General features: G+C 38.3%; 101 protein-coding genes and 1 pseudogene (2 of these 102 cut by a window edge). 31 read left to right on the forward strand and 71 right to left on the reverse strand.

The window, feature by feature from the left end:
* Positions 1-263: the 3' end of an outer membrane beta-barrel protein gene (locus KIM67_RS02180; RefSeq protein ID WP_213829733.1), read on the forward strand. The gene continues 1303 nt to the left of window position 1, outside the view; only the last 263 of its 1566 coding nucleotides appear in the window; its start codon lies beyond the left edge, outside the window; its stop codon occupies positions 261-263.
* Between the two features lie 169 nt (positions 264-432).
* A complete protein-coding gene (locus KIM67_RS02185) occupies positions 433-1599 on the forward strand; it encodes a histidine kinase (RefSeq protein WP_213829734.1) in 1167 nt (388 codons plus the stop codon).
* A gap of 75 nt (positions 1600-1674) precedes the next feature.
* On the opposite strand, the gene KIM67_RS02190 is transcribed toward KIM67_RS02185, so the two are convergent.
* Positions 1675-2409 (reverse strand): 1-acyl-sn-glycerol-3-phosphate acyltransferase, encoded by a 735-nt coding sequence (locus KIM67_RS02190; protein WP_213829735.1) that lies wholly within the window; start codon positions 2407-2409, stop codon positions 1675-1677.
* A gap of 73 nt (positions 2410-2482) precedes the next feature.
* Between KIM67_RS02190 and trpS the strand changes: the two genes are divergently transcribed.
* Positions 2483-3451 carry a tryptophan--tRNA ligase gene (gene trpS, locus KIM67_RS02195; protein WP_213829736.1) on the forward strand — a complete coding sequence of 323 codons (969 nt, stop codon included), beginning with the start codon at positions 2483-2485 and terminating at the stop codon, positions 3449-3451.
* Here trpS and dprA read toward each other — a convergent pair.
* Positions 3448-4551: a DNA-processing protein DprA gene (gene dprA / locus KIM67_RS02200; protein ID WP_213829737.1), complete on the reverse strand. Its 1104-nt coding sequence runs from the start codon at positions 4549-4551 to the stop codon at positions 3448-3450. The genes trpS and dprA overlap by 4 nt on opposite strands.
* Before the next feature lie 104 nt (positions 4552-4655).
* On the opposite strand from dprA, the gene KIM67_RS02205 reads away from it, so the two are divergent.
* Together KIM67_RS02205 and KIM67_RS02210 are read left to right on the forward strand one after the other, a co-directional pair.
* Positions 4656-5600, forward strand: a complete 945-nt coding sequence (locus KIM67_RS02205; protein WP_213829738.1) for an SPOR domain-containing protein — start codon at positions 4656-4658, stop codon at positions 5598-5600.
* 57 nt (positions 5601-5657) lie between these two features.
* A complete protein-coding gene (locus tag KIM67_RS02210) occupies positions 5658-6170 on the forward strand; it encodes an acyl-CoA thioesterase (protein WP_213829739.1) in 513 nt (170 codons plus the stop codon).
* A 6-nt stretch (positions 6171-6176) separates the two neighbouring features.
* Here the strand turns inward: KIM67_RS02210 and KIM67_RS02215 are convergent, their stop codons facing one another.
* The 7 genes from KIM67_RS02215 to KIM67_RS02245 form a co-directional block, all read right to left on the reverse strand.
* Positions 6177-7013 (reverse strand): aldo/keto reductase, encoded by an 837-nt coding sequence (locus tag KIM67_RS02215; RefSeq protein WP_213829740.1) that lies wholly within the window; start codon positions 7011-7013, stop codon positions 6177-6179.
* Positions 7014-7016: 3 nt separating this feature from the next.
* Complete coding sequence (locus KIM67_RS02220; protein ID WP_213829741.1) at positions 7017-8240, reverse strand: murein hydrolase activator EnvC; 1224 nt, start codon at positions 8238-8240, stop codon at positions 7017-7019.
* A gap of 1 nt (position 8241) precedes the next feature.
* Complete coding sequence (locus KIM67_RS02225) at positions 8242-9027, reverse strand: DUF4292 domain-containing protein (RefSeq protein ID WP_213829742.1); 786 nt, start codon at positions 9025-9027, stop codon at positions 8242-8244.
* Positions 9027-9965, reverse strand: a complete 939-nt coding sequence (locus KIM67_RS02230; protein ID WP_213829743.1) for a lipopolysaccharide assembly protein LapB — start codon at positions 9963-9965, stop codon at positions 9027-9029. Before KIM67_RS02230 ends, KIM67_RS02225 begins: the two co-directional genes overlap by 1 nt.
* 39 nt (positions 9966-10004) lie before the next feature.
* Positions 10005-11021: a sugar phosphate nucleotidyltransferase gene (locus tag KIM67_RS02235; protein WP_213829744.1), complete on the reverse strand. Its 1017-nt coding sequence runs from the start codon at positions 11019-11021 to the stop codon at positions 10005-10007.
* Between the two features lie 91 nt (positions 11022-11112).
* Positions 11113-11547, reverse strand: a complete 435-nt coding sequence (gene dut / locus KIM67_RS02240) for a dUTP diphosphatase (protein WP_213829745.1) — start codon at positions 11545-11547, stop codon at positions 11113-11115.
* The gene (locus tag KIM67_RS02245) at positions 11537-13006 is read right to left on the reverse strand and encodes a lipopolysaccharide biosynthesis protein (protein ID WP_213829746.1); all 1470 of its coding nucleotides are present in this window, start codon (positions 13004-13006) and stop codon (positions 11537-11539) included. Before KIM67_RS02245 ends, dut begins: the two co-directional genes overlap by 11 nt.
* 124 nt (positions 13007-13130) lie before the next feature.
* Between KIM67_RS02245 and KIM67_RS02250 the strand changes: the two genes are divergently transcribed.
* Positions 13131-14783: a sulfatase gene (locus tag KIM67_RS02250; protein WP_213829747.1), complete on the forward strand. Its 1653-nt coding sequence runs from the start codon at positions 13131-13133 to the stop codon at positions 14781-14783.
* 302 nt (positions 14784-15085) lie between these two features.
* Here KIM67_RS02250 and KIM67_RS02255 read toward each other — a convergent pair whose 3' ends face one another.
* The 12 genes from KIM67_RS02255 to KIM67_RS02310 form a co-directional block, all read right to left on the reverse strand.
* Complete coding sequence (locus tag KIM67_RS02255) at positions 15086-16330, reverse strand: MFS transporter (RefSeq protein WP_213829748.1); 1245 nt, start codon at positions 16328-16330, stop codon at positions 15086-15088.
* A 76-nt stretch (positions 16331-16406) separates the two neighbouring features.
* Positions 16407-17267 (reverse strand): ATP synthase F1 subunit gamma, encoded by an 861-nt coding sequence (atpG, locus tag KIM67_RS02260; protein WP_213829749.1) that lies wholly within the window; start codon positions 17265-17267, stop codon positions 16407-16409.
* A gap of 89 nt (positions 17268-17356) precedes the next feature.
* The gene (atpA, locus tag KIM67_RS02265) at positions 17357-18937 is read right to left on the reverse strand and encodes a F0F1 ATP synthase subunit alpha (protein WP_213829750.1); all 1581 of its coding nucleotides are present in this window, start codon (positions 18935-18937) and stop codon (positions 17357-17359) included.
* A gap of 54 nt (positions 18938-18991) precedes the next feature.
* Entirely contained in the window at positions 18992-19531 is a 540-nt protein-coding gene (atpH, locus tag KIM67_RS02270) for an ATP synthase F1 subunit delta (protein ID WP_213829751.1), read from the reverse strand.
* A 6-nt stretch (positions 19532-19537) separates the two neighbouring features.
* Positions 19538-20038: a F0F1 ATP synthase subunit B gene (locus KIM67_RS02275; protein ID WP_213829752.1), complete on the reverse strand. Its 501-nt coding sequence runs from the start codon at positions 20036-20038 to the stop codon at positions 19538-19540.
* 82 nt (positions 20039-20120) lie between these two features.
* Entirely contained in the window at positions 20121-20312 is a 192-nt protein-coding gene (atpE, locus tag KIM67_RS02280) for an ATP synthase F0 subunit C (RefSeq protein ID WP_112378043.1), read from the reverse strand.
* A gap of 89 nt (positions 20313-20401) precedes the next feature.
* Positions 20402-21532: a F0F1 ATP synthase subunit A gene (gene atpB / locus KIM67_RS02285; protein ID WP_213829753.1), complete on the reverse strand. Its 1131-nt coding sequence runs from the start codon at positions 21530-21532 to the stop codon at positions 20402-20404.
* 101 nt (positions 21533-21633) lie between these two features.
* The gene (locus KIM67_RS02290; RefSeq protein ID WP_213829754.1) at positions 21634-22041 is read right to left on the reverse strand and encodes a DUF6168 family protein; all 408 of its coding nucleotides are present in this window, start codon (positions 22039-22041) and stop codon (positions 21634-21636) included.
* Positions 22041-22268 carry an AtpZ/AtpI family protein gene (locus tag KIM67_RS02295; RefSeq protein WP_213829755.1) on the reverse strand — a complete coding sequence of 76 codons (228 nt, stop codon included), beginning with the start codon at positions 22266-22268 and terminating at the stop codon, positions 22041-22043. The genes KIM67_RS02290 and KIM67_RS02295 overlap by 1 nt, the downstream gene beginning before the upstream one ends.
* Positions 22246-22683: a polymer-forming cytoskeletal protein gene (locus tag KIM67_RS02300; RefSeq protein WP_163417087.1), complete on the reverse strand. Its 438-nt coding sequence runs from the start codon at positions 22681-22683 to the stop codon at positions 22246-22248. Before KIM67_RS02300 ends, KIM67_RS02295 begins: the two co-directional genes overlap by 23 nt.
* Positions 22684-22689: 6 nt before the next feature.
* Entirely contained in the window at positions 22690-25245 is a 2556-nt protein-coding gene (locus KIM67_RS02305) for a lipopolysaccharide assembly protein LapB (RefSeq protein WP_213829756.1), read from the reverse strand.
* Between the two features lie 115 nt (positions 25246-25360).
* Positions 25361-26374 carry a GlxA family transcriptional regulator gene (locus KIM67_RS02310; protein WP_213829757.1) on the reverse strand — a complete coding sequence of 338 codons (1014 nt, stop codon included), beginning with the start codon at positions 26372-26374 and terminating at the stop codon, positions 25361-25363.
* 166 nt (positions 26375-26540) lie between these two features.
* Between KIM67_RS02310 and KIM67_RS02315 the strand changes: the two genes are divergently transcribed.
* The 3 genes from KIM67_RS02315 (at position 26541) to KIM67_RS02325 (ending at position 27932) form a co-directional block, all read left to right on the forward strand.
* Complete coding sequence (locus tag KIM67_RS02315) at positions 26541-26801, forward strand: hypothetical protein (RefSeq protein ID WP_213829758.1); 261 nt, start codon at positions 26541-26543, stop codon at positions 26799-26801.
* Between the two features lie 63 nt (positions 26802-26864).
* Positions 26865-27524, forward strand: a complete 660-nt coding sequence (locus KIM67_RS02320; RefSeq protein ID WP_213829759.1) for a DUF2461 domain-containing protein — start codon at positions 26865-26867, stop codon at positions 27522-27524.
* A gap of 39 nt (positions 27525-27563) precedes the next feature.
* Complete coding sequence (locus tag KIM67_RS02325; RefSeq protein WP_213829760.1) at positions 27564-27932, forward strand: nuclear transport factor 2 family protein; 369 nt, start codon at positions 27564-27566, stop codon at positions 27930-27932.
* Between the two features lie 51 nt (positions 27933-27983).
* Here KIM67_RS02325 and KIM67_RS02330 read toward each other — a convergent pair whose 3' ends face one another.
* Together KIM67_RS02330 and KIM67_RS02335 are read right to left on the reverse strand one after the other, a co-directional pair.
* On the reverse strand, positions 27984-28679 hold the full coding sequence (locus KIM67_RS02330; protein ID WP_213829761.1) for an ABC transporter ATP-binding protein: 696 nt from the start codon (positions 28677-28679) through the stop codon (positions 27984-27986).
* A 60-nt stretch (positions 28680-28739) separates the two neighbouring features.
* On the reverse strand, positions 28740-30212 hold the full coding sequence (locus KIM67_RS02335) for a DUF5687 family protein (RefSeq protein WP_213829762.1): 1473 nt from the start codon (positions 30210-30212) through the stop codon (positions 28740-28742).
* Between the two features lie 125 nt (positions 30213-30337).
* On the opposite strand from KIM67_RS02335, the gene KIM67_RS02340 reads away from it, so the two are divergent.
* Positions 30338-31387: a ferredoxin--NADP reductase gene (locus KIM67_RS02340; protein ID WP_213829763.1), complete on the forward strand. Its 1050-nt coding sequence runs from the start codon at positions 30338-30340 to the stop codon at positions 31385-31387.
* 54 nt (positions 31388-31441) lie between these two features.
* On the opposite strand, the gene KIM67_RS02345 is transcribed toward KIM67_RS02340, so the two are convergent.
* Positions 31442-32236, reverse strand: coding sequence for a patatin-like phospholipase family protein (locus KIM67_RS02345; RefSeq protein WP_213829764.1), 795 nt, complete (start codon positions 32234-32236; stop codon positions 31442-31444).
* 311 nt (positions 32237-32547) lie between these two features.
* Here KIM67_RS02345 and KIM67_RS02350 point away from each other — a divergent pair, with 311 nt between their 5' ends.
* The 7 genes and pseudogenes from KIM67_RS02350 (at position 32548) to arsS (ending at position 41833) form a co-directional block, all read left to right on the forward strand.
* A complete protein-coding gene (locus tag KIM67_RS02350) occupies positions 32548-33246 on the forward strand; it encodes a DUF2064 domain-containing protein (RefSeq protein ID WP_213829765.1) in 699 nt (232 codons plus the stop codon).
* A 53-nt stretch (positions 33247-33299) separates the two neighbouring features.
* Entirely contained in the window at positions 33300-36503 is a 3204-nt protein-coding gene (locus KIM67_RS02355) for a SusC/RagA family TonB-linked outer membrane protein (protein WP_213829766.1), read from the forward strand.
* 13 nt (positions 36504-36516) lie between these two features.
* On the forward strand, positions 36517-38064 hold the full coding sequence (locus KIM67_RS02360; protein WP_213829767.1) for a SusD/RagB family nutrient-binding outer membrane lipoprotein: 1548 nt from the start codon (positions 36517-36519) through the stop codon (positions 38062-38064).
* 87 nt (positions 38065-38151) lie between these two features.
* Positions 38152-39492 carry a sodium:solute symporter gene (locus KIM67_RS02365; RefSeq protein WP_213829768.1) on the forward strand — a complete coding sequence of 447 codons (1341 nt, stop codon included), beginning with the start codon at positions 38152-38154 and terminating at the stop codon, positions 39490-39492.
* Positions 39477-40106: pseudogene (locus KIM67_RS02370) on the forward strand (metallophosphoesterase); the annotation flags it as partial. The gene KIM67_RS02365 and the pseudogene KIM67_RS02370, both read left to right, overlap by 16 nt.
* Positions 40107-40346: 240 nt before the next feature.
* A complete protein-coding gene (locus KIM67_RS02375; protein WP_094999161.1) occupies positions 40347-40682 on the forward strand; it encodes an arsenosugar biosynthesis-associated peroxidase-like protein in 336 nt (111 codons plus the stop codon).
* A 110-nt stretch (positions 40683-40792) separates the two neighbouring features.
* Entirely contained in the window at positions 40793-41833 is a 1041-nt protein-coding gene (gene arsS, locus KIM67_RS02380; protein ID WP_371815653.1) for an arsenosugar biosynthesis radical SAM (seleno)protein ArsS, read from the forward strand.
* Positions 41834-41900: 67 nt separating this feature from the next.
* Here arsS and KIM67_RS02385 read toward each other — a convergent pair whose 3' ends face one another.
* The 10 genes from KIM67_RS02385 to KIM67_RS02430 all read right to left on the reverse strand — a co-directional run bounded on the left by KIM67_RS02385 (position 41901) and on the right by KIM67_RS02430 (position 48271).
* Positions 41901-42500 (reverse strand): hypothetical protein, encoded by a 600-nt coding sequence (locus tag KIM67_RS02385; RefSeq protein WP_213829769.1) that lies wholly within the window; start codon positions 42498-42500, stop codon positions 41901-41903.
* 171 nt (positions 42501-42671) lie between these two features.
* Complete coding sequence (locus KIM67_RS02390) at positions 42672-43160, reverse strand: hypothetical protein (protein WP_313788420.1); 489 nt, start codon at positions 43158-43160, stop codon at positions 42672-42674.
* A 31-nt stretch (positions 43161-43191) separates the two neighbouring features.
* Complete coding sequence (locus KIM67_RS02395) at positions 43192-43758, reverse strand: Crp/Fnr family transcriptional regulator (protein ID WP_213829770.1); 567 nt, start codon at positions 43756-43758, stop codon at positions 43192-43194.
* Positions 43759-44031: 273 nt separating this feature from the next.
* Positions 44032-44643 carry a hypothetical protein gene (locus tag KIM67_RS02400; protein WP_163417103.1) on the reverse strand — a complete coding sequence of 204 codons (612 nt, stop codon included), beginning with the start codon at positions 44641-44643 and terminating at the stop codon, positions 44032-44034.
* 125 nt (positions 44644-44768) lie between these two features.
* Complete coding sequence (locus tag KIM67_RS02405) at positions 44769-44969, reverse strand: SymE family type I addiction module toxin (protein WP_213829771.1); 201 nt, start codon at positions 44967-44969, stop codon at positions 44769-44771.
* 211 nt (positions 44970-45180) lie between these two features.
* Complete coding sequence (locus KIM67_RS02410) at positions 45181-45663, reverse strand: hypothetical protein (RefSeq protein ID WP_213829772.1); 483 nt, start codon at positions 45661-45663, stop codon at positions 45181-45183.
* Positions 45664-45780: 117 nt separating this feature from the next.
* Positions 45781-46089, reverse strand: a complete 309-nt coding sequence (locus KIM67_RS02415; protein WP_213829773.1) for a hypothetical protein — start codon at positions 46087-46089, stop codon at positions 45781-45783.
* A 2-nt stretch (positions 46090-46091) separates the two neighbouring features.
* The gene (locus KIM67_RS02420; RefSeq protein ID WP_213829774.1) at positions 46092-46286 is read right to left on the reverse strand and encodes a hypothetical protein; all 195 of its coding nucleotides are present in this window, start codon (positions 46284-46286) and stop codon (positions 46092-46094) included.
* A 17-nt stretch (positions 46287-46303) separates the two neighbouring features.
* Positions 46304-47908, reverse strand: coding sequence for an FAD-binding protein (locus KIM67_RS02425; RefSeq protein ID WP_213829775.1), 1605 nt, complete (start codon positions 47906-47908; stop codon positions 46304-46306).
* A 6-nt stretch (positions 47909-47914) separates the two neighbouring features.
* Entirely contained in the window at positions 47915-48271 is a 357-nt protein-coding gene (locus KIM67_RS02430) for a hypothetical protein (protein WP_163417108.1), read from the reverse strand.
* A 425-nt stretch (positions 48272-48696) separates the two neighbouring features.
* On the opposite strand from KIM67_RS02430, the gene KIM67_RS02435 reads away from it, so the two are divergent.
* The gene (locus tag KIM67_RS02435) at positions 48697-49314 is read left to right on the forward strand and encodes a TetR/AcrR family transcriptional regulator (RefSeq protein WP_213829776.1); all 618 of its coding nucleotides are present in this window, start codon (positions 48697-48699) and stop codon (positions 49312-49314) included.
* On the opposite strand, the gene KIM67_RS02440 is transcribed toward KIM67_RS02435, so the two are convergent.
* From KIM67_RS02440 to KIM67_RS02450, 3 genes are read right to left on the reverse strand one after another with little or no spacing between them, the layout of a single operon-like run.
* Positions 49311-50360 (reverse strand): glycosyltransferase family 9 protein, encoded by a 1050-nt coding sequence (locus KIM67_RS02440; RefSeq protein ID WP_298867001.1) that lies wholly within the window; start codon positions 50358-50360, stop codon positions 49311-49313. The genes KIM67_RS02435 and KIM67_RS02440 overlap by 4 nt on opposite strands.
* The gene (locus tag KIM67_RS02445) at positions 50344-50949 is read right to left on the reverse strand and encodes a DUF4254 domain-containing protein (RefSeq protein WP_213829777.1); all 606 of its coding nucleotides are present in this window, start codon (positions 50947-50949) and stop codon (positions 50344-50346) included. Before KIM67_RS02445 ends, KIM67_RS02440 begins: the two co-directional genes overlap by 17 nt.
* A gap of 37 nt (positions 50950-50986) precedes the next feature.
* Positions 50987-51919: a DUF6427 family protein gene (locus KIM67_RS02450; protein ID WP_213829778.1), complete on the reverse strand. Its 933-nt coding sequence runs from the start codon at positions 51917-51919 to the stop codon at positions 50987-50989.
* 39 nt (positions 51920-51958) lie between these two features.
* Here KIM67_RS02450 and KIM67_RS02455 point away from each other — a divergent pair, with 39 nt between their 5' ends.
* On the forward strand, positions 51959-52180 hold the full coding sequence (locus KIM67_RS02455; protein WP_213829779.1) for a uracil phosphoribosyltransferase: 222 nt from the start codon (positions 51959-51961) through the stop codon (positions 52178-52180).
* On the opposite strand, the gene purD is transcribed toward KIM67_RS02455, so the two are convergent.
* The 19 genes from purD to KIM67_RS02550 all read right to left on the reverse strand — a co-directional run bounded on the left by purD (position 52175) and on the right by KIM67_RS02550 (position 73687).
* Positions 52175-53446, reverse strand: a complete 1272-nt coding sequence (purD, locus tag KIM67_RS02460; protein ID WP_213829780.1) for a phosphoribosylamine--glycine ligase — start codon at positions 53444-53446, stop codon at positions 52175-52177. The two genes, KIM67_RS02455 and purD, sit on opposite strands and share 6 nt — an antisense overlap.
* A 60-nt stretch (positions 53447-53506) precedes the next feature.
* On the reverse strand, positions 53507-54493 hold the full coding sequence (locus KIM67_RS02465; RefSeq protein WP_213829781.1) for a UDP-glucuronic acid decarboxylase family protein: 987 nt from the start codon (positions 54491-54493) through the stop codon (positions 53507-53509).
* Entirely contained in the window at positions 54490-55641 is a 1152-nt protein-coding gene (locus KIM67_RS02470; RefSeq protein WP_213829782.1) for a glycosyltransferase family 4 protein, read from the reverse strand. The genes KIM67_RS02465 and KIM67_RS02470 overlap by 4 nt, the downstream gene beginning before the upstream one ends.
* Positions 55642-55713: 72 nt before the next feature.
* Positions 55714-56955 carry a glycosyltransferase family 4 protein gene (locus KIM67_RS02475; protein WP_213829783.1) on the reverse strand — a complete coding sequence of 414 codons (1242 nt, stop codon included), beginning with the start codon at positions 56953-56955 and terminating at the stop codon, positions 55714-55716.
* A 3-nt stretch (positions 56956-56958) separates the two neighbouring features.
* Positions 56959-57837, reverse strand: a complete 879-nt coding sequence (locus KIM67_RS02480; RefSeq protein WP_213829784.1) for an SDR family oxidoreductase — start codon at positions 57835-57837, stop codon at positions 56959-56961.
* A complete protein-coding gene (wecB, locus tag KIM67_RS02485; RefSeq protein WP_213829785.1) occupies positions 57825-58949 on the reverse strand; it encodes a non-hydrolyzing UDP-N-acetylglucosamine 2-epimerase in 1125 nt (374 codons plus the stop codon). Before wecB ends, KIM67_RS02480 begins: the two co-directional genes overlap by 13 nt.
* Before the next feature lie 6 nt (positions 58950-58955).
* Positions 58956-59411, reverse strand: coding sequence for a WxcM-like domain-containing protein (locus KIM67_RS02490; protein ID WP_213829786.1), 456 nt, complete (start codon positions 59409-59411; stop codon positions 58956-58958).
* Entirely contained in the window at positions 59389-60411 is a 1023-nt protein-coding gene (locus KIM67_RS02495; RefSeq protein ID WP_213829787.1) for a polysaccharide biosynthesis protein, read from the reverse strand. Before KIM67_RS02495 ends, KIM67_RS02490 begins: the two co-directional genes overlap by 23 nt.
* Entirely contained in the window at positions 60404-61579 is a 1176-nt protein-coding gene (locus tag KIM67_RS02500) for a glycosyltransferase family 1 protein (protein ID WP_213829788.1), read from the reverse strand. The genes KIM67_RS02495 and KIM67_RS02500 overlap by 8 nt, the downstream gene beginning before the upstream one ends.
* Positions 61579-62904 carry an O-antigen ligase gene (locus KIM67_RS02505; RefSeq protein ID WP_213829789.1) on the reverse strand — a complete coding sequence of 442 codons (1326 nt, stop codon included), beginning with the start codon at positions 62902-62904 and terminating at the stop codon, positions 61579-61581. The genes KIM67_RS02500 and KIM67_RS02505 overlap by 1 nt, the downstream gene beginning before the upstream one ends.
* 26 nt (positions 62905-62930) lie before the next feature.
* The gene (locus KIM67_RS02510; RefSeq protein ID WP_213829790.1) at positions 62931-64016 is read right to left on the reverse strand and encodes a glycosyltransferase; all 1086 of its coding nucleotides are present in this window, start codon (positions 64014-64016) and stop codon (positions 62931-62933) included.
* Positions 64017-64064: 48 nt separating this feature from the next.
* Positions 64065-65282: an EpsG family protein gene (locus tag KIM67_RS02515; protein ID WP_213829791.1), complete on the reverse strand. Its 1218-nt coding sequence runs from the start codon at positions 65280-65282 to the stop codon at positions 64065-64067.
* A 132-nt stretch (positions 65283-65414) separates the two neighbouring features.
* Positions 65415-66431 carry a RimK family alpha-L-glutamate ligase gene (locus KIM67_RS02520; protein ID WP_213829792.1) on the reverse strand — a complete coding sequence of 339 codons (1017 nt, stop codon included), beginning with the start codon at positions 66429-66431 and terminating at the stop codon, positions 65415-65417.
* A 352-nt stretch (positions 66432-66783) separates the two neighbouring features.
* The gene (locus KIM67_RS02525; RefSeq protein WP_213829793.1) at positions 66784-68061 is read right to left on the reverse strand and encodes a lipopolysaccharide biosynthesis protein; all 1278 of its coding nucleotides are present in this window, start codon (positions 68059-68061) and stop codon (positions 66784-66786) included.
* Between the two features lie 159 nt (positions 68062-68220).
* Entirely contained in the window at positions 68221-68532 is a 312-nt protein-coding gene (locus tag KIM67_RS02530) for a UDP-N-acetylglucosamine 2-epimerase (protein ID WP_213829794.1), read from the reverse strand.
* A 49-nt stretch (positions 68533-68581) separates the two neighbouring features.
* Positions 68582-69574, reverse strand: a complete 993-nt coding sequence (locus KIM67_RS02535; protein ID WP_213829795.1) for a hypothetical protein — start codon at positions 69572-69574, stop codon at positions 68582-68584.
* 1 nt (position 69575) lies between these two features.
* Positions 69576-71261 (reverse strand): hypothetical protein, encoded by a 1686-nt coding sequence (locus tag KIM67_RS02540; protein WP_213829796.1) that lies wholly within the window; start codon positions 71259-71261, stop codon positions 69576-69578.
* 59 nt (positions 71262-71320) lie between these two features.
* Entirely contained in the window at positions 71321-72817 is a 1497-nt protein-coding gene (locus KIM67_RS02545) for a GH3 auxin-responsive promoter family protein (protein ID WP_213829797.1), read from the reverse strand.
* Positions 72818-73687: a M23 family metallopeptidase gene (locus tag KIM67_RS02550; protein WP_213829798.1), complete on the reverse strand. Its 870-nt coding sequence runs from the start codon at positions 73685-73687 to the stop codon at positions 72818-72820.
* Positions 73688-73967: 280 nt separating this feature from the next.
* Here KIM67_RS02550 and tatA point away from each other — a divergent pair, with 280 nt between their 5' ends.
* From tatA to KIM67_RS02565, 3 genes are all read left to right on the forward strand, one after another.
* Positions 73968-74162: a twin-arginine translocase TatA/TatE family subunit gene (gene tatA / locus KIM67_RS02555; protein ID WP_163417133.1), complete on the forward strand. Its 195-nt coding sequence runs from the start codon at positions 73968-73970 to the stop codon at positions 74160-74162.
* A gap of 175 nt (positions 74163-74337) precedes the next feature.
* The gene (locus tag KIM67_RS02560; protein ID WP_250149121.1) at positions 74338-76467 is read left to right on the forward strand and encodes an OmpA family protein; all 2130 of its coding nucleotides are present in this window, start codon (positions 74338-74340) and stop codon (positions 76465-76467) included.
* A 654-nt stretch (positions 76468-77121) separates the two neighbouring features.
* Positions 77122-77292 carry a DUF6747 family protein gene (locus tag KIM67_RS02565; protein WP_163417134.1) on the forward strand — a complete coding sequence of 57 codons (171 nt, stop codon included), beginning with the start codon at positions 77122-77124 and terminating at the stop codon, positions 77290-77292.
* Between the two features lie 77 nt (positions 77293-77369).
* On the opposite strand, the gene KIM67_RS02570 is transcribed toward KIM67_RS02565, so the two are convergent.
* From KIM67_RS02570 to pgk, 3 genes are all read right to left on the reverse strand, one after another.
* Positions 77370-78368: a DUF4837 family protein gene (locus tag KIM67_RS02570; protein ID WP_213829799.1), complete on the reverse strand. Its 999-nt coding sequence runs from the start codon at positions 78366-78368 to the stop codon at positions 77370-77372.
* 12 nt (positions 78369-78380) lie between these two features.
* The gene (locus KIM67_RS02575) at positions 78381-80024 is read right to left on the reverse strand and encodes a lytic transglycosylase domain-containing protein (protein WP_213829800.1); all 1644 of its coding nucleotides are present in this window, start codon (positions 80022-80024) and stop codon (positions 78381-78383) included.
* A 123-nt stretch (positions 80025-80147) separates the two neighbouring features.
* A complete protein-coding gene (gene pgk, locus KIM67_RS02580; protein WP_213829801.1) occupies positions 80148-81338 on the reverse strand; it encodes a phosphoglycerate kinase in 1191 nt (396 codons plus the stop codon).
* Between the two features lie 261 nt (positions 81339-81599).
* On the opposite strand from pgk, the gene KIM67_RS02585 reads away from it, so the two are divergent.
* From KIM67_RS02585 to KIM67_RS02595, 3 genes are all read left to right on the forward strand, one after another.
* The gene (locus KIM67_RS02585; RefSeq protein WP_213829802.1) at positions 81600-82751 is read left to right on the forward strand and encodes a DNA polymerase III subunit delta'; all 1152 of its coding nucleotides are present in this window, start codon (positions 81600-81602) and stop codon (positions 82749-82751) included.
* 13 nt (positions 82752-82764) lie between these two features.
* Positions 82765-83163, forward strand: coding sequence for a DoxX family protein (locus KIM67_RS02590; RefSeq protein WP_213829803.1), 399 nt, complete (start codon positions 82765-82767; stop codon positions 83161-83163).
* A gap of 90 nt (positions 83164-83253) precedes the next feature.
* Positions 83254-83829, forward strand: a complete 576-nt coding sequence (locus KIM67_RS02595; protein WP_213829804.1) for a DUF5946 family protein — start codon at positions 83254-83256, stop codon at positions 83827-83829.
* Between the two features lie 10 nt (positions 83830-83839).
* Here the strand turns inward: KIM67_RS02595 and KIM67_RS02600 are convergent, their stop codons facing one another.
* From KIM67_RS02600 to KIM67_RS02635, 8 genes are all read right to left on the reverse strand, one after another.
* Complete coding sequence (locus tag KIM67_RS02600; protein WP_213829805.1) at positions 83840-84346, reverse strand: OmpH family outer membrane protein; 507 nt, start codon at positions 84344-84346, stop codon at positions 83840-83842.
* Between the two features lie 240 nt (positions 84347-84586).
* Complete coding sequence (locus KIM67_RS02605; protein ID WP_213829806.1) at positions 84587-85417, reverse strand: class I SAM-dependent methyltransferase; 831 nt, start codon at positions 85415-85417, stop codon at positions 84587-84589.
* Complete coding sequence (locus KIM67_RS02610) at positions 85395-85940, reverse strand: hypothetical protein (RefSeq protein ID WP_213829807.1); 546 nt, start codon at positions 85938-85940, stop codon at positions 85395-85397. Before KIM67_RS02610 ends, KIM67_RS02605 begins: the two co-directional genes overlap by 23 nt.
* Before the next feature lie 61 nt (positions 85941-86001).
* Entirely contained in the window at positions 86002-86517 is a 516-nt protein-coding gene (locus KIM67_RS02615; protein WP_213829808.1) for a hypothetical protein, read from the reverse strand.
* A 97-nt stretch (positions 86518-86614) separates the two neighbouring features.
* Entirely contained in the window at positions 86615-87091 is a 477-nt protein-coding gene (locus KIM67_RS02620; RefSeq protein ID WP_213829809.1) for a hypothetical protein, read from the reverse strand.
* Positions 87088-88956 (reverse strand): tRNA uridine-5-carboxymethylaminomethyl(34) synthesis enzyme MnmG, encoded by a 1869-nt coding sequence (gene mnmG, locus KIM67_RS02625; RefSeq protein WP_213829810.1) that lies wholly within the window; start codon positions 88954-88956, stop codon positions 87088-87090. Before mnmG ends, KIM67_RS02620 begins: the two co-directional genes overlap by 4 nt.
* Positions 88957-88958: 2 nt before the next feature.
* The gene (ybeY, locus tag KIM67_RS02630) at positions 88959-89378 is read right to left on the reverse strand and encodes an rRNA maturation RNase YbeY (protein WP_213829811.1); all 420 of its coding nucleotides are present in this window, start codon (positions 89376-89378) and stop codon (positions 88959-88961) included.
* Complete coding sequence (locus KIM67_RS02635) at positions 89371-92814, reverse strand: DUF4175 family protein (protein WP_213829812.1); 3444 nt, start codon at positions 92812-92814, stop codon at positions 89371-89373. Before KIM67_RS02635 ends, ybeY begins: the two co-directional genes overlap by 8 nt.
* A 74-nt stretch (positions 92815-92888) precedes the next feature.
* Here KIM67_RS02635 and KIM67_RS02640 point away from each other — a divergent pair, with 74 nt between their 5' ends.
* The 3 genes from KIM67_RS02640 to KIM67_RS02650 all read left to right on the forward strand — a co-directional run bounded on the left by KIM67_RS02640 (position 92889) and on the right by KIM67_RS02650 (position 96681).
* The gene (locus tag KIM67_RS02640) at positions 92889-93938 is read left to right on the forward strand and encodes an alkane 1-monooxygenase (protein ID WP_213829813.1); all 1050 of its coding nucleotides are present in this window, start codon (positions 92889-92891) and stop codon (positions 93936-93938) included.
* A 54-nt stretch (positions 93939-93992) separates the two neighbouring features.
* Positions 93993-95525 (forward strand): glutamate--tRNA ligase, encoded by a 1533-nt coding sequence (gene gltX / locus KIM67_RS02645; protein ID WP_213829814.1) that lies wholly within the window; start codon positions 93993-93995, stop codon positions 95523-95525.
* 229 nt (positions 95526-95754) lie between these two features.
* Positions 95755-96681 carry an SPFH domain-containing protein gene (locus KIM67_RS02650; RefSeq protein ID WP_213829815.1) on the forward strand — a complete coding sequence of 309 codons (927 nt, stop codon included), beginning with the start codon at positions 95755-95757 and terminating at the stop codon, positions 96679-96681.
* A gap of 223 nt (positions 96682-96904) precedes the next feature.
* Here KIM67_RS02650 and KIM67_RS02655 read toward each other — a convergent pair whose 3' ends face one another.
* The 4 genes from KIM67_RS02655 to KIM67_RS02670 all read right to left on the reverse strand — a co-directional run bounded on the left by KIM67_RS02655 (position 96905) and on the right by KIM67_RS02670 (position 103579).
* Complete coding sequence (locus KIM67_RS02655) at positions 96905-98320, reverse strand: BspA family leucine-rich repeat surface protein (RefSeq protein WP_213829816.1); 1416 nt, start codon at positions 98318-98320, stop codon at positions 96905-96907.
* Between the two features lie 390 nt (positions 98321-98710).
* Complete coding sequence (locus KIM67_RS02660; RefSeq protein WP_213829817.1) at positions 98711-100045, reverse strand: BspA family leucine-rich repeat surface protein; 1335 nt, start codon at positions 100043-100045, stop codon at positions 98711-98713.
* Between the two features lie 357 nt (positions 100046-100402).
* A complete protein-coding gene (locus KIM67_RS02665) occupies positions 100403-101680 on the reverse strand; it encodes a POTRA domain-containing protein (protein WP_213829818.1) in 1278 nt (425 codons plus the stop codon).
* A gap of 207 nt (positions 101681-101887) precedes the next feature.
* The gene (locus tag KIM67_RS02670) at positions 101888-103579 is read right to left on the reverse strand and encodes a glutamine--tRNA ligase/YqeY domain fusion protein (protein ID WP_213829819.1); all 1692 of its coding nucleotides are present in this window, start codon (positions 103577-103579) and stop codon (positions 101888-101890) included.
* Between the two features lie 266 nt (positions 103580-103845).
* On the opposite strand from KIM67_RS02670, the gene KIM67_RS02675 reads away from it, so the two are divergent.
* The 3 genes in view from KIM67_RS02675 to KIM67_RS02685 are tightly spaced (at most 5 nt apart) and all read left to right on the forward strand, a layout consistent with a single transcriptional unit that may run on beyond the window.
* Positions 103846-106077 (forward strand): gliding motility-associated C-terminal domain-containing protein, encoded by a 2232-nt coding sequence (locus KIM67_RS02675; protein ID WP_213829820.1) that lies wholly within the window; start codon positions 103846-103848, stop codon positions 106075-106077.
* Positions 106078-106082: 5 nt separating this feature from the next.
* A complete protein-coding gene (locus KIM67_RS02680; protein WP_213829821.1) occupies positions 106083-108152 on the forward strand; it encodes a type IX secretion system membrane protein PorP/SprF in 2070 nt (689 codons plus the stop codon).
* A protein-coding gene (locus KIM67_RS02685; protein ID WP_213829822.1) for a T9SS type B sorting domain-containing protein crosses the window boundary here: on the forward strand, positions 108153-115343 show its 5' portion. The gene runs 7155 nt beyond the window's last position; only the first 7191 of its 14346 coding nucleotides appear in the window; its start codon is at positions 108153-108155; its stop codon lies off the right edge, out of view.

The following is a 115343-nucleotide window of genomic DNA, read 5'->3' on the forward strand; positions in this document are numbered from 1 at the left end:
GTTCGCTGTTTCTTATAGAGGGCGATAATTCCATCGTTTTGGAGGCTGAAAATCTGGTTACCGAAGTAGGAGAGGCCAATAATGCGAATTCTTTGAACTTTAGCACCAATATAGGGATAGGTCTTAATTATGAATTCTCACCTAAAGTCCAGCTGAATATAGAGCCCGTATTCAAATATCAATTAAATACATTCTCGGAAACCGCTGGTACATTCAACCCTTTTTCTGTTGGTGTATATAGTGGCGTAAGTTTTAGGTTTTAAGTGTACTAAGAAGTTGGTTAGGAAGGTTGCCCCTTTAGGCAATCAATTAAGCGCCCTGTTTGATAGCAGGGTGTTTTTTTGTTTAAGGTTAAGGTATTTGAAGGTCTTTTTTAACATTTATCGTCATTATATAAAAAATCCTTTAATTTAAGCCAATACTTTATGCTCCATGTTAAAAGACAATCGGTTTGAAGATATCTTGATTTATTTTTCAAAATCCATGATGGGAAAGGAAAATGAGGAAGATATTCTGTGGGACTTGGCAAAAAACTGTATATCGAAATTGGGTTTTGTGGATTGTGTAATCTACTTAAAGGATCAGGAAAACAAGTTTTTAATTCAAAAAGCGGCATATGGTCCAAAAAGTCCTAAAGAAAAAACACTTTACAATCCTGTTAAAATAGCAGTTGGCAATGGTATAACAGGTATGGTAGCGCTCAACGGGGTAGCAGAAATCATAAGCGATACTTCAAAAGATGATCGCTATATTGTAGATGACGAAGCAAGACTTTCAGAAATATGTGTCCCAATTGCTTACGAGAGCCAAATTTATGGTGTTTTAGACTGTGAGCATCCCGAAAAAGGTTTCTTCAATCATCAGCATTTAAGAATGCTATCGGCAGTTGCTTCCATATGCGCTATAAAAATCAAAAATGTAAGGGACACTAAATCACTTTTAGAAAAACAGGAAAATCTTTTAAAGGTGAAAGAAGAAGTGGTCGGGCTTAAGCTCAAGGTTTTAAATTCACAACTAAACCCTCATTTTGTCTTTAATGCGCTCAACGCCATTCAATATTTTATCACCTCAGAGCAGAAAAAATCGGCGTTGGAATACATGTCGGTTTTCAGTAAGCTCATTCGATTTTATTTAAAGGGACTCGATAGTGATACCGCAAGCTTAAAGGAAGAGATAAAAATGCTCAATCTGTATTTAAAATTACAAAAGTTACGCTACAACAATAAGTTTGAATACACGATTTCCATCAAGAATAAATCAGAGAGAGTTGATACAGTAATTCCTGCTTCAGTCATCCAAACACTATTCGAAAACATAATCGAATATGCCATATTCAGTCAGCACAAAAACGAAAAATTGAACATAAATTTTGAAATCTTGGATAAAACGGTATTGTTAAAAGTTGATTATGAATACTATGAGGTTGAAGATGTAATTGCTTACGAACCGGAATACCGTAAACGTGTTGTGCAATGGGAAGATCATATCAAGCTTTTGAATTCGGTCAAAAACTACACTATAGAAAAAAAGGTTACCTTAAATACGGAACGAAATAAGCATTTTGGTGAAATAACACTAAAGCTACCCGATTTGTCCTAGCCTACTTACGTCACCAAAAATGATGTGTGAATTGCTAAATCTTATGGCAAAGCTGTTAGCAGACGAGTTATCCATTTATACTTCCAGTGCATTTAAAATTACGCACCTTACTTCTTCCCTCAATGTTGATTTATCCTCCTCGGCCAGAATCCCTGTCTCAAAAAATTGATGCACTTTGGCACGCACTCTTCCCGGGCCACCACTTAAAAATGTAAAAGAAAATCGCTTCTTATTATCATAAAATGTAATGGGAACAACTGGTATTTTATGGGCAATCGCCATCTTAAAAGCACCATCCTTGAATTCGTCCAGAACGATATGCTCCGCGGGCACTCCCCCTTCTGGAAAAATACAAATACTCAACCCCTGATCTAGTCGTCTTTGGGCACGCCTGTACACACCGGTCCTACTTTTAATGCTTTCCCTATCCACCAAAATACAGACCCGTTTGTAAAAAAATCCAAAAAGCGGAATCTTAACCAGTTCTTTTTTACCTACAAATACGAACGGATTTTTACTGACCACCAACATCAACATAATGTCCAACATGCTGGTATGGTTGGCTACCAACATGTAGCTTTTGCCCTTTATCAATTTTTGGTCTCTTTTAATCTTTGGAATACATCCCATTCCATAGAGAATGGTCCTGGCCCAAATATTACGTGCCAGCCAAAAAAATTGCGGATAGCTCTTTTCAGATAGCGTTGTAGCCAATAAAAATGGAAAGAAAATAAGAATAGGAAGCGCTACAAGTATATAAAACCAAATTCGGTACAAAACGTACCCTAAATCCCGAAGTAATAGTAGCATGGTTTCAAAAATAGGAATTTGCACTTGTATTTTTCGAATTCTTTTACCTTTGCTTTTTTTACAACTTAGTAGCATGGCAAGAATTCTTACTGGCATTCAAAGTACGGGGACTCCTCATTTGGGAAATATATTGGGAGCCATTATCCCAGCTATCCAAATGGCACAAGACCCTAATAATGAGTCTTTCCTTTTTATCGCGGATATGCATTCCCTTACCCAAATAAAAAACGGGGAAGACCTACGAAATAACACCTATGCTACCGCTGCAACTTGGCTCGCTTTTGGTCTTGATATTGAAAAAACAGTTTTTTATCGTCAAAGTGATGTCCCACAAGTGACCGAACTCTCTTGGTATTTAGGCTGTTTTTATCCGTACCAGCGACTTACGTTGGCACATTCCTTTAAGGATAAAGCGGATAGGCTTGAAGATGTAAATTCTGGGTTGTTCACATATCCAATGCTAATGGCAGCAGATATTTTGTTGTACGATGCCGATATTGTTCCTGTTGGAAAAGACCAATTACAGCATTTGGAAATGACAAGGGATGTAGCTTCTAGATTTCACCATCAACTTGGAGAAACTTTTGTCCTGCCCAAAGCTAAAGTACAGGAAGAGACCATGTACATTCCGGGTACTGACGGCGAAAAAATGAGCAAGAGCAAGGGGAATATTATCAACTTGTTCCAGCCAGATAAAAAATTGCGCAAACAACTTATGGGCATTGTTACGGACAGCACTCCTATGGAAGACCCAAAAGACCCGACCCATGATAATGTCTTTGCCCTTTATAAAATTTTAGCTACCCCAGAACAAGTAGAGGAAATGAGTGCAAATTATTTGGCAGGGAATTATGGCTATGGACATGCAAAGCAAGCTTTATATGAAGTAATCCTGAGCAAGTTTGAAGAACCTCGTGAAAAGTTTGAGTACTACATGAACCACCTCAACGAAGTCGATGAAGCTTTGTCAATAGGAGCCGAAAAAGCCAAAAAAATTGCAGATGGGGTTTTGAATCGGGTAAGAGAAAAGTTGGGGTATTAAACCACCTCAAACAATTTCCCCGGTAACGCCCTTACAACACCTTTCATCTCCATATTAAAAAGTGTGGAGGATGCTTTATGTACTGGTAGCTTACATTCCAAAGCGACCGTATCAAGCAATTGCTTGCCCTTGTCTTGTAAATAGTTATAAACAACATCTTCAGTTTCGTCCAATTCAACAAACAACTGCTTTTGTAATGTTGGTTTTATTTGTTTCTCCAACTCCCAACCCAAAAGATAAACCAGTTCGGCAGCGGAAGTCAAAAGATGAGCCTTCTGTCTCTTGATCAAATCATTACAGCCTTTGCTAAACTTATCCGTATACCTTCCAGGCACTGCAAAAACCTCTCGATTATAGCCATTTGCCAAATCCGCTGTGACCAAACTACCTCCCTTTTCTGCAGATTCTACAACAATAGTAGCCTCGCTCATTCCTGCTATAATTCTGTTACGTTTCAAAAAATTCTCCCGGTCTGGATTACTGGTACTCCAGAACTCGGTAAGAAAACCTCCGTTTTTCTCAATTTCAGAGACATGTTTTTTATGCTTTTTCGGATAGATTTGATTCAACCCATGTGCCAAACATCCTATGGTCTGCAATCCTTTTTCCATTGCCGCCTTTTGAACCGTTATATCCACACCATATGCAAATCCACTTATAATAACAGGGTTTAGAGGTGCTATTTCTTCAATAAATTCCTCACAAAATGCAGTGCCGTAGCTGGTAATGTTTCGGGTACCGACCACACTAATAATTTTTCGATTCTCTAAATCGATATTCCCGCTCTTGAACAGAACAATAGGGCCATCTAAACAGTGTTTTAAGTAGTCAGGATAATCCTTATCCATAAAGTAACACATAGCAATATGTTCTCGTTTAATATAATTGTACTCTGCTTCTGCATCTTCAAGATGAGCCGTATCGAACAATCCTTTGATGGTCGCTTGTCCAATACCTTCAATTTTTAACAGATACTGCATTTTATCTTCAAAAATCGCAGTTGGGCTGCCACAATGGGCAATCAATTTTTTTGCTGTTACATTGCCGACGTTTGGGACTGCCTGTAGACGGAGTATGGCAATTATTTCATGATCAGTCATTTAAAGGATAGGTTAAGTTGTTCACAAAATACCGAATTTCAAATGTTAATAAAAAGTGATGTGGGCTGTTTTGTGCTCTTTCTTTTTTTATAATATTTGTGCCAATGCGTATCGAAACCTACATAAAAGAACTTTTATACGATTACAATTGTGTTGTTGTTCCAAATTTTGGGGCATTTTTGGCACATGGAAAATCTGCCGGGCTAGACATTACGACCAATACGTTGATTCCACCTACTAAAGTGGTTTCCTTTAATGCACAGTTGTCAAAAAATGATGGTCTTTTAGTATCCCATATTGCCAAGGCAAAAAATCTTGGGTATGAGGCAGCCCTGCAAGAGGTCATGTTTGAATCTGAAGCATGGCACAAAAAGTTGGAGCGCACAGAACGCATTGAGCTTTTTGGCATAGGAGAGCTTTGGTTGAACAAAGAACAAAAAGTACAGTTTCAACCAGAAGACAAAATCAACTACCTCACTTCTTCATTTGGACTGTCGGCTTTTACAGCAACACCTATACAACGCGAGGTTCTAAAAGAAGAAGTTGAAGAACTGGAAGAAAAGATTCCTTTTATCATAACACCAGAGACGCGAGAACAATCTTCTTTTCGACCATGGTTAAAATATGCTGCAATTTTTTTGTTGGCCGTTTCTCTGGGCGTCACTTCATATCGTACATACGGTGATGTTCAACAAAAAAAGGTTGCCGTTCAGCAAGATGCCCAAAAACAAGTTTCACGACTTATACAGGAAGCAACTTTTTTCGATAGCGCTCCATTAGAACTTCCTGCTTTGAATATTAAGGTCAATAAAAAACAGTTGGGTAAGCATCATATTATTGCAGGTGCTTTTAGGGTTGAAAAAAATGCTGAAAAAAAGGTGGAACTGCTCAAACAAAAAGGATACAGCGCATTTTATCTAGGAACAAATAAATATGGTCTGCACCAAGTAGCCTACGATAGTTTTGAAAACCCAGATGAAGCCCTCAATTATCTAAGAAAAATTAAGCGAACTGTTTCTGCTGATGCTTGGTTGTTATCGGAGAAATAGGATTTGTTTCTTTAAAAGCATCGCACACTTCAATATCTTTGCGCAAAATTTAAATACATGCGTGCAAAGACTCCCAAAGAATCAAGAACAGTAATGACAGACATGGTTTTGCCCAGCGAAACCAACCCTTTAAATAATCTTTTTGGAGGCGAACTGTTAGCTCGTATGGATAGGGCGGCCAGTATTTCTGCAAGACGCCATAGCCGAAGAATCACCGTTACCGCATCTGTTAACCATGTGGCATTTAACCGTTCTGTACCACTGGGCAGCGTAGTTACAGTTGAGGCATCGGTTTCCAGAGCCTTTAGAACGTCTATGGAAATATTTATTGATGTTTGGATGGAAGATCGTTTTACAGGAGAACGTACGAAGGCCAATGAGGCCATTTATACCTTTGTCGCCGTTGATGAGACTGGAATTCCCACAGAAGTACCTCCATTAGAGCCCGAAACCGACTTGGAAAAAGAACGTTTTGCAGCTGCTCTAAGAAGAAAACAGCTGAGCCTAGTTTTGGCTGGGAAAATGAAACCTACAGATGCTACAGAACTGAAGGCATTGTTTATGGGGTAATCATTTCTAAAAATCAAAATTATCGGGGTCAGGACCAAATCGATGTCCTTTATCCAGATTATCCAACAATTGAACATCTTCAGGTGAAAGTTCAAAATCAAAGATATCAGCATTTGCGATAATTCGCTCTTTTTTGGATGATTTCGGAATCGTGACAACACCTTTCTGTAAATCCCATCGTAACACCACCTGTGCTGCCGTCTTGTTGTACTTTTCACCCAATTTTCTGAACTCATCCATATCAAAAATTTTCCCTTGCATCATGGGCGACCAAGCCTCATATTGAATTTTGTTTTGAGTACAGAAACCCATTAAATCTTGTTGTACCAAATACGGGTGAAACTCCATTTGGTTGACCATGGGCACGATTTCTGCACCGGTCATCACATCTTCCAAATGATGCTTCAAGAAATTACTAACCCCAATAGCGCGAATCCGTTTTTCATGGTAAAGACGTTCCATTGCTCTCCATGTATCCTTGGATAATTCCCCTTTTGGCCAGTGAATCAAATAAAGGTCCAAATAATCCATCCCCAGTCGTTCCAAACTTGCGTCAAATGCTTTTAGTGTTGAATCATACCCCTGATCATCGTTCCAAACCTTACTTACAACAAATACGTCCTCTCTATCTACCTCACTCTCCCGTAATCCTGTACCTACACCTTGTTCATTTTTATAAATAGCTGCTGTATCAATGTGCCTGTATCCATGATTTAGTGCGTCTCGAACTGCCGAAATGACCTCGTTACCATCCTTGGACAAATATACCCCCAAGCCAAAATAGGGCATCTGTACTCCGTTGTGAAGCTTAAATGTGCCCTGTAAATCTGTTATTGTTCCCATATGCTATAATTGATAGATCCAATCTTCCGGATTAAGTCGATTAGAATCCTGATACAAATAAAATTTTAACTTCGTTGTGCCGTCAAACCGATTGGTATAAATATCGCCTAAGGCTTCTTTCACCGCAACTTTATCGCCTTTTTTAACATACACATTGGATAGGTTGTAGTATGTACTTATATAATTTCCATGCTTTATCTGTACCCCTCTACTACCACCTGGAACGGACAAAATGGCTATTACCTCACCTTCAAAGATTGCTCGGGCCTTGCTTCCTTTATCCGTTGCAATAGTGACACCATTATTTCTATGTTTTATTCCAGGATACAGTTTGTCACTATAAACTCCATATCCCTGACTTTTAACCCCCTTTTCGACGGGCCAAATCAGTTTGCCCTTATTGGATGAAAAGTTGGTCGCCACCAATTTGGCTTCTGGGGTAAGTACAAACTTGGTACTACTGGATTTACCTGCTTTCTTATTGGTCTTGACAATAGCACTTTTTATGAGCCTTTCTATCTCTCTATCTATTTTACGGGCCTCCTTTTGTTTCTTGGCTATTGCGGAAGTATACTTTGTTTCGTTTTGTTGTATGCTTCTCAATAAAGTCTTTTGGGACGCTATCTCTGCAGAAAGTTCATTCTTTACCCTTTTATTTTCAACCAAGAGTTTTTCCTTTGTCTTTCGCTGTTCGACCAAGTCTCTATTTAAAACGGCTAAGTCCTCTGTTTTTTTAATAATATCCTCTCCTTGCTTTTTTCTGTGTTTTGCATACTGTTCCATATACTGAAGCCTTTTAAATGCCTGATAAAAATTTTCCGACGACAATAAAAACATCAAGCGATTGTTCTGCGACTTATTTTGGTAGGATTTTTGAATGAGTTCTGCGTAGTCCGTTTTTAGAATTTTAAGATCTTCTCTTAACTTACTTATGCTTCTAATATTTACATTAATTTGCCTATTGAGCAAGTTGGATTGTTGATTGGTGACCCTTATAAGTTCTTGTCTTACATTTATTTTTTTATCTAAAGCCTCCATTTGGTCCAATACCGTACCCTTTTCTTTCTTCTCGGCAAAGAGCAGTCTGTTTATTTCTTGAATCTCTTTTTGTAGTCTTTCCCGTTTGGCCTCTAGGGCTTTTTGTTCACTGGTCTGCGCAACACTAACTGTCGAAGTAAAAAATATAATCAACAGTAATTGAGCACGATATGAAATCTTATCCAGCATGTTACTTTAATACTATTTTATCGAAGCCTTTTGGAATCTTGTACGGAAAATTCAACGTTCTGTCCAATTCCAAGTTCTTAAAACTTAAATCTATGTTCGTATTTTCATCATCTTCCCTAGCCACAATTCGAATTTCGTCCGGTAAGACTTTTCCTGAAATATCTTGATAGGTATAATTTGCGGAAAGCTGTCTTTCTTTTTCTGGCTGGGAAATTTCCTGTGTTGCTATTTTAAAATTCTTTGGTTCTAGCTGAAATAGTATTTTAAAAAGTTCGTTGGCTTTTTTAGGTTTTAACTGATAGTTTTTTGGGTTGACCGTAGAAGTATACCTTTCCTTCCTTAAATCCAAAATCGCATTGCCCAACAGTAAATTTTGAACTTTATCAAAATCAAGGTCCGTTCCTAAAAGTCCGCTCAGATAACTAAAACCACCATCAAAGTATTCGTTTTGCAACTTGTTGTAAAACGATACACGTTCCGGGGTAATATGTGCTTTCACCATGCCCAAGGGAGCGCTTATCCAGATAACTTTATCCTTCTCCATTCGCAAGCTCACCGTTACACCTTGGCTTTCATCACCATTGGAATAATCGATTTTTACCCGCCCGCTCAATGTTTTAAAATCAGGTTGATTTGTGTAATGTTCGGCTATAATCCGTTTTGTTGAGATTCCTTCATCAATATTGCCCCCAGTAACCGCTTTTTTGGATTTACAGGCACCAAAAATCAGTACTAAAAAAAGTAATGCTGCCGATTGTGCTTTTATCCTATCTAAAGTTAATTCCATCAGAGTCCAGGTTTAATTTTATTGGCATATTCGTTGGCCTTTGATGTATTACCAATTGCCATATAAGCTTTGGATAGTTCTTTGTAAATTTTATTGGCCAAAGCGGTATCATCAAACAAATAATCCAAAGCACTCTCTAAAACTTCCGTAGCTTTTGAAGACTTGGAAACACCATTTAGCGCAGTTCCGTAAGCATAATAAAAATAGGGTTGTAACGGATAGGAGTCCAATGCCTCTTGAGACACATCTTCCATCTGTTTATAAGCTCTTTTTCCCAATAACGCTTCAATAGTTGATTTGTATTGGGCAACAGGGTCATCTTCCACAGGTGGTTTTACCTCATAAGAAAATGTCGTTGTCCGTGTTATGGTATTCTTTTGTATAGAATCGTTTATTCTACGCGCTAAATCTGTTGCAAACTGGGAATTTTCAAAGCTTTCCAACACCTTCAAAGCTGCGTTGTATTTCTTTCTCTTAAAATAAAGAATAGCAAGGTTTTCCTGTAGTTTTTTGTTTGTATACGGAATAGTTGATTGTACAATATCCAAACTGCTTCCCTGTTTCTCCAAAATATTTAAAAGAAGCTCCAAATACCAATAATCCGTTGGTTGGGCAACCAAAGCTTCAATCGAATATTGCTGCGCCTGAATGTATTGTTTATTGGAAAAATAGGCCTTTGCTAACTCATAATCGATTACACTATTTGTTGGCTCTAAGCGTTTGCATTCCAAAAACAAGTCGATGGCCCTATCATAGTTTTGTATACCTTTTTGTTTTAATGCTTCAAAAAAAGCTTCTTGAAACTCATCGGTATATTCTTCAAGAAATACTTCGGAACTCTGCTCAACATTGATTTTCTCTTCTCCTTGGGCATAGGTTTTCTGCAATATCAAAATTGATAAAGCACAATATACCCAAAAAAAGAATCTTTTATTCATACTATTTAACTCAAAGAAAATAAGCCCTCTTTTCTGCCTCTATTCCATAACAGAATAGTCCCCTATGCTTACCGTTTCAAAATTACCATCAAAAACCACTTCGTTGCCAATCATGGCATTATCCAAGTTAGCATTTTTGATATTGGTATTGGTTTGGATTAAACTATTTTTAACGGTTGAGTTTTCAATTGTAGTGTTGTCCCCAATTGAAACATAAGGTCCGACCGTGGCATTTTTTAGCACCACATTTTTACCGATAAAACAAGGCTCAATAATATTTGCATTTTCTTTTTGGACCGATTTGGAGATTAGCGCTTCGCCATCTTTATCTAAAAAACCGAGCATACGTTGATTGGTTTCCACGGTTACGTTTTTGTTTCCGCAGTCCATCCATTCGTCTACTTTTCCTGGAACAAATTTCATTCCATTCTCCATCATTCGTTTAATGCCGTCGTTTATCTGATACTCTCCTCCATTAATAATGTCGTTGTCCAAAACGTACTGTAATTCATTTTTGAGTACCGCCACATCCTTAAAATAGTAAATGCCGATGACCGCTAAGTCCGAAACAAACTCTTGAGGTTTTTCGACCAACTCTACGATTTCGTTTTGTTCACTGAGTTTTACCACGCCAAATGCTTCTGGTCTGTCCACTTGCTTTACCCATATAACACTGTCTGCGGATTTGTCCAAATCAAAATCGGCACGGATTAGGGTATCGGCATAGGCAATTACAGCAGGTCCGCTAAGCGATTCTTTGGCACTCATAATGGCATGGCCCGTACCCAAGGGTTCATCTTGTCTATAGATGGAACCTTTGGCGCCAAGGTCTTTTGCCAATTGCATTAAACTATCGACTACATCATCGCCAAAAAAAGCGGGGTCCCCAAGGATAAAGGCTACTTCTTCAATCTGTTCGCCCAAGACTTTGGCAATGTCGGTTACCAATCTGTGGACAATAGGTTTGCCCGCAACCGGAATCAAAGGTTTAGGTACAGTTAATGTGTGTGGGCGTAATCTTGAGCCGCGACCGGCCATGGGTACAATGATTTTCATATAGTTGCCTGTTAAAGCTGGTGTCTTTTAATTAAACTTTTATCTTTTTGCTTTATTGTAATAGCAATGCCTTTACTGTATCGAAAGTATTCTATTTTTTCCCTGTGCTTCCAAATCCTCCAGAACCACGTTCCGTATCGGAAAGTGATTCTACTTCTATCCATTCCGCCCGTTCATGTTTGGTAATGACCATTTGGGCAATGCGTTCCCCGTCCTCAATCGTAAAATCTTCGTGCGAAAGATTCACTAGAATCACCCCAACCTCACCACGGTAATCCGCATCTACAGTGCCTGGCGCATTCAATACCGTAATTCCTTTTTTTGCTGCCAGCCCGCTTCGGGGTCTCACTTGTGCTTCGTAACCAACAGGGAGTTCTATAAAAATTCCTGTTGGTATAATTGCTCTTTCAAGTGATTTTAACGTAACTGATTCGTTCAAACTTGCCCTTAAATCCATACCTGCAGATGCAACCGTTTCATAATGTGGCAATTGATGTGCAGATGTATTGATGATGTTAACTTTCACGTTGTAGAAATATCGTTTTTAATTTATCGCCTTCCAATTTGTAAAGCATCCCCAAAAATAACAAAAGTAGTAGGCCTCCCGCTATTAAATTTCGGTTAAACACATAAAAGGACAATGCTGAGAAAGAAATTGAAACCGAAAGATAAAACACTATTTTCCTCATGTTGTAGGGAACTGGATAGTACTTTCTTCCAAAGTAATACGAAAGAAGCATCATGCTGGCGTAAGCTGCCAATGTTGCCAATGCAGAAGCCATATAACCAATCTTTGGGATAAAAATAATGTTGATGACCAATGTAATCAATGCGCCCACAGAAGATATGTAGGCTCCAAACTTGGTCTGGTCTGTGACCTTGTACCAAACGGACAAATTGTGATAAATTCCCAGACAAAAGCTTCCCAATAAAATAATAGGTACTACGTTCAAGGCTTCCCAGTAGGTAGCATTTCTAATTAAGAGTTTTCCCAGAACATCTATAAAAACAACAACGCCCAATAAAATCAAACTCCCTAAAATCACAAAATAACTGGTGATCTCCGCATAGGTTTTCTGGGGTTTCTCGGTTTTGGCATGACTAAAGAAAAAAGGCTCCACCCCCATTCTAAAGGCAGTCCCAAAAAGCGTCATAAAAAGTGCCAATTTGTAACAGGCTCCATACTTACCAACTTCTGCTTCCGCTATCCCTTCAGGCAATATGGCAGTCAACAAAATCTTATCCACGACTTCGTTGATGGTAAAGGCAATACCGGCTACCATTACCGGACCAGCGTATTTCAACATTCGTTTCCATAGGGCAGCGTCGAATGTATAGGAAACCTTAAAGTAGGTAGGCAATAATATCAATAGCGTTACGCCACTAGCTATAATATTGGAGATAAAAATATATTGAATCTCCCAGTCTGTTCTATAGATACTGCTCAAAAAACTAGCCGCATTTTCTTGGGCGGTTTTTGGCAAAATGAGTAGGAAAAAAACATTGAATGTTAAGTTTATAATGACATTGACGCTTTTAAGTACCGCATAATTCATTGGTTTTTCTTGTGCCCTTAAAAGTGCAAAAGGAACAATGACCAAGGCATCCAATACCAAAATGTAAGCGGTAAATCTTATGTAATCTGGATTAATGTTGGTAAGACCGGAAAGACTTTCTTTTACTACCATAGCCACGATCAAAAACAATAGGGACGATACCAATAAGGATATCAATGACGTGGAAACAACGGTACTCTTGTTCTCTTGTTTATGATAAAACCGAAAAAAGGCGGTTTCCATACCATAGGCCAAGAACACATTAAAAATAGCGATCCAAGCATAAATGTTTACATACTGTCCATAGCCCGAAGCATTCTCAAAGACCGAAGTGTATAGCGGAAGCAGAAAAAAAGAAATGACCCTTGGCAAAACGGTTGCAAGGCCATAGATAAAAGTCTGTTTAAAAAGCTTTTTTAACGGGTTCAATGGGGATTCAATCTTTAAAAACCTATGGTAAGGTGATTGCAAGTTACGTAAAACCCCAAAACTTATGCTCAGCATCTTATTGCACCCAAATAATTTATATTTTTAGGTGTAAACTATACAGCCCATGAAAATTCAAACAAAACCAATTCTACTTCTCCTTTCCGCTCTTTCCCTATTTTCTTGTGCTGAAAAGAAAAAGGAAGCCGATAAAGTGGTCCATGAAAAACCGAACATCATTTTTATCATGTCCGATGATCATGCCTATCAAGCCATAAGTGCCTACAGCGATCGTTTGATTGAAACTCCCAATATAGACCGTATTGGTAAAGAAGGTATTGTTTTTACCAACGCCAGTGTCACCAATTCTATTTGCGCTCCTTCTCGAGCCACAATTTTAACCGGAAAGCACACGCACATCAACGGAAAAGTAGACAATCAAATGCCTTTCGATACCACACAGGTTACGTTTCCACAAATTTTCCAAGAGGCGGGTTACCAAACGGCTATGTTCGGAAAACTTCATTTTGGGAACAATCCCAAGGGCGTGGACGAATTTATGATCTTGCCTGATCAAGGTTCGTATATCAACCCCGATTTTATAACCAAAACGGGTGACACAACCCGAGTTGAAGGATATGTAACCGATGTTATCACCGACCTCACATTAAATTGGTTGGACAAAAAAAGAGACACCCTAAAGCCTTTTATGCTGATGTATCTGCACAAGGCCCCGCATAGACCTTGGTGGCCCAGACCGGATAAGTTCAAAGAGTTTTTGGGCAAGAAATTTCCAGAACCAGAATCGTTGTTCGATGATTATCAAAATAGGGGCACAGCGGCCAAAACCGCAGAAATGAACCTACTGCACGACATGATGTACAACCACGACAGTAAGATTCGACCCGAGGTGACCCAACGGATGAAAAATTTGAGCCCCAAAGTGCGGGAATACGAGGGTGGATTTCAGATGCCCTACACTGATCGCGTAAATGAGGAGCAAAAAGTACTTTACGAGCCTATTTTGGATGAAATCAATAAAGATTTTGAGGAGAATTGGCCTACGATGACCGATGAAGAAAAAATGAAATGGAAATACCAGCGGTACATGCAGGATTATTTGGCCTGTGTCTCTTCTGTAGATGACAATGTGGGACGGTTGCTCGAATATTTGGACGAAAACCAATTAGCGGATAACACTATGGTCGTGTATACTTCCGACCAAGGTTTTTATTTGGGAGAACATGGATGGTTTGATAAACGTTTTATCTATGACGAATCATTTAAAACGCCATTGCTCATTAAATGGCCAAATCGGATTAAACCCGGAATCACCAGCGAAGAAATGGTCCAAAACCTGGACTTTGCACAAACCTTTTTAGAAGCTGCCCAGATTGAAGCACCAACCGATATGCAGGGTGAAAGCTTGATGCCGCTTTTAACATCGAACATAGGTGCATGGACAAGAGATGCGGTTTATTACCATTACTACGAATATCCAGCTGTGCACCAAGTAAAACGCCATTACGGTATCGTGACCATAGATTACAAACTAGCTCATTTTTATTACGATGTGGATGAATGGGAGCTGTATGACCGTAAGAAAGATCCTCAAGAAATGAACAATGTCTACGATAATCCTGAATATGCGGATGTGGTTGTGGAACTCAAGAAAAAATTGGAAGAATTACGCATACTGTATAAAGATTCGGACGAGCTGAACCAAAAGTATATAGACATTCACCACGCCAACAGTATTGATTCCCCTTTGAAGAAATGATTCTAAATACGAGGTACGAAATACGAAGTTGAAGTTTTTTGTGGACTGGTCAAGGGTGAAAGGTAAAGGTTTTGGTGGAAGAAAGTCCTGAGTTCTGAGTTAAAAATCTTATTTTCAGCACCTTTTTTCAACTTTCAACTTTCAACTTTCAACTTTCAACTTTCAACTTTCAACTTTCAACTTTCAACTTTCAACTTTCAACTTTCAATTTCAGACATCGGACATCAGACATCGGACATCAGACATCGGACATCGGACATCGGACATCAGACATCAGACATCAGACATCAATAAAACAAAAACTAGTTTTCTATCACGCTCTCGACCTCAATTTCATCAATTTTCATACGTTTCATGGCGATTGTTGCAAAAACAAAAGCTATTGCTAAAAATACTGCTGCCAGTGCGTAGGATGCGCCGGGAAAATAAATAGTCCCTTCAGGACGGATAAAGTAGTAAAATACCGGAGAGAACACCAATTGTCCTAAAATAGCGGTAATACTCACTAGGCTTGTTATGGAGCCTTGTAAAATCCCCTGTTCTTTTTCTGAAACTTGGTTGGAGATAATCCCCTGTACGGTTGGCCCCGCCACTCCACCAAGGGCATAGGGTATCAAAAACGCATAGAGCATCCAGGGTTCATCAGCTTGCGAGAAGAGGAACATACCAAAAGTACACAACAAAAACCCAAAGGTAACGACGTTGCGCTTTCCAAACTTTTTGACCACTGCACCCACTAAAAACCCTTGTACAAAAGCAACTAGAAGACCTACGACCACCAAAGACAGCCCTATTTGTTTTGGATTCCAATCAAAACGTTCAATACAATAATACGACCAGACTGACGGTAAGGCTTGCCCAGCTAAGTTGGCCAGAAAAAAAGCAAATATCAGCAGTAAGACGCCTTTATAGTTTTTTAGAGCAACCAAGGAAACACCGGGTATCATCTTCATCACATTTATCGACCTTCTGTTTTCTTTTACCAAAGATTCTGGAACAAATAGCCATCCAAAGAGAAAATTGGCAAAAGTGAGTCCCGCAGCAATGTAAAATGGAAGTCTAATATCAATATCACCAAAAAAACCACCAATACCAGGGCCAATAATAAAACCCAAACCGAATGCCGCACCGATCAAACCAAAATTCTTTGCTTTTTCTTCCTTGGTGCTTATGTCGGCTATATAAGCAGAAGCGACCGTAAAACTTGCTCCCGTGATTCCGGCCAAAAACCGTCCTACAAACAACCATATGATTGTAGGCGCCCATGCATGGATCAAATAATCGATGCTCAACCCCAGCAAGGACAATAACAGAATAGGCTTGCGGCCATACTGATCCGAAATTTCACCTAATACGGGCGAAAACAAAAATTGCATACCAGCAAAGGCGGTGGTTAACCACATACCATAAATAACGGCCATATGGGTACCTTCACCGGTCAATTGCATTATGAATTCAGGGATAATCGGCAGTATGATACCTATGCCGATAACATCTACTAAAATGGTAATGAAAATAAAGAGGAGTGCGGTTTTTTTAGATTTCATGATTCAGCAAAAGTCGGATAAAAAAAGCCCCGCAATTAGTGCAGGGCCATTATATTTTCATCAACTATAAATGAGCTTAATTATTCAACGCTTCCGCTCCACCAACAATCTCTAAAATCTCATTGGTAATCGCAGCTTGTCTTGCTTTGTTATAGGTCAATTTTAATTGATCTCTAAGCTCTGTGGCATTATCCGTTGCTTTGTGCATTGCTGTCATACGTGCACCGTGCTCACTTGCAAAAGAATCTCGAACAGCTTTATACAATTGCGTTTTTAGTGATTTAGGAATCAGTTCTTCAACAATTTCTGCCTTAGAAGGTTCAAAAATATAGTCGGCCGCTCCAGAAGTATCTCCCTCAACAGGAACCAAGGGCAAAAACTGTTCGGTCATCACAATTTGTGTGGCCGCATTTTTGAACTTGTTGTATACCAATTCAATTTTATCATAGTTACCTTCAGTAAAGTGATCCATTAAATTCTGGGCAATTTCGGCTACATTATCAAAAGTCAAATCATCATATACTTGACTATGATTCGCAATTACGGTACTTCTTTTTCCCAATAGGTCGTTTCCTTTTTTACCAATGGCCAAGAAATCTACCTGCTTGCCACCATAAGTCTGCTCATGCAAGAATATACTCTGTTTGATGATATTGGTATTGAAGGCTCCACACAATCCACGATTAGAAGTAATAGCCACGACCAAGACCTTGTTTACCGTTCTATTATCCGTGAATTTGCTTCCTGCATCCCCGTCCAAACTAGCACTAAGGTTTTGCAACAGTTCCGTAAGCTTATTTGCGTACGGGCGCATTGCGGTAATAGCATCTTGGGCTTTTTTCAACTTAGCGGCAGATACCATTTTCATGGCACTAGTAATCTGCATAGTTGATGATACCGATGCTATCCTATTTCGTATTTCCTTTAAATTGGCCATTCTTTTTAGTATTTAGTAGTTAGTATTGAGTAGTTAGATTTTTCATCCATGCTACATCATACCGTATACTGTTTACGCAATACTTAATACTAACTTCTATATTTCCCTGATAAATCCTTACAAACAGCAGTCAACGTGTCCGTAACTTCATCTGTCAGTTTTCCAGCTTTTAACGTATCAAGAACATCTCTGTGCTTGGCGTTCATGAACGCTATAAAATCTGTTTCAAATTCTTTTACCTTTTCAACAGGGACATCCCTCAATAGGTTTTTAGAACCTGCAAAGATTATCGCTACCTGATCTTCAACGGTAAAAGGATCATTCTGTGCCTGTTTTAGAATCTCAACGTTTCTACGTCCTTTTTCGATAACGTTCAATGTAGCGGCATCCAAATCGGAACCAAACTTGGCAAAAGCTTCCAATTCACGGAACTGTGCTTGATCCAGCTTTAAAGTACCTGCAACTTTTTTCATGGATTTGATTTGAGCCGAACCACCTACACGAGATACCGAGATACCTACGTTAATCGCTGGTCTCACCCCTTGGTTGAATAAATCCTGTTCCAAGAAGATCTGTCCGTCTGTAATAGAAATTACGTTGGTCGGGATATATGCGGATACGTCACCTGCCTGTGTTTCAATAATGGGAAGAGCCGTTAATGAGCCTCCACCTTTTACCATTGGCTTTAGAACGTCTGGTAAATCGTTCATGTTTTTCGCGATATCATCATCGGCAATCACTTTTGCGGCACGTTCCAATAATCTTGAATGCAAATAGAAAACGTCACCAGGATATGCCTCACGTCCTGGAGGTCTTCTTAATAACAAGGATACCTCGCGATACGCCACCGCTTGTTTTGATAGATCATCATAGATAATCAACGCTGGACGACCTGTATCTCTAAAATATTCCCCAATAGAAGCACCAGCAAATGGCGCATATACCTGCATTGGCGCAGGATCGGATGCATTTGCTGCAACTATCGTCGTATACGCTAAGGCGCCTTTGTCTTCCAAAGTTTTTGCAATGGCAGCAACAGTAGATGCTTTCTGTCCAATAGCTACATAGATACAATATACCGGTTCACCGGCATCGTAAAATTCTTTTTGATTTAATATGGTATCGATACAAACCGTAGTCTTACCTGTTTGACGGTCACCAATAACCAATTCACGTTGTCCTCTACCCACAGGAATCATCGCATCGATTGCTTTGATACCTGTTTGTAATGGTTCGTTTACCGGCTGACGGTAAATTACACCTGGTGCTTTTCGCTCCAATGGCATTTCGTAAGTTTCTCCGGCAATTGGGCCCTTACCATCGATTGGTGTTCCCAATGTATTTACAACCCGGCCAACAATTCCTTCTCCTACATTGATGGAAGCGATACGTTGTGTTCTTTTTACCGTTGCGCCTTCCATAATTTCTTTGGACGGACCCAGTAATACAACACCAACATTATCTTCTTCTAGGTTCAAAACAATACCTTGCATGCCACCGTCGAACTCGACAAGCTCTCCGTACTGAACGTTTGAGAGTCCATAGACACGGGCAATACCATCCCCCACCTGCAAAACTGTACCTACTTCATCCAAAGAAGCGGTAGCTTCAAACCCTGATAATTGTTTTTTCAAAATTGCTGATACTTCAGCTGCTTTTACTCCTGCCATTTTTCTAGATATAAGACATAAGAACCAAGACGTTAGATACTCGGTTCGCTTTATTTATAGACTATTTGTAAATTCTCTTTTTAATCTGTCCAACTTGTTTGCTACACTGGCATCGTACTGTAAATCGCCAACACGCAACACAAATCCTCCTATGATGCTTTCATCAATCTTGTTTTCTATCGTAACCTTGTTGCCGGTCATTTTTGCAACTTCCGCCAACGCCTTCTTTTCCAAAGCTGTCGTCAAAGGAACCGCGGTAGTAACAAAAGCTACATCCTCTCCTTTTAATTGCTCATGGAGAATAATATACTTTAAGGCTACTTCTTGCAACAGTGCAATTCGTTTATTATCCGTTAATGTGCTGATAAGTCCTTTTGTAATCTCATCTGAACTCTTGAAAATTTCCTGTAGCGAGTCTTTTTTTACCTGACCCTTTACAACAGGGCTCTCCAAGAAATTTTGAAGCTCTGTATTTTCAGCAATTGTAGCTGTTATTTCTCGCATGTCCTTTTCTACAGCAGCTGCCGCTTTTTTTTCCAATGCGAAATCCAAGGTTGCTTTTGCGTAGCGTATGGCCGCTCTACTTTCGTTCATCTCCTTCTAGTTCAATTCGATATCGCCCAACATATCGTCGACCAATTTCAGTTGCTTCTTCTTGTCGGATAATTCTTCTTTGATCACTTTTTCAGCAATCTCCACAGAAAGATTTGCAACCTGAGCCTTGATGTCGGCAACGGCAGCTTTCTTTTCGCTTTCGATAGTTGCTTGGGCCTGCTTGACCAATTTATCGCCTTCTACCTGAGCTTGTTCTTTGGCATCGGCAACAATCTTATCTTTGATTTCACGAGCTTCTTTAAGCATTGCTTCTCTTTCTGCTCTTGCTTCCTTTAAAAGTTTTTCGCTGTCCGCAGTTACGTTCTGCATTTCCTTTTTTGCATCTTCAGCGGCATCCAATGCATTTTTTATACCGTCTTCGCGATCATTTACAGCTTTTAAGATAGGTTTCCAAGCAAACTTCCACATGAGGAACAACAACAACCCGAACAATAAGGTTTGCCAGAAAAACAGTCCTAACGAAAACTCTTCCAATAACTTAGCCATAATTCTTTTTTATTTGTATACATTTTTAAACAAAGCAAGGGCTGTAACCAACCGTTACAGCCTTTTGCCTTAGATGTTCTGATTATACTGCAAATAAAGCAGCAAAACCAATACCTTCAATCAACGCTGCCGCAATCAACATCGCTGTTTGGATTTTTCCGTAAGCTTCAGGCTGACGTGCTATAGCATCCATTGCAGAACCACCGATTCTACCGATACCCATACCAACACCAATAACTACTAAACCTGCACCTACCATTACTGGAATTTCCATATCTATCTAGTTTAAAAATTAAAAATTCAATACTTAGTTGCCTCCCTATGATTTCGACTACGCTCAATCAACGGTCGGAATAATTATAATTAATGGGCAGTTTCTGCCTCATGCTCATGTTCGTGCTCATGTTCTTCAGAGGCAAATCCGAAATACAGGGCAGACAACATGGTGAAAATATATGCTTGTAGCAATGCTACCAATACTTCAATCAATGAAATTGCAAAGGCCAGTCCAAAGGATAATGGACTTCCCAACCAACTTTTAAAGATGAACATTAACCCGATCAAGCTCATCAATACAATATGTCCCGCCTGCATGTTTGCGTATAAACGAATCAATAATGAAAATGGCTTAATGAACAGTCCTAAAATTTCAATAGGAACCAATATAATGTACAATGGAATCTTTGCATACCAAGGCATGGAATCACCAAGCGGATTAAACTGGTGCATCCAATAATCTTTTGTCCCGGTTAAATTAGTAATCAAGAATACCATTAGAGCCAAAGCAAATGTTATAGCTATGTTTCCCGTAACATTAACTCCAAGTGGTGTCATACCGAACATGTTCAAAAACCAAATAAAGAAAAATATGGTCAGTAGAAACGGCATGTATTTTCCATATCGCTTCTCACCAATATTTGGTCTAGCAATGTCATCTCTAATATATAGTACAATAGGTTCAAAAAATCTTCCTGCTCCTGTTGGCACGCCGTTATTTTTCGCATATGATCTTGCAAGACTGGAGAACAACCACAACATTAAAGCTCCGGTAATGATAATCATTACCACATTTTTTGTGATTGATAAGTCCAAAGGTTTTACATTGGTAGCATGATGCTCTTCATCATAATTGATGGTTCCTTCGGCATCTGTCTTATATACTTTACCGTGGTAGAGTTTGTAATAATTTCCATCTACTTCAGCTAAAGTCTCGCCATGGTGAAATTTTGAAGAAGAAAATACCATTAATCCGTTATCCCATAGAATAACAGGTAATGGAAAACCAACATATTTGTGTTCCCCGTCATCTGTTGTGTAAGAAAATAATGAAAAGTCGTGGGAATCTTGAAGGTGATGGGTGATGTATTCCTTTATTTCGGTCTTCAGGTCTTTGCCGTGATTTCCGGCTTCGCTATCCTTTTCACTTGCAAAAGTGAACTGACCTAAAAAAAGTGTTGCAACTAAAAGAATTTTTGTAAAAACAGTTTTTCGCATTTTGCTCAGAATATCGGTCTTTCAAAATCCGTGCAAATGTAAGTCTTTCTAACAAAAAGAAAAAAGCTTTCAAACTTTTATTTAAAAGTAGGTTAGGTGAGTTATAGCTTAGGTGAATCTTCTAGATTTTTGAGCATTTTTGAAGTGAAAAAGGTCTCTAAAAACAGTGCTATGGCATATGGAATAAAAAAGGCTGCAAACTCCATGGCAGACATGTCCCCGTCTTCCTTGTAGGTTGGATAGAAGAACAGAAAGAAAATGATAAATTTCAAGAAGCTGCCCCCCATGAACAAAAATCCGATCTGGTTTTTTAGTTTCTCCTTAAAATGATTCAACAAGATAAAAACTGCAGCGGCCAAAAAACCGTTTACCAGATAAGACCGTACAATAAGGTTGTCTAATGTGGGCAAGTCCTTACTTTCTAGAACAAGTACATGTAGTCCAAAGGAAAGAAACAAGGAAAGTGCAAGAAGTAAAAAAAATTGAGTGGGCAGGTTGAACTTTGACATTAATACTTAATACGTTTCAATTGCTGCAAAACTACCCAAATCGAAATTGCCACTCCTAATAAAGTGGCAATTACAGTGAAAATATTTTTTTCGCTTTCATAATGGGTATCCAACCATTTTCCACCCTTGACGGCCAAAAATATAATAGCGCCCATTTCAAAAGCAATGCCGGACAGCATTGCCGCATTCTTAAGATTGTTCTTCTTAGGAGACTTTTGCTGGCTCATTGGTCTTTGTCGACTGCTGCTGCAATCTATTTGGTGTAGCTGTTCCGCCAACAGCTCCTTTGCCCATTGTACATGAGGCATTGAACGTAGCTCCCGGCTCAACGGCCAATTTAGCAACGGTTACGTTACCTTCAATATAAGCAGAGGCTTTTAAAGAAAGTAAGTCTTTAACCAAAAGTTCTCCGTTGAACTTTCCTTCAATGTCAGCGTTTACACATTCTACTTTACCATTAATGTAACCATCTTTTCCAATGACTACTTTTCCAGAGGTCTTTACGTTACCTTCCAATTTTCCATCGATTCTGAAATCAGCTTCGGAAGTAATGTCACCTTTAATCTTTGTGTTCTTTTCAATTCTGTTGGGTTGTCCACCAAATTCTGTCATAGGGCGAGGTTTTTTGTTGTCTGAAAACATTGTTTTCTAGGGTTTTGGGGTTAATATATGTTCTTTGTATGATTCTAAATTCTTGTGTACTTGTATTATTTTGTAATTGTCGGATAAAACTACAAAATTCTCGTCTTTGATGCGGTAGTCCTTGTTGTTTTTTATAAGCTCCGCATAGCCTAGCGCAAAATCTTTGGATTTGAAACCGTGTACTACCACAAATTGGTCTTCCAAGTTATAAATATCCTTGGAAATCACGTTTTTATATTTTAAATCTACGATGGATTCCTCGAGTCTATTTTTAAGTTCCAACGCTTTTTCATTGTCCTTTATTTTAAAAGGGAAGACGACCTTCCAATTTCCAGCACCAGAAGAACCCGTTTCTGGAGAAAAGTCTTTGCGCTCTAATTTTGGCAATTGCTCTGCAATTACTTGTCCCGCTTTTTTACCTTCGGGATTGTTAGGGTAGGTAAGCGCAACATAATTTAAGGCCTCTTTAAAGGGCTCAAAACCTTGAAGGCGACCTATGGCATTTGCCTTCAACATTTCAAACTTGGGAACTATAGGGTCTCCCGTAAACTGATTGATATATAATTGCGCTCTGGTGATTACCTCTAGATATTCCTGTTTTTGATATCGCTTGTACAAGGAAGCATACCTCGCATCTGGGCTGTCCGTATTTCCTTCCAATACGGCCTGGGGATTTAAGAGAATCTCTGCATAACGTGTGTCCGCATGGTTGGTAATGATATCTTGTTTCATGTTACGTGCCAACGGACTACCTGTTTCTTCATAAATTTTATAGAGATTGTATTTTGAAGGCAGTATCAATCGTTGTTCTGGGTTTGAGGCAAGTACTTGTTCCAGTTTCCCAGCGGCCAATGTATTTTCTTTGAACTTTTCTTTGTAAATCAACCCTAATTGATAGTTGGCAAAATTTCTTTCTGTTCGTAAACTGTCGATAATGGCAACATCTGTGGGGACCTGTTCCAAATAAAAGTCGACCGAATATTTTTGTTCTTCGGTCAGTTGTTCTGTAGCTTGTCCGTTAGCTAAAACATCCTCCCCGGTAGCTTCAGATGGTAACGCTCTATTTTTATTGCTCCATCGCCAGTCATCTTCCAATTCGCGATTTCCCCAACGGGTTTTAAAATCGTTTTTTCCGTATCCAAGGCTGGTCACATTATAAAAATAGAACTTCCCTTGATTCTCTTTTCCTCCCTTAGTCTCAGCAAATGCCGCAAAACCAGCGGTGGTTCTTTTTAACTCTTTCTCTAGAGCTGCCTCTTCCTTGCGCTTTAATTCTGCTATATAGTCCTCAAAATATGCTTTGCGCTCGGCTTCTGGCATTTCGTAAACGGTGATGGTGCTGTCCGCATATTGTACAATGTCCTCGTACTTGATGACATCTTCAAGATTGTCCAGTTTCTTTTTGATTCTTCTGTGTTTTCTCGAATTTTCTTTAAGGTTGGTCAACGTACTATCGTAGTAAGCACCTGCAATTTTGTACTCGTTCTGATCAAAGTTATAATCTGCTAAAGTCTGATAGTTTAAGGAGTTCAATTTGCGGTCCCCTCGATTGGCCCTTAGTGATTTATTGTAATACACTATCGCCAAACTGTCCGTTTGGTTTGCCAAATGGTATTGTGCGATTTCCCTGTAAATCTTATCCAAAAAAGGCCTGTTCTCCCTATTCTCCTCCAAATCTGTGAGATATTCCAGTAATTCTTCCTTATTGGAATCCGTAATCTCTGTGTTTTGGATTTTCTTTAGATGGGCATTGATCATATAGACTCTGGGCGATCTTCTGTTGAGGTCAATTACTTTGTCATAGGCATAATTGGCACTGTCCTTAAACCCTAGTTCATTGTAAAGCTGCCCAATAATAAATAGGTATCTTCCTTTTTCTGGATTCTTCTTCGTGTAGGCTTGTGCTATTTTTAATTTTTGAATCGCGGTATCCTTTGCTTTCAAATTTATAAAGCATTGTGCTATCACTGCGTTGGCATCTGCATACTCTTGGTCCTTCAACTTCTCGAATTTGAACATTCGTCTTAGGTTCTTAATCGCCAGTTCCGGATTGTCCAAACGCATATTGGTCTTTTCGCGCCAAATGGTAGCCTCGTTCAGTTTGTCGCTCTCGGTATATTTTCTAAGGATGTAATTAAAAGATTCCAAGGCAGGAATGTAACGTTGGTCAAAATAACGTGCTTTGCCCAACAAAAGGAAGGCTTCATCCGTTTGTGGATTTCGCTCTTCATCCTTAATATCCATGCTGTGCTTTTGAATAGCTTTTGTAGCTTTTTCTTCAGCAATGATAAAATTTGGGTTATTGTCCTCTGAATCCAGTTTTATTTCTTCGGTAACTTCCAAACGTTCTACGGGCAGTATTTCCCAATAGTCATCTCTGTAGCTGGTATTTAATTCTTCCCTCCCAAGTTCAAACGCAATATTGCCATTGTACAGGGTGTTGTACTTGGTGTTGAGCGCATGCCAATTGCGGTTGATGAACTTGTCCTTTTTGGTAGAGCATGAATTAAATGTCAGGCCTACAAAGACAAATACGATAATAAAAGAATGTTGAAGCTTCAAAATTATAGGTAATCGTGTTTATTCTTAACTTAAAAACTATCAGAATATTATGTAGCTCATCGGTAAAATGCAATATTTTTTTCTGACCTCAAAAAGCATTAACATTAAAGTGTTCCTACCAAGCAGTGGGATGCTCATAACTCAACCTACTTCGATTGTATTTCGATTTGTAGGCCACCGGGGAAATCCCAGCATATTTTTTAAACACCTTTCTAAAAGCTTTTTGGTCCATGTACCCGACTTGGTACATTACCTCGTTCACATTTTGTTCCGTAGATTCCAAACTGCGCTTGGCAGCTTCTATCTTTACTCTTTGAATGTACTGTGAAGGTGTATTTTGGGTCGCTTTTTTAAACCTGCGCACAAAGTTTCTGTTGCTAATGGCATATTCTCTTGCCAATTTTTCGACCGATATTCTTTCGTTGACATTACGCTCTATGTATTTCTGCGCCTCTTTTATGGTAAGGTCATCATGGTCTTTTTGTCCTTGAAAAATAGCGAACTGATTCTGGTTCTCACGATCAATATCGATTTCAAGGAACTTTGAAATATAAACAGCTACCGCTCTACCACAATATTTTTCTACCAAGTGAAGCATTAAATTTAAGAAAGAGTACGCTCCACCACTTGAATAAACTCCATCCTGATCGGTAACTATTCTATTGGAAACTAAATTGACCTTGGGAAACATTTTCCTGAACATGTCCATTGCTGCCCAATGGGTAGCGCATTGCTTACCGTCCACTAAGCCTGTTTGTGCCAACACGAACGCACCAATGCACATACTACCCACTTCCGCTCCATATTGGTTTCTTTGTCGAAGTATCCAAGGTACAAAATCCTTATTTTGTCCCAAATCTTCCAATAACTTATCCGGTCTAATCGCCGGTATCAATATCAAATCGGTTTTTTCAATATCATGGATGGTGTCGCTACAGTGAACACTGAATAAACCATTGTATAAAGAGTAGTCCTTTTCCAACCCCACTAAATGGACCTTGAAAAAATCCTCGTTTGCTACGCTAGTCTGCTTTAAATAGCTATTTGCTGCCATTAAGACCTTAAGGGGGCCTACTATGCTGCTCAAAATTGCATCCCCTTTGGGAACCAGAATACTTACATGTTTCATTATCAATACTTTTATAGGATAAATGTAGTCGTAAAAATTGGCGTAATCAACCCTTAAAAGTGTCTTGTATACCCTCTTTTTGGGCCTGTTTCTTTTGTAGTTTTGGATTATGGAGTTTGATACGTTCAAAGAAATCAGGAAACTGTTATGTTCAAAACATCCTCTTGTGACCGAAGGAAAAATGATGAGCTCTCCTGCAATCCACTATAACAACAAGGTCCTTGCATTTTTTTCCAGAAGCCATAAAATGGTCTTTAAATTGGGGAAAGACTTCAAGGTTGATCAAGTCAATGTCGAACTTAGGGAATTCAATCCGTTCAAAAACAAAGGTCCTTTATCTGGTTGGTACGAAGTGGATTTTACGGAAAAAGAGGTTTGGGAAGAACTGACAAACCTCGCGTTAAGCCTAGCTAAGGAAAATTCTTGAAAATCTTGTCCAAATGAAACCAATTAAATCGTCTCATTAAAAACAAACCTTAAAACTTACTAGATGATCAATGAAACATATAGTTCCTTTTTTAAAGAGTTGGCCAAAAACAACTACAAAGAATGGTTCCACGCCAACAAAAAACGCTATGAAAATGACGTCAAAATGCCATTTTTAAATCTACTGAATGCCATTCTTCCCACTTTAAAGCAATGGGAAAGCAAAATTGATGAGGATTCAAAAAAAGCATTGTTCCGTATCAATAGGGACATTCGATTTTCCAAAGATAAATCCCCGTACCATACCATAATGAAAGCTGGTTTTTCCTCGGGAGGCAAAAAATCGGAGTTACCTGGCTTCTATTTGGGCATTGATGCTGAAAATATTCATGTAGGTGGGGGACTTTTTATGATAGGTACGCCAGAACTAAAAAAACTTCGGTACAAAATTGCGGAAAACCCTGAAGTTTTGTTGTCCATTGTACAACAACCGGATTTTACACAAAACTTTGGAAAACTAAAAGGAGACAAAGCCAAACGATTGGATAAGGAATTAATGGTTGCAACTGAAAAGACAGATTTGGTTTTAAACAAGCAATTCTATGCTATGTCCGAATTTCCATTGGTACCTTTTTATGATTCTGAAATTTTGATAGAAGAGATTTTGAATCACTTTAAAGTAATTCGACCACTAAATGCATATCTAAATGAGGCATTGGCCTAGCTGAGTTTTTTATTAACCATATTATATAAATATTAACAAATGACAACACAAGAAGTAGCAGACAAATTGGTAAGCCTTTGCAGGGAAGGCAAGTACGATGAAGCCTATGGTCTTTATACCAAAGACGCAGTAAGTCTTGAAATGCCCGGAGTGCCCAATGAAAAGACCGAAGGGCTTGATAACATACTAAAAGGTTTTGAACAATGGGCAAGCAATATCGAAGAGACCCATGGCGGTACGGTCGGTGACCCCGTGGTCATGGGCAATCATTTTTCGGTTCCCATGTCCAGCGATGTCACCTTTAAAGGAATGGGCAGGTGCAAAATGGAGGAGCTTTGCGTATATGAGGTGGAAAACGGAAAAATAAAGAAGGTCCAATTCTTTTATGATCCATCAGTAATGTCTTAGGAGTTTATGTATCAATCTAATGGTCAAGCGCTTCAAATTGAGGCGCTTTTTTTATCCCCCAAAGAACGTTTCGAGTTCTTTAAGCGTTTCTGCAGAAGTCTGGATGTCCTTTACAACTTCACCTTTGTTCAACACTACAATGCGTTCACAAACTTCAGTAACATGGATTAAATCATGGCTCGAAACCAATACGGTAACATTTTCTTTGGTCGCCAATTCTTTAATAATACCCTTTAAGCGTATTTGGGTCGTGGGATCCAAATTTGCAAAAGGCTCATCCAGAATCACCACCTCAGGATTGCCAATAAAAGAAGCAACAATACCTGCTTTTTTTTGGTTTCCTTTGGAAAGGTCTCGCAGATATTTTTTCTGCCCAAGAATTTCTCCATGGAAGAAATCTTCAAATTGTGATAAAAGCGCATCTACATCTGCCTTGTTTCTTCCACGTAGTTCCCCGATAAAGTAGAAATATTCTTCAGGGGTCAAATAGCCTATCAGAAAGGTTTCATCAATAAAAGCTGAAGTAAATGGTTTCCATGCCTCGCTCTGATCTACTTGGATTTCGTTGTTAATGATATGGCCAGTGGAGGGCTGTATCAAATCCAACAACAACGAAAAGAGTGTGGTCTTGCCCGCACCATTATTGCCTACAAGGCCAAAACTTTGTCCTTTTGGAATTTCTAAAGACTCAACGTTCAAAACAGTCTGTGAACTATAGGTTTTTGAAAGGTTATGTGCTGTAATCATATATTTGGTGTTTTGATTTGATCGTTTCGACTTCGCTAAACGATCATGTGTTGGTTTTAATTATGCTTTTTGTTTGTAGGCAACTAGCGTTTTATACTTTTCCTTTTTGTAGATTTTTTCGATTATCTCAAAAGCCTTGTCCTTAAAAACAAAGCCGAGTACGCCGAATAACGTTACGAAAATATATCCAGCGGCCGGACTAATTGCAAAATGTCCTATCGTGTAAATAATTATGGGCAATAAAAGTTTAGGTAAGGTCAAGAGCAAGGTCTTTGCGTTGAACGCTTGCTTATCACCAAAGGCTTTTTTATTTGACGTAAGGTCAATAGGAGTTTTTACGTAAGCTCCGCCCCAGAGCACTAAATACGAATTAATGCCCACGTTATATATTGCCCCAGCTAAAACGGCTGCATAAGCTTCCCATCCGTAATAGAGATAAAATGTTGCTAAAAAAGTTGATATCACAGTGGCGATAATGACCAAATACCATTTGGAGCTCAGGTATTCTTTATACTGAATGTTTTGACTCATCATCAAGGGATAATAACTACTGTCCCAACTTGGCACATACTGCCCAAAACTAAAGAGGAATCCACCCGTAACAAAAATTCCGGCGAAAATCTTCATGAATGGATTATCGTAAGATTCAACGGCCCCTCCAAAAAATAGAAGGCCATAGAAAATAAAAAAGAATCCCATAATCACTGCCGTGCGCGCGCGTTTGTTTCTTTTAATAAGCTTAATATCATTTTTTAGGAAGGTACCAAGATTACCAAAGCGATTTAACCAATCAAGATTTTCGGTTTTTGCTTCGGAAGCTTTGGTGGCCAATCCACCATCCAAGTACATATTCTTCTTAAAATAATTGAACGCAGAACCAAACAAGGCCAAAAGAATGGCCCATGGAATCAATGCTGTTACAGGTATATCGAAAAGTATATCGAACAATGGGGCGGTGTAGGTTGTAATATCAAACCAACCGTAGTATTGGGAAACTCCCAGTAGTATAAAAAGACCCGCAATACCATAAAAGACATTGTTTTTATTGTTGACCAGTACATTGATAAAATTATTGCAATAGATCAATGCCATTAATCCCAAATGCCATCCAACAACATTGGCAACGCCATAATCTTGCGTTAGTAAAACAATGCTAAATGGCACAAAAAAGAAGGCATGTGACCAATTGAAAAAAGACACCGCTGTCTTACCCAAAGAATAGTAAACTACCTGGCTCTTTTTAAAAGGCAAGTACAACAAGGGCTTAATGTTGGTAACCGGCATTTTTTGCAACATGTACCGAAAAACCATATCAAAGGCCAAATAATAAATCATAAATTGATTGACCACGCGCAAAGGGTCTCCCAAATCTGCATCTTCAATGATAAAATAAACCCCTACGCCCAAGCTTAAAAAAACCCCTATAAAGTAAAGTGCTCCAAAAGCCATTAGGATTTTAAACCATATTTCCGTTCGAAATGAGGCCGACCTAAAAAAGGATTTCCATTGAAGGTTGATGAAGTGTTTGAACATAGGTTGGTGGTTTTCCAAAAGTTAGTACCTAAAGTACACGATTTGTTACAAAACGTGTGCTTTTTTTAAAATTCAACGTTCAAAATAGACCGAATCCGTAATTTTGCAAAAAAAATTGATAGTCCATGAGTGATTTTCACGCATTAAAAATTGCCGCAGTAGATTCCCTAACATCAAATTCAGTAGCCCTTACTTTTGAAATTCCAGAAAGCCTTAAAGATACATTTGTCTTTGACGCCGGGCAATACATTACCTTAAAGCATCAAATAAATGGTGAAGAAGTGCGCAGAGCTTATTCGATATCCTCCGCGCCATCATCTGGAAAACTTACCGTGGGAATTAAGAAGGTACCAAATGGTACATTTTCTGTTTATGCCAATGAACATATGGCTTGCGGTGATGTCACAGAAGTAATGCCACCTGAAGGTCGCTTTGTTTTTGAAAAATCCAAAGCAGCAAAACAAGTAATGGCGTTTGCAGCAGGAAGTGGAATCACGCCTATCATGAGTATAGCTCAAACTGTATTGGAGAGTAATACTGAAAACACTTTTGTTCTCGTTTTTGGAAATCAAACTCCAGATGAGACCATGTATCGTAATGCTTTAGTACAATTACAAGAAAAATATGCTGATCGGTTTTTTATTCAATGGGTGTACAGTCGTTCTTCTGAACCGGATTGCTTATTTGGCCGTATAGAAACCTCAACGGTCAATCTCATCACTAAAAATAAATTCAAGGACACAGCTTTTGATGCCTACTACTTGTGCGGGCCTGAAGAGATGATTACCATAGTATCCGATACCTTAAAAAACAATGAAGTATCTGAGGACAAAATCTTTTTTGAGCTTTTTACGGGCACTGAAACTGAAGATACCTTGGCAGAAGATCTAGAGGGAAAAACAAAATTGGAAGTTCTGGTCGATGATGAAACCTTCTCCATCGTCATGGATAAAAAAGAATTGGTTTTGGACGCCGTTTTAAAGAAAAATATTGACGCTCCCTATTCTTGTCAAGGCGGTGTATGTAGTAGTTGTATTGCAAGGGTAACAGAAGGAAAAGCAGAAATGGTGAAAAATCAGATTTTAACCGATGGCGAAGTGGCAGAAGGGTTGATTTTAACTTGTCAAGCGCATCCGACTACTCCGACTTTAAAGGTGGATTACGACGATGTTTGATTACTAATTGAAAGGCATAAGTTGAAAATTAAAAATGAATATTACGCCAAATTTTTATTTTGACTTTTCCATTTTCAATTCATTCTCAAGCGCTCTACTGGCATAATCGTACCCTAAGGTAAAAGCTTTTTCAATCCCTTTTTTATCCAACATACGAATGGTTTCCAGTTCCTTTGGCTCAATATAGAAATCGCATGCTTTTACTTTTTGGTGATTGGATGCATAAATCATTAGTCCAGTTACCCTCCCAGCTAATTGAAAAGAATTCTTTAGGTGCTTTTTTTCAAGTTCACCTACTATGGAGACATTGCTCCCTATGATGAAATCTGTTTTGTCGTCCACACATTCCTTTGGAAAGTTGTTCATAATACCGCCATCTGCGTAGAGTATTCCATTTATTTCAACAGGGCTGAAAACAGGTGTTAGTGCCGCCGAAGCTAAAAGCGGTCTAATCAATTCGCCCTCAGAAAACAATTTTTCCTTTCCTTTTAATAAATCGGTTGCAACTACATATAAGGATTTTTCCAAACTCTCAAATGAGTTCTTGGGAAAATAGCTTTTAAAGATGTTAAAGTATCTTTCCGTATCTATAAATCCAGGTTTGCTGATAGCAAAAAAATTGTATTGAAACAGTGGCGTCTGCTTAAAAAACTCCAACATGTCTTTTTCAGAATTACCATTGGCATATAGTGCCCCAACCAAAGCACCTACACTTGAGCCTGCAATAAAATTTGCCTCTATATCAAATTCTCGCATTGCTTTTATAAGGCCAATGTGTGCCATTCCTCGAATTCCCCCTCCTGAAAGAACCAATCCAATGCGTTTTGCCCCTATAATGTCAACCCCCATGATTTATGTCGATTTAAAGCATCATAAAATTAGTTCCTTAAGGTCAAACCTAGCAACTTCAACGTATTTTTTAAGACAATATTACCGACTATTGGGTCTGTAAAGCATTCAGATACAAGGTAATTTTACCGTACATCGAATACTTGTTATTTTTAATCTATGAAATTCTAACATGTTGATTTTCAAAACCGACCAAACAGTCGGAATGTTAAAATTGATGATTGTGCACAAAAATTGTAATCAAGAATACCTGTTTTCGACCAAACTAGGTATACATATATGTTGTATGTTTATAGTATAGGCATCTAATCTTGAAAAATACTTTCCAAAGAGAAACGGCAGTTTTAATATTTGCGAATTCCGCGATTGTGGATGCTCGTCTTAAAAACACGATGGCAAATCCGGACTTGTTTCAGGCATTGACCAAGCGTACGCTTCAAATTGTTAGTGCATCTGGATTACCCTATTTTCATTTTACCGAAAAAGAACAACAAGGAACAACCTTTGGCGAACGTTTTTCCAATGCTATTGAAGCAATCTATGAAAAAGGGTATGAAAATATTATAACTGTAGGTAATGATAGTCCACAGCTAAAAACCTCCCATATTCTTGAAGCTGAACAACAGTTGCAATTAGGAAAAACAGTTCTTGGGCCTACGCTGGATGGTGGATTCTACTTAATGGGACTCCATAATTCCAATTTTGACCCTCATCTTTTCAAAAAATTACCTTGGCAACGTTTTGGTCTTTTAAACAAAATATCAAACCTAATTGCCAGTTATGATTCCCATTTGTTCAGACTTCCTGTTTTGCAGGATATCGATAACAAAGAAGATGTAAAAACTTTATTGAATTTTTCCAAGACGGTTGCAGCTTCAATCCTAAAAATTCTTCAGGAATTATTTAAACCCTCTTTCCGGATTACCTTAAAAAATGTCCGGATCTGTCAATCAAATTTCACCTCACTTTATTTTAATAAGGGTTCACCAGTCTTAATGCAATTTTCCTAAGCGTTTATAAAATGGCATCCCTGCCATACAAAGACTAACGATTAAACTCATAAATGAACTATTTTTTATTGACCATGGCTTTGCTCATTGGAGCAAGTAGCCAGGCGCAACAAAATGTAACGGGCACGGTAACAGATGCCAACAATATTCCTATACCCTATGTAAATATCGTTTTGTTAGGCTCACAAACAGGCACAATAACCGACCAACAGGGAAATTATACCATTACGGTTCCTAATGCATCGTCGGTTCTTGAATTTTCTGTTTTGGGATATCAAAGCCAAGCCATTAGTGTAAACAATATAACCACTATTAATGTCCAACTTGTTGAATCTTCTGAACAGTTACTAGAAGTCGTATTAACAGCGCTAGGTTTAAAACGAGAAACCAAGGAGTTGGGCTACGTGGTACAAAGCCTCGATGCTGAAGGGGTCACAGAAGTAAAGGCTGTTAATTTCCTGGACAATCTAGCAGGGAAACTGGCAGGTGTGACGATTAATCAGGGAGCGACCGGAGTAGGTTCCACATCACGGATAAGTATTCGTGGTGAAGCTTCTTTCTCCAATAACAATCCATTATTTGTGGTGGATGGCGTTCCCATCAACAACAATTCTGTTTTCAATTTCACCAATGAGGCAGCGGCAGGTTTTCAAGAGGTGGATTTTGGGAATGGTGCCATGGAAGTAAACCCAGACGATATTCAGGAAGTTTCCGTATTAAAGGGACCAAGTGCTGCCGCCCTCTACGGAACGCGTGCCGCAAACGGTGTTATTGTTATTGAAACCAAAAATGGTTCAAAAAGTAAAGGTTTAGGAATAAGTTACAATACCAGTTTTTTTGTGGACACTGCTTTTCAATTACCCGATTTTCAAAATGAATACGGACAAGGACAATCTGGTTCATTTGAATTTGTCGACGGATTGGGAGGTGGAACGAGCGACAACATTACCTATAGTTGGGGTCCACGATTGGACGTTGGTAATTTAATTCCCCAGTTTGATAGTCTGGTTACCTTAGCAGATGGAACCAACGTGAGAGGAGGAGATACTTCTTTATACAATGGTCTACCGATTACCCCGACCGAGTTTCGTTCAAATCCGGATAATCTGAAAGACTTTTATCAAACCGGAACTACTTTTATCAACAACCTTGCTATTTCATCGGCGTTTGACAAAGGAAATTATCGGCTTTCTTTTACCGATTTACGAAGCGAATCCATCATTCCAGGTGTAAACTTGGACCGTCAGACCATTAGCGCAAGACTTTCTTTTAATCCAACGGATAGGTTACGTATTAATTCTTCCATTAGCTACGTAAACTCACAAAGTGATAATAGACCATCAAGTGGTTATGGTTCGGAAAATGTAAACTACTCACTGGTCGCATGGGGACCACGTTCCCTGAATATTGACAGTCTTAGGGATTACTGGCAGCCTGGCTTGGAAGGCGTACAGCAATTTTCATACAACTATACGTTTTTCGATAATCCATTTTTTATCCTGTTCGAAAACAGAAATTCATTCAATCGAGATCGCGTATTCGGAAATGTATCCGTATCCTACGACATTTCGGACAACATTACCGCAACGGTTAGAACCGGAATGGACTATTCAGATGAACTTCGACAGCTTAGGCGTTCGTTCAGTTCCAATCGCTTTGCAAATGGGGGATATGCCGAGCACGATGTGTTTTACAGGGAAATCAACACCGATTTCCTGTTGAACTACCATAACACTTTTGGCGATTTTAAGGTTGATGTCTCGTTGGGAGGAAATCGTTTGGACCAGAAAGCATTTACATCGCAGTCACAAACTACCGGTTTGGCACAACCTGGTATTTTTAGGCTATCCAATGCGGCATCTCCCATAGAGGTATTTGAATTTGAGTCCAATAAGCGTATCAATAGCTTTTATGGCCTGGCAAAGTTCGGGTACAAAGATTTTCTCTTTTTGGATATAACGGGGCGTAATGATTGGTCGAGTGCGTTGGCTACGCCATTTTCCGTTGACAATACTTCGTTTTTTTATCCTTCGGTTTCCAGTAGTTTGATTCTTTCAGAAATAATAGACTTGCCTCAGGCAGTTTCATTCGCAAAACTACGGGCAAGCTGGGCACAGGTAGGAAATGATACGAATCCCTATCAAACTACAGGTGCTTTTGTAGCGCAAACCCCATTTAATGGACAGCCTACGTTTAGCGAACAGAATGTAATAGCCAACCCCAATCTAAGACCTGAACAGACTTCTTCTTTTGAGGTAGGGGCAGATATTAGGTTATTTAGCGACCGATTGAATTTTGATATTTCCTACTACAATGCAGTCACTAAAGACCAAATTATTTCCTTGCCCATTGGTATTTCTTCAGGATTTACGCAGCAGGTCGTCAATGGGGGTAAAGTTCGCGCCAAAGGACTTGAAATTATTGCGAGCGTAACGCCTATCAGCAATGCAAACTTTAGTTGGAACAGCACCTTTAATTTTAGTAGAAGCCGAGCCACCGTTGAGGATTTACCACAAGAAGCAGGGCGTTTGACCTTAGCCTTTTCCAGAGTTTATGACAGTCAAAACCAAACGGTATTTTTACAGGTCGAAGAGGGTGGTAGAATCGGTGATTTGTATGGAACAGGTTATCTAAAAAATGACAATGGGGACTTTATCTTAACGGATGAAGGTCGCTATATTCCGGATAATACCCTTCAAAAACTGGGAAACAACAATCCGGATTTTATGCTTGGTCTTAACAATCAATTCAAGTTCAAAAATTGGGATTTGGGTTTTTTGTTGGACTGGCGCCAAGGTGGAATCATTGTCTCTAGGACCAGGGCGTTGGGAAATGTTGGCGGGCAATTGGCCGAAACCGCATTTAGACCGGAAGAAGGAATTATCCCTGATGGAGTGGTCAATGTTGGTACGGATGAAAATCCAGTTTTTGAACAAAATACAGTTGCTGTTACTGCAGAAAGCTATTACCGACAGTTTTTTGACCGAAACCACGAAGAAAACAATGTGTACGATGCCTCTTTTTTAAAATTAAGGCAACTTTCCATTGGGTATACTTTTAAGAGTTTTCAGCTATTTCAAAATGATGCAAGCCTAAGGCTTTCCTTAATAGGGCGCAATCTTTTTGCGATTACCGAGAATCCGCATTTTGATCCCGAACAGTTTGCCGTTCAGGGAAACGGTTTTGTGGGAGGTGTTGAAGATATGTCATACGCCACAACACGAAGTATAGGGTTTAAAGCAGGATTTAATTTTTAAGATGATGAAATTGATGGTTATAAGAGTACTAACATGGCTACTGCCCCTAAGGAAATCAAAAAGCAGGACAAAGCTGTATCCTATTGTCCAACGAATTGATTATAAGACCCAAAGTACCCATTTAAAATTGTATTTGAGCTTTGTACTTGTGTTTGTATTTTCCAGCTCCTGTACTAAGGATTTTGAGGAAATCAATACCAATCCCAATCAGCCTTTATCCGTACAGCCAAGTTTGTTGCTTAGACAGGTAATTTATGATTATGGGGAGCAAATGTCGTATGAAGGCTTTACCGGGGGTAATCTTTTGGGACAGTATACCACGGCCTTGGATTTCAATCTTTTTGATAGACACGATTTAAAGTCGCCGCAATTGGGAGGCAATCCATGGCCTATATTCTTTCAAAACCTACGGGATAATGAAAGTATTATCCAGTTGGCCCTCGAAAATGAAACCTTTGCGGTTTACGAAGGCCCTTCCCGAATTCTAAAAGCCTATATGGCAGCCGCACTTACGGACCTTTTTGGGGATGTCCCCTATTTTGAGGCATTTCGCGGAAAAGAGGGAACAGTTACTCCCGTCTATAACACCCAGGAAAGTATTTATACTGGAGAAGATGGTATTTTAGACAACCTCAACAAAGGAATCACTGCCCTGGAAAATTATACGGGTAGTATTCCCTTAGAAGGTGATATTCTTTTTAATGGCGATCTGGAAGGATGGATTCGATTTGCAAATTCCCTTCGGATAAAATCCTTGATACGAATTTCAAGTCAAACAGATGTAGCGGCTGATTTACAATCCATTTTTACGGATGGGAATTTCATCGTTGAAAATATAGAGAATGCCATTTTCAATTTTACGGATGGAGAACCCAACAATTTCCGTTTGGCGCGATTGCGTATTGGTGACTTCAACAACTTTGTAATGTCCGAAACCATGGAAGAGATTCTAGTAGGATTCAATGACCCAAGGATCGCAACACTTTTTAGGCCTTTTAGCAACAGTGATTCAGGCGAATTCAATGGGTTGCTCAACGGTATCGACGCTACACAGAACGCTGCCATACTTGCCGACTTTTCATTGGCGGGAACCATCTTTAGGGAAAATACAGGAGATTTGGATGCCAACTTCATGACCAGTTGGGAAACTCATTTTCTTTTGGCCGAAGCAGCTGAACGCGGATGGATCACAGCGGATGCACAAGAATTGTATGAAATTGGAGTGACCCAGGCTTTTGAATATTGGCAAGTAGCACTTCCAGCAGATTATTTAACCAATAGCGCGCCTTTCGGTGCAGGGGGCGATGCCTCAATTGAGCAAATATTGACCCAAAAATGGATTGCCAATATCATAAATGGTTATGAAGGTTGGATCGAATATCGCAGAACAGGCTTTCCAGAGTTAAAGACGCTATCCGCAAGTTTAAACAATGATATTATCCCTGTTCGTATGCCCTATCCGGCAGAAGAGGAAGCGCTCAATAGTGTGAATTATGCCGATGCAGCTTCCAGAACAGATGGAAATAGTATAAATGTACCCGTTTGGTGGGATGAAGATTGATTTTTCAATAAAACAATTTGAAAATGAATTAATGTTAATCAAAGGAAGATTTACAAATAACGATGTCAAAGTAAATACAAAGTTCAAATGACTGGAGCAATTTTTTGGCAATGGGGTTTGGTGATAGCATCTAGTTTGGTGTTGTTTCTACTCGCTCCCTTTGCTAAAAATACCAATCAGTTTTTTAATGCTGTTTATCAAGAAAAGACCCCTAATAGCCTTGTGCTCATGGGGTCTTTGGTCATTTCTTGGATTTTTGCAAAAAGTATAACCAATGCTGCCAATCTAGGACTGGAGTTTGGGTTGGTCGGTGGCGCGGCCTATGCGGCCTACTACTTGTCTTTTGCCGTGGCAGGCATTGTCATTTATCGCATGCGAAAATTTGGAGGTTATAACAGTATCCATCATTTTCTCACCTCCAAATTTGGAAAAAGTGCGGTTGCCGTATTTTCAATTTTGATTACCATTCGTTTGTTCAATGAGGTTTGGAGCAATACCATGGTCATTGGCTCTTATTTTGGGGATATGGGTTCCACACCTTACTACCTTTCCATATTGGTTTTTACGGCATTGACCTTGGCCTATGCATTAAAGGGAGGATTGAGTAGCTCCATTTTTACGGATAGCATTCAAATGGTATTGTTCTCCATATTGCTCATTGTCATTTTGTGGAACGTTTTTGCGGCAGATGCCAGCTTTTCTGGAGGGACGGTACTAAAATCGGGTGTTTGGTCTTTCGAAACCGGACTCAATTTGCTCTTTGCAGCCGTGCTTCAATCGTTTAGCTACCCCTTTCATGACCCTGTGCTAACGGATAGAGGGTTTTTAAGTTCCCATAAAATTACCTTGAAAAGCTTTCTGTGGGCCAGTTTTGTCGGCGGATTATGCATCGTGCTGTTCAGTATTATCGGTATTTATGCGCAACATCAAGGTTTTGCCGGGCAGGCAGCGGTTGTTGTTGGGCAGTCCTTTGGCATTGTTATTCTATTGGTCATCAATTTTATCATGATTACTTCGGCAGCTTCTACTTTAGATTCCACATTTTCCTCTTTTTCCAAGTTGCTTTCCATTGATTTAAAACTTGGAAACAGTTTGAAATTTGGTCGTATTGCCATGATCTTGATTGCGCTACTAGGGACCATTCCGGTTTTTTTGGATGCTGAAATTCTATCGGCCACTACCATTAGCGGGACCATGGTCATTGGTTTAACCCCTATTTTTATGTTCTGGAAGAAATCGCCCCCTAAAACTAGTTTTCACTTGAGTGTTTTCTGCGGTTTGCTGTTTGGTCTCTTTTTGGTCTTTGACTGGTTTCCAAAATCATTGATATTCACTACAGGAAGGTATGCGGATTTGCTCTGGATCAATTTCTGGGGCATTCTATGTTGTATCCTATTATATTTGACACCGCTATGGATAAGAAGATAAAACATATCGGCCCAAAAAGCGGGAAGCTATTGCTCTTTGGCGGGGTGTATAGTAATCTACAGGCCTTGCAAAAATTAATCTCCATAGCAGAAGCTGAAGGTATTCTTCCTGAAAATTGCATTTGCACAGGGGATATCACCGGATATTGTGCCCAGCCCGAAGAAACTATTGCTTTGTTAAAAAAATGGGGCGCTTTAAGTATCGCAGGAAACGTAGAACTGCAATTGGCCAATGACAGTGAAGATTGTGGATGTGATTTTAAAGCGGGCGGTCGGTGCGATAGTTTTTCCAAAATGTGGTTTCCCTATACCAAAGCACATCTATCAGAATCATCCTTGGAATGGGTTTCCCATCTTCCGGAGTATATCTCTTTTGATTACGGAGGTAAAAAAGTGACCGTGGTACATGGCAGTTATGAAAATGTTTCGGAATTCATTTTTGAATCCACTTCAGAAAACATTAAAAACGATTGCTTGGAGCAAACCAGAAGCGATGTAATCGTGGCGGGACATTGTGGATTGCCGTTCAGTCAAACCCTAAAAGATAACCTATGGTTAAATCCTGGGGTCATTGGCATGCCGGCAAATGATGGTACCCAACGGGTTTGGTATATGCTACTGGATAACGAGGATGGAAAGCTTAAATATACCCATCGGTCTTTTGAATATGACCACAAAACAGCACAGCAGCTCATGTATACAAACCATTTGCCCGAAGCTTATGCGGATACGCTCGCTTCTGGTATTTGGGACAATATGGAAATCCTTCCAGAGCTCGAAAAAATGGTTCAAGGAATTCCAATCAATTTAGATAATGACTCAAGACAAAATATAGAACCTAAAACAAGTAAAAAGATGGCAGATTCGTATTACGACCCCAAGGACCTTAGAAAATTTGGAAAAATCACGGAGTGGAGCGAGGAGCTCGGAACAAAATTCTTTGATTATTATGGTAAGGTTTTCGAAGAAGGTGCACTAAGTGCTAGGGAGAAGTCTTTGATTGCCCTTGCAGTATCCCATGTGGTAAAATGTCCGTATTGTATAGATGCGTATACCAAGGATGGACTGCAAAAGGGAATTACCAAAGAAGAAATGATGGAAGCTGTACATGTAGGTGCCGCCATAGAGAGTGGTGCCACTTTGGTACATGGCGTACAGATGATGAACAAATACAACAAACTATCCATGTAAGGAAGGTGTCTAATTCGAGATAGGATTAGTATTCCTGACTTTACATCCATAAATTAGAGGTTATGAGTGAAAGCATAATGCCCCAAATAAAAAAAGCGGCCAAAAAGTCCATGAAAGGTCAAGCAAATGAGCTGGCTGCGACCAACAAGCAATTGGAAATCCTGAACGGTGGAATTTTTGCGGAAGGGGAACTCCCGTATTTTAAGGATAAAATAGCTGAAATTGGCCATTTTCCGCTTCGGCCCAGAAAGTTGGAGATTCTACAGATCAATGTTGGGTATATGTGCAACCAGGTTTGCGAACACTGTCACGTGGATGCCGGACCTGACCGTAAGGAAATCATGACCCGTGAAACGATGCAGCAGTGCTTGGAGGTTATTAAAAACACTGGTGCACATACGTTGGACCTTACTGGTGGGGCACCAGAGATGAATCCAGATTTTCGCTGGTTTGTAGAAGAGGCCGCTAAGGCGGGCATCAAGGATTTTATTGTGCGGTCCAATCTTACCATCATCCGTGCCAACAAAAAATACTATGATCTCCCCGATTTCTTTAAAAAACATAATGTCCATGTGATTTCGTCCATGCCGCATTACACCCGTGGCAAAACCGATAAGCAGCGTGGGGACGGGGTTTTTGACAAGTCTATAAAAGCATTGCAAGAATTGAACGCAAGAGGGTACGGAATGCCCGATAGCGATTTGCGATTGGATTTGGTCTACAATCCTTCTGGAGCATATTTACCAGGAGATCAGGCGGCCATGGAAAAGGATTTTAAAAAGGCGTTGGACGAAGACTTCGGCATTCAGTTTCATAATCTCTTTGCCATTACCAACCTGCCGATTGCCCGTTTCTTGGATTACCTCATCGCCTCCGAAAACTATGAGGACTATATGTACGCTTTGGTGGAAGCCTACAATCCTGCCGCAGTCGCCAATGTCATGTGTACCAATACCATTTCCATTAGCTGGGACGGTTGGTTGTACGATTGCGATTTTAACCAAATGTTGGACCTTAAGGTCGCCAGTAAGGTAAAACACATTAAGGACTATAATGAGGACATTCTAAACGATAGGAATATTATCATTTCCCAGCATTGTTATGGGTGTACTGCGGGTGCGGGGAGTAGTTGCCAAGGGACAGTGGCTTAGCGTAAATCGAACTTAGTTTAAAGAGAGTTTGCACGAGTTACAAATTCGCGCCAGCGGGGGATAGTTTTTATTCATTTTGTATTTCATTTTCATCTTTGTTTACAGGTGGTGGTGGCAAATACCGAATGGTCTCCCAAAATGCAAAATTCAGTTCTAACTGAGTCCCTAACTTGTCATATTCTTGAGTTAAGTCCTTTATAAATTTTTCAATTCCGTTCAGTTTGCCTTTTCGTTCTGATTCTATTATGACCAAAAAGTTTTCAGGTTTTTCTGAGTTTCTATAATATGTAAAATCATCAGTCAGTTTTTTGCTGAGCGAGTTTGGTAATATTTCGATAATGGTCTGCCATTCAAATGGTTTTCCTTTTCGAAAAGTTACATAATGTTTTCCTTCTGGGTCAAAAATCATTGGTTCGCAATGTTCAGTTGGAAATATATTTCGGATAATATTTTTTTGTTTGATAACTATTTTGGGAACACTATCATTACAAGTTATCTCGTTGATTCTGTCTATTAGGATTCCGTAATCTTTAAATTCCGATAATTTAAGAGATACATTAAGGTTTACATTTTTATTTTTTGAAAACCCATAGTTTTTGATTTTCGTTTCTTGGTTTACGCAACCTGTCAACAGCAATAGCACTATTAAATATTTGGGAAAGTTCATGTTCACTCTAGCTGGTTCTTTTTAGCTCGCGTACAATAAAATATACTTCATTTCAATAAAGTGCATTGTCCGATACTGAAAAAGTTCAGCACGAGTAAATGAAGTTCGGGAATTTTCTTCAAAAAAACCTCTGTGCCGGTAGGAATTGACAGGCTGTAACAGCTTTTTTCATCACAGCATCCGGATGGAACTGATATACGCCCAAACAATAAATAATATCTGCAATGGTATTCTAAACCACAAATACGTAAGTCCATGACCGTCAAAGGTTCCTTTTTGATAGTTTACCTGATGTATGGAAGCATAAATATTTGCGGGCAACATCAATACGAGAAAAACAATCAAAGTCCATCCACTGATCACTTTTAGTTTTGGGATAAGCAAGCCAATGGCCAAAAGGATTTCAAAGAGTCCCGTGAGGTGAACAAAGCTCATCTTGAATGGAATAAATTCAGGTATCATCATGGACATACCTTTGGTATAGACAAAATGCCCAATAGCCGTAAAGCACAACATGATGGACATCGCTATTCGTGCCGACAAGGCAAAATCATATTGCCTGTTGACCATCTTCACCACAAAAATGGCGATCACAAAGCTGGATAGAAGTACGAGTAATGGTTTCATAGGGTCTTCCTTTAATTCAGTCACAAAATTCATAACTAATTTTAGGGCAGACAATGAACCCAGGTTAAGTAATTCGCTTTCGAATTCTGCTTAAGGCTTGAGGAGTAACCCCAATATACGAGGCAATGTATTTTAGGGGAATCTGTTTCAATAATTTGGGACGTTCCCGAAACAGGTCCAAATAACGTTCTTCTGCGGTTTTGCTCAATAGGGCCAGTTCTCTTTTCGACTTTATCAAAAACATATTTTCTGCCATTCTCCGCCCTATTATATTTCCGCTTTCGGTTTTTTTATACACCTCTTGAAGGTCTTGGAACGATATGCGCCACAAGGTCGTGTTGGTCAGCGTTTCTATTTGATAGGGAGAGGGCGTTCGAGTAATAAAGGAATCATAGGCTGTGACAAATTCGTTTTCAAATAAAAATCCAAACGTCAAGTCACTTTCTTCTTGGGGAATATAATACCGCACTATCCCTTCGGAAATAAAAGATAGGTAGTTCTCAACTTCACCGATTTTGATAAGCGTTGCGTTTTTCTTTAGGGTTTGCTTCTGCAGTTTTGAAGAAAAGAAATCCCAATCAGCACCACGCATTGGATAGATACGGTCTATGAACTTTTTGATTTCTTCCATTTAATGAAGTTCGAGAATTTTGGTTAAAATAAATAAGATGCTAGTTGAAGTGACCTTGCACGAGTTACAAACTCGCGTGAGCATGGCGAGTAGTTTTCAGGGGACGGTGGCTTAGATTGTAAAAGTGATATAGAAATTGGGGCTATACTTATTGGTTTTGTGTATGAGCAGTGGTAGTTTTGACTATTGATTTTTCAATTTGCTATAAACTTTCAATTTTGACACTTCCGCCGCTATTACTTATAGGACAAATTGTTGTAAATAGTTTTATTCCTATTCAACCGATTCATCTAATTTCTCATTCAATGAAATCAGAGTCTGTCTTGTTTCTTCAATATTTCCATTAAACGGCTGCTCGGAGATTCTGATATCCTTAATTCTTTCCTGAAATAATCGTTCAACTGCTGATTCAATTTCTCGTGGAGATTTTGCCTTCATGAAGGAATCGTATAACTCTGGTCGAATCCCATTTCCAAAATATTCCTTCATGATTTTTAATTTCTTTTCCATATTATCCAACCTCTGTCCAATAATCTTTTCCCGTGTCAAAGTTGTTCCATACAAAAGAATATAAGGTAATTCTCCAAGGAAAGTCCATATGCCGCTACCACGATTTATCTCGTACAAGAACAAAGGACCAGCAGAACCATATTCAGATTCCGATAAACAGTACTTTTTTAGGTCATGATAATAACCTTTTAAAGTCTTATAAATAGCCTCTTGATTAAACAGAGGTAAATCAATTGTTGGATTTTCAAATTCTATTTCAATAATGTGAGAGGTCATAGATTCAAATTTCATTTTGTAGCCTTGTCCAGCGTCATATGCTTCCCAATAGTCTCTATAATTTACATTTCTACCTATCCAATACTCGTATATATCCATATCGCTTTTTTTATTCCGTACAACGTTTAAGGTGTAGCTCGTCTTAATGAATTAAATCGTCCAATACTAAAACAAGTTCAGCACGAGTAAGTGAAATTCGGAAATTTCTGATGAAATTGCACTATTTACTTAACAGATTGCTCTTTTGAATTGACCAATTTTATAGTCAACTTATCTTTTTCCTGCTGTACTTCAATAGCATCGCCAATTTTAAAACCCAGTTCTTTGAGCCAATCCCCTTCCAAACGGATTTCGGGAACGGCTTTATGGCCCCACCTACGGCGTTGGAATTTTCGGTAGACTTTTAAAATTCGAAAGGAGGGCATGTAGGTTTTGACCTTTTTACGAATATAAGAGGTCTATTTATACTTGATGTTCGGTATTGTGAACACTGGAAGATTAGCCACAGTATTTCAACAAATTAGGAAATAAAATTTAAACGCTTTGCGAAGCCAAAGGTTTTGACCAAAAGGCCTTTGCTTTTGGTTAAGCACCTTGACCCGCATTAACTATTGCTACTTTTATAACCAGTTATAATTACACTATCATTCCGGACTGCTTATTATTTACTCTGTCAACATATCCAGCAAAATAGAACGGTATGTTGTCTTCTTTGCCATTTTCCAGTCTTCCTTTTACTTTTTCAAATGCTAAAATCGAAACCTCGAACTCTGGTTGCCCAGTAACTAGAATTGGTTGGCTTAATTTGTCATACCAAAAGTATTTTCCCCCAAAATTTTTTCTCGCCACTTCAAAAATGTATGACCCTACAGTATTAATTAAATTCGCCTTTTGTTCTTCGTCTATTTCGTGAAAAAAATCAGATGCTTCTTCAAGCGCATCTTCAACTAATTCTAGACTTTTAACTGAGTAATCTAATCCTGGGAATCTATCGGTACTGCTTGACACAAAAAAAACAGCTGACTTAATCATCTCTTTTGTGTAATCGTCTAGTTGTTCGGAATTACTATCCTTGAGAGCAGTTTCTTTTTTTCTTTTAAATCTGTCAAATATCCCCATTCCTTTGCTTTTATTTTTTACAATTAAAAAGGATATGAATTCGTTTTAATGAATTATATCCTAAGATGGGTGAAGTTCGTGGATCTTTAGGTAAAAATCAATACTTTTTATTCCCCTTTATTCCTGCGACCCTTCTTTTAGGCTTCCGGCATCATATTTTTCCTTAAAATAAAAGCCAATGATAAAGCCAAGCGGCCCGGATAAAATTGAAGATACCGTCGTTAGCAAATCTTTGTAGTCTTGAATCTTAAAGCCTTCGGTGGTGTACCCTATTACAAAGGTGACGAAGATGACACAAAAGAACAGGATTACAAAAACAAAGGCCAAAGCTCCCCGGTTCTTTTCACGTTTTTCATCCACAGTGGATTTTTTCACTACCACCTTATGAATGCGTTGTCCTAAATCGGTTAAAATGTTCCCTTCCATAGTTATCGCTTTTTTTGAATTTTATAGGTGGGATATTCTTTTTCCAGTTCGAGTTTTAGCATCTCTTCTATTTTGTCCAGCTCTTTTTCGTCTGGAGTCACTATGTTTTTGTTCAATGCAATGATGCGCTCCAGTATCTTCTTGGTCAATCGCAACTCATATTCCAGTTCTACATTGGTCTTGCCTCGGTCCATCATGTTATTTTCGGTTTTAGTTATAACAAGGAGTCTATCAGATTAGAAGGGATATTGGTCTCCTTCTTATCCAGTTTGGTATTCTTTAGAAACTCATTTGCAAATAATTTCTGCATGTCATCGGATAGCAAAGCGCACCTGTACATTCTCCATGTTTTGGCATCCGCTCCGTACATATGATCTGTCAATCCCGGAAATTTCCAATCGGCATTTTTCCCCCAATGAATCGTAAAAGGGATATTGTTCGCTTGTAAAACCTCGATCATTCTTTTAGAGAATGTCTTCAGGCTCATAAGGTTGTTCGTCTCGTTCCACAGTACACCATCAATTTCAATCATACAGGTAATTGGGAATCTGGCAAAGGACAGCGTTGCATTGGACTTTTTGATAAAGCGCATAGCGAAGATTCCCGGAACAGGACCCTCATCAACACTAAGCTTTGTGAGTACTTCCATTGCTTTACGGGAGTCTTTGTGATCAACCCCAAAAGAACAGGCAAAGGCGGGGCCTTGATAAGGCGCATCCCAAAAAATCTCCGCCAAAGTGCCTGTCGCTTCTTCGTTAACATCTGGAAGTACGGAATTTTCCAAAACCTGAATAAACAATGGAATCGTATTTGGAAAATGAGAGCCAATTTTTACAGCTAGATTTATTAAATCTCGATATACCGAAGTTTTAATCACCGGGAACGGATCGGGATAACTTTGACGGAATGGTTTTTTAAACATGCATTCCACAACGTATTTTCCATCATCCTTATATTGATTGATAAATATTTTATAATGGTACGGAATGTTGCCCTTTCCATTGGAATCCGTCTCTCCTTGAATCTTAAAGCTCGAATTTTTAAAGTCTTGGGTTTCTGCCAACTGTAATGCTATGTTCTTATCTATTTTGCGCACATAGCGTTTTAACAAAAACAGGTTTTGTGTCTCAATGACCACCCCATGGATAAAACCAAACGAGCCAAGCCCCACCAAAGCGGCATTGAAAAGTCCATCGTTGCGAATTACCCTCGATCTTAGTTTCTGCACAAAAACATTGTTAAGTACGGGTTTCGTATGTCTCTCCAAATACACAATATCCCCAGGGTTGGGTCCAATGATCAAGTTCAATCCCACTACATAATCCTGGACGGAACCTACATTGATGGCAGATCCGTGTACCCCTGTAGAAATACAGCCGGCAATCGTCTGTCCATTGCTGGCCCCAGATGCTTTTAACGACTTCCCATGTCCGGCAAGTTTTTCAGAGATTTCCTTGATGTTGTTTCCACATTGAAAAAGGAACAGGTTAGAGGCATCATAGCTCGACATAGCGTGAAGGTCCTGGTCCATGAACGAAAAATAGGTGTTCATATGGGCATTGTAATGCATGCGGTCCTTCTGATGTGCTATTTTGGACATGGACCAAGCCGAACCATACGCCCTAAAACCTTGGTTCTGGTTTTTGGTCTCGGTGATAAGTCGTTGTATTTCTTGTGCAGCATCATTATACCTATCAATGTTGGACGGCATACTATTGGTCGCTTCCAACTTGGTCTTATATAAAAACTTGAGGGGGAAAGGACCGTTACTATGAAGTGTATCCCATTTATTTAGTGTCAATTTTGTTGTCTTGGCCATGGCTTTTCAATTTTTCATGCATACGTACTTGATCTTCACTCTACGCTTTCTTCCAAAAGTGACCGCACTTAAAAGCACTGCTCCCAGTGTATTTCTATATTCCACGGTATGTAGTTTCCCAGAAGGGCATAAATCGGTTTTCTTTATCAATAAAGTAAAGTCCTTGGTGGTTGCCCCAATGGTTATTGTGGTATCCAGCTCAATTACCTCCATATCTCGATAATAATCATCTCGAACAATAGGTGCGGCAGGATTGTATGCTCCTTCTACGCTTCGTAACCGAACGGAATAACAGGATTGCAATAGAAGCATGGCAATAAATAACAATAGAAATGATGGCAGGATGAATCTTTTGAGTTTCATGATTGCATCGGTTTTAGTGAAAAAGTTGAAAAATGGGTGGGAGAAGCTTGACTATCAGCAATTTACTTCATTCATTAAAATGCTAGCGATAAAACTGTATGATTTGTAAGATATTCTGTATGGTTTGAAAAGGGCGATTACTTGAAATAGTCTTATTGCGATACTAACTGATTGTGCATTACATCGGTATTAAAAGAACTTAAGCATTTACACTCTTAATCTACCAGACGTGTTTTAACCAAGAAAGCTCACTCTTAAACCGACCCGTGGGTCGGTACGTGTTTTGAGATTACCCACAATTTGGTCTTTTTTATACTTTTCACCGATTTTTCCCTTAGCTACGTCCTCAATTCTTTAGGTTGGCCAAAAACCGCAGAATCTTTGTTACAGACTTAACGGTCTATTAAACCCAAAAACCGAATCTTATGCAAAAGACCCTGAAAAGACGCGAGACCATGCATCGTTTATGCTCAAAAGGCTTGGAAGTGTTCCATGAGAAAGGCTACTACCATACTAGTTTGGATGATATTTTAAAAGAATTGAATCTATCCAAAGGTGCATTTTACCATCATTTTAAATCCAAAGAAGATTTCTTTGTCCATATCGTGCAAAACCTTATTGTGCAAAAAGTATATGCCCTTTTGGTGGAACCCCTGAATACGCAAAAAAACCCATTGCCCATAATTTTGGAAAGTTTGGAAAATGCTTTGGAACCAAGTCAGGGCAATGTTATGGCATACGGTTTTATGCTGAACGATTTTTTAACCGAGTTCAATAAACGCAATACCGAGATAAGCACGTATCTAAAAGATATTTTAAAAGTTTGGGAAGTCAATTTAGTTTCGGTGCTGAAACGAGGAAAAGTTGATGGCCATATTGCACGTCATGTGGACTGCGAAGGTGTTGCGACATACATTATCGCTTCCTATTTGGGTATGCGTTCCTTGTTGATTGATACCACGAATAATCAGTTAAAGTATCAATATGTGCAACAATTGAAGCATTATTTCAGCTCTATTGCGGAAAGAAATGTAGCGGCTTAAGCGTCCAATACCTGACGGATTTTCTCAACGACGTCTTCAGGCATTATGGTTTCCATTACTGCCCCGTATCCTTTGGGAAACTTATTTCCGTATACCGAAGTCGGTATCAAAGGAAAGTGCTTCCTATCAGATAAAAGTGCATTTTCTATGGGTTGATCAAAAGGATAAAAGCCCGTAAATGGATGGGTAACCCCCCAAAGCGTAACAACCGGAATGCCATAATTGGCGGCTAAATGTGCATTGCCGCTATCCATGGAAAGCATAAGGTCCAAATTGGAAATGAGCGCTAATTCTTCAGAAAAATCAAGTCTTCCGGCCATGTTGATGGCTTCTTTGAATTCTTTTTCTATAGCGTTCAACTTCTCCACTTCACTGATTCCTCCTCCAAATAACAGGATTTTATACTTTTCGGTATTATCTAATATTCCGATAACCTCTTTCATAAGATGAAATGGGTACATTTTACCTTCATGTGCTGCAAAGGGCGCAATGCCTATCCATTTTTTGGTATCCTGCTTAACAATATCCAGTACTTTTCTTGAAAGTGGTTCTCTACTTAATGATTTGATTTCTGAAAAATCGATTGGAAATCCTAGCTCCTTGAAGACATCCGCATAGCGTTGATGTGTAGTCTTTGCTTGTTTAAAAACCTTATTTTTTGCTCGGATAAGCCCCTTTTTTTCTGCCCTTCCTTTATTCAATTGAATAAAAGGGGTTCGATCTAATGTAAAATACTTTTTTAGTATTTGGCTTCGTAGCACGTTGTGTAAATCTGCAACATAATCTATTTGAAGCGTTTTCAGTTCTCGGTAAAGTCGCCACAATCCAATTAATCCTTTATGTCGTTTTTTAATGTCGGCTTTATAGACCTCAACATTGTTTAACCCTGAAAATAGGGGGGCAAAATGATTTTTAGTAAGAACGGTAAGTTTAATGTGGGGGTACTTTGCGACCAATGCACCCAAAACCGGAACTGTCATTGCTACATCTCCCATTGCAGAGAGCCGAATGACCAAAATATGGGCTTGTTTACCCTTTTTGTCCACGTAGAACAGGGTTTAATTCATCATCGTTGTACATTTTCATCTGTTTGTAGACTTTCATGTACTTATCACCCTTTTCAATATCTTCAAGTAGTTGGTCTATTGCAGTGGATAAATCTTCCTTTTGTTCTAAGAGTACATTCAACTTATCGGTACACTTCTTAATATGTTCCTCGGAAGCATCCATTCGGTCTGCCTCTTCTTGCATATGGTAGATTTTTAGTGCGAGAATGGAGAGTCTGTCAATCGCCCAGGCTGGACTTTCAGTGTTTATTTTTGCTCCATCCTTTATTTGAACCGATTGGTATTTATTCAAGAAGTGGCTGTCGATATATTCAACCAAATCTGTACGGTCTTGGTTGCTGGCATCGATTTTACGCTTTAAGACCAATGCATCATCGGGGTTTATTTGAGGATCTCTAATAATGTCCTCATAATGCCATTGTACCGTATCTATCCAATTCTTTCTATACAGCAAATGCTCTATCTTGTCTTTGGCATATGGGTTTGAAAATTCTTGATGAACATTGTCTTTTACGTGATACGTATCGATACTTTCTTGAAAAATTTTAAGGGCAAGTGAACTGAACATGGACAGCTTATTTTAAACAAAGATATTGCTTTATGGCTTACTTATTAAGTTCCAATAAAAAAAGCAATAAGGGCAGAACCATACAGATGATGATGATGACTTCGCGCAAACGCATTTTTTTAATAGTCTCTAGATAATTGGTGAGAAAAACAGCCGCTGGAAAAAAGGAAAATATCACGGGAGTAGCATTATTGGATTTGAACAGGCTCACTAGAATCGCCAAAACAAAAACCAAAGAGACAATTTGTAGCACCAATTGTTTACCGCCTCCTTTTTGCTGCAACCTTACAAAGACCAAAACGATTACGACCAGTATTAAAAAAGTATAACTCAATAATTTAATTGTTGAAGCTTTTCCAAAGAAACCTGTCATTAAAAAATCGATTGAAAAGCTATAATGTTCCCAAAAAAAAGAAAGATTGCCATCTAAGGCCAACACCGCAGATGAAAGCATAAAAACAGTTAGAATTGCTATAATGGGAACCATCCAATTTTTGACCGTTTTTCTATCATAAACATTGATTACTGCAAAAACAAGTATTAAGAAAATCAATGCCCAATCATAGAACAAACTCGCTATACAGATTAAAAAAGATGCATCAAAAATCTTGTGCTTTACATTTTTCATCGACTTAACGGCCAATAGTCTCCATACTGCCAACAACAGGAAAAAATTACAAAAAATAGCGCGCTCGTGAAGAAGAACATCGGAGAACCCAACGAGCAAAAGCACAAAAAACAACGGTGTGTATGAGCTAAAATCCGTTACTTTTTCAATTCTTACGATTTTATTGATCATATAGACAGAAAACAGAAGCACGCCAACTGTTAAGATCTGTAAGGGAATTGCATCTATATCTATTTGATAGCCCGAGCCATAAAAAACAAAGAAGCAGTAAAAGAGAAACACAAAGACCGATAGTACAATATAGTTTATCGGTTTTGTTTTGCTGAAAAAGCTTGAAATCATGTTTGGTTTTACTACTTTTGTAACGTAAATATAGCTAAGATGAGCAAGTTTTTTTACGGCATTGAAGACTTATTTGTGAATGTTCTTTTTGCGCCTTATGATTTTTTCCGATTTGTAGAAAGCTGGTGGGCTTCAAACTCCATCAATTGGATTTTCTTCGTTATTGGTTTTGTTGCCATGATCTATTGGATGGGACAACTTAAGATTTTCAATGACAATAATGAGGAGGATAAGAGCATAAGCTCACATTCTTATCTATAGGTCAAATCCTAAATCCTTCCTGTAGTACATTCCATCGAAATGTAGTTTTTCTATATTTTGATAGGATTTTTGTAGTGCTTCTTGAAAGTCTTTCCCAAAAGACGTGACTGCTATCACACGTCCGCCGTTTGTCACTATTTTTTCATTGTTTGATTTAGTTCCAGCGTGAAAAACCATGGAGTCCTTAATGTTTTCGATTCCAGAGATTTCCTTTCCTTTTTCATAAGCTTCGGGGTAACCACCAGATACGGCCATGACCGTAGTAGCCGTTCTTTCGTCTATTTCAAGGTTGATTTCATCTAACTTACCATTTGCCATAGCAACAAGAATATCCACGACGTCCGTTTTTATTCTGGGCATTACCACCTCTGTTTCAGGGTCGCCCATGCGAACATTGTATTCTATGACCTTGGGTATGTCTCCAACTTTTATCAATCCAATAAATATAAATCCAACATAAGGCAAATTATCCTTTTTAAGGCCCTCTACGGTAGGTTTTACGATTTGCTGCTCAATTAGCTGCATAAAAGCATCATCTGCGAAAGGAACAGGCGAAATGGCGCCCATACCCCCTGTATTTAAACCTGTATCGCCTTCTCCAATGCGTTTATAGTCTTTTGCTGTAGGTAATATTTTATAATTGGTTCCATCCGTCAACACAAAACAGCTTAATTCTATTCCGTCCAAGAATTCTTCGATGACCACGGTAGCACTTGCCGAACCAAATTTTGAATCCACCAGCATGGATTTGAGCTCTGCCTTGGCTTCTTCCAAATCTTGAAGAATCAAAACTCCTTTCCCAGCTGCCAAGCCATCTGCCTTAAGTACGTAAGGAGGCTTTAAGGTCTCTAAAAAAGCATGTCCTTCTTCCAAATTGTCTGAAGTAAAACTTTGATACGCTGCCGTAGGGATTTTGTGGCGCATCATGAATTCTTTGGCAAATTCTTTACTGCCTTCAAGTTCAGCTGCAGCTTTTTGTGGACCAATGACAGCGATATTCTTTAATTCAGCATCTTCTAAGAAAAAATCATGAATTCCATTTACTAGTGGGTCTTCGGGGCCAACTACCACTAAATCGATACTCTTTTCCACAACCGCTCTTTTAATGGCATCAAAATCATTTACGCCAATAGCTATATTAGTCGCAATTTCTGATGTGCCCGCATTACCTGGAGCTACAAAAAGTTGTTTTGTTTTAGGACTTTCAGCGATTTTATGGGCAATCGCATGTTCGCGACCACCAGAACCTAGGATTAGAATATTCATCGATTGGAAATTTTGGCAAAAATAACCCAATTCGAATATTCGATAAGTGATATCCCTGTTTTATTTACCGTTCAAATGTGAAAAATCCCGATGCTCTTTTCGGTGGAGCTCTTCTGGGGTCAAGGATTTAAAGTATTCAAACACCTTTTTCAAACCTTCTGAACGATGAACCTGTGGTTCCCATTCCAAAATTTCTTTTGCCCGGCTGATATCTGGTTGACGTTGTAACGGGTCGTCCTTGGGCAATGGTTTATACACTATTTTTTGATCCGTTCCTGTAAGTTTGATGATTTCTTGTGCAAACTCCAGAATGGTAGTTTCATCTGGGTTACCAATGTTGATAGGCTCAACGTAATCGCTCATCAATAGACGATAAATTCCCTCTACCTGGTCATCGATATAGGTAAAGGATCGTGTCTGCGAACCATCCCCAAAAACCGTTAAATCCTCTCCACGCAACGCCTGGCCCATAAATGCAGGCACTACACGGCCGTCGTTTAAACGCATTCTAGAACCATACGTATTGAAAATACGAACAATGCGCGTATCCAATCCATGGTGGCGATGGTACGCCATAGTTATGGACTCCATAAAGCGTTTGGCTTCATCATACACGCCTCTTGGGCCGATTGGGCTTACGTTACCGTAATATTCCTCATTTTGGGGATGTACCAACGGGTCCCCATATACTTCTGACGTGGATGCTACTAATATTCTTGCGTTCTTATTTTTTGCCAACCCCAATAAATTGAGCGTTCCCAAAGAACCGACCTTTAAAGTCTCTATTGGAATTTTTAAGTAGTCTATTGGGCTTGCTGGAGATGCAAAATGTAGAATATAGTCCAGATTACCTCCCAAATGGACAAAGGTAGAGACATCGTGGTGATGGAATTCAAAATGCTCCAAAGGAAACAGATGCTCAATGTTCTTTAGGTCTCCTGTTATCAAGTTGTCCATAGCAATCACATGATGTCCTTCTGCTATAAACCTGTCACAAAGGTGTGAACCGAGAAAACCTGCAGCTCCTGTTATTAGGGTTTTTTTCAATCGTTCTTTTTTTTCTGTTTGGAAGATGCTTCCGTCTTTTTCTTAATGGAATCGATTTTACGCTTTAAGCGTATTTTCTGTTTCAGTGTAGTAAAATTATAGTTATACTTGAAAAAAATATAGCCAAGCAGAATCACAACACTGACCAGCATGATAACCATGCCCAGATTCTTGGCCTTACTGCCCAAAATAATAAATAGGACTACAAAAAGTATATTAAAACACCCAATAATGAAACTAGCCTGTTTATGAGAGAGACCCCAGAAGTCTATGAGCACATGATGTACGTGGTTTCTATCAGGAGAAAACGGGCCTCTTTTGTTAGCTATCCGAATTGTAAATACCCTAGCTGTGTCGAACAAAGGAACAATTAGAATACTTATGGCTATAAGCGGTGCATTTTCCAACAAAAAGGGAAGACCTTCATAAGAATCAGGTTTTAGAGCCAAAAATTTTAAGGTAAGTACACTAATGATAAAGCCCACTATCAGAGAGCCGGTGTCTCCCATAAAAATCTTTTTATCCGATGAAATATTAAACCCAAAGAAGGCCATTAAACAGGCATTCATGGTTATACTTAACAGTGCAAAGAAATATTCTTCCGATAAGTAGAAGATAGTTGTATAAATGACCATAATTACAATACCTACAATAGATGCTAATCCGTCAATACCATCAATCAAATTATATGAGTTGATGATGGTCAACATCAAAAAGCCCGCAATGACCAAATACAAAAAATATGGAATTTCGTAGATGTTCAAAAAACCATTGAGCGATTCTATTACAAAACTGTTATTCGCTAGAACAAAGGCTATGGCTAGGGTTTGCGCAATCAGCTTTGATCCAGGTGAAAGAACAACCAAATCATCTTTTAAACCTACAATAAAAAGTATTGTTAATCCTGGTATGATATAAATAACCTCATTAGAAACCTGCCAATTCTTTATAAAGAAGAATGCGAAAATCAAGGTAAAGTAAAAGGCAACTCCCCCCAATGTTGGCGTTCTATCTTTATGGGAACTCCTACTATTAGGATCGTCCATAAGCCTTTTATACTCAACTACACCTATAATTTTAGGGATAGTCAAATAGACCAATAGAAAAGAGCCTATAAAAATAGATACTGCTGTTTCTAAAAAATTCATAATCTCTAAATCATAAAGTCGTTATTGGCTCAACTCTCTTATAAATGCAATAACCAATTCATCCCTGAGAACTTAATCTTCTTTAAGTACTTTGTTTTCTTGCCAAATTGTTTTATAATTATGAAGGGCAATGTCTTCCAAAATCTTCTTTGTTGCATTTTTAGTTGAAAATTTTGACTTTATCAATTTCATACCATTCTTACCCATTTTCATTCTTATTGTTTCGTTGTTTAAAAGTTCAATTGCATTATTTAATAGTTCCTTATCTTTTCCATTGAGTGTAATAAATCCTGCGCCTGATTTCTGAACAATCTCTTGAAGATCATTGCCGGGATTAACACTTCCAAGTATAGGCATTTCATTGGCCATATAACCCAGTAACTTACCTGGGAAGTTATGACTTGAATGCAATTTATGCAGACTAAAAAGTCCTACGTCAAAATCAGAAAGCATTTTGTCATATTCATTTTGCACTACAGCACCAAGGTAATTAACATTAGAAAGTTCATTGTCTATGATGGCCTTTTTTACTAATTCCACTTCATCGCCCAATCCAACAAAAACAAAATGCGAACTTGGATATTTTTGCATATTCTGCGCAAGTCTGACCAAATTCATCATATCTTGAGATTTTCCCATGTTTCCACCATAAAAAAATACAACTTTCTCCGTCAATTTTAGTTTTGCTCTGTAATCTATTTTTGATTTTAATGGTCCCTTATCCTTGAATTCGTTTGTCCAATTATATAAAACACCTAGTGTTTTATTACTATTTACATTTTTATAAAACCACTCTAAATTGTTTGGGGATTGCAATGCGATAAAATCTGCTGCTTGATAGTTCAATCTCTCAAAAAAACGAAAGTATCTAGTAATTGCCGAACCTTCCTTTATGATGTTTTGATCTATTGCCCATTGAGGGAAAAAGTCTCTTAGAATGAGATAGGAGGGGCATCCCCAATGCTTCTTCATTGCCTGCACTAATGGCCCAAAAAAAATTGAGGGGGAGTAATAAATAATCAAATCCTGTTTTTTATTTCTAAGCCTGAAAAAATAGTATAAGTACGCTCTGAATGATAAAAGACTTTCGTTAACAACCCTTCTAAGTTTTGATGTATTCTTTATTTTCCCAGATCTAAATCTGTGAATGGAAAGATGATTTATTGGTTTTAACTCCTTTACTTTTTTGCCTGGAGTTAATACACTAACCTCATTTCCTTCCTTTATGAATTGCAAGGCTAGCTCGTGCATCATTTTAGCGGCAATCTTTATAGAATCCGGCAAATAATCATCTACTATAATGAGGATTTTCATAAATCAAAGACTGTAATGCTTATAGCTCGGTAAATTTGCCTTCATATCATCAGCCATTTCTCCAACCATAACTTCGTAAGACGGGATTTTGTAACTAATTTTCTGCTTAGTGTCAATAAAGCTTTTATCAATTGCTTTTCCAGGTATGGCGTTTATTGATATCTTTTTGTCAAAAAACTTTTCAAATAATCTTAGCAATTCATATTTGGATATAGATGTATTATTGGTTACGTGATATATACCCGTCAAATTATCCAAAAGCGTAGCCTCAATGAAACGTGCTAACTCTAACGTGGTTACCCCGGACCAAATGGATTTTTTATATCCTTGAATGGTTCCATTTTGACTAAGAAACCATTGTAAAAGGCCTTCTCCTTTCTCTTTAAGTTCAGGCCCAATTATTGAAGTTCTTATTGTTAAGTGATTGCCGTAATCCACTTCACCCAATGCCTTAGTTTTAGCATAGTTGTCTTTTCCATCTTTTTCGTCATTTTCCTTATACTGTCCTTCCAATCCAGAAAAAACGCAATCGGTAGATATGTGTATTAGCTTTGAATTTATTTGAGAGCAAGTTTTAGCAAGGAAATGTGGCAAATAACTATTCACGTATATTGCATTAGAAATATCACTATTTGACTTACTAATTAAGATGCCCACACAATTAATGACATAATTTGGTTTTATTTGATGTAAAATTTGTTCTAATTTCTGCCTGTTTGTTACATCTAAAATAATGCTCTCAGAAGACGTAAGCATGCTCCGGGTAATATCCCATATATCGTATTTATGTTCTTTTTTCTTAAAGCATTTGTATACTTGATGCCCGAGCATCCCTGAAGAACCAATAATTAAAATTCTTTTTTTCTCTTTTAGTTTTTCCAAACCGTTCTTTTTATATAGTCAGTATATGATAAAATAATCCTTAAGACTTTTTTAGAGACATTATCAGTGTCATAATCATCAACTAACTTGATGTTTCTTTTGGATGAATTGTGATGACTTCTCACCACCATAATACATTCAAGTACTCTTTCTTTTTTCAGTCCTGACATTACCAGCGTCCCTTCATCCATGCCCTCTGGTCTCTCATGAGCCTGACGAATTGTAATCGCTGGCAGATTTAAGATAGAAGCCTCTTCGGTTATAGTTCCACTATCTGAAATTACACAAAATGCATTTTTTTGAAGTTTTATATAATTATGGAAACCATACGGCTTGGAAAAAACCAACAGCGGGTTCTTATTTACATATCCTTTTGCTTCTAACTTTTTTCTTGTTCTGGGATGAGTTGAAATTAGTATCTTCTTTTTATACTCCTTTGAAATGGCTTCAAGTGTTTGTAGCAAGTCATTAAAATTTACTTCGTAGTCAACATTTTCTTCTCTATGAATACTTACAACGAAATAATCACCCTTTTTTAAACCTTCGTCTTCCAAAATCGTCGACTTGTCAATCCGTTCCATATTTTTTCCTAGAACCTCAAGCATTGGAGAGCCTGTTTTAACGACTGTTTCTGGTTTAATTCCTTCGTTTATCAAATACCTTCTAGCATGTTCCGATAGAGGCATGTTAATATCGCTCAGGTGGTCTACTATTTTTCTATTTATCTCCTCTGGTACTCGCTGATCAAAGCAACGATTACCAGCTTCCATATGAAAAATTGGGATTTGATGTTTCTTGGCAGAAATAACAGATAGGCAGCTATTTGTGTCCCCGTAGAGCAATAATGCATCTGGCTTTTCGGCTAGAAAAACTTTATCTGATTTTGCTATTACATTTGCAATCGTGTCAATAGGATTATTTCCTGAAGCGTTTAAAAAGTAATCTGGTCTTCTAAGACCTAAATCATCAAAGAAAACTTCGTTAAGCTCATAATCATAGTTTTGCCCAGAGTGTACCAAGATATGATTTGAATGTCTGTCCAATTCCTTAATCACCTCACTGAGTTTTATTATCTCTGGCCTTGTTCCAACAACTGTCATTATTTTAATCATACTATACTAATTTAGGTCGTTCCAATTCAACCACATCTCGCTGTCATATCGATATTCATCACCTGCTTGAAGATTCTCATAGGAATTGTCACTAAAGGAAATAAGTATTGATTCTTTGGCTTTGGCCTTAACGCCGTTAGCATAACCTCTAGGTATGTGCAAAACTGAGGGTTCATCGCTTTTTAGTTGATAGATCTCTACTTCAAGTTGTTGTGATGGTTTTTCCCAGTTATCGATTCTTACACACGCAATCCAAAAACAACCTGAAATGACATGAAAAGATCTTGACTGATACTTATGGCCTTGCCAAGCTCTTACTATTTCTGTACTGGGGTGAGCTATTGTGTAGAAACGCTTAATCTTTTCCATTGAGAAATTATTAACAAAAGATAGTTTTCCTCGTTTGTCTATGTGATTGTTCCCCTTTATTAACAATGGCTTATTTGTCTCTTCTATACTCATCCAAAATATTTAAATATGAAAGTTCCAAAATCTTTTTCTTAACTTCCGACACAGTCAGTCTTTTTGTATTATGCGAGTGATATTCTTCTCTTTGGGATAACGACTCATTCCCTTTTTCAAAATACTTGCTGTAATTCAAATCTCTATTGTCAGCAGGAACCTTGAAATAACCTCCTAAATCTTCGGCTTTTGCAAACTCTTCTTTAGTTAATAAGGTCTCATATAACTTTTCCCCATGTCTTGTGCCAATAATTTTAACCGGCACATTTACATTACATATTTCCTGAATTGCGTTAGCTAAATCCTCCACAGTACTTGCAGGAGATTTCTGCACAAATAAATCACCTTGTTTTCCATTTTTAAATGCATAAAGCACCAAGTCCACAGCTTCATCCAAAGACATCATAAACCTCGTCATTTTAGGGTCGGTAACCGTTATCTCAGTGGATTGCTTTATTTGGTCAAAAAAAAGAGGGATAACAGAACCTCTTGAAGCCATTACGTTTCCATATCGTGTGATACTTATAATAGGCCCACCTATTGGTATATTTCTTGATTCTGCTACAGCAACTTTTTCCATAAGAGCTTTCGAAATTCCCATAGCATTAATTGGATAAGCGGCTTTGTCGGTGCTTAGACATACAACTCTTTCTACTGTGTTACTAGTTGCTGCCTTAATAACATTAGAAGTTCCAATAACATTAGTTTTTGTTGCTTCCAATGGAAAAAATTCACAAGATGGAACTTGCTTTAAGGCTGCAGCATGAAAAACAAAGTGAATTCCTTTCATGGCGGTATTAACACTATCCAAATCTCTAACATCCCCTAGATAAAATTTTATTTTATCATTACCGTATTGAGTTCGCATATCGTTTTGTTTTTTTTCATCTCTTGAAAAAATCCTTATTTCTTCTATATCCGAGCTTAAAAGTCCCTTTAAAACGGCATTGCCAAAAGAACCCGTGCCTCCTGTAATTAAAAGTTTCTTCCCCTTAAACATTTTTGTTTTGTTTATAATTTTGAATCACATTTAGGAATGTTTTTTTACTAGTATCCTTCCACGAATATTTATTTATTTCAATTAGGTTATTTTTAATCATTACGTTCCTTGTGGACTCATCCAAAAGCATCTTCTCCAAAGCTACAATAATAGAACCAACATTATATGAGTCAAAATAAAATCCGTTCTCTTTAAGAAATTCCGGCATTGGTTGTTTATCACTGCAGGCAATAGGTAATCCCGAAGCCATAGATTCTAATAAAATGTTTGGCATATTTTCACAAGTAGATGCAAAAATCAGCCCATCCGATTTATTATAAAACTCATGAATAATAGAATATTCAACGTCACCATGATAGTTAATAAACTCTTTTCTTGGATCTGCCTGAGAAATTGTATTCTCCAACAAATCTCCAGCTCGTTTGAATATTACGCCTCCAACCAAATCTAAAGCCACAGGGTATCCTTTCTTTCTCAAAACACTAATAGCTTTAACTACATTCCATTGATGCTTATAGACATGAACAGTGGAGACATATAATAGTCTAAATGGTTTTGAAAATGAATAGGATAAAATACTCTTCTGTTCGCGAGCATTTTTTATAAATTTTTGTGATATTCCGTGATGTATAATACAAATCTTTTTGCCTTTTAAGTTTAGCTTGGAAGATATTGTTTTTTTAGCATATTCAGATATGAATATAATCCCTGTGGCGTTCTTGAAACATCGCTTTTGTTTTTGAAAATTTAACCAAAACCTTAAGATTTCTTTTGCCGATTTAATTTCTCTCCATATTTCTCTTTCATAAAGCAGCATATTTCTAGACATTGCAATCACAGGCTTAAAACTGCCAACATAATCTCCTGTTAATGATAATAGAACGTCTATTTTACAGGATTCAATATTATTGTCAAAATCTCTTATTTGATAAACAATTCTTTGAGGAACTCCTTTGTTTAATAATGAAAATGTTTGCTTCTCAAATGTGTTTATTTCGCATAAATTATTGAGTGTTTTTGAAGAACCAAATATAACTATGCTAGAAATCTTCCCTTTAAAAAAATCAGAATCATATGCTTCGATTATTTCTTTTAAGTGTGTTATCCCTCCTCCTCCTCCAATATTGGTTGCATCAATGCCAATTCTTATTGGATGCTCTAATTCCATTATAGAAATTCTTGTTGATTATTAACTATCCTTTCTTGCCTTTTTAGTATTCCAAAAATAGTAATAAACAAGGTGGCGCAAACTATTCCTTCTTGTCGTGATAGTATCGATTCTGTTGAACAATTCAAAAAAATAGTAAAAAGAACAGACAAAACAAAGAAATCTGTCCTAAGTATGGTATCATAAATTGGCAAAAAGAATACTCCAAGAAAAATCAAAAAGCCAAATATTCCAAAAGATAATAGGGTACTTAAAAACTGACTGTGGGGGCCATAGTTTAAATGTGAAATACTTTTAAATCCATTTGTTTCATTTTGTTTTTTTATTACATCTTTAACATCACCCGTTCCATACCCAAATAACGGGCTGTCATAAATTAGTTGAAAAGATGACTTGAATACCATATATCTAATCTCTGTGCTACCAGGCCGTAGGTTTTTTGCATAATTTTTCTCACCATCATCTCCAGGAGACAAAATGTTTTGAATTTCCTCCATCATTGGCTTAAACCTATAATCCAAGATTGATTTTAAAGAGCCAAGACTAATTAATGCAAAAATGAGTAAAAAAATTGCAGACCTACGCCAATTATTTCTACTCACCACTAAAAAAAAACAAATGATTGCAGAAGACAAAACCCAGCCCGCCTTTGATTGGACAAGAATCAAACCTGTCAGTATAATAAAAATGCTCAAATAACCTACCCATTTGATCTTTCTTTTGAATATGAAAATGTAATCCTCAAAATGGAATAGTAAATAAGAAACACAAACAGTGAGGTACATAGAAAAGTATGTTCTGTGAACTCCAATAATCAAAAAATGTTGGCTAAGGTATTCGTATACAGACCCAGGTCTGTTCCCCGCAGGGATTTCACCCAAAATTATATATTCGTCTGTAGTTAGTGTGACATAAGCAAAGTCCAAAAAAGAAGTAAGTAATACCACCAAGCAACCATAAACAAAAATTCTAAATAGCTTTAAGACCTGTCCCTTAGTCAAACAAATCGCTGGTATTATCAATGGGAAAATAATAAAAGATAAAGTGTGTTCAATCCTCGTTAAGGCATTTGGAATGTTATCAGACCAAAAAATCCCAATCAAATAAAGAATAAACAAAAGAATTAGAGGATAATGGTACTCCCATGCAAAAGTGAAGTTATTCACCCATTTGCCCTTATTACAAAATACAAGAACAGTTATAACAAGTAAAATTATTAAAGGAGGTATTATTTTTCCTCCAAATGGAATTAAGAAGAATATTGCATGAAGTAGAAATGTGGGCAACTGAAGATAGTTGTTCTTTGAATTAAGTAAAGCTTTCATTTCCTTTTTTTTAACAAATACTCTTTTTATCTTTCTTGGAAAGAATTGTGGCCTTTTTTTAAATGTCCCATTATTCTATTTCCTATCACATCAATTGTTTGTTCATTCCTTATCAAGCTCGCTTCTTTCATAAATCTATCTCTTAAATCCTCTGAATTCATTAGTTTATAAAGTCTTTCTTTATAAGATATATTATTTTCACTTTCTATCAAAAACCCGTTTTTCCCATCCTGTAATATATCTCTTGGGCCTGAGTTGCAGTCAAAACTTATACATGGCATTGGAAAGGCCATTGCTTCGCAAAGTGCGTTTGGATAGCCTTCTGAAATAGAGGTGAAAGCAAATATCTTAGATTGCGACATATATTTGCTCAAATCTTCTTTAACACCTAACAGTTTTACCGATTTTTCTAGTTTCCTCTTTTCTATTTCATTTTCCAAAAGAGCTCTAAGAGGTCCCTCTCCTATTATGTGTAACTCCCACCCCTCATTTTCAATTTCATCGAAAATCCGTATCAGGCCAATTTGATTTTTTTCTTTTACCAACCGCCCCACATTCAAAATAATATTCCTTCGTTGAATATCAATTTTTGGAATTATTTTAATTGGATTAGGCATTATAATGATGTTGTCATGACCAATCTTTTCCTTTAGCACTTTTTCTGCGAGAGAAGTTTGAACAAAAATCCCTTTGGCTTTTGTATATAATATTTTTTGAAGTATTCTTCTTGAAGTTGGTAGGATTTTCAATGGGTTGCTTCTATTTGAAACAAAAACATCGATTTTGTCACCTAAGGCGCTAAGTATTACAAAAGCGTTATATCCTTCTCCAAAACTTAATATTACATCTGGTTTTAAATTTTTATACCTTTTTTTTAAAAAGAAGAAAAGGTAGATTTTATAAAATAGTTTTGAAAACACATTTTTTTTATATCCTAAAGAAGGCATGGAAATTGAATTTACTTTCCCATTTATAGAATAGAAAGGTGTATGTCTTACAAGAAAGATTAAATCTATATGTACTCCTTCAATGGCCCAGTAGTTCGCCAACTCATTCATTACCCTTTCCATTCCTCCTGACAAGAAAGTAGGTATTATCAATGCAGTTCTCATGTAGTTTCGTATTAATCATTTGAGCCAAAATTATAGTCAATCATATTGTTACCAAAAAAATATTAATTCTACCTTTTTTAATAATATCCCTGCCAACGTTATGAAATTCTTGTTGAATAAGCTCTCAATAAAATAATCTTTGTAAATAAATAAATTAACAATAAAGCTAGGTACAAGAAAAATAAAAAACAGTTTTATGAGTAGCTTATTTTCACGATAGTTATATTCATAAAACAGCAGATAGATAAACATTATTTCTACTAAATATGTAAGTCTCAATTGGATATCAGGTGTAACACTAAAAATATTCAACAGACCCATCAAAAGAATCACTAAGTTTCTATAATTTGATTCTCGTTTATAAGAAAGTAAAAGGTAAGTATGGGCAAAATATATCCATGACACCCTAATTTTATAGGATATTAGAGCGGCTGTTGATTCCATATTTCCTTTCTCTATTATATCCATCCCTTCCAAATATGCTTTTATTTTGTAATCAAATGACTCTGGAAAAGGCAACGCAATGGCAATATGGTATAAATATTTTTTTGTAAACAGAAAAAAAGCAAAAGAGGTTATGTAAAGAATGAAAATCGATTTTGACTTTATTTTCTTGAAAATTCCTAAAAAATATATTGGGAAAAAAAGTAATGTTCCAAAATGAATCAATGATGAGAACAATAGCAGTAGAAAACCTTTTCCTTTTTTATTATCAAAAATTCCTATATAAAAACCATATATAGCAATTGAGATCGCAAGTAAATTTCTTATTCCAGAGTACAGTCCAAGAAATTCTATTGAGATAAAAATGCTTACAATACCTAAGAGATAGTATTTATTTGATATTTCTCTTTTTTCTACAAGTTTGTTGTAAACTAAATAAATTAGATAGAGCGTGGCAAAAGTACATAGGGAAAAAAATACCTGGCCTGAAATCCCCAGTTTGGCAAAAAAGTAAATGCCATAATAAAAAACAAAATCTGTCTTCTTTTGTATTGTTAGTTTTAGCAAAAATTCTTCGAAACCAATATACTTTACATCTTTATAAAAACGATAAAATTGATATAAATCTTTGGTTTCTGAAGGAACCAATTGATAGGTGATTAATGAAGCAAGTATCAGTAATAATATTAAGCTGACTCTATTTCTGTTATAAATCCCAACAAAAATAGAGGGCAATGCAAGTAAAGGGCTTATTAAGAATAAAAAGCAATTAAAAAGACTTATAATTTTAACTTTAATTCCTAAACTTTTTACCTCACTCATCTTTCATGACCCATTTCAAATTATAATTGTATAAAATTTTTTGAAAAACCTTTTCGCTAACATTCGTTCATCATATTCGTGAGTGATAATTCTCTTTTACCATTAAATTGACAAAAAGAGACATATAAATAATTAGGTATTGAGTATGTCCTCAATCATAAAATATTGAGGGTTAAAGCTTCCTTTATGCCAATTTAACTCATCATCCCAATAACCTTTACAAGGGTAATATACTTTCTCAGTAAATCCATAACTTATTTCAATAATCAAGGGAGTGTTATCTTTATACACAAAATCATACGCAGTACATTGACTTTGTAGTTTTTTTGAAATTTCAAATGCAATTTCTATACACCTTTTATCCATTGAATCATTATCAGGATACTTTATTATACCACTTCCTGAAGCTCTAAAGTCATTTTTTCTTATTATTCGTTCAATTGCAAATGCCTTGTTCCCAATTACAATAACTCTAGTATCAGAGTTGTTGTTTGGGATAAAATCCTGAAAATAAGCATATCCTTTTTCCCTTCCCGACATTTTTTCTAAATCAGTTTTTAAAAATAATCTTCCTAAACCTTTGAGAATTCCTAAAAAGGTATTGATGTTTTTATCTTTTCTAAAATGCCATAATCTATTTCGCATAAGTTCTTTTCTCCCACTTGCGCCAAAACCCTTATCGAAAGATTTACGAACAAGTTTTTTTGCAGTTCCCTTGTTTTTAACCAATTTAACGTTAATAGATCCTGCGCCTCCTCTTAACTTAAAAACTTTTGGAAATGTTGCCTTTTCTATCCAATTGAAACTTTCTTCTTTAGAGTAAAAAACATAGGAGTTGACTAAAGGAGCTTCAATAGCCTCTAATAGATATTTTTGGGCAACCTTGTCATCAAAATGCCAAACAGTATTGGAATTCGGGAAAACTCTTTTGCTGGCTTTTTCTAAAGAGAACATCAATTGCTTAGCAAATAATTTTGCTTTTGGATCTTCATGGCTCCAATGCCACATCAACACATCACAATCTTTTAATTGTGACATAATATTTGAGTCAAAACAATTTACAAGCATAAAGGCTATATCGTTTTCTTTACAATATTCAATCCACCTTTGGCTGAAAGAGTTGTTACGGTGATGAATTGCTATTTTCATTTTTCTTTTTGATTAAATGTTTTCAACGCTTACAAACTCAAATCTCAATGAGCTTCACATCTAATTAATTAGATTCATATTTTTTCTGCCAGAATATATTTTTATATACCTTCGACCAATAAATCTTTACTTTTTTTGAATCTTTTGTTTATTGAGGAAAAACAAATTTCCAATATAAGATTGTCTGTCAATGTATCAAATTCAATACTAATATATTCTTATTTTGATTCGGTCTTTTAAGTGTTCAAATGGTCATAACTCTTTTTTTCTTAATTAACCCTGTATTTAACATTATCTATATTAGCCAATTAGAAAGCATTTTTCAGTTTTTCTAATAATTAACTCAAAAATATTACCCCCTACTAATATTTCTATTGCATAAATAAATTGAAATATAGACTATATACCCTATGTTAAAGATCATTCCAATTATAGAATATATCTGAACTGTAAAAAGAATATCATTTCTCATTCCACCAAAAACCAATGCTCCATATCGAAAACTAAACAAGCCTATTTCATAAAACAGTTGTTCTCTTTGCTTATTTAAAATAAAATACATTGCGGAAGCAGGTGGATTCACAAATCCAATACTGAGCCATAAAAACATCCAACTTGCATATTCACCAGCTACTTCCCATTCATCTCCAAAAAAAAATGAAAACAATACGTCACCCCATAAAAAAACGATTAGGGTTGGCAATAGAATAATTCCTAATAGAGAAAAGGTTACTTTAAAAAACTTTTTTTTAAGTGTTACTATATCTTCTTTAAAATCTGCAGCTTCTTTATAAAATACTTGTTTTACTGCTTCTCCTATTAAAGCGGAGGGAAGTTGTAATATTCTTACCGCAAAAAAATACCTCCCCACTTCGTTTTCACCAAAATAGCGCCCAAACATAATAATAGGTAAACCTTGCGAAACTGCGTTTAGTAGGTTTTTTGGAGCTGTATAAAGAGCATAACGGTAATATTTTTTTGCGGTAGATTTTAATTTCTTATAACTACATTTCAGTTCTTTAATATGTAAATAGAAAGGAGATGCCAACACAACAAGTGATATAATGCCCCCAAAAATATTACCGTATACTAACCCAATCCCTGTAGCAAAAATGAAAACCCATGCTAACTGAAAAATCACAGTAGTTAATCTATCCAATACGGCTTTTTTAGAAATTAAATAGTATTGTTTGAATCTATTATGTATTTGGATAAAAACACGATTATAGCCTAAAATCAGAGCTATAAAAACAGTAATAAAAACAATAAAGGTATTTGGAGAAGATATCCCTAGATACCCTATTAGGTTTGGGAAAATCAAAATCCCAACAAAAAAAATGATAAGCGAAGAAGTTAAAAAGAATACTGAAATTAATGCTAACCTTTCCGCTTCTTTATTGGAATCTGCCTGAACAATGCCCATTTCAAATTTAAGTGTTCCAAATGATTGCAAAATTCCAGCTAATGTTATGATACTCCCAAAAATGCCAAAATCTGTTGGCGAGTAATATCTAGAAAGAATGGGTGTCAACAAAATTCCTATCAATTGCGAGATAGCTGTCCCTGAAATTAAGTATGACGTGTTCTTAACAAAAGGGCTTTTCCACAAGCTAGCTAGAAATGCTTTCAATTTTGTTGAATTTTGATTATCTATGTTTTTAAGTAATGCCTTTTAAATGCTTTTCAAATACTAATAAAACCTTGTCGATTATTTTCTACATGATAAATCATATCCACCGTTAACTTTTTAGTATCAATTAAATTTTCTAGCTCTATAATTTTAAGATCTTTATTCAACTTTCTTTATGTCAAGGTTCAATAAACCATTTGCAGTATTTACTACAAACACAATATTGTCTTGTTTTATATTGTCAAGCAGCAAATTTTCCGTTGATGTGTTTGTCGGAGCAAAATGTATGATGTCAGAAACCACTCCTATCACACATCGATTTATTTCTTCCGAAAAAGGAGATTTCTTGTCGAACGTAGGTAAATCGTGTTCTATCTCGGAAAAGGTAAGCACTTGACCCAACATTTCTCTATGCTGAGCCGTTACGCAAACCCGTGTTCCAAAAACGATAAGATTACGTTTTTTTTTCAATAGAAACTTTTAAGATTTAAAATTCGACCCATTTTAAGTAATATAATGCTTAAGTAGTAAGATTGGATGCTCGTTTATTTATCGCAATCAACGCAGAAATACCCAAAAAGAGTAAAAGCAACAGTGAAGGAATCAAAATAACACTTCTTCCAAAAAAAGCTTTTTTCACCTGTTGTGAATTCCCAAAATTAATGATGTTTATAGGGTCTTTCTGTTCTTTAAGTGCTATCTTTTTAAGTTCAATATCATAAACCAATTGATTTTTGATTTCGAATAAGCCAGTAATTTCTGTCTTCTCTTCGGCACTAAATGTAATTCTTTGATTTTTGATTTGTTCACCTTCAAATTCAAGGCTCTTTGTGTAAGCAGAAATTAAAATATCTATCTGATCGACAAAAATTTCATTTTTCTCGATGCGGTCCAATGCGTTTTGCTTGGCGACCTCAGTCAGGTCTCTAAGGTATGTATTTGCATTAATATGTTGCATCACTTTTTCGGCAAAGACCCTACCTTTATCAATATCCTTGAACAGAAATGTAATCATATGACTAGGCTCACTTCTATTCAACAGTTCAGATTTAATAACATCTGAAAAATCTTCGTTCCCTTGAAATTTTCCCAAAAGTTCTAAATAGGCTAAATCGGCCTCTGCTTTTTCTTCATCATCTATTGGATCAATAGAAATTTTGAACTCCTTTAAGTTAGAGGTGTCAACACCTATTCTATCAAAGAAAAGGGCATTGCCAGACCTTAGATTACTTTCTATCTCTTCTACCGCATTATACAGATAATCCTTACTCTCCAGATTAGGCTTTACAATGACTTCTATCTTCATTTTTTTCTCCGTAACCTGATTAAGTCCGTAACCCGCTGCCAAACCTATAATGATTAGCCCTCCCAATATCAAGGCATGTTTTTTTAGGTAAAGAAATAATCTCAAAAAAGCAATCCCAATTTTATTGAATCCCTTTCCTATCAGTTGAAACAACTGTCCCAAATCTATTTCATCGGATGAATTACTGTTTACCGGTTGATCTGCCATCTTATGTGCTGAATATTTGTTTTAAAATTCTGTCCGTTATCAAGTACGTTGGCTTAACGCCTGTAGCTCCCAGTCCACCAGAAGCCAAAGTGCTCCCCGTTTCCAATGGGTTATCCGAGGCGTAATACGCGTAGCGAACCTTTACATCTTTTTTGATGCTTTTTCTGATTTTAGAAGCCGATTGAATCGCTTTTTGGTAATGTACCCCTTCCATTTCCAACCCGATTACATTCCAGGTCGATTCATGAAAAAACCGAAGAATATCTTTATTCTGAAGTGATGTTCCCAAAACCGTAACCATTGTACCTTCCAAAACTTTCAATCCATTGCCTTCAAAATCTGAAGCATTTAATTCATTTTTAAAAGGATAATTGTCCGCAGTACCTTCAAAAATATGCGCGGAGGGAATCATTAAATCCCCTTTACCACCTTCCAAAATACCTGCTTTGCCCATAATGGATATAGAATCTACGTTCAGGAACTTTTTTTCGCCTTCTTCCGAGAGTGGCTTCAAAAGTTCGTCTATCGTTTCAAATGCTTGCTCTCCAAAAGCATAATCCATCACAAATATAACGGGTTTTTCTTCGTTGGAAATTGTATCGGACAAATCATAACAACATGCGTTGTTACCAAACTTGGCAGTATCAAATAGCTGGACATCTATATTGGCTCCAGATTTGTCATCTATAAACAACATACCGTTCTTTTCCCCCCAATCTTTCACTTTTTTTGAAAATTCCTTGTTCTTGGTAGAGCTTAAGGCTTCATAAATATCCAAAGATTCAGAGTCAGGAAAATCCTTGGCAAGAGCTTTTTTGGCAAACAAGGAGTTCATAACGCTATGCATGTTCGCACTTATAATATGGAGTGGCCTGTGCAGTAAATTATGCTTGCTAAGTGTTTGCTTTATTGTTTCTGCCCAGCGCTCCCCATGAATATGGTGTCCCAGGCGTTCACGCAGTATAGGGCTAAAAGTAATGGTACGCTTGTTACCCGTAGTCACTTCTTCAATGGCCAGTTTTCCCAACCAATAAATAAAGTTTAGAAAGCGATCAGGATTATCTTTCGTGCTGAGTTTGTTCTCAATCTCGACCACATCTTCAAACGTTCTTCCCAATATATTGGCCGTATGTATAAAAGCTACTTCTCGTTCTGCATCATCCTTCTCTTCGTTCTGGACAAATTCTGCCAATTTCGTCCAGTCCCTTATGGTATCATTGCCTTCTTCGACCAAGACACGTTTGCATATTTTACCTGATTCGATAAACAGAAAGGTAAGGTGGGTAAGTATATCGTAAATATCGCTTCTACCACGGGTAATCTCAATGTTCATCTGCTCATCATCGATACGATAGCAGTTTCTTCTCCGTTTTGGTGGTACTATTGCCTTTAGATGCGACTTAGAAAACCCTTCGTCCGAAGTCAAGTTAATGAACCTACACTCCTCAATGCCTTCTGGCAAACGTTCCAATACATATATAAGCCCGTTGAGCTCTGCTTTATCTTCGGCCACCGAGCCGTAGATTTCTGGTCTTAATAGGAGCAAGGCATTACGCAATGCGTTCCCCGAAACACCCGAAGGCTTATAAAATCCACGGTTGAGCAAGTGCCGCATGGTAATGTATAACCGTTCAATTGCGTTGGTAGACTCTTGGGCCCTGGTTGTTTGTTTTACTTTGTTTGCCATAATTAACTTCTTGACAAAAATACACGAATTCAAACGAAAGAAAACAGTTTGTCCAAAGTCTAAATCTGAAACTTGGCGAGACCATCAGCAACTTTTCGGTCATTGGAAAGCCGCTGTACCTTATTTTGTCCGCCCAGCTTGCCAATAGACTTCATATAGTCTTGAAAACCACCTAATTTTATTTGAGTGATTTTTAAAGGCTGAAGTATATTCCCTTCGATCAAATCCAAATAATAACTATTCTGTTGCAGCATACTTTGTTCTATGCATTCTGAAAATTTGGAAATTTCCGATGGAGGTCTTTCAAATTCTATAAACCACTCATGGTAGGGTAGTTCACCATCTTCAGGAGAAGTTTGCGGGGCAACGGTAAACTCGTTTACCAAGGCATCTGTATTTGAAACCGCTATTTTTAAAGCCTCTTCCACTTCTTTTGCTATAACATGTTCTCCAAATGCCGATATAAAATGTTTTATCCTTCCAGAAACAATAATTTTGTAAGGCTTCAACGAAATAAACTGAATGGTATCTCCAATGTTATAGGCCCAGAGCCCAGCATCCGTGGAAATAATGAGCACATAATCCACCTTCAATTCCACATCGGCTATGGTCAAACGTTTTACATCCTCATCAAAGAATTCGTCCGCTTTAATAAATTCATAAAATATTCCCGAATTGAGCAACAGTAGCATTCCCAATTCTTTTTGGGAATCTTGGTAGGCAAAAAAACCTTCACTCGCAGGAAATAGCTCAATACTATCCACCTTGCGTCCAATCAAATTCTCAAACTTGGCCCTATACGGTTCATAGTTTACACCTCCATATATAAAAAGTTGGAAATTTCTAAAAAGTTCACCAACCTTTTTTCCTGATTTTGTGTTGAGCTTTTCAAAATACATTTGAACCCATGAAGGAATTCCCGCAATTACGGTCATATTCTCATTTTCAGTCTCTTCCACTACCTTTTCCACTTTGGTCTCCCAATCTTCGATACAATTGGTTTCCCAACTTGGCAGTCTGTTTTTCTGAAGATAATTAGGAACGTAGTGCGCGGAAATACCCGAAAGGCGGCCTAATTTAATCCCTCCTTTTTCTTCCAGAATAGGACTCCCTTGAAGAAAAATCATCTTGCCATTAACAAAATCGGCATTGCCCGTTTCATGGATGTAATTTAAAATTGCGTTACGAGATGCCTCAACTTGGTGCTTTATGGATTCTTTGGTAATTGGAATATACTTTGCTCCAGAAGTTGTACCTGATGTTTTTGCAAAATATATAGGCTTTTCTGGCCAAAGAACATCATCCTGTCCCGCAATTATGTTTTCAACATATCCCTTTAATGCTTCGTAATCTCTAACTGGTACTTTTTTCGCAAAATCAGCAAAGGTTTTAATAGCCGAAAAGTCATGGTCTTTACCAAATTGCGTTTCTTTTGCTTTGGTAATAAGGTGCTCAAAAACTTTTTGTTGTGTCCTTATGGGATTATCTGCCCATTTCGTTGTTTTTCTAACAATGTTCTTGGCGAAAAGTTTTGCGGCAAACGCTTTTAATGACATTTATTTAAAATCAAAATAATTCAAAGGGTCTACTGGTTTTCCAGCTTTCCATAATTCAAAATGAAGGTGTGGGCCTGTGGTCAATTTGCCTGTATTACCAATTGATGCAATAACTTCTCCTGCACGCACCAAATCCCCTTGCGACTTGGTCAAAGAGCCATTGTGCTTATAAACAGAGGTAAGATTATCTTGATGCTTTACAATGATAACATAACCTGTTTCTGTAGTCCATTCGGAAAACAAAACGGTGCCATTAGCTATTGATTTTACTGGGGAATCTTTAGGTGCGACCACATCAACGGCAAAGTGCTTGTTCTTTGGGTCGAATTTTTGTGAGACCGTTCCATTAATGGGAGAAAACAACAAGGTCTCCACATTTTCGATATTTCTTTCAAAAAGATTGTATTTATCTTCTAATTCAACCTCTTCGCGCAAGAGCAAGTCTTCTCTTATGGGGGTTAAGTCTATAGTGGATGGATCTAGTTTAAATTTTTCAAACAGTGAATCACGATTCGTTTCATTATTTTCAATATCTCCTCGCAATACTAGACGAACGTTATCTAAATACCTATTGGTATAATTCAAAACAGTGACCAATGAATCCGTTTTATAGGTAAGTTCCGTGGCCTGTCTTTTCAATCTTGTAGAAGAGTACCCCGGTATGTATTCTCTAAGCGGTGTAAATGCAATGAAGAGTGTGGTAAGCCCTATCAATACAATAATAAAAAGAGTTCCTGTGACAAAAACGTTCAATCTGCTTAGTTTAAAAGATATCTTTTCTTCAAAAGTATTCTCGTTGAGTATGACCAAGCGATACTTGTGCAATAACTTGCGTTTTATCTCTTTTCTCTTTCTCTTGTCCTTTCCCATAATGAACAAAGATAACTTTAGATTTTAATTTTGGTGTTAAGCTTTTTACAATGAACTAACCTTGAGTCGTTCTTTTCTATATGAATTTCGCATTTTATACTATAATTTCACCTTTTTTTACTTTTCTTGCCTTTGCTATGTCTATAAATAATGGGTTAAATACACAACAAAGGTTTTCTATGAAGGCCATAAACAATCTTAGACACTAATTTTCGTTAATACCTAGAGCCTTAAGGTTCTTTTTAGTAATTTTACCTTTCACTTTAAAAGTATTGATACTATGATTGCTCAAACTATTTATCTTGGTATGCTTGGCCCATGGCAAATTGTACTTATCGTACTGGTAGTTCTTTTGCTTTTTGGAGGAAAAAAGATTCCCGAACTTATGAGAGGTTTGGGCAGTGGTATAAAAGAGTTTAAAGACGCATCAAAAGAAGAGGAGAAATTGGAGGGCGGCAAAGAGTCCGAATCTTAATTCCCGCACCACAAGTAATCCCTTTCCAATTCCAGTGTCTTGTGTCTTGTGTCTACAGGCATTACTGCGTATAACCTTATTTATACTGCCTACACGCTACAAATACACCCTTTCACAACAAAAAGTTATTTTAGGTACGTCGTTGTTCTATTTTAGCGTTTGAAACTTACGTTAAATGCAGATTGCCCCGTTTAAAACTGGTTTTTCTTACGAGGCACTGTTCAGATGGAGTATTATGAAATATCTGATATCAACCTTATCTCTTTTGCTTGTAACAGGATTACAGGCGCAATCTATTTCCTTTTTGCAGTTCGATGACGAAGAGGCTTCAAATGATGCATTTGTTGAATCTTCCAGAACAAAACTTATTCAACAACTAGATAACGTTGAAGACAAAAAATTAGCACGATTTATACGTAAAAAAGGAGCTTCGGAAAGGTTGATCAAAAAAGCGGATGCGCTTTTTGAAAAAATGTGGTATGCCGAAGCTGCTAAAATTTATGATATTGTTCTAGAAAAAAGTAATGAAGTACATACCTTCAAGTTGCTTTCTAAAGCAGGTGATTCCCATTATTACAGTGGCAACTTGGAAAAATCCTATAAGTGGTACCATGAACTTTACGAATCCTATACTGATCGCATAACCGAAGAAACATTTTTTAAATATGCACATGCCCTTAAGGGTACTGGCCGTTATAGAAGGGCCGCTAAACTCACCAAGGAGTTCAAGGAAAAAAGAGAAATGACCGAGAAAGAGTTCGAAAAAGAAATTAAGGCTTTAAACGGAAGAGCCTTGGTCGATATAAAAAATGTGTCGATAAATTCTGAATATTCCGATTTCTCTCCAATGTTCTACAATGGTAACGAGGTCATCTTTACATCGGCCAAAGATTCTTCTTTCCTGACCACAAGAAATTATAAATGGAACAATCAACCTTTTCTTGACCTGTACACGGCCAAGAAAAATGAAGCTGATGGAGATTTAATGAACGCCAAAAAGTTTTCTAAAAATATCAATACAAAATATCACGAGGCTTCTACCTCTTTTTCACCTGACCACAAAACTATCTATTTCACCAGAAATAATTATGGAAAAAAACTAAAGCGTGGAAAGAATGGCATCAATCACCTTAAAATTTATCAATCTAGTTTTATCGATAATATATGGACCAAGGCTAAAAGTGTCTCTTTTAACAGTGAAAACTATTCCAACGGACATCCAGCTATAAGCCCAGACGGAAAAAGAATGTATTTTGTGTCGGACAGGCCAGGTGGTTATGGGCTTACAGATGTTTATGTAGTAGATATTCTGGAAGATGGTACGTTCTCAGAACCAAAAAATCTAGGTCGAAACATCAATACCGATAAAAAGGAAATGTTTCCTTTTATTACGGAAAACGCACTTTATTTCTCATCCGATAGAGTCATGGGCGTTGGTGGACTGGACGTGTACAAAGCAGACTATGCTAACGATGTTTTTGGAACGGCCACGAATTTGGGCACGCCAATTAATAGTACACGGGACGACTTCTCTTATATCATTAATGAAGAAACTCAACAGGGCTACTTCGCTTCCAACAGAGAAGGTGGTAAAGGAGATGACGACATTTACTCCTTTAAAAACATAGTCAATCTAAATGCTATTTCTGGGGTTATTAAAGATGTAGAGACTGGAGAAGCCCTTTCAGAAGCGACCGTTACCTTAATTGATAGAGATAATGTCTGGGTAGCCGAAACCACGACAGCACTCGATGGCTCTTTTGTATTTGAAAACCTTGACCCGCTTTCTAAATACACTATAAACACAGTTAAAAAAGAGTATGAAGAACAAAGCACATTAGTTTCCACAAGGGACAATGAAGGTGTTACTGTAACACAATCCTTAAAACCAATGGAAATCTTAATTGCTAAGGAAAATGATGTGCTTGTAGAGGAGAAGGGTGTACTTAAATTTGAAACCGAGACCATCTATTTTGATTTTGATAGGTTTACGATTAAAAAACAAGCTGCCTCGGAATTGGATAAGCTTGTCGAGGTCATGAAGGAAAATCCAAGCATGGTCATCAAGATTGAATCCCATACCGATGCTATAGGAAATCGCAGCTACAACAAATACCTCTCTGACAAACGTGCCAAATCTACTAAAGCCTATATTGTATCTCAAGGGATAGATACTTCCAGAATAGAAAGCGCAATAGGATATGGAGAAGAAAAACTATTGAACGGCTGTGAGGATGGAACACCATGTGCCGCCGCCGAACATAGAAAAAACAGACGCTCAGAGTTTATTATTGTAGAAATGTAGGTTCGTTGTTCAAAATTGCTTTTTTACACCGGTATCCTTCATCTTGTAATTGAAAACTTTGTGCCCAGAGCTATTCGCTTCATGCCGAACCTTTCTATCAGTAATAGAACACAAACGTTCAAAACCTTCACCTTTTACCTATCCACAAAAAACTTTGCCCCTCATACTTCAAATCACCCGCCGTCGGTCATCCGTCAAAAAAACTTCCCACTTCGTATTTCGTAACTCGTACTTCGAATCATGTAAAACCCCTCAACCAATAACTAATTCCCTTATCCTAACCCCTAAAACCTCCATTCGTCAACTCAAAAGGGGCATTCGTCAATTTAAGGTATTTATAAACCTGAAGTCTTCTTTACTTTAGCCTCATACATTACCAATTTTTTCATGTGATTGCTTAATATGACGAACCCTTGGCTCCTTGGCCGGGGGTTTGTTTTTTATATAATAAGCTTAAAAAGCAGCAAAACGGATTTTATATCGACATATTGTAAATCAACAGTTGTATTTTATCGATAAAACCCTGTGGTTCGTGGGTTTTTCAATAAAGCCGTCGGCTTTCATCACAATTTTTTTGCCTTTCATCTTATAGTTTTCTCACCACACAATGAAAACTTAATCTTTGCCCTGTCTTTAAATCTTAAATGCATACATATGAAAAATTTACTACTTGTTAAAGAGATATATCTAGAAGGTTTCCGTAACCTTGGACATATTCTAATAAAAAAATATTTTAAGGTATTTGCATGGTTCAGTTTTGTCATGTTCTTTATCGTACTTTATGCTTTTGTCTACCGGATTGCAACAGGATTCGCTTTTGACTAGGAAACAATTAGCAGCAACAAAAAGCCCGGTTCATTTACGAACCGGGCTTTTTGTTTTATCAGAAATAGTTGTTGACTCTAGGATCCTTGATCAAATTCCACAGTTTTTAAAATGGCCTCCAATTCAAACATATAATCACGTTTTTCTGCGGAGGGAGCAAATGTAAATCCTTCTAAAACAAGCTTTCTATTGTTTTGCTTATCATTGATAATATAGGTCAAAAAAGGCCCTGCCATTGGATATCCGTTGATTTCCCAAATTCCTCTAACTTCTGCTGCTTTCTTGCCTCCAATTTCTACCGGAGCAATATAGGGAGCAAAGGCTTTTTCGGTCATCATATAGGTTTTCTTTCCTGGCACATCTGGTCCGGGAATATACTTTCTACCAATGGAATCCCTCATTTTGACGATATCATCAACAAAAGTGGAGTCGTTGTCAAAAGCATTCCATGGCATTTCATATGCAATGATATTCATATATCCTTTGGGAATCTGTATGTCCATCCATATGAAGTTTTTTTCACGCTTCCCTACTTTATATAAAGAGGGTACTTTTAAAACTATATTGAATTCCTTGTTAAGCGCGTCATCCTTGCTCAAAGAGCGCATAAACCTGTTTTGAGCTTCTGAAATTTCCACTCCTTTAAAGGCTTCTATAGCCTTATCCGCCAAAGCATCAATATTCCCCGCAAGGTCATTATAGGTTTCACCTTTGACCACTGCTATTCTTTGGGGTTTAGCGTATACATCGGACTTTATATGAGCGAGTGACAGTGTATCCTGTTCTACATATAGTACCGATCTGGAATATGCGGTCGCTCCTTTAAAAACTTGAGTTGGAATATGGGTTATGGTAAACTTGGGTTCTCCCTGCGGCAACCCTAGTACAGGTGCGGCAAAATGCTCCCTAATCTTGTCACCGACACCGCCTTTCCATAGTTCAGTGTCCATTACGACCATAAGGGAATTAATCCCCCCTGTAGAGGGTGGAAGAAATCGCTCCTTTGGTCCCGTATCTTTACATGATAATAGCATCACCATACAAATGGTGAACAATAGTGGTCCTGATTTTTTCATCTTGTGTTAAATTTACGAAGAACAATCGCACAATTTTAGTTTTGTGCCTGGTTTTAGATTGTTACCACTAAGACCGTTCCATTCTCGTAAATTATCAATAGAAATACCTGGATATTTTCTTGAAATAGTCCAGAGTGAATCGCCTTCCTTTACAGTATGTACTTTTGAACCATCTGCTAGCGTTACTGAAGATGTTGATTTTGACGTTTTGGTTTTGGCCGTTACTTGTTTGGCAACGTATGGTTTTCTAGGGAAAATAGTAAGCCGTTGCCCTACCCTTAAATTATTGCTCCGTAAACCGTTCCATCTTTTTATCTGACTCACACCAACACCATACCGCTCTGCAATTTTTCCTAAGTAATCCCCACTTCTAACCTTATACCTAACCTGATTTTTTGCTACGGTCAATTGTGGAAGGGGTTTCTCCAGAGAATCCAGTTCTTTTTTCGCATAGGCATAGATAGCATCTTCATTGCTCACAAATTTTCCGATTTTGGTCACTGGCAATCGAAGCGTGTACGTCTTACCTTCTATTTTTGGGATGATATTAAGCTTATACGCAGGATTCAGCATTTCCAGCTCTTCCGTACTGATATCCACTAATTTTGAAATTTGGTCAAAAGTGATAAAATTTTTTACATGTACGGTGTCCGTTTCAAAATAAGGTCTATCTGCTTTTTTGTATTGGAGTCCATGTTCTTCGGCATATTCGAAAATATACATCGTTGCCAAAAACGCCGGCAAATATCCTGCTGTTTCACGTGGAAGATTTCTACGGATATTCCAATAATTTTTATAGCCGCCAGAACGCCTGATTGCCTTGTTTACATTACCTGGGCCAGAGTTATATGCGGCAAGGGCCAAATCCCAATCGTTAAAAATGTTATGTAGTTTTGACAAATATTTACTGGCCGCCTTGGTAGCTAAGATGGGGTCGTTTCGCTCATCCACGTAACTGCTAACATCCAAATTGTACATTTTTCCTGTACTGTACATAAACTGCCAAAGGCCCTTGGCACCAACCCGTGACTTGGCGCGTGGGTTTAACGCTGATTCTATTATCGCCAAATATTTTATTTCCAGTGGAATATTATGGTTGTCCAGTTCTTGTTCAAAAAGTGGGAAATAAAACTGGCTGGCCGTTAGCATCCGCTGCATTAAATCCTTTTTCCTTGTCAAGAATGATTTTATGACACTTTCCAACGATGGGTTGTAGGCAATATTAAAAGGTGTTTTCTCATCGATTCTGGCCAATCGTGCTTTTAAAGTATCTGTTGGTAAATCCAACAACGTAGTCTCTTCGTTATTTGGGTTTTGAACCTCCAAGAGCATTTCACTGAACAATTGTGCGCTATTGTGCAACTCCTTTAGCCACAAACTGTCGTATCTTCTGGCTTCTTCTAAATCTTGCAATTTAAATCCTTCTTCCCCTTTTAATTCAACTAAGCCCTTCTCACCATCGATTGTATTTTCCGTTGCTTTTAGTTGTAAGGGCACTATCTCCTTTGCAGAAACAGAATCGCTCTGAGCATTCGTTATTTTTAATGTTGTATTGCCCGTTTGTTTTACTCCAATGGAATCTTGTACTTGTGCTACGAGCAATTGTATTGAAAGAAGAAGAGCTACTATTGTAACCGTTTTTAAGTTTTGATTCATTTTGGAAAACGCTTTTTTTATTTTTGGGGCAAACGAAAATGGCGTTTTTTTCTGAAATAATAAAGCTTTCAGTTCAAAACATACCACTCTTAGGATTTCTCCTATTAAATCATAACGTGCTAATTAGTCCAATATTGCAGCTATGCCAGGGAGTGTTCTTCCTTCTAAACTTTCTAACATTGCTCCTCCTCCGGTAGAGACATAACTTACCTTATCTTCAAAACCAAATTGTTTAACAGCAGCAACGGAATCTCCTCCTCCCACAAGTGAGAAAGCACCATTTTGGGTCGCTTCATCAATAAAGTTGCCAACTGAGATAGTTCCCTTTGCAAAGCTTTCCATTTCAAAAACGCCAACTGGGCCGTTCCAAAGTATAGTCTTGGAGTTTAAGATTGCCTGCTTAAAGATTTCCAAGGTTTCTGGCCCTGCATCCAAGCCTTGCCATCCATCAGGAATCTCATCTACCTTCACAAACTGAGTCTTTGCTGCATTATCAAATGCATCCGCTGCCAGAACATCTACAGGCAAATGAATTTTAACTCCTTTTTCTTCCGCTTGTTTTAAAATGTCCATAGCCAGGTCCATCTTATCGTCTTCGCAAATGGAATCCCCTATTTGACCACCCTGCGCTTTTATGAACGTATAGGTCATTCCTCCACCGATAATCAGATTATCGACCTTGTCCAAAATGTTCTCAATAATCGTAATCTTGGATGAAACTTTTGCACCTCCTAAAATAGCGGTTACAGGTTTTTCACCTGTCTGCATGACCTTTTCTATGGCCTTTATTTCTTTTGCCAAAAGATATCCAAAGCATTTGTTCCCATCAAAATAATTGGCAACCACAGTGGTGGAGGCGTGAGCTCTATGCGCTGTTCCAAAGGCATCGTTTACATAAATATCACCATGTTTGGAAAGTTTCTCGGAAAAAGCGGCATCTCCAGAGGTTTCTTCAGCATAAAAACGAAGGTTTTCCAACAATAATACCTCTCCATCCTCTAATTCTGATACGGCTTTTGTAGCGGCATCCCCAATACAATCATCCACAAACTTTACTTGAACTCCAATAATTTCCGATACCTTCTCACAAATATGGGATAATGACATGTCTGGATTCACTTGGCCTTTTGGTCTTCCCAAATGACTCATTAAAACAGCAGATCCCCCGTCTTCCAAAACTTTTAAAATGCTAGGTTTTGCTGCTTCGATCCTGCTGGTATCGGTTACATTGAAATCATCGTTTAAAGGCACATTAAAGTCTACACGGATCAATGCTTTTTTTCCTTTAAAGTTATAATCGTCTATGGTCTTCATGTATATCTATTTTAGGTACGTTCAAAAGTAAAGATTTCCTTCTTTTTGTAGGGGCAACACTTGTCATATTTTTAAGGTTTAATTTCCCAAAGCTTACCCCATCCTTTTTATTGGGATTGAAGGACACGAATTACACAAATTTGCACGAATTATTTAGTGATTTGGTGCTTGGAGTTTTAATGTCTTATGGGTTTGCTCTGAGGATATCCACTTAAAAACACAGCTCAACTTTTCAGAACCTAAAAAATGTATCTTTGAAACATGCTTTTTAAAGATGTTTTAGGGCTTGGACATATCAAAAACCATCTTGCCGCTACTGCCAATTCCGGTAGGGTTGCCCATGCGCAGTTATTTATTGGTCCTGAAGGGTCTGGCACATTACCAATGGCCATTGCCTACGCCCAGTATTTACTTTGCAACAACCAAAACGCGGAAAACAATGGGGAAAACCTTGTCTGCAATACCAAATGCAATACGCTAAGCCATCCTGATCTGCATTTTGCTTTCCCGGTTTCCAATTCGGATAAAGTGAAGTCACATGCGGTGAGCGATCATTATCTGCAAGATTGGCGGCAGTTTGTAAAAGAACAACCCTATGGCAATCTCTTTGATTGGTACAGATTGATTGGAATCGAAAAAAAACAAGGGCAGATTGGGGTTGATGAAGCCCAGGATATTGTAAAAAAGCTTTCTTTAAAATCATATGAAGGAGGTTATAAGGTATTGCTTATTTGGATGGCGGAAAAAATGAATATTTCGGCTTCCAACAAACTTTTAAAACTTATTGAAGAGCCCCCAAATAAAACTGTTTTGCTCTTAATTGCGGAAGAAGAGGAACAAATCATAAACACGATTAAATCGCGTTGTCAAATTCTACATTTCCCGCCCTTGGGGGAAGATGCCATAACCCAAGGATTAATAGAGCGTGGGGGCGCCGAAAATGAAGCACGTTCCATCGCCCAAGAAGCTAATGGCAACTTTAACAAAGCGTTGGACCTACTTAACAAAGATTCTGAAGATTTGGTATTTGAGCGCTGGTTTGTGCAATGGGTCCGTAGTGCATTTAAGGCCAAAGGCAATAAAGGCGCCATACAAGAATTGATTCTATGGAGTGATGAAGTCGCCAAAACGGGAAGAGAAGTACAAAAACAATTCTTAAGTTATTGCCTAACAATGATGCGCCAAGCGCTCTTACTAAATTACAAGGTGGACAGCTTGGTATACGCCAAAATACATTTAGAAGGTTTTGACCTATGCAAGTTCGCCCCATTTGTACACGAAAACAATATTCAGAATATTGTAAAAGAACTTGAAAAAGCAATTTTTCACATAGAACGCAATGGCAACTCTAAAATTATTTTTACTGATCTCTCTATAAAACTTACACGACTGCTTCATACCAAAGCGGCTTAAAAACTACCCTATTATGGACAACATTTTTAGTTACCCTGTACAAATTCTTCTTTTCGTTTTTTTAGCGATTACGTTTTTACAGAGCGGTATCGATAAAATTATGGATTGGAAAGGAAATTTGTCATGGCTCACAGGTCATTTTTCCAAGACTTTTTTAAAGAACTCTGTTCCGTTGCTTTTGGGCATTATTTTGTTGTTGGAGTTGGTTTCTGGTGTTTTATCAGTAGTAGGAGTCGTCCAATTTATTACTTCTGGTGAGAGTGTTCCTGGTTTTTATGGTTCAATTCTTTCGGCGATAACCCTTTTAATGTTATTGTTTGGGCAGCGTGTTGCAAAAGATTATGAGGGAGCTAAGACCATCGTCATTTACTTTGTACCTACCATGTTTCTGGTTTATTTATTGCATCAGTAAGTTACCTTGGGAAAATCTATCATTTCACATTATTATTTTTAGGGAAGGTTTGTTTTTACATTCTTTATTCGGGAATTCAGTCATCAAAAAATGCAAGATTATATCTCCTTTGCCGAAAAGAACGGGGTTACACTAGACAGTGAGGGTTCCTGTCAATTTTGTGGGGCGAAGACCGCTAAGGGTGTACATGAGTGCGTCGAGATTTTCAATCTTGGATTTTCAATGATAGATTATTCTAAAAAAGAAAATCATTTTTACCGTTTTCTGGCTGTTGATGCCCACACGCTTCAGCATTCAGAGATTCATGGACGATGGAACAATCATTTTCATTTGACCAGACAACATTTAATTTTTGAATATGGCGTTTTCTGGGATTACAATCTTTCCGCATTGCTTAGCGACTGCCTAAAAGTTTATAAAACCAAAAACCCTAATGAAGTCCTGATTGCCCCTTCGTTACTGCAAAGAGGAAAAAGTACCGTACTTGATGTTAAAAACAATACTGTGGATGAAATATCGTGCAAAAAAAGCATTAAAACCTGGGGAAGGGATGTCTATCAAGTATGGAATGCATATCATCAAATTGTAGATGTAATCGCTAAGAGGTTTATGGATAAAAACAAAAACCTCCATAAAAATGGAGGTTTTATACAGGATGAGCATTAATTAGATACTCCTACTTTTTGTACTTGTCGTTCAAGATTTTCAATACTGCTTCCGTTAGGTTTTGGGCATCTTCTCCATACAATACCGCTCCTCCATCGCCACCACCTAGAATATAAGTATAGCCATTAGCTTTACCATAAGCTTTGATTTCGTCCTTTACTTTGCCTACCAAAGAATCCATTTCCGTTTGGCTGCTCTGTTGTAGTAATTGTTCTTCTTGTTGCAATTGTTGGCCCACGAACTGTCCCTTTTGTTGTAGGACGCCATATTCTTCCTGTGCATTTTTTTGGGACATTTTTTGTGCTTTAGCCTGAAATGCTTGAAGCTCTATTTGAAATGCTTGTGAAATACTATCTCTTTTCTTGGTCAAAGCATCTACTTTAGTTTTGAACTTTGCCTCAACATCTATTTTTTCTTGATAGCCGTCCATGAGCTTTACATTGTCAACGTAACCTATTTTGTTTTGTTGACACGCAACAGCGGTTAGAGCAATCACAAATACTATAATTTTTTTCATTTTTATTTTTTTAATGATGCGCAAAAATAGAAAAGCTTTTTGAATGACTGTTATCTTATTTTTATGAATCTATGTTGCTGTCCTTTAAAGTATAAGAGATTTCTATTTTAAAGCTATAATCCCATCAGAGTTTCTTATTCTTAGTGGCCTTCAGAAACATGCCTTAGAAAGCATTTCCTTTATTCGAAACGGTATTGCAAGACTGGACTAAAGAATGGCGCTCAAAAGCTTTGAAAACAACTAATCCTTCTTTTTTATGATGTAAATTAGAGAAGAATGCTCTTTTGAAAAAAAAGCACTGATATTCGACCACAATCCAATGAAAAAAGCACTGATCAAATAAAACGGATTGCCCTTGTACTTTTCGGAAAGTAGTGAAACATAAAAAGAATCGAACAACATTGGTTTTATGGAAACAACCTCCATGTTCTCTTTTTCAAAAAGCCTTTGGATAGATAGTCTTGAAAAGTGCCATAAATGCCGAGGCACATCAAAAGCTGCCCAATGGGTTCTATAATATTTTGCGTCGAACGATTTATAATTTGGAACCGCAATGAACAGCTTTCCATTAGGTTCAAGTAGTTTTGCTATTTGTTTTATTTGTTCTTGCAGATTTGGCAAGTGTTCCAACACATGCCACATGGTGATCACTTGAAATTTATGTTCTTTTACATCTGCCAAATCTTGATGAAGTGTGATTCCCTTCTGCTCTGCATTTGTTCTCGCTTTTTCATTTGGCTCGATTCCCGCTGCCTTAAATCCTTTTGAAATCGCACTCTTTAAAAAATCACCCGTTCCAGCTCCAATATCAAGCAGCGAACTTCTTTTATCTATCTGATTATCAATTATTTGAATCTTTTTTTTGAGGCTATAGCCCTTAATCCACTGGTACAATCTATCGACCAAGGATATTTTAGCGTCTGTATGTGAAATATAGACCTCGCTATCGTAGTATTTAGCTAAATTCTCAGGTTGGGGATGTGTAATGAGCATGTCAAATTCTTCATCTCGACGTAGCTCAAAGGATTCTCCAGAAACAGAAAAGTCTTTAGTTTTTAAAAACAACTTCATTGTAGTTGACCGTATTCAAGTACTCTTTTTTCAGTTGTCCAAGATACGGCAAAACCTTGGTTCTAGATTCGGAATCTTCATGAAGGCAATCCTTTTCTTTATTGTTAAAAACTTCAATGGCAATGTACCAATTTCCAATTCTTGATGCATGTGCATCTTCCAAAAATGGGTCCATATCGGTTGTCTGACTTAAAACACCATCAATAAACAAAGGGATAAGATTAATTGTTTTTGTTGGAATTTCCACTTCATAAAAAGAGAAATAGTATTTTTCATTTTCAAGCTCAAATGGAACTTCCACATCTACATAATAATCTTGAAGCTGAAATTTAGTATTGACGTAATTATAGAACTCATCTTCATTCTTAGGGTCTTCAAAAATAAACATGGTCTTTTTGGGCAAACCCTTTTTGAATCGTTTGCCTTTTGTTACTTTGTGGTCTTTGATATTTGGAGCAATTCTAATTGGAATGCATGAGGTCAAAACAATAACGGAAAGTAACAGGACTATTATTTTCTTCATTGGCATTGGATTGATGAAATAAAACCATCAAAAATCAAGCCATTGGTTGTTGCCAATTATTTCATCGTACCAGTCTGTTCCAGTTTCTTCCGTTTAAATATTCATTTTTTAAAATATTAAGGTGCGTTACTATACTTTCCCTTGATGGATATGTTTCCTTTAAACAGTCATTCTCGATGGAACTAAAAACTTCGATGGCGATATAATGTTTAAACTCCTCTGGTTCTTCTTCTAGTTCTTCACCAGCTATAATTCCTAAAACAGTACCAAAAGTATCCACTGTTCTATCTAGCATTTCTACCTCGTAAAACGACAAAAAGTAGTTTCTCCCATCAAGATTAAAAGGCACTTCTACATCTACATAATAGTTTTCTAAATTAAATTTTGTGTTGATATAGTTATAAAACTCATTTGCGTCTTTTGGGTCTTCGAACACAAATAAGTTCTTTTCGGGAAGGCCTTCTTTTAATTGTGCTCCTTTGGTAATTTGATAATCATCTATTGTTGGGGCCGTTTGGAAAGGAGTACAGGAACATACTACTAAAATCAATAGAAATGGTACGGTTATTTTATACATCGTTAAGGTTGTTTTTGATAAGAAGATGGAATCAAAAACTAAACCAAACCAAAATTTAAGGCAAAGAGAATAGATTTTGTTCCACGTGGAACAAAATCTATTCTCTGATTTTTACTTCAACATTAAGCATTATACCAAGTCGTTTGGCTTTATCAGAAATCGTTTGAAACGAATTTGATTTAAAAACAGTTAAGTGTCCGCTTTCATTGAACAATCGGATAATATAGCTCTTGTTTTCCGTAGTTTTTCCAAGAGCAGCGATAGGGCCCCATTCAGCATTTTTTTTAAATAGCGCAGGGAAAACACTTATATAATCTGGAGAAAAAGAAAATTCTTTATGCTTGAAAAGTGATATTCCAAATAATTTGAAATGTTTGAAAATCTTAAAATCATCATCAAGTCGATATGAAGTTGAATATGCCAATAGCACTGTTCCAATAATTGCCATTATTAGTATTTGATCCAACTTGGCAGCTCCTTCATAAATCAAAAACAATGTCAAGGCTAGCGTGAAAACCCCTAAAATAATAACCGTGCTCGGTTTCTGCTGTTTAAAAGAAATTGATTGCTTCATCTTCCCAAAAACACTAACAACACACTAACGTCTGAGGGAGAAACCCCGCTTATTCTTGAAGCTTGTGAAATAGTGACCGGTCTTATGGCTTCGAGCTTTTCCCTGGCCTCATAAGACAATGACTTTAGCTTTGAGTAATCAAAATTATCTGGGATTTTTACATTTTCAAGACGGTGCAGTTTGTCCGCATTATTCTTTTCTTTGGCTATATATCCAGAATATTTGACTTGAATCTCTGCTTGCTCCAGTACTTCGGAATTAAATTCGTGTTCGTTAACAAACGATGAGACAGATTCTAGCTGAAGCATATGCTCCATAGTCACTTTTGGTCTGGAAAAAACTTTAAAAAGCTTATCGGATTGGCGTACTGGTGAAGAAGAAACAGATTCCAAAATAGGGTTGATCTCTTCTGGGGTAAAGCTCGTTTTTCTAAAAAAATGTACAAAGCTGTTGGACTTATGATGCTTGTCCTCCATTTTTTTTAAACGTTCTTTACTGGCCAAGCCTATATCAAAGCTTTTTGGTGTCAGCCTTAAATCGGCATTGTCTTGTCTTAGCAGCGTTCTATACTCAGCCCTTGAAGTAAACATTCGGTACGGTTCTTCTGTACCCTTGGTAATCAAATCGTCGACCAAGACACCTATATATGCTTCATCTCTTTTTAGGATAAAAGGTTCTCTCTCGTTGATTTTTAGATGCGCATTTATTCCCGCCATCAACCCTTGAGAGGCAGCCTCTTCATATCCCGTAGTACCATTTATCTGGCCTGCAAAATATAAATTGTTTAAGAGTTTAGTTTCTAGTGTATGTTTTAGTTGTGTAGGTGGAAAGTAGTCGTATTCTATAGCATAACCAGGTCTAAAAAACTTAACCTTTTCAAAACCCTTTACAGATTTTAATGCGTTGTACTGAATATCTTCCGGAAGTGAAGTTGAGAATCCATTTACATAAACTTCCACAGTATGCCATCCTTCTGGTTCCACAAATATTTGATGGGAGTCCTTATCTGAGAAACGGTTTATTTTATCCTCTATTGAAGGACAATATCGCGGCCCTATACTTTTAATCCGACCGTTGAACATTGGAGAACGGTCAAAGCCTTCACGCAACAAATCATGAACCAAAGCACTTGTATGGGTCATGTGACAATCGCGCTGTGTTTTTAGAATGTCCGTATTCAAATAAGAAAACTTCTCTGGATTTTCATCCCCTGGTTGGGGAATCATTTTATCATAATCCAAAGAACGACCATCAACTCGTGGTGGCGTTCCAGTTTTCATTCTTCCACTATCAAAACCAAAATCCACTAACTGCTCTGTGATTCCCGTCGCTGCCTTTTCACCGGCCCTGCCTCCTCCAAACTGTTTTTCACCTATATGAATGAGTCCGTTTAAAAAAGTTCCGTTCGTTAAAACAACCGCTTTGGCCCTAATGTCAATTCCCAAAGATGTTCTTACGCCAACAATGGTATCACCTTCAACCAACAAACCGGAAACCATTTCCTGATAAAAATCTACATTTGGCGTATTCTCCAAAGCCAACCTCCACTCTTCCGCGAAGCGCATTCTGTCGTTCTGAGCACGCGGACTCCACATGGCAGGACCTTTGGATTTATTCAGCATCTTAAACTGGATTGCCGATTTATCAGTAACAATGCCGCTATAACCTCCAAGTGCATCGATTTCACGCACTATCTGCCCTTTGGCGATTCCGCCCATAGCTGGGTTGCATGACATCTGTCCAATATTTTGAAGGTTCATGGTGACCAACAACGTTTTGGAGCCCATATTTGCGGACGCTGCTGCGGCTTCTGCTCCTGCATGACCGCCGCCAACAACTATTACATCATAATCTTTCTCAAACATAACTAAGGTTCCACGTGGAACATTTTTATCTTTTCCTCTTCCTTTAACCTCATCTGCAGTTTCCCGTTTTCAGACTTGTCACCATAGCCAACCAAGTGCAAAATACCGTGACACATTACTCTTAATAATTCGACATTAAAATCGACTCCATACAAACCCGCATTATCAGCAACCCTCTCCGTAGAGATAAAAATATCGCCAGAAATACATTTGCCTTCTGAATAATCAAAAGTGATAATATCTGTAAGTGTGTTGTGTTGTAAATATTCCCTGTTGATTTCTAAAAGATAATCATCGTCACAAAAGATGTAATCAATATCCCCTAAACTATAATGCTCACTTTGAATTACTCTAGTTATCCAATCGGAATATTTCTCTTTATCTTCTAAAATTAAATCCGACTTAAAATGGAAGTCAATCATTATTGAAATACCTCTTTACCTTCTCTTCGTAATTTTGGCGCAAAGGTAATGCTTGTCTATTTAATATTTCAATGTCGTTCTGATAATCCTTTAGCAGTTCAGGTTTTGTAATGATAGGATTGGTAAAGTTCCTTTTGACCCTGCTACTCTCGCGCTCGTTCTTCTTTCCTTGTTTTAAGGTCGCGTTCTTTAGCTTCAATAATTCATGCTGAATTGTATTCACTTTGTTCTGGGTTCGTTGGGTAATTCCATTTTCCAACAGATCATTCTCAAAATCCTCCATTTGTTGAATCAACTTTCTCGCTAGATTTTTATCCGAATTATTGATTAAGTCCTCTAGCTGCTTTTCCAATTGTTGTCGCAAAAATTGCTGCTCCTTATAGATTTCATAAATTTCGCTTAGGCCCATTTCGTCTGTCCCGTTAGAGCCGCCTGTTCCATTTTTACCTTCTTTACCTTCTGCCTTGCCTTCACCTTCCCCGTTTCCATCTTTGCCTTGACCCTCTGCTTGCCCCTGTTTCCCTTTTCCTTTTCCTTCTTGTTCTCCTTCGCCATCTTCACCTTTTCCATTTTCTCCATCTTGCTGCTCTCCCTGCTCACCTTGTTGACCCTTTCCACTCTGCTTGCCAGAATTTCCCATCTTTTCTTGAATACTCTCTTGCCCCTCAATAATATCAGGCAACTGAAAATCGGAACCCTGTCCGTTTCCCTGACCTGATTGCATGCTTTGCTGCATATTGTCCAAAATATTCGCTAGAAAGTCCGCTAACTTATTCGTAGCATTGATAACATATTGTTGGTATGAAGCACTTTGATATACTTGACTCTCCGCTATACTCTCCAAGGATTTATCAATATTATAGTACACTTCCGTAATCTGTTCGTTCACAAATTCAGATAGCTCGGCCCTCCGTAGCGACAATGCAAAAAGACTGTCATCTACGTGTTCGAACAATCGTCTTAATTCCTTTTGGTCCCTTACCGATTTTGAAAACTGCGAAACATCCAAGTTAGCGTTCTCTGTTCCTTCAAATAGCTTTTCCTGTTTAAAGGAAAATGTAATCAAATTGTCCAGAATCTGACGTAACATTTCCGCATCTTCGGTTATTGAAGAACCTCCGCCTCCCATACTGCTCTGCTGTAAAGATTTGCTCATTTCCTTCATTTTCTGAGAAGCTGATTTCTGTTTTTGAGATGCTTTTTGTTTTGAATTAGAATTTTTCGAATCTGATTGCTCGGAATTCTCTCCCTCATTGTTATTTAGCTCCTCCAAAGCATCCTTCTGATCTTTCTTTATAGCATCTTGTTCCTTTTTTGACACACCAACTTGCATCGGCTTTTTTAAATCATCATTGTCATTTTTTAACTCATCCAACTCATCCGAAAGCTTATTGAATTCTTCATTCAATTTTTCCTGATTATCGTTTGCTTTTCCGTCTGTTTCGGACAATTGCTCCTGCTCTTTGGAAAGCTCATCCAACTCTCTTGATAATTGAGCCATTTTTTCCGTAACATAATACCGTTTAGTGAGCTCAAGAATCTGCTCTAGGTTACGAGCACCTTTACTTTGGCTTTTGCCCAACTCGTCAAGCTTCTTTTTAAGCTCCTCTTTGTTTATCTTATCTGCAAGCTTGTTTAATTCCTCAAGCAGCTTCTCATTTTTCTTCGCCTCTTGTTCTTGACGTTCCAACCGCTCCTGAAGCATTTTCTTCATCTCGCTGTTTTCATCATCCTTGCTCAAGCTCTCGTTAAGTTGTTTACTGAATTTTTCCATCAGCATTTCCTGTTCTTCCTGCTTTTGTAAAAAATCCTTTATCTGGTTCTTATCCTCAAAATTCAGGTTCTTTTCTTCTTTCTGTTTGGTATTGATTTTGGACAATGTTTCTTGCTGCTTCCTATAGTTGTCCAAAGTCTCTCCCATCCTGTCCATCACAGTATTCTGAAACTCTAACTCCTTGCTTTTCAGTTCATTATCATTCAATAATGTAGCGTCAAACACTTGACTTTTAATTACTTTTCCTCCTCTAATTCCGTCATTATCAACAATTTCGAAAAATAGTTTATAGTTCTTCCCTTCCTGCAAATCCAATCCCGAAGGAAAGGTGTAATAGAACTGATGAACGTTTGTATTGGGCGATTCAAGCAACACCCGTTGCACATTTTCTTGGTCATCTGACGAATAACATACGACCCTTATTTGGTTAAGGCCATAATCATCCGCGGCCTGTCCCGTGAAAAAGGATTGATTGGGATTAATAGAATCTAAAATCTGTTCTACTTTAACAGTGGGACTTTGGTCCTTGATTACGTCCAGGGTATAGGCCAACTTCTCAAAATCCCGCACATGCGCATTTGATGTCTTGAGTTCGTAAGCCAGATTTTTATAGATATTGTTCTTGTATGTAAAGCTATTTCCCTCCTTTCGAAAAAGCTGAACCGTATCCAAAGTAACCATGGATATATTCGCTACGTTATCTCCTTCTATTTGCCAAGATATTTTTGTCCCTTCGGGAACAACGGCGTTTCCTGTTCCTGTAATTTCTTCATTTTTCCTTCCCAGATAATTCGGGAAATCAAGCTTCATTTTAAAATCTACCAAAACTGGGGTCTTATAGCTTTTAATGGTATAGCTTTTCGAATCCCACCCATTGGCGGTTAAATAAAAACTGCTTTCTTCCACGGGTGCTTCAAATGTCTGCGTATATATTCCTTGTGATCGCTTTAAAAGTAATTCCTCTCCATTCACGACCATATATACATTCTCTGGCTTAACATCGCCTACAACCGAAACGGTAACGACTAAAGGTTCGTTGTCCAAAACCTCCAGCTTATCGTTCAATACTTGAAACTTAAATGGAGCTGGTTGCTCAAACGCCAAATCATAATTGACTATTCTTTTATGGGAATTGAAAAACGAAGCAATATTGCCCGACAACCAAATAAAGCCAAGGAGCAACAAGGGAATAACTACATATTTTGCGTATTTATAGCTTTCCTTAAAATTGATAGCTTCAGTGAAGGGAACCACGCCAAGACTTTCAGCTTTCTGCTCAATACTTGCAAGCAATAGTTCTGACGCTGTCTGGTTTTCCGATAGTTCCAATAAATTATAAAGCTTATCATCTACTTGTGGAAAATGTTTGCCGATAAGACGGGAAGCTTCCTTGTTGGAAATTCCATTTTTAATTTGGAACAAGTAGAACAATGGCATCAAAATAAACCGATACAACAAGAACAACTCCACTAGAACAAATACCGAGAACAGGGCAAGCCGCCATTCCTGACTGAGCCATAATACATATTCCAAGGACAGAATCGCCATCCAAAAAAGCAGGCCTAGCGTTACAAAAAGGAGTCCTCCTTTGATCAATTGCTTGGTATAATACTTCTTTATAAAACGATTTAGCTTCTCGAGTATCTTATGATAACTGTTCAAAATCCGTTATATTTATTACCAAGATACCTGATACCAAGGGATTGCGCTGAAAATTTTTTGTTAAAACCGTTCATATGAAAGATTTTAAATACCTAGCCGCTATGACGATTCCGCTTTCTGCCGTCATCAGTATTTATTTTAAAGGGTATTGGAGTTTCTTCACGCCTTTCTATGCTTTTGCTATTATTCCGTTTTTGGAAGTGTTGCTTCCACAAGACTCCACCAACTTATCCGAAGAGGAGCGTTTTGAAAAGAAAAAGAGCAAGTTCTTCGATTGGCTGCTCTATTTGAACATTCCCATCGTTTTTGGTTTTCTGAGCTATACCCTTTGGGGCCTTTCCACAACGACCTACGCACTATATGAAATTATAGGATTAGTGTTTTCCGTGGGAATCGTCTTTGGTGTCAATGGTATTAATGTGGCACATGAACTCGGTCACAGACAGGCAAGCTTTGAGCGTTATTTGGGAAAGCTTTTACTGTTGCCATCCTTCTATATGCACTTTTATATTGAACACAATTTTGGACACCATGCCAATGCGGCCACAAAGGAAGATCCTGCTACGGCTAAATACAATCAAAGCCTCTATTCCTTTTGGTTCAGTTCTACGATTCGCCAGTATTTTAGTGCATGGAAGCTTCAATCTAAATTGCTTAAAAATGAAAAGCGGTCTTTTTTTAGTTTGAAAAATGACATGCTTTGGTATACGCTATTTCAAATCGCCTATTTAGGGCTTGTTCTCTATCTGTTCGATTTGAATGGATTGTTCTTTGCTCTGGCAACTGGAATCGTTGGATTTCTGCTATTGGAAACCGTAAACTATATTGAGCACTATGGTTTGATCAGAAAGAAACTACCATCTGGAAGGTACGAACGTGTTCGCGAAAGCCATTCTTGGAATAGCAACCATGTCATTGGAAGAATTGTGCTTTACGAACTCACAAGGCACAGCGACCACCATTACAAATCATCCAAAAAATACCAGTTGTTGGATTATCATGATATCTCGCCCCAAATGCCTTATGGCTACCCCACTTCCATGGTGTTGTCATTTTTGCCTCCTTTGTGGTTCAGCATTATGAACCCTAGGATTCCAACCGAAATGAAAAAGACGTATTCCTAAACTCTTTTTTACCGTTTTAATGCACCGTATCTTTGCGGCTCAATTTAATATCCCATGAGTCAGAAAGTTCGGGTTCGTTTTGCCCCAAGTCCAACAGGGCCATTGCATATAGGAGGTGTTCGCACTGCGTTGTTCAATTATTTGTTTGCAAAAAAACATGGTGGTGATTTTATACTACGGATTGAGGATACCGACCAGAACCGCTACGTAGAAGGTGCGGAAGAATATATTGTAGAAGCATTGAACTGGTGTGGAATTCCTTTTGATGAAGGACCTACTTCGACTTCTTCTGGTACATTATCAAAAGATGGGGGCTTTGGACCTTATCGTCAGAGTGAGCGTAAGCACTTGTACGAGGCCTACGCCATGGAACTTATTGAAAAAGGTCATGCGTATTATGCTTTTGATACTGCTGAAAAATTGGGTTTTCATCGAAAAGACCATGAGGCCAAAGGCAAGACCTTTATCTATAATTGGCATAACCGTTTAAAACTTTCCAATTCACTTTCCTTAACTTCAGAAGAAGTAAAACGAAAACTGGATGCTGGTGAGGATTATGTAATTCGTTTTAAATCGCCCCAAGATGAGGAATTGTTGTTGCACGACATCATTCGCGGTGAAATAAAAATAGATACCAATGTTTTAGATGATAAGGTTTTGTTCAAAAGTGACGGAATGCCTACCTATCATCTGGCCAATATTGTGGACGACCACTTAATGGAAATAAGCCATGTAATCCGTGGTGAAGAGTGGTTGCCCTCTTTGGCGTTGCATCAATTGCTCTACGATGCATTTGGATGGAAAGCTCCCGAGTTTGCACATCTTCCGCTTATCATGAAGCCTGTTGGCAAAGGAAAACTGAGCAAACGCGATGGTGAAAAAGGAGGTTTTCCTGTTTTTCCGTTATCGTGGAACGAATCGGAAGGATATCGTGAGGCTGGGTTTTTTCCAGAAGCTGTTGTCAACTTTTTGGCCTTATTGGGATGGAATCCAGGTACGGAACAAGAACTGTTCAGCCTAGAAGAACTTGTAGAGGTCTTTACTTTGGAGCGTGTAAATAAATCAGGTGCGCGTTTCGATCCTGACAAGACCAAGTGGTATAATCACCAATATCTTCAGCAGAAAAGTGATGCTGAATTGGCCAGCTTATTTGGTTCGATGTTAATCAGCAAAGAGGTTCCTCGCGAAGCTCGGAGTGCTGACTATCTTGAAAAAGTAGTCTCCCTAACAAAAGAACGCGCCAATTTTGTCACTGATTTCTGGGAATTGGGCAGTTACTTTTTCGAAGCACCCACTTCCTACAATGAAAAAGCAGTTAAAAAACAATGGAAAGAGGGTACACCAGAATTGATGCTACACGTATTGGATATTGTAAAAACTACTGAAGATTTCAATTCTGCAACCATTGAAACCAATGTAAAATCCTGGATTACCGACAACGAGCTTTCCTTTGGAAAAGTGATGGGCCCCCTACGCCTTATCATTGTTGGTGACATGAAAGGCCCCCATATTTTTGATATTTTGGCTTTGTTGGGGAAAGAAGAAAGTGTTGCTAGGATTAAGAAGGCGTTGGAGGTTTTAAGTTAGCAATGTGAATCTAGGTGTTTGAAAGGCATTCAATGTCATTGGAATATAACCTTTCTTTATTTTGTTAAACTGTTAAGACCAATTCTGTATAAACACAAGATAAGAAAACTCCTATTTCCTATCAACTAACCCCCAATTCCTAAAACACATGTAACAATTCCTTCTTAAAACCTACTTATCTCATACAGTCTTTTTGTAATTTAACCTGGTAACTTAAAATTCTTATACTATGAACTTTTTCCTAATACCGATCATTCTTTTTGGTCTTGTCATTCTTTTTTCATCCTTCTTTATTGTGAAGCAACAAACTGCCGTTGCCATTGAGCGTTTTGGGCGTTTTCATGGCATTCGACAATCTGGCTTGCAAATGAAAATTCCATTGGTAGATCGTATTGCAGGTCGACTGACCCTAAAAATCCAACAGTTGGATGTTATGATAGAAACCAAAACCTTGGACGATGTATTCGTGAAAATCAAGGTTTCCGTGCAATTTGTGGTCATCCGTGAAAAAGTCTACGACGCCTTTTACAAGTTGGAATACCCACATGATCAAATCACTTCCTTTGTTTTTGATGTGGTACGCGCCGAAGTCCCAAAAATGAAATTGGATGATGTTTTTGTGAAAAAGGATGATATCGCCATTGCAGTAAAACGTGAGCTTCAGGAATACATGTCGGAATATGGCTATGATATTATAAAAACCCTGGTTACCGATATTGACCCAGATGCCCAAGTAAAAGAGGCCATGAACCGAATCAATGCATCGGAACGTGAAAAAATTGCAGCACAGTTTGAAGGGGATGCCGCTAGAATCCTTATCGTAGAAAAAGCAAAGGCCGAAGCGGAAAGCAAGCGGTTACAAGGACAAGGTATTGCGGACCAGCGTAGGGAAATTGCAAGGGGCTTGGAAGAGTCCGTTGAGGTCTTGAACAAAGTGGGCATCAATTCGCAAGAGGCTTCTGCCCTTATTGTAGTGACACAACATTACGATACGCTGCAATCCATTGGAGAGGAAACCAACACCAACCTGATCTTGCTTCCAAATTCTCCACAAGCGGGCAGCGATATGCTGAACAACATGGTTGCTTCCTTTACGGCGAGCAATATGATAGGGGAATCCATGAAAAAAACAAATGTGGAAAAGGACAAGAAATAGGTCTTAGTTGTCAGGTTGGGCCTGTCGAAACCGTATATCTATTACACGGTTATCAAGCATTTCGACAAGCTCAATGTGACATGGAGTATTGTTTTTACGTTCTTTTTCGCCCAAACAAATAATCCCTGCTTTTTATTTGGGCATTTTTACATCAGAAAAGGCACAAAAAAACCGCTCTTAAAAATTTTTAAGGGCGGTTTTATAAGATCTTACCGACCAGACTTTACTGGCAATTACCAACAGGAGATAATCCTTCCAGCTCCCAATCAACACCTTCACTCTCGAGATAAGCAATTGCATTAAAAACTTCATTAATTTCAAAACAGGCAATCATACCCTCCATACCACAATTAATTCCAAATGGTCCGTCATTATTTTCTACAAAATTGGACCAATCGATCACTGTGTTGTTCATCCTTATTATGTCCATTCCACTGTTATCGAACATGTTCTCCATGTTGGTTATGTTGCCAATGTCCCAACCCCCTATATCCTGGTTGAACACGGAAGCCCCAGAGAACATTCCAGACATGAAGATGACTTTTTCTGTATTCCATCCACCAATATCCTGATTGAACGAGGATGCCCCAAAGAACATGGAACCCATCTGTGTAACGCTCGACACATTCCACATACTTATATCTTGGTTGAACAAAATTGCCCCTCCAAACATTCCAGACATGCTGGTGACGTTTTCCGTATTCCAATCACCAATATCCTGATTGAACGAGGATGCACCATTGAACATAAAAGGCATGTTGGTGACGTTTTCCGTATTCCAATTACTAATATCACCATTGAAGGACGATGCGCCAAGAAACATAGATTTCATATCCGTAATATTGCCTACATCCCAATTGCCGATATCCCCGTTAAATTGTTTGGCACTTGTGAACATACCTGCAAGGGAAGAGAGCTGTGACAGGTCGGGCACATCGGTCGCTTTATAGACCATATTCTCGCAACTCGCAAAAGCACTTTCCAAGCTCTCCCATTTGTTATTGCCCCATTGGTCTATACTCATAAGTTTAGGCGCACTTGCGAGAAGAGACATTATCATACCGGGAAAATTTCCCTGGATCGCCACAACATGATCCCCTGCCGTTGCATACGAATGTTCTATATTCTCATCTTTGGTAATATTCTCAATGGTGCCATCTCCCCAATCGATCATAAAATCATATGCCAAACCTTCTACTAAGCCTATCTCTATACTTTCCCCATCCGTAACGGTCTTCCAGGTGGTGACAAAAGTGTCGTTCACATCTTGGACAGTGACCGTAACTTTCGCATTTGTTTCCTCTACGCCATCATAAGCGCTCACAAAAAGGGTATGTGCCGTTTTGGTCTCAAAATCCAGGGATTTTCCGGTAGTTAAACTAAGTACACCGGCCTCGGTAATGTCAAAAAGCCCGTCATCATCGGATTCTATGGAAAATGTAAGGCTGTCCCCGTCCGGGTCACTCGCGGTTACCGTTCCAATGGCCTGGGCATCGGTGATATCCTCGGCAACGGTAAAGGACTGTTCCGCTATGACCGGGGCCTTGTTCTCTTCCTCTGGTACCTTGGGCGAATCATCTTTGCCGCAGGAGAACATAAAAAGAGAAAGGCTAAAAAATAAGTACATGTTCTTTTTCATCTTTATTGAATTTTAAATTGAACTTGTACAAGTTGGGATTTCTTGGCGATGGTTAAGCCGTTAAATGAACGGATGCCCCCATTCGTTTGATGGATGGCCATTCTGGGTTGACGGATTTTTATGGAACCGTCCTAAAAAAAGCTATACAGTTGGACCGGACCAAGATCTTCCATAATAGCTCCATTAGGCTATTTTAGGTGTTGGGATGTCAGGTTGGGCCTGTCGAAACCGTATATCTATTACATGGTTATCAAGCATTTCGACAAGCTCAATGTGACATGGAGTATCACTTTACGCTTTTTTATTTGAGCATTTTCACATCAGAAATGGTATATAAAACCGCCCTTAAAAAATTTAAGGGCGGTTCTATAAGATCTCAGCGATCAGGCTTTACTGGCATCCATTGGTAGCTAATCCGTCCAATTCCCAGCCATTACCAGCTTCGAGAAAATCAATGGCTTCACCAACTGCAAAAATATTAGAACAAGCCACCATACCTACCATACCACATTTTATATCTTTTGGTTTGTCATTATTTTCTACAAAACTGGACCAATCGACCAAGGTGGCATTTATGCTTTCTTCTGACATTCCGCTGTTATCGAACATGCTCTCCATATTGGTTATGCTGCCAATGTTCCAATCCCCCAAATCTTGATCGAAGGAAGAGGCCCCACTAAACATTCCGCTCATGGAGGTGACGTTTTCCGTGTTCCACCCACCAATATCACCGTTAAAGGAAGAAGCATCGAAGAACATGCTGGACATGCTAGTGACGTTTTCCGTGTTCCACCCACCAATATCACTGTTAAAGGAAGAAGCACCATAGAACATGCTGAACATGTCGGTGACGTTTTCCGTGTTCCATCCACCAATATCACCGTTAAAGGAAGAAGCGTTTTGGAACATGCCACTCATATCCCCAATAGTACTTACGTCCCAATCGCCGATATCCCCGTTAAATTGTTTCGCACCATAGAACATGCTATTAAGGGAAGAGACCTGTGACAGGTCGGGCACATCGGTCGCTTTGTAGACCATGTTCTCACAGCCCGCAAATGCCGTTAACATGTACTCCCATTTGTTATTGCCCCATTGGTCCAAGCTCATAAGCTTGGGCGCACTTGAAAGCGCTATCATTTCTATACCGGGAAAATTTCCCTGGATCGCCACAACATGATCCCCTGCCGTTGCGTACGAATGTTCTATATTCTCATCTTTGGTAATATTCTCAATGGTGCCATCTCCCCAATCGATCGTAAAATTGTATGCAAAGCCTTCTACTAAGCCTATCGTTATGCTTTCCCCATCCGTAACGGTCTTCCAGGTGGTGACAAAAGTGTCGTTCACATCTTGGACAGTGACCGTAACTTTCGCATTTGTTTCCTCTACGCCATCATAAGCGCTCACAAAAAGGGTATGTGCCGTTTTGGTCTCAAAATCCAGGGATTTTCCGGTAGTTAAACTAAGTACACCGGCCTCGGTAATGTCAAAAAGTCCGTCATCATCGGATTCTATGGAAAACGTAAGGCTGTCCCCGTCCGGGTCGCTCGCGGTTACCGTTCCAATGGCCTGGGCATCGGTGATATCCTCGGCAACGGTAAAGGACTGTTCCGCTATGATCGGGGCCCTGTTCTCTTCCTCTGGTACCTTGGGCGAATCATCTTTGCCGCAGGAGAATATAAAAAGAGAAAGGCTAAAAAATAAGTACATGTTCTTTTTCATCTTTATTGAATTTTAAATTGAACTTGTACAAGTTGGGATTTCTTGGTGATGGTCAAACTGTTAAATGAACGGATGCCCCCATTCGTTTGATGGATGGCCATTCTGGGTTGACGGATTTTTTGGAACCGTCCTAAAAAAAGCGATACAGATGGACCGGACCAAGATCTTCCATAATAGCTCCATTAGGCTATTTAGGGGTTGGGGTTTGGGTGTTAGGGGTTAGTCTAAGATCAAAGGAACAAAGCCATTTTGCGTTTTTCGCCAAATAGGGAATTTCAGGAACAAGGAATGCAGATCTATTGGTGTTGTAAGGACTTAACCTATTCCTGAATATCCCTAATTAGGTTGAACAGGTATCTAGAAGTATTGCCCTATGCCAAAGACAATCCCATTTGTGGATTCATTGGAAATACCAAAACCATAATCCAACCGGAATACCGCATTGAAAATCCGTTTGTGAATCAATCGAAACCCCACACCCGAATATAAACGCGTAGATGTTCCATCGAACAACTGCCCGAAGTTCTCTCCAGGTTCTCGCCAAGATCCTGCGTCTATAAAAGCATTTCCCTGTATGGCAAACCATCCTTTTTCATAGAACGTATGCCTGTATTCCGTATTCAGCACCAAGGCAGCTGTTCCTCTGTCCACTGTATTGCCAACACCTCGTATATTCAATTGGTTGTCCAGGGTAAATGGTGCAAAGGGGGAATCTTCGTTCCCAAAAGCGGCGGCAAAACGCAATCTACTTGCCCAATTTCCTTTGGTTCCCAGTTTTCTGTAGTGAATCAAATCATTCCTAAAAGAGACAAAATCCCCTAAAAATTCTGTTCCCGGCTCATCTCCGTTTAGGAAACTGATATACTGTGTTGTGAATTCATTGATCGTACCATCCACATATTGATAATCTATGTCCAAATCCACATAACGGTATTGCCCTCTGTATATCAATTTATCTGCCTCTAGAGAAAGAGGTCTCCCCAGCAAAGGTTCATCCCCAAAAAAGTCATAGCTTTCTTTAACAAACGAAACCCCAAGCTCTGCTTCATTCTTAAAATCGAAGAAGAACAATAGATTTCCTTCTGCACTTCTTGCATTGAAACGATAATCTTTTATCCCTTCCTCAAAAAATACGGGCTCCTGTGTTGTGTTGTCCTGATAACTGAATCCAATGCCCCATTTATCACTGAACAGAAAAGGATGCTCCCAGAAAACACCGTAAGAATCGAAGACATTGCGCTCGTAAAAGCCTCCTAGAAGCTGATTGTTCCCAAATAAATTGAACTCAAATGCTGAGATTCTATAGGCAAATTCACCATTGTTCGCCGTTGCAATCCGTAAGCCCGGAATTATGGTAAAATTTTCCTCTATTCGATAGACCAATGTTTTTTCATTGCCTAGAGTATAAACGCTATCTTTTGCGTTCGCTATTCCGGGCAATCGTTTTAACCGCTCAATATCTTGCTTTACCAAAACGGAATCATAAACTGTATTTGCCCTAACTTTTACCAACCTTCTTAAAAAAGACTCTTTGGTACGTTTTAGACCTTCAAATTCCAGCTTGGTTATTTTTTGTTCTTGTGAAAATCCAAATAGGCAACAAAATAGAAGACAGGGTAGCAGTAACTTTTTCACTGAATGCAAATTTTTCAATATCAGACGAAAAACTATCGTAAACCCTACAGTAAAAATCGATTTTTACGTTTAAAACGCTCTAAAGGCTTTTTGAATCATAGGCTATAGCTAAACATTGATTATGTAAAAAGTGTTCGTAAAACCATTAAAAACCAATTGGTTTTTATAGTTCAAGCCTATACTATATGCTTTAATGATAAGTGAAAGTTATTGCTTGGTTTTTTGTTCCAATTTCGCCCAAGTATCTCGTAAGGTTACCGTTCTGTTGAAAACAAGGTTTCCTTCTGAGGAATCTGAATCAACATTAAAATAGCCCAATCGTTGAAATTGAAATCTGTCACCAACTTTTACATCTTTTAGACTTGGTTCCAAATATCCTGTAACTTTTTGAAAGGAATCCTTATTTACAAATTCCATAAAATCTTTGTCCTTGTGACCGTCTGGTGTCGCATCTGTAAAAAGTCTGTCGTAAACCCTTACCTCAGCTTCAATGGCATGTTGTACAGAAACCCAATGTAAGGTGCCTTTTACTTTTCGCAAGCTTTCTTCGGTACCACTGCCACTCTTACTCTTTGGGTCATACGTACATTGTACTTCTGTAATATTCCCATCGGTATCTTTTGTGCAGCTTTCCGCTTTGATGATGTAGCCGTTCTTTAAACGAACCTCGCCGCCCAGCTTTAGTCTAAAAAATTTACGATTTGCCTCTTCCCTAAAATCTTCTTTCTCTATAAAGATTTCTCTTGAAAAAGGAACCTTTCTATTTCCTGCTGATTCGTCTTCGGGGTTGTTTTCTGCATCCAACCACTCTTCTTTTCCTTCATCGTAATTGGTGATGACTACTTTCAAAGGGTTAAGAACGGCCATTACCCTTGGAGCAATTTTATTGAGATGCTCGCGTACGTGAAATTCTAACAAAGAAACGTCAACCACATTTTCGCGTTTAGCGATTCCAATGGTTTCGGAAAAATTACGAATGGATTCCGGGGTATAGCCTCTTCGTCGTAATCCTGAAATTGTTGGCATTCTTGGGTCATCCCATCCATTAACAACTCCACTTTCCACCAATTGCAATAATTTTCGCTTACTTACTACGGTATGACTTAGGTTTCTTCGTGCAAATTCTCGTTGTTTGGGCCGTAATTTATCAGTAGCTACCAATTGATCTAAAAACCAATTGTACAGCTCTCTATGTGGCAAGAATTCTAGTGTGCACAAGGAGTGCGAAACCTGTTCTATATAATCGCTCTCGCCATGAGTCCAATCGTACATTGGATAAATACACCAATCGGTATTTGTTCTGTGGTGTGGTTTGTGCAACACGCGATACATGATAGGGTCGCGCATCAACATATTTGAAGAGGTCATATCTATTTTAGCGCGCAGAACATGCTTTCCTTCTTCAAACTCTCCATTTTTCATGCCCTCAAAAAGGCGCAAATTTTCCTCAACGGTTCTGTTTCTATGGGGGCTTTCCTTGCCGGGTTCAGTGGGAGTGCCTTTTTGCTCCGCCATTTCTTCAGAAGTCTGACTATCCACATAGGCTTTACCTTCTTTTATCAACTGCTTTGCCCAATCGTAAAGTTGTTGAAAATAATCTGAAGCATACCTTTCGGTATCCCATTTAAAACCCAGCCATTCCACATCCTTTTTTATGGCTTCAACATACTCTTTTTCCTCTTTAGCGGGGTTGGTGTCATCAAAGCGCAAGTTTACAGGAGCGTTGTACCTTAGTCCAAGCCCAAAATTTAAGCAAATGGAACTGGCATGACCAATATGTAAGTAGCCATTGGGTTCTGGCGGAAAACGGAAACGCAGTTCGTTTTTCCCATAGCCATTCTCCAAATCCTCTTCGATAATGTGCTCAATAAAATTAAGTGATTTAGCATCTTCTCCCATACCCAAAATTTGAAGCGCAAATGTAATGAAATCCAGCGTTTAAAGCTATAAATCATAATTTGGTGTATACAAAGAAAGCCGTTTCACAACACTTTTGGTATACCCTACAACAATATCTTTCCATTCCTCCAAAATAAAATCATATTTGTTATTAGAATGTTATATGAAAATAGAGGTGTTTACGAACGCCTTTAAGAACTGAATAAAATTAAGGGGCACAATTTTAATAGGGCATTATTGCCTAAAACCTCTTAAAACTAACTCTGATGAAGACAATTGGTTCACATTTTAGCATTCTTCTTATTGCATGTGCAATGACATTACTTGGGGCTAATTCGCTACATTCTCAAGTATTGAACAAACCAACTACTGTTTGGACAGCAGCATGTGCATCTGCAAGCTTTAACGAATATGATGTTAGTTTCAGGTGGAACCCTCCTTTGGTAGATTCCAACAATGAGTTTATTCTAGAACTATCCGACTCCAATGGAAATTTTGGGTCTCCCAGAGAGCTTTCAAGGCTTTCGGACAAAAACGCGGTCTTTAATTTTGATTTCACTTTTGCAGTGCCTACCGATGTGAACGGCGAAAGCTTTAAACTTAGAGTTCGTAGTACAAGCCCGGCAAAAACAAGCCCAGCAACTGATGCTTACCCCATGTATTTTGTAGATTACAACTCACCATTGCTTATAAGCGAAAATGGTAGTGGATCTATTCCACCGGGTGGTACGATTGAAATCTGTGGCAGTGGTTCCGTGACACTGTCTCCACATAACATACCCAACCCAAACAACTACAGTTATAATTGGTATCGTAGTGGTACGCTTCTTAGCGAGAAATCAAAAGACTTAACGGTATCCACTACTGGAATGTATTATGTAGAATTGGACTACGGATCTGTATGTTCTGGTTCCGCAAATACGTTATCCAACACCATAGAAATATCGACAGGAACAAGTCAAGGAATTGCCATTAACGGCTCTAGTGATGTTGGCCTTTGTCCCGGTGATCCATATACCTTAACCGCTAATATTAGCGGTAGCGGACTTACCTATACTTGGTATAAAGACGGTGCTGTAGTATCTGGACCAACCATCAACGCACATACTTATGCTGTCAACTCTAGTGCTTCTGGTTATGAAGGTGACTATGAGGTTGAAATCAGTGGGGCAGGCGCTTGTCAAGAACGTTCAGCTCCTGTGGCTATAAGAAATCTTAGTGGTTTTGATATAACAAGAGAAAATGAAGCCAATATTGTACTGCTGCCTTCACAAACAAAAACATTATCGGTAACGACCACAGCTACCACACCAACGTACCAATGGTTTAAAGATGGTTCGGCAATTACCGGTGCAGATCAAAGCAATGTAGAGATTAGTGATGTAGGAGTATATTTTGTTAGAGTTACAGAAACAGGCGGAAGTTGTTCTGCTGCCCCTATCGATTCTGAAAGCACAACGATTGTTTCCCCGAGTTCGTTTGAGTTCGTTATTGATTTCGCTGGCACTTATGCTTCTTGTGAAAACACCGAAGCTACCCTTAATCTATCTACGATAAATGCGGTGAGTAGTTCAGGAACAAAAACTGATGTTACTTCCGATTTGCTTTCTTCCTTCTCATATCAATGGAGCAAAGACGGTAATACCATTGGTGGAGAGACTTCGAGAACGATAACCGTTCCAGATTTTAACGAAAATGGCGCTTACAGTTTAGAAGGTACATTAAACACCTTTACTGCTTCTTCCAATGATTTAGATGTAAAACTTGCCGCAGATGAGGTGTTGGCCATTACTTCTAACGAAACCGTATTATGTGAGGGGTCCGACCCTATAGTTTTGGAAAGCTCTAAAAGCTTGAGCGGTGAAACCTTTGAGTGGGTAAGGGATGGCCAAGTAATAGATACTACAACAGAAAATCTAGTCGCGACAGAAATAGGAACATATCAATTGATCGTAAAAACCAATGATTGTCCAATAGTTTCCAATGAAATAACCATTGTAAGTTTTGATGAGTCCCTACTTGTTCTAGATAGACCACAAGACCTTATTGTTATAGAAGGCGAAACGGTAACGATAACCGCAAGTGGAGCAACCTCTTATGAATGGTTTAATTCAGACAATACCCTTTTGGGTTCGCTAAATTCTTTCGGTTTTAATCAAGAAGGAGAATTTCTTTTAGTAGCAAGCTTTGGAAGCTGCACCGTTAGCAGGGTAATCACCGTAACGTTCAGAGATACCTTTGCCATACCCAATGTTATTACGACCAATGGTGACGGAATCAACGATTTATGGGTGCTGCCAAACACGTATTCTAGAGATCAAGAAACACTTGTAACGATTTTCGATGAAAGAGGAAGAGAAGTGTTCAGTCAAACAAATTATGAAAACAACTGGCCCCAATCCACTACTATGTTTAACCAACAAAGTATGATTTTCTATTATAGAATCAGTAAAGGTGGGGAAAGTTTAAAACAAGGAACCATAACGGTGATTAAATAAACAGAATGTACAAAAACAAACCTCTACTACTGTTCATAATCCTAATCCTCTCTTTTTCTGGAGTACGCGCCCAGGAAGAGACCCAATTTGTGGAATACGATGTCCCTTCCCAAAACCTACTCAAGTTCAACAGGTTTTTGATAAACCCGACATTCTCAACAGTTAGAGAGGACAAGTCCTATATCAATCTATTTCATAGAAACCAGTCGGTCTCTTTTAATGATAATAATCAAGTCTACTTTTTGAGTTATAGTGGTAGAGTTGGTGATAGAAGTGGTGTAGGCTTGAGTCTATTCACGAATCGTGAAGGATTGTTCAACAATTTTGGTGTACATACCAACTATGCTTATGGGATTAAATTGAGTGAAAAAAGTAACTTTACATTCGGGGCAAATTTTTCCTATTATCAAAGTGCCTTTAATCAGGATAGGGCAAATGCACTGGATGATGACCCACTTTTAAATAGTTTGGAAAGTAGCTCTTTGATCACCTTTCAACCTGGTTTCAATATTTCTTACGGAAAATTTGATTTTGGTGCTTTTGCCGAAAATCTTTTTGACTACAACCTTAAGAACAGTGAATCGATTACCGATTTCAATGAAAAAACATATTCTGGCCACCTACAATATACCCATCAGTTTGAAAATGCTTCTGGAATATTGGAACAGGCAAGATTGATGCCTTTGGCTAGGGTTCGTCAAGTTGGGCAGGAAGACCTTGTTTTAGGCGGAAGTCTTCTTTTGGATCTTCCCAAACTTGGATGGATTCAAGCTGGATATGATGATTTTTATGGGGCGGCAGCAGGACTTGGTTTTAATTTGAACAGAAACCTTTCTTTAGGTTACACCATTGAAAAAGGTTTGACCAACAACTTTGAAAATTTTGGGGTCAGCCATGAAATTTCTTTAGCTTATTCCTTCACACCAAACTTAACAGAAGATCGAGTGATGCTCGAAAAAGAAGATGAAAGTTTGGTCGAGAATGAAACTACACCCGAAGAAGAGCTTACCATTTCAGAAAAAGACCTTAAAATAGCATATCTAGAAGAAAAATTGGCGGAAAACGATGTCATCTTAGACGAACTACTTTTACGCCAAGACTCCATTGAAACTACTAGAACAAGTGACCTTGAAAGGCGATTTGAGACCGTAATGAAAATGGTGCGAAGAGAAACTCGAGGACAAATGCCCGAGTTGGAAGAAAAAGCAAAGGAGGTCTATTTTGCCAACATGGATAGCGTGGATATCAAATCCAGTAAACAAACCGAGCCTGCCTTAGCAGAAAACGGACTATCTAACACAACGGCAGCAAAAAAAGTAATTCGTCTTAATGAAAGCAGACCCACCAATCTAGCTGAAAACACTACTGCAAAAAGAGATAGAACCAATCGGTATAATACTAAAAAAGTTGGTCGATTTAAAAGGTTTTCGATTCCCAACGTAGAAAGTGGCCATTACCTCATAGCAAATGTTTTTAAAGACGAAAACAACGTGGATTCCTTTCTCGAAGAATTACAGGCACAAGGTATTGATGCTGGCTATTTTGAAAACCCAAAAAACAGTCTTAACTACGTATATCTTAAAGGTTACAGAAGTAAGCAAGATGCTGTAGATGCATATCACTCGCAACTTAATGGCGCTTATCAAGGAGACGCATGGGTCATGAACGTAAACGGAGTTGACTCCAGTTCTAACAATAGATTCAGTTCGATTGCTACAAACAACGGTTCAAACCAAAAGAATAATAACACCCTACACAATAACATAACCAAAACCAAGCGCAAAGGTTCTCAAGTATCATACACCAATTATGATATTGATGGCTTAGGCTCCGGTTTTTATCTCATTGCCAATGTTTTTGAAAAAGCCTCAAATGCAAACCGCTTTGTGAAAAAGCTGAAAGCCCAAGGATTAAACGCAGGTTACTTCGTTAATCCAGAAAACAACTATAGGTACGTGTACATTAAAAGACATGATACATGGACCAACGCGCTGACCTCTTATTACACCAAACTTAATGCTTCGTATGATGACAAAATGTGGATCATGCGAGTAAAACCAAACCTCAATAGTTAGATGACCAATCGATTTATTAGAACAGTTCTATGCCTAATAGGCATATGGTTTATAGGCTCTAGAGTTAATGCTCAAGTAGAAGTTCCGTTTACCCCAAGACTGACAGATTCTTATATAAATATTAAGGGAGATTACACCTTTTTGTCCAATAGTATCATTAATAGGGTTGATGGGAGCAACACTGCAAACGACCCCTATAATGGTGGTTCAAACAACAATGGGTTCCATAGGGATTATATTGATGTGGACTCTGATCCTTCCACCTTTAGTTCGAGCAGTTCCACGCTTACGGTCCCTTTTTGTTCAAGGATATATTGGGCAGGATTATACTGGTCCGCCAACTACCAACAAGAAGTTGTTAGTAATACTCAGATTCCTACTCTTCCACAGAATGATACCAGAAGGTTGGACTTTACACGAATAAAATTTAGAGTGCCCGGTGGTAGCTACATTGACCTTGTTGCCGATAACGACCCCGATCCGGTTGGAGAAGAAGATGCCATTATACATGATGATGTTTCGTTTAAAGATTCCCCCTATACCTGTTTTAAAAATGTAACCAATGAGTTACAGGCACTTGCGGACCCATCTGGAGAATATTTTGTGGGCAATGTAAGAGCAACCCGTGGTAGAAGTGTTGGTGGGGCAGGTGGTTGGACTCTAGTCGTTATTTACGAAAACCCAACATTGACCGGAAAGTACATCTCTGTTTTTGATGGCTATGCCGGTGTAAGTGGAAGTTCAAGTGCCGATATCAATGTATCTGGTTTCAATTCTATTCCTTCAGGGCCCGTAAGGGCAAGATTAGGAGCTAGTGTTGTGGAAGGGGACAGGGGTATTACAGGTGATCAATTTAGAATACAGACTCCTTTAAACCCTGGCTTTACGAATCTTTCAAACGGAGCAAATCCAGCAAACAATTTTTTCAACTCCAATATTACTATTGATGGTGTCAACGTAACGTCCCGAAACATTACGGCGACGAATACTCTTGGATACGATTCTGATATTTTTGAGATAAGTAACCCCGCGAACAGTGTTATCGCCAATGAAGAAACCGATGCCACTTTAAGGCTTCGGACACAGGGCGATGGCTTTGGAGCCTTTTTGGTGACTTTTGGTATAGAAATCATAGAGCCAAATATTGTACTTGAGAAAAAAGTAGAAGATATTGGAGGAAATGACATTACCGGTCAAGGCGTAAACCTTGGGCAAAGTTTAGATTATGTGCTCTCCTTTATCAATACAGGAAACGACGATGCCACCAATTACACGATTAGGGATATTCTTCCTGCAAACGTTACATTGGATAACACCACCATAACAGTACCCACAGGTGTCACTTATACGTATAATGCCGCCACACAAGAAATCATTTTCAATGTTCCAGATAATCTGGTAGAGGAAGGTGATCCTATTTCTGAAATACGAATGCGAGTACAAGTCGCCGAAAACTGTTTTGACTTTGTGGATGCTTGTACCGATATTATAGAAAACGTTGCATTTTCTACATACGAAGGAGTTATAAACGATAACCAAATTAGTGATGACCCCAGTGTATCCGACTTCGATGATTGCGGATTTACAACGCCTGGTGCCACTAACTTTCTTCTGGACGATCTAACGGCATGTAATTTTACAAGAACGGTACTGCTTTGTGGTGCCAATGTGGTGCTCGATGCCGGTGATGGTTTTGACAATTATATCTGGTACCGTGATGAAAATGGAAATAACCAGATTGATGCTGGCGACACTGTTTTAAACGATGGTAACCCAGATTCCGATTTAAGTACGTTAATCGTTGATGAAGCAGCCACTTTCATCGTAGATAAGCAAGTAGCCGATCCATGTAAGGATTTTAGGGAAATCATTGTTGTTGAGCGTTTTGGTGCAACACAATCAAACCCAATTTCAGCATTGATCAACGATACTTCGAATACAGTTGATGGTGAAGTTGTAATCTGTCCCAATGATGGTAGCGAACTTCCAGAAATCTTTTTATGTGGATTAAATGATACCGAGCTCGTACAGATAAACATACCAGATGCAGACAGCATCGTTTGGGAAAGGCTTGACGAAGCAAGCTGTGGCGTTTCTACCCCAGATTGTGCCAATACCAATAATTCATGTACTTGGAATTCTGCTGGTTCGGGAAGTGATTTTCTAGCTTCCGATGCTGGTGAATATCGATTGGTCATCAATTATCAAAATGGATGTTTTAGCCGTTTTTACTTCAACATTTTCAAAAACCCACTAGACCCTCAATACACCACAAGTGACATTATTTGTAATACTGATGGAAACATTACAGTAACCAATATGCCCATAAACTATGAGTATCGATTGATAGATCAAGATACGGGCAGTGAAGTGGTTGCATACAATTCCAACCCTAGCTTTAATATTACGACCAATGGTGCCTATACTGTTGAAATGAGACAACAAGGCGTAACGGATGGTTGTGTCTTTGTTTTGGATAACATTGGTATACTGGATAGGGACTTCCAAGTTGATGTCGACACCAAGGATACGGACTGTAACGGTCTGGGCGAAATAGCCATTTCCATTCTTAATGTTGAAGCCCAATACTACTATGAAGTTGCTCAAGGAGGGACCACCATTGACACCTTTGGCCCTTCAAACGACAACAACTATACTTTCGAAAACCTTAATGATGGTGTTTACGACATCTCTGTCTCTACGGATGATGGCTGTACCTATACGGAACAAGTGACCATAAACGATGTTACCGATTTAGCGGTGACTGCATTGACCACTAAAAATATTGACTGTACCGAAGGAGTAATTACCGTTACGGGTACAGGCGGTTTCCCAAACCCTGAGTACGCTTACGCCATTTGGAGCTACAATGGTGTTGATTTATATACTACTGTAGGTGACATTCCTGGAAGTGCGTATCAAGTTGAGAACGATTTTTTGTTTGTTAACGGTGAAGAAGGCGATTATGAGTTTATAGTGGTCGATGGTAACAACTGTTCCTTTATTTCGAACAGCGTGTCCATTGCAGTTGCACCTTCTGCAGTTTATACAACTGCTACAACGGATGAAACATGTTTTGGAGCTGCTGACGGAACTTTTGAAGTGAATGTTTCCAATTCAAACGGATATGCTTTATCCTACACGTTAACGTATCCGGACACATCTACCTCATCAAACACCTCTGGACTATTTACAGGGTTGCCTCAAGGCAATTATTCCCTGACCATAACACAGACCCAAGGAGCGGTTTCATGTGATTTTATCGAAACCTTTACTATTGGAGGGCAGGCATCAGCAGTAACAGCCGATGCAGACCCAGTGGTAGTACAAGATTATACGTGTTTACAAAATGGTAGTATTGAAGTTCAGAACGTATCGGGGGGCGTTGCACCTTATGAGTATAGTATTGATGGAGTAACCTTTGTCAATGGAGTAGGAGCGGAACGCTTTTCCAACCTAGCGGACGGAACATATACTATTACCGTTAGGGATGCCAATAATTGTACGTTCACAACAAATCAGGTCGTTTTTGAAACTGACCCACCAACCAATTTAGACTTTACCGCATCAACGCCTACTTGTCCTGCATTAACTGCTGATGTAACAGTAACGGTAACCGATGGTATTGCACCTTTCGTTTTTGAAATTACAGCACCTTCTGCTGTACCAGCAACAACAATCACAGGAAACGCTGCAGATTTTGATGGTCTTGCCCCGGGAACGTATACTTTCAGGGTAACTGATAGTAAGGACTGCTCTTATGAAGAAACCTTTACGGTAGACCCTATCTCCGAAATTAATGTTACCGGACAATTAATAAGCAACATCACTTGTTTTACGGACACCGATGGAGAAATAACATTTACCGTTTCGGATTTTAATACCGACTACAATTATACGGTAACAGGACCTTCAAACTTTTCAGCCAATAACCAAACCAATACTTCTATTCCTTTAACCGGACTAGATGATGGAACTTACGATATTACAGTAACGGACAATGTTACAAACTGTACCGCTACAGCAAGTGTTATTGTAAATGCTCCCGCCGCCGCGTTGACTATAGCTGCTTCGGAAACACAACCGACCTGTACAACAGATGGTGGTGTAACATTGACCTCTACTGGAGGATGGGGCGGTAATACATTTACACTTGCCAATCCAGATGCAACTGCTTTTGGAACAAACAGTACAGGTGCTTTCACTGGACTTTCACAGACAGGAACTTACACAGCATCTGTAACCGATGCAAATGGATGTGTAGTTACAACAACATTCAACTTGAATGCCGCTGTCGCTCCTGTTTTGGCCATTGTTCCCAACGATACTTGTTTCGATGATGCCGTTGGTTTGACATTAACGGCAAATGTTACTTCAGGCGGAGATGGAAACTATGAATACAGCTTAAATGGAAGTGCCTTTGGAACCAACAATGTATTCTCTGGACTGACCTCAGGAACATATACCATTAATGTAAGGGATGGTAACAATTGTACAGATTCCGAATCCATAACCATAAATCCTGAGCTCAATGTAATAGCTTCCGCACCTAATATTACTGCTTGTGGAACGGCAACCAATGTTGATATCTCTGCTGTTGGTGGTGATGGGAATTATGTATATGCAATTGTTGCTGATGGTGCTACTGCAACCGGTTTTTCAACAACCAACCCAATTAATGTTACTGGAACAGGTGATTATGATGTTTATGTAAGGGACAATGGAGGTGCTTCCGGGTTCTGTGAAGCTTCATTCGACTTAACCATTGTGCAAGATGCGCCTTTGGCATTGGCCATTTCTGATACGGGAATCCAATGTAGTGGAGAATCGCAGGCTACAATTACTATTACAGCATCTGGTGGAGAAGCTCCTTTTCAATATAGCATTAACAACGGAGGAACATTTCAAGCATCGAACACCTTCGTAAACCAACCTGCTGGAAGCTACAATATACGTGTGAGGGATGCCAATAACTGTACCATAAATCAAATTTATAATATATCCGAGCCGCTCACGCTTTCAGCTTCTGCAGCCGTTACACAGTTAGCGGAATGTAACCCAGGCGTTGGTGCCGAAGTTAGAATTACCAATGAAATTGGCGGAACCGCTCCCTATGAATATAGTTTTGATGGCGGAACCAATTATGGTTCCAGTTCCATAGGCTTTCTTTTACCAGGAACACATACCCTGTACCTAAGGGATGCCAACAATTGTACCTTCGAAATGACAGTTACCATAGAGCCGGAACCTACCCCTCCTGGAGTTACGGCAACAATAGACTATGCATGTGATGGCGAGGGCATTATTACCGTTACACCTGATAATGCAGGTTATAGCTACACTTATGAAATTGATGCAACACCAAATACACCAAATACTTCAAATGTATTTGACAATGTTGCGGTAGGGTCTCATACGATTACCGTTAATTATATCAATAATACACCACCTTCTCCAAGTGTAATCTTACTGGAGAACTTTGGTACTGGACCTAATACACCTATAAGTGAAATCGATGGGGACTATTATTGCTACGAACCACAAGATGGAAGCGCAACGGCATGTGCTGCTATAAATGGACGAACTACAAACAGTGCCAACAGTCGTATCAATGATTTGGAATATTCCGTAACCCAAGTGGTGACGTTACCTTTTAATTCTTGGTTAAGCCCTAATGATGCCTCATTGACGCCTTCTGGCCGATTTTTGGCAATTAATGTTGGTAATCCAGGTGTAAATACTGTAGTTTACGCAAAACGAGGTGTAGAAGTTGTACCCAACCTTGATATAGAAGTTTCTTTGGCCGTATTCAATTTCCTAAGACAAGGTAGATCTGGTCTCGACCCAGATATTCTAATTGAATTGGTAGATGGCTCAAACAATGTTATAGCTAGTGCTACTACCGGATTAGTCCCAAAAAATAACGGTGCCAACGATTGGTTCCGCCCTCCACCAATTTCATTAAACCCAGGTGCCAACAACAATATCGATATCGTAATTAGAACTGTTGCCTCTGGAAATAATGGAAATGATATCGCAATAGATGATATACAAGCCGTACAAATACCCGAGGTCTGTGAAGGTAGTGAAACACTTAATGTAGTAATTGAAGCAGGCAATGCGTTCGGTTCAAATATCACAGCATTTTCAGATATTTCTTGTAATACAGGAACAGATGGAAGTATCACTTTTGAAGTAGAAAATTTTGATACAACCAACGGTTTTGAATATAGGATTGGTTCTACCGGTTCCTTTACCACCTCAACAACAAGCCCCGTAGTTCTTAACGGACTAGCTGCCGGGTCTTATGTTATTGAAGTAAGGGATGTCTTGGACAATTCCTGTTCTATAACTTTAAACCAAACGTTATCAGAACCTAATGCCCTTGTCACAACGGCTTCGGTCACTGAAGTTGCGACTTGTTCCAACGGCGGTGCAACGATTACTGCGTCAGTAACGGGAGGTACCCCTGCATATGAATATCAGCTAGAAGATAATGTAGGTGGTATTATTACGGCATATCAGGCCTCAACCGTTTTTTCTGGTCTAGGAGCAGGCGATTACATTGTAAGGGCTAGGGACACAAACTCTTGTGAAGACCCTATCGATACTGCTATTACCGTAGCGCCTTTCGCATCTATTGCGTTTACCTCCACAGCCTGCTATGGAGGAAACAATGATGGAACCATACAAGTTGATATTACCTCTGGTAATAGTGATTACGAATTTAGTCTTAACGGTGGCCCTTGGGTAACTCCAAGTCCAACTACGGCTACAACATACACCTTTACTGGACTTGCTAACGGAAACTATACCGTTAATGTTAGAGATGGTTTTGGCTGTGAAGGAACATTGCAGAATGTAACTATTTACAGTGCTCCAACAATAGATGTTGTAGATATTAGTACATGTGCCGATGGTAGCATAACCGTAACCGCTCCAGCAGCTTTAACGAACTTGGAATATGCCTTTGTTCCCACGACTACCAGCCCTTCCGGATTGTTTTCAGGCAGTAATACGTTTGCGGTAACTACAGGAAACGATGGTGATTATGATGTATATGTAAGAGATGCTTCTGTAACAAATGCCTATTGTGATTTTATGGAGACCGTAACGGTTGGCCCTGCTACTCCTTTGACAGTGACTAATACCCCAACTGACCCACAATGTCATGATGGAGTAGGGTCAATT

The sequence above is a fragment of the Flagellimonas sp. 389 genome (assembly GCF_018449435.1).
GTDB lineage: Bacteria > Bacteroidota > Bacteroidia > Flavobacteriales > Flavobacteriaceae > Flagellimonas.

What these genes read in the sequence shown, in the direction of transcription:
- KIM67_RS02185 (WP_213829734.1), top strand. Translation starts at nt 433, where the DNA reads ATGTTAAAAGACAATCGGTTTGAAGATATCTTGATTTATTTTTCAAAA.
- KIM67_RS02190 (WP_213829735.1), bottom strand. Translation starts at nt 2,409, where the DNA reads ATGCTACTATTACTTCGGGATTTAGGGTACGTTTTGTACCGAATTTGG.
- trpS (WP_213829736.1), top strand. Translation starts at nt 2,483, where the DNA reads ATGGCAAGAATTCTTACTGGCATTCAAAGTACGGGGACTCCTCATTTG.
- dprA (WP_213829737.1), bottom strand. Translation starts at nt 4,551, where the DNA reads ATGACTGATCATGAAATAATTGCCATACTCCGTCTACAGGCAGTCCCA.
- KIM67_RS02205 (WP_213829738.1), top strand. Translation starts at nt 4,656, where the DNA reads ATGCGTATCGAAACCTACATAAAAGAACTTTTATACGATTACAATTGT.
- KIM67_RS02210 (WP_213829739.1), top strand. Translation starts at nt 5,658, where the DNA reads ATGCGTGCAAAGACTCCCAAAGAATCAAGAACAGTAATGACAGACATG.
- KIM67_RS02215 (WP_213829740.1), bottom strand. Translation starts at nt 7,013, where the DNA reads ATGGGAACAATAACAGATTTACAGGGCACATTTAAGCTTCACAACGGA.
- KIM67_RS02220 (WP_213829741.1), bottom strand. Translation starts at nt 8,240, where the DNA reads ATGCTGGATAAGATTTCATATCGTGCTCAATTACTGTTGATTATATTT.
- KIM67_RS02225 (WP_213829742.1), bottom strand. Translation starts at nt 9,027, where the DNA reads ATGGAATTAACTTTAGATAGGATAAAAGCACAATCGGCAGCATTACTT.
- KIM67_RS02230 (WP_213829743.1), bottom strand. Translation starts at nt 9,965, where the DNA reads ATGAATAAAAGATTCTTTTTTTGGGTATATTGTGCTTTATCAATTTTG.
- KIM67_RS02235 (WP_213829744.1), bottom strand. Translation starts at nt 11,021, where the DNA reads ATGAAAATCATTGTACCCATGGCCGGTCGCGGCTCAAGATTACGCCCA.
- KIM67_RS02250 (WP_213829747.1), top strand. Translation starts at nt 13,131, where the DNA reads ATGAAAATTCAAACAAAACCAATTCTACTTCTCCTTTCCGCTCTTTCC.
- KIM67_RS02255 (WP_213829748.1), bottom strand. Translation starts at nt 16,330, where the DNA reads ATGAAATCTAAAAAAACCGCACTCCTCTTTATTTTCATTACCATTTTA.
- atpG (WP_213829749.1), bottom strand. Translation starts at nt 17,267, where the DNA reads ATGGCCAATTTAAAGGAAATACGAAATAGGATAGCATCGGTATCATCA.
- atpA (WP_213829750.1), bottom strand. Translation starts at nt 18,937, where the DNA reads ATGGCAGGAGTAAAAGCAGCTGAAGTATCAGCAATTTTGAAAAAACAA.
- atpH (WP_213829751.1), bottom strand. Translation starts at nt 19,531, where the DNA reads ATGAACGAAAGTAGAGCGGCCATACGCTACGCAAAAGCAACCTTGGAT.
- KIM67_RS02275 (WP_213829752.1), bottom strand. Translation starts at nt 20,038, where the DNA reads ATGGCTAAGTTATTGGAAGAGTTTTCGTTAGGACTGTTTTTCTGGCAA.
- atpE (WP_112378043.1), bottom strand. Translation starts at nt 20,312, where the DNA reads ATGGAAATTCCAGTAATGGTAGGTGCAGGTTTAGTAGTTATTGGTGTT.
- atpB (WP_213829753.1), bottom strand. Translation starts at nt 21,532, where the DNA reads ATGCGAAAAACTGTTTTTACAAAAATTCTTTTAGTTGCAACACTTTTT.
- KIM67_RS02290 (WP_213829754.1), bottom strand. Translation starts at nt 22,041, where the DNA reads ATGTCAAAGTTCAACCTGCCCACTCAATTTTTTTTACTTCTTGCACTT.
- KIM67_RS02295 (WP_213829755.1), bottom strand. Translation starts at nt 22,268, where the DNA reads ATGAGCCAGCAAAAGTCTCCTAAGAAGAACAATCTTAAGAATGCGGCA.
- KIM67_RS02300 (WP_163417087.1), bottom strand. Translation starts at nt 22,683, where the DNA reads ATGTTTTCAGACAACAAAAAACCTCGCCCTATGACAGAATTTGGTGGA.
- KIM67_RS02310 (WP_213829757.1), bottom strand. Translation starts at nt 26,374, where the DNA reads ATGAAACATGTAAGTATTCTGGTTCCCAAAGGGGATGCAATTTTGAGC.
- KIM67_RS02320 (WP_213829759.1), top strand. Translation starts at nt 26,865, where the DNA reads ATGATCAATGAAACATATAGTTCCTTTTTTAAAGAGTTGGCCAAAAAC.
- KIM67_RS02325 (WP_213829760.1), top strand. Translation starts at nt 27,564, where the DNA reads ATGACAACACAAGAAGTAGCAGACAAATTGGTAAGCCTTTGCAGGGAA.
- KIM67_RS02330 (WP_213829761.1), bottom strand. Translation starts at nt 28,679, where the DNA reads ATGATTACAGCACATAACCTTTCAAAAACCTATAGTTCACAGACTGTT.
- KIM67_RS02335 (WP_213829762.1), bottom strand. Translation starts at nt 30,212, where the DNA reads ATGTTCAAACACTTCATCAACCTTCAATGGAAATCCTTTTTTAGGTCG.
- KIM67_RS02340 (WP_213829763.1), top strand. Translation starts at nt 30,338, where the DNA reads ATGAGTGATTTTCACGCATTAAAAATTGCCGCAGTAGATTCCCTAACA.
- KIM67_RS02345 (WP_213829764.1), bottom strand. Translation starts at nt 32,236, where the DNA reads ATGGGGGTTGACATTATAGGGGCAAAACGCATTGGATTGGTTCTTTCA.
- KIM67_RS02355 (WP_213829766.1), top strand. Translation starts at nt 33,300, where the DNA reads ATGAACTATTTTTTATTGACCATGGCTTTGCTCATTGGAGCAAGTAGC.
- KIM67_RS02360 (WP_213829767.1), top strand. Translation starts at nt 36,517, where the DNA reads ATGGTTATAAGAGTACTAACATGGCTACTGCCCCTAAGGAAATCAAAA.
- KIM67_RS02365 (WP_213829768.1), top strand. Translation starts at nt 38,152, where the DNA reads ATGACTGGAGCAATTTTTTGGCAATGGGGTTTGGTGATAGCATCTAGT.
- KIM67_RS02375 (WP_094999161.1), top strand. Translation starts at nt 40,347, where the DNA reads ATGGCAGATTCGTATTACGACCCCAAGGACCTTAGAAAATTTGGAAAA.
- arsS (WP_371815653.1), top strand. Translation starts at nt 40,793, where the DNA reads ATGAAAGGTCAAGCAAATGAGCTGGCTGCGACCAACAAGCAATTGGAA.
- KIM67_RS02385 (WP_213829769.1), bottom strand. Translation starts at nt 42,500, where the DNA reads ATGAACTTTCCCAAATATTTAATAGTGCTATTGCTGTTGACAGGTTGC.
- KIM67_RS02390 (WP_313788420.1), bottom strand. Translation starts at nt 43,160, where the DNA reads ATGAATTTTGTGACTGAATTAAAGGAAGACCCTATGAAACCATTACTC.
- KIM67_RS02395 (WP_213829770.1), bottom strand. Translation starts at nt 43,758, where the DNA reads ATGGAAGAAATCAAAAAGTTCATAGACCGTATCTATCCAATGCGTGGT.
- KIM67_RS02400 (WP_163417103.1), bottom strand. Translation starts at nt 44,643, where the DNA reads ATGGATATATACGAGTATTGGATAGGTAGAAATGTAAATTATAGAGAC.
- KIM67_RS02405 (WP_213829771.1), bottom strand. Translation starts at nt 44,969, where the DNA reads ATGCCCTCCTTTCGAATTTTAAAAGTCTACCGAAAATTCCAACGCCGT.
- KIM67_RS02410 (WP_213829772.1), bottom strand. Translation starts at nt 45,663, where the DNA reads ATGGGGATATTTGACAGATTTAAAAGAAAAAAAGAAACTGCTCTCAAG.
- KIM67_RS02415 (WP_213829773.1), bottom strand. Translation starts at nt 46,089, where the DNA reads ATGGAAGGGAACATTTTAACCGATTTAGGACAACGCATTCATAAGGTG.
- KIM67_RS02420 (WP_213829774.1), bottom strand. Translation starts at nt 46,286, where the DNA reads ATGATGGACCGAGGCAAGACCAATGTAGAACTGGAATATGAGTTGCGA.
- KIM67_RS02425 (WP_213829775.1), bottom strand. Translation starts at nt 47,908, where the DNA reads ATGGCCAAGACAACAAAATTGACACTAAATAAATGGGATACACTTCAT.
- KIM67_RS02430 (WP_163417108.1), bottom strand. Translation starts at nt 48,271, where the DNA reads ATGAAACTCAAAAGATTCATCCTGCCATCATTTCTATTGTTATTTATT.
- KIM67_RS02435 (WP_213829776.1), top strand. Translation starts at nt 48,697, where the DNA reads ATGCAAAAGACCCTGAAAAGACGCGAGACCATGCATCGTTTATGCTCA.
- KIM67_RS02445 (WP_213829777.1), bottom strand. Translation starts at nt 50,949, where the DNA reads ATGTTCAGTTCACTTGCCCTTAAAATTTTTCAAGAAAGTATCGATACG.
- KIM67_RS02450 (WP_213829778.1), bottom strand. Translation starts at nt 51,919, where the DNA reads ATGATTTCAAGCTTTTTCAGCAAAACAAAACCGATAAACTATATTGTA.
- KIM67_RS02455 (WP_213829779.1), top strand. Translation starts at nt 51,959, where the DNA reads ATGAGCAAGTTTTTTTACGGCATTGAAGACTTATTTGTGAATGTTCTT.
- purD (WP_213829780.1), bottom strand. Translation starts at nt 53,446, where the DNA reads ATGAATATTCTAATCCTAGGTTCTGGTGGTCGCGAACATGCGATTGCC.
- KIM67_RS02470 (WP_213829782.1), bottom strand. Translation starts at nt 55,641, where the DNA reads ATGAATTTTTTAGAAACAGCAGTATCTATTTTTATAGGCTCTTTTCTA.
- KIM67_RS02475 (WP_213829783.1), bottom strand. Translation starts at nt 56,955, where the DNA reads ATGAAAATCCTCATTATAGTAGATGATTATTTGCCGGATTCTATAAAG.
- wecB (WP_213829785.1), bottom strand. Translation starts at nt 58,949, where the DNA reads ATGATTAAAATAATGACAGTTGTTGGAACAAGGCCAGAGATAATAAAA.
- KIM67_RS02490 (WP_213829786.1), bottom strand. Translation starts at nt 59,411, where the DNA reads ATGAGTATAGAAGAGACAAATAAGCCATTGTTAATAAAGGGGAACAAT.
- KIM67_RS02495 (WP_213829787.1), bottom strand. Translation starts at nt 60,411, where the DNA reads ATGTTTAAGGGGAAGAAACTTTTAATTACAGGAGGCACGGGTTCTTTT.
- KIM67_RS02500 (WP_213829788.1), bottom strand. Translation starts at nt 61,579, where the DNA reads ATGGAATTAGAGCATCCAATAAGAATTGGCATTGATGCAACCAATATT.
- KIM67_RS02505 (WP_213829789.1), bottom strand. Translation starts at nt 62,904, where the DNA reads ATGAAAGCTTTACTTAATTCAAAGAACAACTATCTTCAGTTGCCCACA.
- KIM67_RS02510 (WP_213829790.1), bottom strand. Translation starts at nt 64,016, where the DNA reads ATGAGAACTGCATTGATAATACCTACTTTCTTGTCAGGAGGAATGGAA.
- KIM67_RS02515 (WP_213829791.1), bottom strand. Translation starts at nt 65,282, where the DNA reads ATGAGTGAGGTAAAAAGTTTAGGAATTAAAGTTAAAATTATAAGTCTT.
- KIM67_RS02520 (WP_213829792.1), bottom strand. Translation starts at nt 66,431, where the DNA reads ATGAAAATAGCAATTCATCACCGTAACAACTCTTTCAGCCAAAGGTGG.
- KIM67_RS02535 (WP_213829795.1), bottom strand. Translation starts at nt 69,574, where the DNA reads ATGGCAGATCAACCGGTAAACAGTAATTCATCCGATGAAATAGATTTG.
- KIM67_RS02540 (WP_213829796.1), bottom strand. Translation starts at nt 71,261, where the DNA reads ATGGCAAACAAAGTAAAACAAACAACCAGGGCCCAAGAGTCTACCAAC.
- KIM67_RS02545 (WP_213829797.1), bottom strand. Translation starts at nt 72,817, where the DNA reads ATGTCATTAAAAGCGTTTGCCGCAAAACTTTTCGCCAAGAACATTGTT.
- KIM67_RS02550 (WP_213829798.1), bottom strand. Translation starts at nt 73,687, where the DNA reads ATGGGAAAGGACAAGAGAAAGAGAAAAGAGATAAAACGCAAGTTATTG.
- tatA (WP_163417133.1), top strand. Translation starts at nt 73,968, where the DNA reads ATGATTGCTCAAACTATTTATCTTGGTATGCTTGGCCCATGGCAAATT.
- KIM67_RS02560 (WP_250149121.1), top strand. Translation starts at nt 74,338, where the DNA reads ATGCAGATTGCCCCGTTTAAAACTGGTTTTTCTTACGAGGCACTGTTC.
- KIM67_RS02565 (WP_163417134.1), top strand. Translation starts at nt 77,122, where the DNA reads ATGAAAAATTTACTACTTGTTAAAGAGATATATCTAGAAGGTTTCCGT.
- KIM67_RS02570 (WP_213829799.1), bottom strand. Translation starts at nt 78,368, where the DNA reads ATGAAAAAATCAGGACCACTATTGTTCACCATTTGTATGGTGATGCTA.
- KIM67_RS02575 (WP_213829800.1), bottom strand. Translation starts at nt 80,024, where the DNA reads ATGAATCAAAACTTAAAAACGGTTACAATAGTAGCTCTTCTTCTTTCA.
- pgk (WP_213829801.1), bottom strand. Translation starts at nt 81,338, where the DNA reads ATGAAGACCATAGACGATTATAACTTTAAAGGAAAAAAAGCATTGATC.
- KIM67_RS02585 (WP_213829802.1), top strand. Translation starts at nt 81,600, where the DNA reads ATGCTTTTTAAAGATGTTTTAGGGCTTGGACATATCAAAAACCATCTT.
- KIM67_RS02590 (WP_213829803.1), top strand. Translation starts at nt 82,765, where the DNA reads ATGGACAACATTTTTAGTTACCCTGTACAAATTCTTCTTTTCGTTTTT.
- KIM67_RS02595 (WP_213829804.1), top strand. Translation starts at nt 83,254, where the DNA reads ATGCAAGATTATATCTCCTTTGCCGAAAAGAACGGGGTTACACTAGAC.
- KIM67_RS02600 (WP_213829805.1), bottom strand. Translation starts at nt 84,346, where the DNA reads ATGAAAAAAATTATAGTATTTGTGATTGCTCTAACCGCTGTTGCGTGT.
- KIM67_RS02605 (WP_213829806.1), bottom strand. Translation starts at nt 85,417, where the DNA reads ATGAAGTTGTTTTTAAAAACTAAAGACTTTTCTGTTTCTGGAGAATCC.
- KIM67_RS02610 (WP_213829807.1), bottom strand. Translation starts at nt 85,940, where the DNA reads ATGAAGAAAATAATAGTCCTGTTACTTTCCGTTATTGTTTTGACCTCA.
- KIM67_RS02615 (WP_213829808.1), bottom strand. Translation starts at nt 86,517, where the DNA reads ATGTATAAAATAACCGTACCATTTCTATTGATTTTAGTAGTATGTTCC.
- KIM67_RS02620 (WP_213829809.1), bottom strand. Translation starts at nt 87,091, where the DNA reads ATGAAGCAATCAATTTCTTTTAAACAGCAGAAACCGAGCACGGTTATT.
- mnmG (WP_213829810.1), bottom strand. Translation starts at nt 88,956, where the DNA reads ATGTTTGAGAAAGATTATGATGTAATAGTTGTTGGCGGCGGTCATGCA.
- ybeY (WP_213829811.1), bottom strand. Translation starts at nt 89,378, where the DNA reads ATGATTGACTTCCATTTTAAGTCGGATTTAATTTTAGAAGATAAAGAG.
- KIM67_RS02640 (WP_213829813.1), top strand. Translation starts at nt 92,889, where the DNA reads ATGAAAGATTTTAAATACCTAGCCGCTATGACGATTCCGCTTTCTGCC.
- gltX (WP_213829814.1), top strand. Translation starts at nt 93,993, where the DNA reads ATGAGTCAGAAAGTTCGGGTTCGTTTTGCCCCAAGTCCAACAGGGCCA.
- KIM67_RS02650 (WP_213829815.1), top strand. Translation starts at nt 95,755, where the DNA reads ATGAACTTTTTCCTAATACCGATCATTCTTTTTGGTCTTGTCATTCTT.
- KIM67_RS02655 (WP_213829816.1), bottom strand. Translation starts at nt 98,320, where the DNA reads ATGAAAAAGAACATGTACTTATTTTTTAGCCTTTCTCTTTTTATGTTC.
- KIM67_RS02660 (WP_213829817.1), bottom strand. Translation starts at nt 100,045, where the DNA reads ATGAAAAAGAACATGTACTTATTTTTTAGCCTTTCTCTTTTTATATTC.
- KIM67_RS02670 (WP_213829819.1), bottom strand. Translation starts at nt 103,579, where the DNA reads ATGGGAGAAGATGCTAAATCACTTAATTTTATTGAGCACATTATCGAA.
- KIM67_RS02675 (WP_213829820.1), top strand. Translation starts at nt 103,846, where the DNA reads ATGAAGACAATTGGTTCACATTTTAGCATTCTTCTTATTGCATGTGCA.
- KIM67_RS02680 (WP_213829821.1), top strand. Translation starts at nt 106,083, where the DNA reads ATGTACAAAAACAAACCTCTACTACTGTTCATAATCCTAATCCTCTCT.